The 112,242-nt window shown below is 71.8% G+C and carries 99 protein-coding genes, 1 tRNA gene and 1 pseudogene (1 of these 101 running past the window's edge); 61 read left to right on the plus strand and 40 right to left on the minus strand.

Annotated features, from left to right (window positions below; all coding sequences use genetic code 11):
• Nucleotides 1-4: 4 nt before the first annotated feature.
• Nucleotides 5-943, minus strand: a complete 939-nt coding sequence (locus tag ACIQRW_RS22500; RefSeq protein ID WP_403763113.1) for an ABC transporter substrate-binding protein — start codon at nucleotides 941-943, stop codon at nucleotides 5-7.
• Nucleotides 944-1,406: 463 nt separating this feature from the next.
• Here ACIQRW_RS22500 and ACIQRW_RS22505 point away from each other — a divergent pair, with 463 nt between their 5' ends.
• The 10 genes from ACIQRW_RS22505 to ACIQRW_RS22550 all read left to right on the plus strand — a co-directional run bounded on the left by ACIQRW_RS22505 (nucleotide 1,407) and on the right by ACIQRW_RS22550 (nucleotide 12,014).
• The gene (locus tag ACIQRW_RS22505; RefSeq protein WP_403763116.1) at nucleotides 1,407-2,273 is read left to right on the plus strand and encodes an amino acid ABC transporter permease; all 867 of its coding nucleotides are present in this window, start codon (nucleotides 1,407-1,409) and stop codon (nucleotides 2,271-2,273) included.
• Nucleotides 2,270-4,120: an FAD/NAD(P)-binding protein gene (locus tag ACIQRW_RS22510; protein ID WP_403763119.1), complete on the plus strand. Its 1,851-nt coding sequence runs from the start codon at nucleotides 2,270-2,272 to the stop codon at nucleotides 4,118-4,120. Before ACIQRW_RS22505 ends, ACIQRW_RS22510 begins: the two co-directional genes overlap by 4 nt.
• A gap of 52 nt (nucleotides 4,121-4,172) precedes the next feature.
• The gene (locus ACIQRW_RS22515) at nucleotides 4,173-5,090 is read left to right on the plus strand and encodes an amino acid ABC transporter permease (protein WP_403763122.1); all 918 of its coding nucleotides are present in this window, start codon (nucleotides 4,173-4,175) and stop codon (nucleotides 5,088-5,090) included.
• 17 nt (nucleotides 5,091-5,107) lie between these two features.
• Entirely contained in the window at nucleotides 5,108-5,860 is a 753-nt protein-coding gene (locus tag ACIQRW_RS22520) for an amino acid ABC transporter ATP-binding protein (protein WP_403763602.1), read from the plus strand.
• A gap of 39 nt (nucleotides 5,861-5,899) precedes the next feature.
• Nucleotides 5,900-6,874, plus strand: a complete 975-nt coding sequence (locus tag ACIQRW_RS22525) for an ABC transporter substrate-binding protein (RefSeq protein WP_403763125.1) — start codon at nucleotides 5,900-5,902, stop codon at nucleotides 6,872-6,874.
• Between the two features lie 131 nt (nucleotides 6,875-7,005).
• Entirely contained in the window at nucleotides 7,006-8,082 is a 1,077-nt protein-coding gene (locus ACIQRW_RS22530) for an LLM class flavin-dependent oxidoreductase (RefSeq protein WP_403763128.1), read from the plus strand.
• Nucleotides 8,083-8,096: 14 nt separating this feature from the next.
• Nucleotides 8,097-9,377, plus strand: a complete 1,281-nt coding sequence (locus tag ACIQRW_RS22535; RefSeq protein ID WP_403763605.1) for an NtaA/DmoA family FMN-dependent monooxygenase — start codon at nucleotides 8,097-8,099, stop codon at nucleotides 9,375-9,377.
• 4 nt (nucleotides 9,378-9,381) lie between these two features.
• Nucleotides 9,382-10,203 (plus strand): DUF1684 domain-containing protein, encoded by an 822-nt coding sequence (locus ACIQRW_RS22540; RefSeq protein WP_403763131.1) that lies wholly within the window; start codon nucleotides 9,382-9,384, stop codon nucleotides 10,201-10,203.
• 230 nt (nucleotides 10,204-10,433) lie between these two features.
• Nucleotides 10,434-11,333, plus strand: coding sequence for a S1 family peptidase (locus tag ACIQRW_RS22545; RefSeq protein ID WP_403763134.1), 900 nt, complete (start codon nucleotides 10,434-10,436; stop codon nucleotides 11,331-11,333).
• Between the two features lie 201 nt (nucleotides 11,334-11,534).
• The gene (locus ACIQRW_RS22550) at nucleotides 11,535-12,014 is read left to right on the plus strand and encodes a hypothetical protein (RefSeq protein WP_403763137.1); all 480 of its coding nucleotides are present in this window, start codon (nucleotides 11,535-11,537) and stop codon (nucleotides 12,012-12,014) included.
• 20 nt (nucleotides 12,015-12,034) lie between these two features.
• On the opposite strand, the gene ACIQRW_RS22555 is transcribed toward ACIQRW_RS22550, so the two are convergent.
• Nucleotides 12,035-12,961 carry a DUF4231 domain-containing protein gene (locus ACIQRW_RS22555; protein ID WP_403763140.1) on the minus strand — a complete coding sequence of 309 codons (927 nt, stop codon included), beginning with the start codon at nucleotides 12,959-12,961 and terminating at the stop codon, nucleotides 12,035-12,037.
• Between the two features lie 757 nt (nucleotides 12,962-13,718).
• Here ACIQRW_RS22555 and fxsA point away from each other — a divergent pair.
• The 4 genes from fxsA to fxsT all read left to right on the plus strand — a co-directional run bounded on the left by fxsA (nucleotide 13,719) and on the right by fxsT (nucleotide 21,645).
• Nucleotides 13,719-13,925 (plus strand): FxSxx-COOH cyclophane-containing RiPP peptide, encoded by a 207-nt coding sequence (fxsA, locus tag ACIQRW_RS22560; protein ID WP_403763143.1) that lies wholly within the window; start codon nucleotides 13,719-13,721, stop codon nucleotides 13,923-13,925.
• 30 nt (nucleotides 13,926-13,955) lie between these two features.
• Complete coding sequence (gene fxsBH, locus ACIQRW_RS22565; RefSeq protein ID WP_403763145.1) at nucleotides 13,956-16,298, plus strand: radical SAM/SPASM protein FxsBH, inactivated beta-hydroxylase extension form; 2,343 nt, start codon at nucleotides 13,956-13,958, stop codon at nucleotides 16,296-16,298.
• Nucleotides 16,299-16,372: 74 nt separating this feature from the next.
• On the plus strand, nucleotides 16,373-17,713 hold the full coding sequence (fsxC, locus tag ACIQRW_RS22570) for an FxsC protein (protein ID WP_403763148.1): 1,341 nt from the start codon (nucleotides 16,373-16,375) through the stop codon (nucleotides 17,711-17,713).
• Nucleotides 17,710-21,645, plus strand: a complete 3,936-nt coding sequence (gene fxsT / locus ACIQRW_RS22575; protein ID WP_403763150.1) for an FxSxx-COOH system tetratricopeptide repeat protein — start codon at nucleotides 17,710-17,712, stop codon at nucleotides 21,643-21,645. The genes fsxC and fxsT overlap by 4 nt, the downstream gene beginning before the upstream one ends.
• An 18-nt stretch (nucleotides 21,646-21,663) precedes the next feature.
• Here fxsT and ACIQRW_RS22580 read toward each other — a convergent pair whose 3' ends face one another.
• The gene (locus ACIQRW_RS22580; RefSeq protein ID WP_403763152.1) at nucleotides 21,664-22,575 is read right to left on the minus strand and encodes an alpha/beta fold hydrolase; all 912 of its coding nucleotides are present in this window, start codon (nucleotides 22,573-22,575) and stop codon (nucleotides 21,664-21,666) included.
• 333 nt (nucleotides 22,576-22,908) lie between these two features.
• Here ACIQRW_RS22580 and ACIQRW_RS22585 point away from each other — a divergent pair, with 333 nt between their 5' ends.
• Nucleotides 22,909-24,087 carry an alpha-lytic protease prodomain-containing protein gene (locus ACIQRW_RS22585; RefSeq protein ID WP_403763155.1) on the plus strand — a complete coding sequence of 393 codons (1,179 nt, stop codon included), beginning with the start codon at nucleotides 22,909-22,911 and terminating at the stop codon, nucleotides 24,085-24,087.
• A gap of 101 nt (nucleotides 24,088-24,188) precedes the next feature.
• Here ACIQRW_RS22585 and ACIQRW_RS22590 read toward each other — a convergent pair whose 3' ends face one another.
• Both ACIQRW_RS22590 and ACIQRW_RS22595 read right to left on the minus strand, forming a co-directional pair.
• A complete protein-coding gene (locus ACIQRW_RS22590; RefSeq protein WP_403763158.1) occupies nucleotides 24,189-24,686 on the minus strand; it encodes a phospholipase in 498 nt (165 codons plus the stop codon).
• Nucleotides 24,687-24,866: 180 nt separating this feature from the next.
• Complete coding sequence (locus tag ACIQRW_RS22595) at nucleotides 24,867-25,916, minus strand: DUF3533 domain-containing protein (RefSeq protein WP_403763161.1); 1,050 nt, start codon at nucleotides 25,914-25,916, stop codon at nucleotides 24,867-24,869.
• A gap of 166 nt (nucleotides 25,917-26,082) precedes the next feature.
• Here ACIQRW_RS22595 and ACIQRW_RS22600 point away from each other — a divergent pair, with 166 nt between their 5' ends.
• The 3 genes from ACIQRW_RS22600 (at nucleotide 26,083) to ACIQRW_RS22610 (ending at nucleotide 29,368) form a co-directional block, all read left to right on the plus strand.
• A complete protein-coding gene (locus ACIQRW_RS22600) occupies nucleotides 26,083-26,436 on the plus strand; it encodes a helix-turn-helix domain-containing protein (RefSeq protein WP_051114629.1) in 354 nt (117 codons plus the stop codon).
• A gap of 208 nt (nucleotides 26,437-26,644) precedes the next feature.
• On the plus strand, nucleotides 26,645-28,246 hold the full coding sequence (locus ACIQRW_RS22605; RefSeq protein WP_403763164.1) for an MFS transporter: 1,602 nt from the start codon (nucleotides 26,645-26,647) through the stop codon (nucleotides 28,244-28,246).
• Nucleotides 28,247-28,474: 228 nt separating this feature from the next.
• Entirely contained in the window at nucleotides 28,475-29,368 is an 894-nt protein-coding gene (locus ACIQRW_RS22610; protein ID WP_403763167.1) for an esterase/lipase family protein, read from the plus strand.
• 128 nt (nucleotides 29,369-29,496) lie between these two features.
• Here ACIQRW_RS22610 and ACIQRW_RS22615 read toward each other — a convergent pair whose 3' ends face one another.
• Both ACIQRW_RS22615 and ACIQRW_RS22620 read right to left on the minus strand, forming a co-directional pair.
• Nucleotides 29,497-30,534, minus strand: coding sequence for a lytic polysaccharide monooxygenase (locus ACIQRW_RS22615; RefSeq protein ID WP_403763170.1), 1,038 nt, complete (start codon nucleotides 30,532-30,534; stop codon nucleotides 29,497-29,499).
• A gap of 161 nt (nucleotides 30,535-30,695) precedes the next feature.
• Complete coding sequence (locus ACIQRW_RS22620) at nucleotides 30,696-31,373, minus strand: response regulator (protein ID WP_403763608.1); 678 nt, start codon at nucleotides 31,371-31,373, stop codon at nucleotides 30,696-30,698.
• Nucleotides 31,374-31,498: 125 nt separating this feature from the next.
• Between ACIQRW_RS22620 and ACIQRW_RS22625 the strand changes: the two genes are divergently transcribed.
• The 4 genes from ACIQRW_RS22625 to ACIQRW_RS22640 are packed head-to-tail and all read left to right on the plus strand — an operon-like array spanning nucleotide 31,499 to nucleotide 36,124.
• Entirely contained in the window at nucleotides 31,499-32,482 is a 984-nt protein-coding gene (locus ACIQRW_RS22625; protein WP_403763173.1) for a Bug family tripartite tricarboxylate transporter substrate binding protein, read from the plus strand.
• A complete protein-coding gene (locus ACIQRW_RS22630) occupies nucleotides 32,479-33,084 on the plus strand; it encodes a tripartite tricarboxylate transporter TctB family protein (protein WP_403763176.1) in 606 nt (201 codons plus the stop codon). The genes ACIQRW_RS22625 and ACIQRW_RS22630 overlap by 4 nt, the downstream gene beginning before the upstream one ends.
• Nucleotides 33,085-33,087: 3 nt before the next feature.
• Nucleotides 33,088-34,617 carry a tripartite tricarboxylate transporter permease gene (locus ACIQRW_RS22635; protein WP_403763179.1) on the plus strand — a complete coding sequence of 510 codons (1,530 nt, stop codon included), beginning with the start codon at nucleotides 33,088-33,090 and terminating at the stop codon, nucleotides 34,615-34,617.
• A 13-nt stretch (nucleotides 34,618-34,630) separates the two neighbouring features.
• A complete protein-coding gene (locus ACIQRW_RS22640; RefSeq protein WP_403763182.1) occupies nucleotides 34,631-36,124 on the plus strand; it encodes a trifunctional class I SAM-dependent methyltransferase/NUDIX hydrolase/VOC family protein in 1,494 nt (497 codons plus the stop codon).
• A 42-nt stretch (nucleotides 36,125-36,166) separates the two neighbouring features.
• On the opposite strand, the gene ACIQRW_RS22645 is transcribed toward ACIQRW_RS22640, so the two are convergent.
• Nucleotides 36,167-36,676 (minus strand): DUF402 domain-containing protein, encoded by a 510-nt coding sequence (locus tag ACIQRW_RS22645; RefSeq protein ID WP_403763185.1) that lies wholly within the window; start codon nucleotides 36,674-36,676, stop codon nucleotides 36,167-36,169.
• Nucleotides 36,660-37,577, minus strand: coding sequence for a GNAT family N-acetyltransferase (locus ACIQRW_RS22650; protein WP_403763188.1), 918 nt, complete (start codon nucleotides 37,575-37,577; stop codon nucleotides 36,660-36,662). Before ACIQRW_RS22650 ends, ACIQRW_RS22645 begins: the two co-directional genes overlap by 17 nt.
• A 70-nt stretch (nucleotides 37,578-37,647) precedes the next feature.
• Here ACIQRW_RS22650 and ACIQRW_RS22655 point away from each other — a divergent pair, with 70 nt between their 5' ends.
• On the plus strand, nucleotides 37,648-38,022 hold the full coding sequence (locus ACIQRW_RS22655) for a GntR family transcriptional regulator (protein WP_215106112.1): 375 nt from the start codon (nucleotides 37,648-37,650) through the stop codon (nucleotides 38,020-38,022).
• 35 nt (nucleotides 38,023-38,057) lie between these two features.
• On the opposite strand, the gene ACIQRW_RS22660 is transcribed toward ACIQRW_RS22655, so the two are convergent.
• A complete protein-coding gene (locus ACIQRW_RS22660) occupies nucleotides 38,058-39,152 on the minus strand; it encodes a DUF5925 domain-containing protein (protein ID WP_403763192.1) in 1,095 nt (364 codons plus the stop codon).
• A gap of 235 nt (nucleotides 39,153-39,387) precedes the next feature.
• Here ACIQRW_RS22660 and ACIQRW_RS22665 point away from each other — a divergent pair, with 235 nt between their 5' ends.
• Together ACIQRW_RS22665 and ACIQRW_RS22670 are read left to right on the plus strand one after the other, a co-directional pair.
• On the plus strand, nucleotides 39,388-40,191 hold the full coding sequence (locus tag ACIQRW_RS22665) for an SGNH/GDSL hydrolase family protein (RefSeq protein ID WP_403763195.1): 804 nt from the start codon (nucleotides 39,388-39,390) through the stop codon (nucleotides 40,189-40,191).
• Between the two features lie 266 nt (nucleotides 40,192-40,457).
• Nucleotides 40,458-40,721, plus strand: coding sequence for a hypothetical protein (locus ACIQRW_RS22670; RefSeq protein ID WP_003970092.1), 264 nt, complete (start codon nucleotides 40,458-40,460; stop codon nucleotides 40,719-40,721).
• 44 nt (nucleotides 40,722-40,765) lie between these two features.
• On the opposite strand, the gene ACIQRW_RS22675 is transcribed toward ACIQRW_RS22670, so the two are convergent.
• The 4 genes from ACIQRW_RS22675 to hmgA form a co-directional block, all read right to left on the minus strand.
• Nucleotides 40,766-41,962, minus strand: a complete 1,197-nt coding sequence (locus tag ACIQRW_RS22675; RefSeq protein WP_403763198.1) for a CaiB/BaiF CoA transferase family protein — start codon at nucleotides 41,960-41,962, stop codon at nucleotides 40,766-40,768.
• A gap of 113 nt (nucleotides 41,963-42,075) precedes the next feature.
• Complete coding sequence (locus ACIQRW_RS22680) at nucleotides 42,076-43,458, minus strand: type ISP restriction/modification enzyme (RefSeq protein WP_403763201.1); 1,383 nt, start codon at nucleotides 43,456-43,458, stop codon at nucleotides 42,076-42,078.
• A gap of 71 nt (nucleotides 43,459-43,529) precedes the next feature.
• A complete protein-coding gene (locus ACIQRW_RS22685) occupies nucleotides 43,530-44,426 on the minus strand; it encodes a GntR family transcriptional regulator (protein ID WP_403763204.1) in 897 nt (298 codons plus the stop codon).
• Nucleotides 44,427-44,466: 40 nt separating this feature from the next.
• The gene (gene hmgA, locus ACIQRW_RS22690) at nucleotides 44,467-45,786 is read right to left on the minus strand and encodes a homogentisate 1,2-dioxygenase (RefSeq protein WP_403763207.1); all 1,320 of its coding nucleotides are present in this window, start codon (nucleotides 45,784-45,786) and stop codon (nucleotides 44,467-44,469) included.
• 224 nt (nucleotides 45,787-46,010) lie between these two features.
• On the opposite strand from hmgA, the gene ACIQRW_RS22695 reads away from it, so the two are divergent.
• From ACIQRW_RS22695 to ACIQRW_RS22725, 7 genes are all read left to right on the plus strand, one after another.
• Nucleotides 46,011-46,631 carry a TetR/AcrR family transcriptional regulator gene (locus tag ACIQRW_RS22695; RefSeq protein ID WP_403763611.1) on the plus strand — a complete coding sequence of 207 codons (621 nt, stop codon included), beginning with the start codon at nucleotides 46,011-46,013 and terminating at the stop codon, nucleotides 46,629-46,631.
• Nucleotides 46,632-46,926: 295 nt separating this feature from the next.
• On the plus strand, nucleotides 46,927-49,110 hold the full coding sequence (locus tag ACIQRW_RS22700) for a molybdopterin-dependent oxidoreductase (RefSeq protein WP_403763210.1): 2,184 nt from the start codon (nucleotides 46,927-46,929) through the stop codon (nucleotides 49,108-49,110).
• A gap of 135 nt (nucleotides 49,111-49,245) precedes the next feature.
• Nucleotides 49,246-50,685 carry a CitMHS family transporter gene (locus tag ACIQRW_RS22705; protein WP_403763212.1) on the plus strand — a complete coding sequence of 480 codons (1,440 nt, stop codon included), beginning with the start codon at nucleotides 49,246-49,248 and terminating at the stop codon, nucleotides 50,683-50,685.
• Nucleotides 50,685-52,100, plus strand: coding sequence for an MFS transporter (locus ACIQRW_RS22710; protein WP_403763215.1), 1,416 nt, complete (start codon nucleotides 50,685-50,687; stop codon nucleotides 52,098-52,100). Before ACIQRW_RS22705 ends, ACIQRW_RS22710 begins: the two co-directional genes overlap by 1 nt.
• Before the next feature lie 124 nt (nucleotides 52,101-52,224).
• Nucleotides 52,225-53,595 (plus strand): ABC transporter ATP-binding protein, encoded by a 1,371-nt coding sequence (locus ACIQRW_RS22715; protein WP_403763218.1) that lies wholly within the window; start codon nucleotides 52,225-52,227, stop codon nucleotides 53,593-53,595.
• Nucleotides 53,596-53,740: 145 nt separating this feature from the next.
• Nucleotides 53,741-55,135 carry an aldehyde dehydrogenase family protein gene (locus tag ACIQRW_RS22720; protein WP_403763221.1) on the plus strand — a complete coding sequence of 465 codons (1,395 nt, stop codon included), beginning with the start codon at nucleotides 53,741-53,743 and terminating at the stop codon, nucleotides 55,133-55,135.
• 34 nt (nucleotides 55,136-55,169) lie between these two features.
• Nucleotides 55,170-56,261: a Zn-dependent alcohol dehydrogenase gene (locus ACIQRW_RS22725; protein WP_403763224.1), complete on the plus strand. Its 1,092-nt coding sequence runs from the start codon at nucleotides 55,170-55,172 to the stop codon at nucleotides 56,259-56,261.
• Here ACIQRW_RS22725 and ACIQRW_RS22730 read toward each other — a convergent pair.
• The 3 genes and pseudogenes from ACIQRW_RS22730 to ACIQRW_RS22740 form a co-directional block, all read right to left on the minus strand.
• Nucleotides 56,258-56,416 (minus strand): annotated as a pseudogene (locus ACIQRW_RS22730) (polyphosphate kinase 2); the annotation flags it as partial. The gene ACIQRW_RS22725 and the pseudogene ACIQRW_RS22730 sit on opposite strands and share 4 nt — an antisense overlap.
• 38 nt (nucleotides 56,417-56,454) lie before the next feature.
• The gene (locus tag ACIQRW_RS22735; protein WP_403763227.1) at nucleotides 56,455-57,435 is read right to left on the minus strand and encodes a DMT family transporter; all 981 of its coding nucleotides are present in this window, start codon (nucleotides 57,433-57,435) and stop codon (nucleotides 56,455-56,457) included.
• A gap of 187 nt (nucleotides 57,436-57,622) precedes the next feature.
• Complete coding sequence (locus ACIQRW_RS22740) at nucleotides 57,623-58,300, minus strand: TetR/AcrR family transcriptional regulator (protein WP_403763230.1); 678 nt, start codon at nucleotides 58,298-58,300, stop codon at nucleotides 57,623-57,625.
• Between the two features lie 116 nt (nucleotides 58,301-58,416).
• On the opposite strand from ACIQRW_RS22740, the gene ACIQRW_RS22745 reads away from it, so the two are divergent.
• From ACIQRW_RS22745 to ACIQRW_RS22755, 3 genes are all read left to right on the plus strand, one after another.
• Nucleotides 58,417-59,568 carry an acyl-CoA dehydrogenase family protein gene (locus ACIQRW_RS22745; RefSeq protein WP_403763233.1) on the plus strand — a complete coding sequence of 384 codons (1,152 nt, stop codon included), beginning with the start codon at nucleotides 58,417-58,419 and terminating at the stop codon, nucleotides 59,566-59,568.
• 88 nt (nucleotides 59,569-59,656) lie between these two features.
• Nucleotides 59,657-59,947 (plus strand): YiaA/YiaB family inner membrane protein, encoded by a 291-nt coding sequence (locus ACIQRW_RS22750; RefSeq protein ID WP_018959586.1) that lies wholly within the window; start codon nucleotides 59,657-59,659, stop codon nucleotides 59,945-59,947.
• Between the two features lie 88 nt (nucleotides 59,948-60,035).
• Nucleotides 60,036-60,668 carry a TetR/AcrR family transcriptional regulator gene (locus tag ACIQRW_RS22755; RefSeq protein ID WP_403763236.1) on the plus strand — a complete coding sequence of 211 codons (633 nt, stop codon included), beginning with the start codon at nucleotides 60,036-60,038 and terminating at the stop codon, nucleotides 60,666-60,668.
• A 28-nt stretch (nucleotides 60,669-60,696) separates the two neighbouring features.
• Here the strand turns inward: ACIQRW_RS22755 and ACIQRW_RS22760 are convergent, their stop codons facing one another.
• Nucleotides 60,697-61,158 (minus strand): MaoC family dehydratase, encoded by a 462-nt coding sequence (locus ACIQRW_RS22760; protein ID WP_403763239.1) that lies wholly within the window; start codon nucleotides 61,156-61,158, stop codon nucleotides 60,697-60,699.
• Between the two features lie 113 nt (nucleotides 61,159-61,271).
• On the opposite strand from ACIQRW_RS22760, the gene soxR reads away from it, so the two are divergent.
• Nucleotides 61,272-61,748, plus strand: coding sequence for a redox-sensitive transcriptional activator SoxR (gene soxR / locus ACIQRW_RS22765; protein ID WP_403763242.1), 477 nt, complete (start codon nucleotides 61,272-61,274; stop codon nucleotides 61,746-61,748).
• A gap of 17 nt (nucleotides 61,749-61,765) precedes the next feature.
• On the opposite strand, the gene ACIQRW_RS22770 is transcribed toward soxR, so the two are convergent.
• Nucleotides 61,766-62,380, minus strand: a complete 615-nt coding sequence (locus ACIQRW_RS22770) for a hypothetical protein (RefSeq protein WP_403763245.1) — start codon at nucleotides 62,378-62,380, stop codon at nucleotides 61,766-61,768.
• Nucleotides 62,381-62,614: 234 nt separating this feature from the next.
• Between ACIQRW_RS22770 and ACIQRW_RS22775 the strand changes: the two genes are divergently transcribed.
• Nucleotides 62,615-63,097 (plus strand): GNAT family N-acetyltransferase, encoded by a 483-nt coding sequence (locus ACIQRW_RS22775; protein WP_403763248.1) that lies wholly within the window; start codon nucleotides 62,615-62,617, stop codon nucleotides 63,095-63,097.
• A 14-nt stretch (nucleotides 63,098-63,111) separates the two neighbouring features.
• Here the strand turns inward: ACIQRW_RS22775 and ACIQRW_RS22780 are convergent, their stop codons facing one another.
• Nucleotides 63,112-64,392, minus strand: a complete 1,281-nt coding sequence (locus ACIQRW_RS22780; RefSeq protein ID WP_403763250.1) for an exo-beta-N-acetylmuramidase NamZ domain-containing protein — start codon at nucleotides 64,390-64,392, stop codon at nucleotides 63,112-63,114.
• A 235-nt stretch (nucleotides 64,393-64,627) separates the two neighbouring features.
• Between ACIQRW_RS22780 and ACIQRW_RS22785 the strand changes: the two genes are divergently transcribed.
• The 4 genes from ACIQRW_RS22785 (at nucleotide 64,628) to ACIQRW_RS22800 (ending at nucleotide 69,572) form a co-directional block, all read left to right on the plus strand.
• Nucleotides 64,628-65,398, plus strand: a complete 771-nt coding sequence (locus ACIQRW_RS22785; protein ID WP_403763253.1) for an SDR family oxidoreductase — start codon at nucleotides 64,628-64,630, stop codon at nucleotides 65,396-65,398.
• A complete protein-coding gene (locus ACIQRW_RS22790) occupies nucleotides 65,395-67,098 on the plus strand; it encodes an AMP-binding protein (RefSeq protein ID WP_403763256.1) in 1,704 nt (567 codons plus the stop codon). The genes ACIQRW_RS22785 and ACIQRW_RS22790 overlap by 4 nt, the downstream gene beginning before the upstream one ends.
• A 49-nt stretch (nucleotides 67,099-67,147) precedes the next feature.
• Entirely contained in the window at nucleotides 67,148-67,741 is a 594-nt protein-coding gene (locus ACIQRW_RS22795; protein ID WP_215106797.1) for a TetR/AcrR family transcriptional regulator, read from the plus strand.
• Between the two features lie 493 nt (nucleotides 67,742-68,234).
• Nucleotides 68,235-69,572, plus strand: a complete 1,338-nt coding sequence (locus tag ACIQRW_RS22800) for a M28 family metallopeptidase (RefSeq protein WP_403763260.1) — start codon at nucleotides 68,235-68,237, stop codon at nucleotides 69,570-69,572.
• A 67-nt stretch (nucleotides 69,573-69,639) separates the two neighbouring features.
• Here ACIQRW_RS22800 and ACIQRW_RS22805 read toward each other — a convergent pair whose 3' ends face one another.
• Together ACIQRW_RS22805 and ACIQRW_RS22810 are read right to left on the minus strand one after the other, a co-directional pair.
• A complete protein-coding gene (locus ACIQRW_RS22805; RefSeq protein WP_403763263.1) occupies nucleotides 69,640-70,854 on the minus strand; it encodes an acyl-CoA dehydrogenase family protein in 1,215 nt (404 codons plus the stop codon).
• Between the two features lie 5 nt (nucleotides 70,855-70,859).
• The gene (locus ACIQRW_RS22810) at nucleotides 70,860-71,882 is read right to left on the minus strand and encodes a phosphotransferase family protein (protein ID WP_403763266.1); all 1,023 of its coding nucleotides are present in this window, start codon (nucleotides 71,880-71,882) and stop codon (nucleotides 70,860-70,862) included.
• 155 nt (nucleotides 71,883-72,037) lie between these two features.
• On the opposite strand from ACIQRW_RS22810, the gene ACIQRW_RS22815 reads away from it, so the two are divergent.
• Both ACIQRW_RS22815 and ACIQRW_RS22820 read left to right on the plus strand, forming a co-directional pair.
• A complete protein-coding gene (locus ACIQRW_RS22815; RefSeq protein WP_403763269.1) occupies nucleotides 72,038-73,327 on the plus strand; it encodes an enolase C-terminal domain-like protein in 1,290 nt (429 codons plus the stop codon).
• Between the two features lie 65 nt (nucleotides 73,328-73,392).
• Nucleotides 73,393-74,328, plus strand: a complete 936-nt coding sequence (locus ACIQRW_RS22820; protein WP_403763272.1) for an NADP-dependent oxidoreductase — start codon at nucleotides 73,393-73,395, stop codon at nucleotides 74,326-74,328.
• A gap of 24 nt (nucleotides 74,329-74,352) precedes the next feature.
• Here the strand turns inward: ACIQRW_RS22820 and ACIQRW_RS22825 are convergent, their stop codons facing one another.
• The 3 genes from ACIQRW_RS22825 to ACIQRW_RS22835 all read right to left on the minus strand — a co-directional run bounded on the left by ACIQRW_RS22825 (nucleotide 74,353) and on the right by ACIQRW_RS22835 (nucleotide 75,686).
• Entirely contained in the window at nucleotides 74,353-74,667 is a 315-nt protein-coding gene (locus ACIQRW_RS22825) for a DUF202 domain-containing protein (RefSeq protein ID WP_403763275.1), read from the minus strand.
• The gene (locus ACIQRW_RS22830; protein WP_403763278.1) at nucleotides 74,664-75,059 is read right to left on the minus strand and encodes a YidH family protein; all 396 of its coding nucleotides are present in this window, start codon (nucleotides 75,057-75,059) and stop codon (nucleotides 74,664-74,666) included. Before ACIQRW_RS22830 ends, ACIQRW_RS22825 begins: the two co-directional genes overlap by 4 nt.
• Nucleotides 75,060-75,176: 117 nt before the next feature.
• Nucleotides 75,177-75,686 carry an NUDIX hydrolase gene (locus tag ACIQRW_RS22835; protein WP_403763281.1) on the minus strand — a complete coding sequence of 170 codons (510 nt, stop codon included), beginning with the start codon at nucleotides 75,684-75,686 and terminating at the stop codon, nucleotides 75,177-75,179.
• 144 nt (nucleotides 75,687-75,830) lie between these two features.
• Between ACIQRW_RS22835 and ACIQRW_RS22840 the strand changes: the two genes are divergently transcribed.
• Nucleotides 75,831-77,486: an FAD-binding dehydrogenase gene (locus tag ACIQRW_RS22840; protein ID WP_403763284.1), complete on the plus strand. Its 1,656-nt coding sequence runs from the start codon at nucleotides 75,831-75,833 to the stop codon at nucleotides 77,484-77,486.
• Between the two features lie 62 nt (nucleotides 77,487-77,548).
• Here the strand turns inward: ACIQRW_RS22840 and ACIQRW_RS22845 are convergent, their stop codons facing one another.
• The gene (locus ACIQRW_RS22845) at nucleotides 77,549-77,974 is read right to left on the minus strand and encodes an ASCH domain-containing protein (RefSeq protein WP_403763287.1); all 426 of its coding nucleotides are present in this window, start codon (nucleotides 77,972-77,974) and stop codon (nucleotides 77,549-77,551) included.
• Nucleotides 77,975-78,176: 202 nt separating this feature from the next.
• Between ACIQRW_RS22845 and ACIQRW_RS22850 the strand changes: the two genes are divergently transcribed.
• Together ACIQRW_RS22850 and ACIQRW_RS22855 are read left to right on the plus strand one after the other, a co-directional pair.
• Nucleotides 78,177-79,148 (plus strand): hypothetical protein, encoded by a 972-nt coding sequence (locus ACIQRW_RS22850; protein ID WP_403763290.1) that lies wholly within the window; start codon nucleotides 78,177-78,179, stop codon nucleotides 79,146-79,148.
• Between the two features lie 46 nt (nucleotides 79,149-79,194).
• On the plus strand, nucleotides 79,195-80,766 hold the full coding sequence (locus ACIQRW_RS22855; protein ID WP_403763293.1) for an APC family permease: 1,572 nt from the start codon (nucleotides 79,195-79,197) through the stop codon (nucleotides 80,764-80,766).
• A 77-nt stretch (nucleotides 80,767-80,843) separates the two neighbouring features.
• Here ACIQRW_RS22855 and ACIQRW_RS22860 read toward each other — a convergent pair whose 3' ends face one another.
• Together ACIQRW_RS22860 and ACIQRW_RS22865 are read right to left on the minus strand one after the other, a co-directional pair.
• Nucleotides 80,844-82,241 carry a GntP family permease gene (locus tag ACIQRW_RS22860; protein ID WP_403763296.1) on the minus strand — a complete coding sequence of 466 codons (1,398 nt, stop codon included), beginning with the start codon at nucleotides 82,239-82,241 and terminating at the stop codon, nucleotides 80,844-80,846.
• A gap of 11 nt (nucleotides 82,242-82,252) precedes the next feature.
• On the minus strand, nucleotides 82,253-82,762 hold the full coding sequence (locus ACIQRW_RS22865; RefSeq protein WP_403763299.1) for a gluconokinase: 510 nt from the start codon (nucleotides 82,760-82,762) through the stop codon (nucleotides 82,253-82,255).
• Nucleotides 82,763-82,893: 131 nt separating this feature from the next.
• Here ACIQRW_RS22865 and ACIQRW_RS22870 point away from each other — a divergent pair, with 131 nt between their 5' ends.
• From ACIQRW_RS22870 to ACIQRW_RS22880, 3 genes are all read left to right on the plus strand, one after another.
• Nucleotides 82,894-83,595, plus strand: a complete 702-nt coding sequence (locus ACIQRW_RS22870) for a FadR/GntR family transcriptional regulator (protein WP_403763302.1) — start codon at nucleotides 82,894-82,896, stop codon at nucleotides 83,593-83,595.
• Between the two features lie 96 nt (nucleotides 83,596-83,691).
• Complete coding sequence (locus ACIQRW_RS22875) at nucleotides 83,692-84,777, plus strand: S-(hydroxymethyl)mycothiol dehydrogenase (protein WP_403763305.1); 1,086 nt, start codon at nucleotides 83,692-83,694, stop codon at nucleotides 84,775-84,777.
• A complete protein-coding gene (locus ACIQRW_RS22880) occupies nucleotides 84,777-85,406 on the plus strand; it encodes an MBL fold metallo-hydrolase (protein WP_215106833.1) in 630 nt (209 codons plus the stop codon). Before ACIQRW_RS22875 ends, ACIQRW_RS22880 begins: the two co-directional genes overlap by 1 nt.
• A gap of 24 nt (nucleotides 85,407-85,430) precedes the next feature.
• Here ACIQRW_RS22880 and ACIQRW_RS22885 read toward each other — a convergent pair whose 3' ends face one another.
• Complete coding sequence (locus ACIQRW_RS22885; protein WP_403763309.1) at nucleotides 85,431-86,366, minus strand: RluA family pseudouridine synthase; 936 nt, start codon at nucleotides 86,364-86,366, stop codon at nucleotides 85,431-85,433.
• Nucleotides 86,367-86,428: 62 nt separating this feature from the next.
• Nucleotides 86,429-86,516: transfer RNA gene (locus tag ACIQRW_RS22890), tRNA-Leu, on the minus strand.
• 183 nt (nucleotides 86,517-86,699) lie between these two features.
• Between ACIQRW_RS22890 and ACIQRW_RS22895 the strand changes: the two genes are divergently transcribed.
• From ACIQRW_RS22895 to ACIQRW_RS22905, 3 genes are all read left to right on the plus strand, one after another.
• Entirely contained in the window at nucleotides 86,700-88,034 is a 1,335-nt protein-coding gene (locus tag ACIQRW_RS22895) for a M20/M25/M40 family metallo-hydrolase (RefSeq protein WP_018959555.1), read from the plus strand.
• A gap of 153 nt (nucleotides 88,035-88,187) precedes the next feature.
• Entirely contained in the window at nucleotides 88,188-88,421 is a 234-nt protein-coding gene (gene chpH / locus ACIQRW_RS22900) for a chaplin ChpH (RefSeq protein ID WP_003970136.1), read from the plus strand.
• 139 nt (nucleotides 88,422-88,560) lie between these two features.
• Complete coding sequence (locus tag ACIQRW_RS22905; RefSeq protein WP_403763313.1) at nucleotides 88,561-89,328, plus strand: chaplin; 768 nt, start codon at nucleotides 88,561-88,563, stop codon at nucleotides 89,326-89,328.
• Nucleotides 89,329-89,398: 70 nt separating this feature from the next.
• On the opposite strand, the gene ACIQRW_RS22910 is transcribed toward ACIQRW_RS22905, so the two are convergent.
• Nucleotides 89,399-89,587 carry a DUF5703 family protein gene (locus ACIQRW_RS22910; protein WP_003970138.1) on the minus strand — a complete coding sequence of 63 codons (189 nt, stop codon included), beginning with the start codon at nucleotides 89,585-89,587 and terminating at the stop codon, nucleotides 89,399-89,401.
• Nucleotides 89,588-89,634: 47 nt separating this feature from the next.
• On the opposite strand from ACIQRW_RS22910, the gene ACIQRW_RS22915 reads away from it, so the two are divergent.
• Complete coding sequence (locus ACIQRW_RS22915) at nucleotides 89,635-90,300, plus strand: hypothetical protein (protein WP_403763316.1); 666 nt, start codon at nucleotides 89,635-89,637, stop codon at nucleotides 90,298-90,300.
• Between the two features lie 90 nt (nucleotides 90,301-90,390).
• On the opposite strand, the gene ACIQRW_RS22920 is transcribed toward ACIQRW_RS22915, so the two are convergent.
• Together ACIQRW_RS22920 and ACIQRW_RS22925 are read right to left on the minus strand one after the other, a co-directional pair.
• The gene (locus ACIQRW_RS22920) at nucleotides 90,391-92,727 is read right to left on the minus strand and encodes a helix-hairpin-helix domain-containing protein (protein ID WP_403763318.1); all 2,337 of its coding nucleotides are present in this window, start codon (nucleotides 92,725-92,727) and stop codon (nucleotides 90,391-90,393) included.
• Nucleotides 92,724-93,707 carry an aldo/keto reductase gene (locus ACIQRW_RS22925; protein ID WP_403763321.1) on the minus strand — a complete coding sequence of 328 codons (984 nt, stop codon included), beginning with the start codon at nucleotides 93,705-93,707 and terminating at the stop codon, nucleotides 92,724-92,726. Before ACIQRW_RS22925 ends, ACIQRW_RS22920 begins: the two co-directional genes overlap by 4 nt.
• A 138-nt stretch (nucleotides 93,708-93,845) precedes the next feature.
• Between ACIQRW_RS22925 and ACIQRW_RS22930 the strand changes: the two genes are divergently transcribed.
• Complete coding sequence (locus tag ACIQRW_RS22930) at nucleotides 93,846-94,895, plus strand: LLM class F420-dependent oxidoreductase (protein WP_403763324.1); 1,050 nt, start codon at nucleotides 93,846-93,848, stop codon at nucleotides 94,893-94,895.
• A gap of 233 nt (nucleotides 94,896-95,128) precedes the next feature.
• Complete coding sequence (locus tag ACIQRW_RS22935; protein WP_403763327.1) at nucleotides 95,129-95,917, plus strand: ferritin-like domain-containing protein; 789 nt, start codon at nucleotides 95,129-95,131, stop codon at nucleotides 95,915-95,917.
• 28 nt (nucleotides 95,918-95,945) lie between these two features.
• Here the strand turns inward: ACIQRW_RS22935 and corA are convergent, their stop codons facing one another.
• Entirely contained in the window at nucleotides 95,946-96,938 is a 993-nt protein-coding gene (gene corA, locus ACIQRW_RS22940) for a magnesium/cobalt transporter CorA (protein WP_403763330.1), read from the minus strand.
• A 55-nt stretch (nucleotides 96,939-96,993) separates the two neighbouring features.
• On the opposite strand from corA, the gene ACIQRW_RS22945 reads away from it, so the two are divergent.
• From ACIQRW_RS22945 to mshC, 4 genes are all read left to right on the plus strand, one after another.
• The gene (locus ACIQRW_RS22945) at nucleotides 96,994-97,716 is read left to right on the plus strand and encodes a histidine phosphatase family protein (protein WP_403763333.1); all 723 of its coding nucleotides are present in this window, start codon (nucleotides 96,994-96,996) and stop codon (nucleotides 97,714-97,716) included.
• A gap of 70 nt (nucleotides 97,717-97,786) precedes the next feature.
• On the plus strand, nucleotides 97,787-98,377 hold the full coding sequence (locus ACIQRW_RS22950; RefSeq protein ID WP_018959545.1) for a DUF3090 domain-containing protein: 591 nt from the start codon (nucleotides 97,787-97,789) through the stop codon (nucleotides 98,375-98,377).
• The gene (locus ACIQRW_RS22955) at nucleotides 98,341-99,180 is read left to right on the plus strand and encodes an SCO1664 family protein (protein WP_403763336.1); all 840 of its coding nucleotides are present in this window, start codon (nucleotides 98,341-98,343) and stop codon (nucleotides 99,178-99,180) included. Before ACIQRW_RS22950 ends, ACIQRW_RS22955 begins: the two co-directional genes overlap by 37 nt.
• 121 nt (nucleotides 99,181-99,301) lie before the next feature.
• Nucleotides 99,302-100,531, plus strand: coding sequence for a cysteine--1-D-myo-inosityl 2-amino-2-deoxy-alpha-D-glucopyranoside ligase (gene mshC, locus ACIQRW_RS22960; RefSeq protein WP_403763339.1), 1,230 nt, complete (start codon nucleotides 99,302-99,304; stop codon nucleotides 100,529-100,531).
• Between the two features lie 85 nt (nucleotides 100,532-100,616).
• On the opposite strand, the gene ACIQRW_RS22965 is transcribed toward mshC, so the two are convergent.
• The 6 genes from ACIQRW_RS22965 to ACIQRW_RS22990 all read right to left on the minus strand — a co-directional run bounded on the left by ACIQRW_RS22965 (nucleotide 100,617) and on the right by ACIQRW_RS22990 (nucleotide 108,250).
• Nucleotides 100,617-101,669 carry a PAC2 family protein gene (locus tag ACIQRW_RS22965; RefSeq protein WP_403763342.1) on the minus strand — a complete coding sequence of 351 codons (1,053 nt, stop codon included), beginning with the start codon at nucleotides 101,667-101,669 and terminating at the stop codon, nucleotides 100,617-100,619.
• Nucleotides 101,670-101,860: 191 nt separating this feature from the next.
• Complete coding sequence (locus ACIQRW_RS22970; protein WP_403763345.1) at nucleotides 101,861-102,919, minus strand: LLM class flavin-dependent oxidoreductase; 1,059 nt, start codon at nucleotides 102,917-102,919, stop codon at nucleotides 101,861-101,863.
• 142 nt (nucleotides 102,920-103,061) lie between these two features.
• Nucleotides 103,062-104,672 (minus strand): FAD-dependent oxidoreductase, encoded by a 1,611-nt coding sequence (locus tag ACIQRW_RS22975; protein WP_403763348.1) that lies wholly within the window; start codon nucleotides 104,670-104,672, stop codon nucleotides 103,062-103,064.
• A 14-nt stretch (nucleotides 104,673-104,686) separates the two neighbouring features.
• Nucleotides 104,687-106,231 (minus strand): glycerol kinase GlpK, encoded by a 1,545-nt coding sequence (glpK, locus tag ACIQRW_RS22980; protein ID WP_403763351.1) that lies wholly within the window; start codon nucleotides 106,229-106,231, stop codon nucleotides 104,687-104,689.
• Nucleotides 106,232-106,280: 49 nt separating this feature from the next.
• Nucleotides 106,281-107,072: an MIP/aquaporin family protein gene (locus ACIQRW_RS22985; protein WP_364877403.1), complete on the minus strand. Its 792-nt coding sequence runs from the start codon at nucleotides 107,070-107,072 to the stop codon at nucleotides 106,281-106,283.
• Nucleotides 107,073-107,485: 413 nt separating this feature from the next.
• On the minus strand, nucleotides 107,486-108,250 hold the full coding sequence (locus ACIQRW_RS22990; protein WP_032752890.1) for an IclR family transcriptional regulator: 765 nt from the start codon (nucleotides 108,248-108,250) through the stop codon (nucleotides 107,486-107,488).
• A gap of 239 nt (nucleotides 108,251-108,489) precedes the next feature.
• On the opposite strand from ACIQRW_RS22990, the gene metH reads away from it, so the two are divergent.
• Entirely contained in the window at nucleotides 108,490-112,008 is a 3,519-nt protein-coding gene (gene metH, locus ACIQRW_RS22995; RefSeq protein ID WP_403763354.1) for a methionine synthase, read from the plus strand.
• Nucleotides 112,009-112,152: 144 nt separating this feature from the next.
• Nucleotides 112,153-112,242 carry the beginning of an HAD family hydrolase gene (locus tag ACIQRW_RS23000; protein WP_403763357.1) on the plus strand. It continues 621 nt past the right edge of the window, so 90 of the gene's 711 nt are visible here — the first part of the coding sequence; the start codon lies at nucleotides 112,153-112,155; the stop codon falls past the right edge of the window.

Here is a 112,242-nt window from a genome sequence, read left to right on the forward strand (position 1 = left end):
CAGGTCACTTCAGTTCGGGCGGCGAGATCTCCGAGGCCGAGATCGCGGACTCGGTGGTGCCCCACTTCTTCAGGATGCGGTCGTAGGTCCCGTCCTCCTTGAGCCGGTTGACCGCAGCCTGGAAGGCGGGGGCCAGCGGGGTGCCCTTCTTGAACGCGAAGCCCACGTCGAGCCGCTTGAACTCGTTGAGGAAGCGCAGTCCCTCCTGCTGGCTCACCCCGTAGCGCAGCCCGTTGATCGTGGACATCACCACATCGCTGCGGTTCTGCTGGAGCGAGAGCCAGACGGCGCTCTGGTCGGCGTACGTCTTGACCTCGTACGGCTTCTTGCCCGCCTCCGCGCACCGGGGCAGATTCTCCTGGAGCGTCACCTCGAAGGTGGTGCCCGCTCCGGTGGCCACGTTCAGCCCGCACAGCTGGGTGAGGTCGGTGACCTTCTTCAACTCGCTGTCCTCGCGGACCGCGAAGCCCTGCCCGTCGTTGATGTACGTCACGAAGTCCACCGTCTTGCGGCGTACGTCGGTGACCCCGAAGTTCCCCGTGCCCAGGTCGTACTTTCCGCTGCCCAGCGCCGGCAGGATCGCCTCGAACGACGCCACTTCGCGCTTCAGCTTCAGCCCGAGCACCCGGGCCGCCGCGTCCGCGAAATCGATGTCCGCGCCGGCCAGGGTGGTGCCGTCCTGCTCGTAGAAGGCTCCGGGCGGGGTGCCGATGGCGGCGGCGATCCGTAGTGTGCCCGCCTCCCGGACCCCGGCCGGCAGCAGTTTCGCCGCCGCCTCGTCCTTGCGGACCTTCGAGACCACGTCCGTCGTCGGGGTCTTCGCCCGAGCCGCTTCCTTGTCCGGCCCGCCGTCCGCCGCCTCCGTCGGCTCGGCGCAGCCGGTGAGGGTCAGCGCGGCCACGGTGATCAGGGTGAACAGGGCGGTATGTCGGGATCTGGGCATGGCTGTGCTCTCCGGGTTCGTCGGGATGGGCCGACCGCCCCGGGCCACCTGCGGGCACGGGGGGACGGCGGATGTGTTCAGCGGTGCGAGGGGAGGGCGGAGCGGTGTGGTGAAGGTGAAGTCACGCGAGGAACGGGGCTCGAACGCCGAAAAACAGGGCGTGAGCAGGTAAAGCCGGACAGCAGGGAGTCAGCTCAACAGGAAGAGGACCACACACGACCGAAGTCGATGTGGGAGCGGGTGACCAGCCACTGCTGCGAATGCATGGGCCAAGTGGAACAGGCATCCGAGTGCGCGTCAACCGAGGTGAGATCTACAGCTCACAGTGTGGACAGGCTTGACAACTCCCCGCGCACGCCGCTTATCTCGGACCCATGGACCGGCGCTGAGGGGCCCGGCCCATGTGTGGTTTCCGGTGTGAGGCACGCCCCGTGTTCGATCTGAGCATCCACGGAGCTCCCGCATGCCCCCGCAGACCGTCTCGCTGCCCCCTCCCTCCCCCCGGCCGCTCGTCAAGGACGATGCCGACGCGGTCCCGCGCATCGTCCCCGTACGCCGAACAGGCCGCTGGACAGCGGCTGTTGCCGTTCTCGTGCTGCTCGCGCTGGCGCTGAACTCGGTCATCCGCAACGAAGCCTTCCAGTGGGACGTCGTGCTCTCCTACTTCGGCACCGTCCCCGTCCTGCGCGGGCTCTGGCTCACGCTCTGGCTCACCGCGGTGGTCGTGGTACTCGGCTTTGTGCTGGGAGCCCTGCTCGCGGTCATGCGCCTATCGGGCAACCCGGTTCTTCAGGCGGTCAGTTGGGGCTACGTCTGGCTCTTCAGGTCCACGCCGATCCTGGTTCAGCTGCTGTTCTGGTTCAACATCGGCGCGCTGTACCCGCAGATCCTCGGCGTCTCCACCGTCAGCCTCCTCGGCCCGGTCACCATCGCCGTCATCGGCCTGACCCTGCACGAGGCCGCGTACGCCGCCGAGGTGGTGCGCGGCGGGATCCTCTCCGTCGAGCGCGGGCAGGTGGAGGCCGCCCAGTCCCTCGGCCTCGGCCCCTGGCGGCGGTTCCGGCGCATCGTGCTGCCGCAGGCCATGCGCTCCATCGTGCCGCCGGCCGGGAACATGCTGATCGGCACCCTCAAGGGCACCTCCATCGTCAGCATCATCGCCGTGCAGGACCTGCTGTACTCCGTCCAGCTCGTCTACCACCGCACCTACCAGGTCATCCCGCTGCTGCTCGTCGCCACGCTCTGGTACGCGGCCGTCACCACGCTGCTGAGCATCGGCCAGCGCTACGTGGAGCGGTACTACGCCCGCGGCACGGCGGGTGCGCGATGAGCTCCGTACCCAGCGTCGTGGTGATCGGCGGCGGCCCGCGCGGCACCGGCGTCATCGAGCGCATCGCCGCCAACGCCGTTGAGCTGTACGGGAATCAGCGCCTGGACATCCATCTGGTCGACCCCTACCCGGCGGGCGGCGGGCGGATCTGGCGGCCCGACCAGTCGCCGCTGCTGTGGATGAACTCCATGGCCGAGGACGTCACCATGTTCACCGACGAGACGGTGGACCTGGCCGGCCCCGTCGTGCCGGGACCGGCCCTGGACGCCTGGGCCGAGGACGTCCGCGCGGGCCGCGTCGTCCCTTCGGCGGACCCCGCCGTGGTGGCCGAGATACACGGACTCGCCGGCACGGACTTCCCCTCCCGGCGACTCCAGAGCGCCTATCTGCGCTGGACCTACGACCGCGCCCTGGCCGCCCTGCCGCCCGGCACCACCGTGCACGAGCATCGCACCACCGCCCTCGGCGTCACCGGACCCCGCGGCGGCCGCCAGCGCGTCCGGCTCCAGGACCGCGCCGAACCCCTGCTCGCCGACCTCGTCGTGCTGACCGTGGGCCACCTCGACGCCGAGGAGGAGCCCGAGCAGGAGCGGCTGAGCGCCTTCGCCCGGCGGCACGACCTGGTGCACCTGCCGCCCGACTTCACCGCCGACAGCGACCTCGACGCCCTGCGCCCCGGGGAACCGGTCATCGTCCGGGGCTTCGGGCTCGCCTTCATCGATCTGATGGTCCTGCTCACCGAGGGACGCGGCGGACGCCACGAGAACGGGGTCTACCTGCCATCGGGCCGTGAACCCGTGCTGTACGTCGGATCGCGGCGCGGTGTCCCGTACCACGCGAAGATCGGCTACGGCTGGACCGGCGAACGCCCGCCGCCGCCGCGGTACTTGGACCAGAGGTGGGCCGACGAGCTGCTGAGCAGGCCCGGGCCGCTCGACTTCCGGCGCGATGTCTGGCCGGCGGTCACGAAGGAACTCGGCCACGCCCACTACCACCGGCTGTTCACCGCCCACCCCGAGCGCACCGCCCTCGCCCACGAGGTCTTCGCCGAGAAGTACGCCGCCGCCGACCCGGACAGCCCCGAACTGGCCGGGCTGATCGCCGAGGCCGTGCCCGACCCCGCCGACCGGCTCGACCTCGACGCCCTGGACCGGCCCCTCGACGGCGCCCGCCACGCATCGCCCGAGGCCCTCCAGGAAGCCCTGCGCGACTACATCACCGCCGACCTGACCCGGCGTCACGACCCGTCGCACAGCGAGGATCTCGCGGTCTTCCTCGGGCTGCTCACCGCCTACGCCCAGCTCGTCCGGCTCGGCGACATCGGCGGCTGGTGGCACGGCTTCTTCAGCTATCTGGCCTCCGGTCCGCCGGGGCCCCGGCTCCAGCAGCTCCTGGCCCTCTCCCGGGCCGGCGTCGTCCGCTTCCTCGGCGCGGACCTCACCGTGGAGACCGACGAGGAGCACGGCCTCTTCCGGGCCACCGGCGCCTCCGTCCCCGGTGCGCACACCGAGGCCCGCGCCCTGGTCGAGGCCCGTCTCCCCGACCCCTCGCTCCGGCACACCGCGAGCCCCCTGCTGCGCGCGCTGCGCGACGAGGGGGCCGCCGTCACCGACACCGGACTGCTCTCCGTGGACCCGGCCGACAGCCGGGTGCTGGACCGCACCGGCCGCCCGCACCCGCGCCGCTTCGCACTGGGCCCCTTCACCACCGCCCGCAACAGCGGGGCCTTCACCCGGCCCCGTACCGGCGGACCCGCCTTCCGGCAGAACGACGCCGCCGCGCGCGCCGCGCTCACCTTCCTGCGCGACCTCTCCTGTCGGGGGCGTCAGCGGGGCCTCGCCTCCTGACCGCCCGCCCCTTCCCGTACCACCGCCGCCACCGCGCCCAAGGACTCCACTCATGTCGCTGACCAGCGATCCACCCATCGACCCACCCGCCGGGGCCGCCGCCGGCCCACCCGCTCCGAAGGCCGCCGATCCCGGCACCGACTACGGAGCGCTGACGGTCGTCCCGGTCCGCCACCCCTGGCGCTGGGTCGCCGTCGCCGTGACCGCCGTCCTGGTCGCCCAGTTCATCAACGGGCTGGTCACCAACCCCGGTTGGGAGTGGGACGTCTTCGCGCAGTTCTTCTCCGCACCGGTCATCCTCAAGGCGGTCTGGCTCACCCTCCAGCTGACCTTCTACGGAACGGTCCTCGGCTTCGCGCTCGGCATCGTGCTGGCGTTCATGCGGCTGTCGTCCAGCCCGTTCCTGAGGACGGTCGCGTACGGCTACATCTGGGCGTTCCGCTCGATCCCGCTCATCGTGCAACTGCTGTTCTGGTTCAACCTCGCCTACCTCTACAAGGAGTTGCAGTTCGGCATCCCGTTCGGGCCGGGCTTCTTCACCTTCGACACGATGAACCTGGTCGGCGCGGTCAGCGCGGCCGTCCTGGGCCTCGCGCTGCACCAGGCGGCGTACGCGGCGGAGATCGTGCGCGGAGGCGTACTGGCCGTCGGCGGCGGCCAGTTGGAGGCGGCGGCCGCCCTCGGCATCCCGAAGCTCCGGCAGCTGCGGCGGATCGTGCTCCCGCAGGCGATGCGCTCCATCCTGCCCAACGCGGCCAACGAGATCATCTCGCTGTTCAAGGGCACCTCGATCGTCTCCGTCATGGCGATCGGCGAGCTCTTCTACCAGGTCCAGGTCGTCTACGGCCGCAGCGGCCGGGTCGTCCCGCTGCTCATGGTCGCCACCGCCTGGTACATCCTCCTGACCACCGTCCTCTCGATCGTCCAGTACTACGTCGAACGTCACTACGCCAAGGGGGCCGTGCGATGAGCGCACCCAGCGATGCCATGGTCGAAATCCGCTCCGTGCACAAGAACTTCGGCTCCCTGGAGGTGCTGCGCGGCATCGACCTCTCGGTGCGGCCCGGCGAGGTCACCGTCATCCTCGGCCCCTCCGGCTCCGGCAAGTCCACCCTGCTGCGCACCATCAACCACCTGGAGAAGGTCGACCAGGGCTGGATCAGCGTGGACGGCACCCTGGTCGGCTACCGCAGGGACGGCAACAAACTCTACGAGCTGCGCGAGCGCGAGGTACTGCGCCAGCGCACCAAGATCGGCTTCGTCTTCCAGAACTTCAACCTCTTCCCGCACCTCACCGTGTCGGAGAACATCATCGAGGCACCCGTCTCCGCGCTGCGCCGCCCCCGCAAGGAGGCCGTCGAGGCGGCGGAGAAGCTGCTGGAGCGGGTCGGACTCGCCGACAAGTCGGCGGCCTACCCCGGCCAGCTCTCCGGCGGCCAGCAGCAGCGCGTCGCGATCGCCCGCGCCCTGGCACTGGAGCCCAGGCTCCTGCTCTTCGACGAGCCGACGTCCGCACTGGACCCGGAACTCGTCGGAGAGGTCCTCGACGTCATCAAGGACCTGGCGCACGGCGGCACCACGATGATCGTCGTCACCCATGAGATCGGCTTCGCCCGCGAGGTCGCCGACACCGTCGTCTTCATGGACGAGGGCCGCATCGTCGAGCAGGGCCCGCCCGCCGACCTGCTGGACCACCCCACCCAGGAGCGCACCCGGGCGTTCCTCTCCAAGGTTCTCTGACCCGCCCTCATGCATTCCTCATCCACCAGGAGTACGTACGTGTCCGTCCGCCGCAGCATCACCGTCGCCCTCGCCACGCTCACCGCCACCGGAGTGCTCACCGCCTGCGGCGACCCCGACGTCTCCACCGACGTGGCGGCGTCCAAGGACAAGAAGAACACCGGGGTCAACACCAGCCCCGACCAGGACCGCCTCAGAGGCAAGAAGGTGGACGCCGTCGCCGCCCTCGTCCCCGAGGCGATCCGCGAGCGCGGCACGCTGAGGATCGGGGCCAGCGCGGACGCCGTGCCGCCGCTCGGCTTCTACGCCACCGACGACAGGACCCGGATCGGCTCCGAGATCGACATCGCCACCCTCGTCGCCGACACCCTCGGCCTCAAGCCGGAGTTCGAGCAGGTCTCCTGGGAGAACCTCTTCGTCGGCCTGGACAGCTCCAAGTTCGACGGGGTCCTCTCCAACGTCACCGTGACCGAGGAGCGCAAGGAGAAGTACGACTTCGCCACCTACCGGCTCGACAACATCGCCTTCGAGGCCAAGAAGGGCTCCGGCTGGAAGGTGAAGGGCCCCGCCGACGTCGCCGGCAAGACGATCTCGGTCTCCTCCGGCACCAACCAGGAGAAGATCCTCGTCGAGTGGAGCGAGGAGAACGTCAAGGCCGGGCGCGAGCCCGTGGAGATCAAGTACTTCCAGAAGGAGAACGACTACTACCTCCCCCTCCAGTCGGGCCGCATCGACGCCCACCTCGGCCCGAGCCCGTCCGCCGCCTACCACGTCGCGACGTCCGGCCAGAGCGAGATCGCCGGACAGATCTCCGGAGCCGGTGGCGGCCTCCAGGGCAAGATCGCCGCCACCACGAAGAAGGGCAGCGGCCTGGTCGAGGCGTACGCCGCCGCGATCGACCACATCGTCGAGGACGGCTCGTACGGCAAGGTCCTGGGGCGCTGGGGGCTCGGCGGCGAGGCCGTGGAGAAGTCGGAGATCAACCCGCCCGGCCTGCCGAAGACGAAGAGCTGACCGAGCCGAACCGGGGAGTGTCCTGCCGATCGGGGCCGGTCCAGACCGGCAGGACATCCCCAGGGCCCGCCGGGTCTGCCCCCGGGCCTCCGCGGCGCCCCCGACCGACCGTTGACCCGAGAGGTTCCCGTATGTCCGCCCCTGCCTCCCTCCACCTGGCCGCCGAGATCGGCGGCCCCCCGCGCTACGACGCCGGGCACTACCTCCGGCTCGCCCGGCTCGCCGAGGACGGCGCGCTCGACTACGTCACCCTCGGCGACTCGTTCGCCCGCCCCGGACTCGACGCGCTCGCCGTCCTCGCCCGCGTCGCGCCCGCCACCGACCGCATCGGCCTCGTCCCGACCGTCACCACCACCCACACCGAGCCCTTCCACGTCTCCTCGGCCGTCGCCACCCTGGACTGGGTGAGCCGCGGCCGCGCCGGCTGGAGCGCGGACGTCTCCACCACCGAGGCGGAGGCCCGGCTCTTCGGCCGACGCCCCGCGGCACCGCCCGCCGCCCTGTGGCAGGAGGCCGGGGAAGTGGCCGACGTCTCCGGGCGGCTGTGGGACAGCTGGGAGGACGACGCCGAGATCCGCGACACCGCCACGGGCCGCTTCATCGACCGGGACAAGCTGCACTACGTCGACTTCGAGGGCGCCACCTTCTCCGTACGGGGCCCCGCCATCGTGCCGCGCCCGCCGCAGGGCCGCCCCGTCACCGTCATCGACGCCACCAGCGGCCCGGCCCGCGAGGCGGCCGCCCGGCACGCCGATGTCGTCCACGTCCGGGCCACCACCCCCGAGCAGGCGGCCGCCGTCCGCGACGAGGTGCGGGCCAAGGCCGCCGCCCACGGCCGCGACCCCAGGGCGCTGCGGGTGCTGGTCGCGCTGACCGTCGACCTCGGCGACCTGGAGACCGCGCCGGAACCCGGTCTGGAGAAGGGACCGCGGCTCGCCGGGCGCGGCACCTACTTCCGGGGCGGCCCGGTCGACCTCGCCGACCTCATCGCCCAGTGGCACCGGGCCGGCGCGGCCGACGGCTTCCACCTCACGCCCATCACCCCCGAGCGCGACCTCGAAAGGATCGTCAACGGCACCGTGGCCCTCCTCCAGCACCGCAGCCTCTTCCGTACCTTCCACCCCGGCGGCACCCTGCGCGAACACCTGGGGCTCGTGCGTCCCGCGAGCCGCTACGCCGCCGCCAGGACCACCACGAAGGAGGTCTGACCGTGCCCCGTCCGATGCACCTCGCCGCCCATTTCCCCGGCGTCAACAACACCACCGTGTGGGCCGACCCCCGCTCCCGCAGCCAGATCGACTTCTCCTCCTTCGAGCAGCTGGCGAGGGTGGCGGAGCGCGGGAAGTTCGACTTCTTCTTCCTCGCCGAGGGACTGCGGCTGCGCGAGCACAACGGCCGAGTCCACGACCTCGACGTGGTCGGCCGGCCCGAATCGCTGACCGTGCTGAACGCGCTGGCCGCCGTCACCGACCGGCTCGGCCTCGCCGCCACCGTCAACGCCACCTTCAACGAGCCGTACGAACTCGCCCGCCGGCTCGCCACCCTCGACCACCTCAGCGCGGGGCGGGCCGCCTGGAACGTGGTGACCTCCTCCGACGCCTTCACCGGGGAGAACTTCCGGCGGGGCGGCTATCTCGACCGCGGCGACCGGTACACCCGGGCAGCCGAGTTCGTCGCCACCGCCCGTGAGCTGTGGGACTCCTGGACGCCGGACGGCGCGTCACGGCCCTTCGCCCACGAGGGGCCGCAGTTCACGATCTCCGGCGAGTTCACCGTCCCGCGCTCGCCACAGGGCCACCCGGTGGTCATCCAGGCCGGGGACTCCGACGAGGGCCGGGAGTTCGCCGCCTCCGCCGCAGACGTCATCTTCACCCGGCACGGCACCCTGGAGGCGGGCCGCGCCTTCTACACCGACGTCAAGGCGCGGCTCGCGGCGTACGGCAGGGAGCCCGGCGACCTGAAGATCATGCCGGGCGTCACCGTGGTGACCGGCGACACCGACGCCGAGGCCCAGGAGCACGCCGCCGAGATCCGCCGGCAGCAGATCTCCCCGCAGAACGCGATCCTCACCGCCGAACAGCTCTGGGGCACCGACCTCTCCGCGTACGACCCCGACGGGCCGCTCCCCGAGATCGACCCCGTCATCGACTCCGGCCTCGTCAAGGGCAGGGTCCTGTACGGGGATCCTTTCGCTGTCGTCGCCCGCTGGCGCGCGCTCGCCGAGGCCAAGAGGCTCTCCCTCCGGCAGACGGTCATCGAGACGACCACCCGGCAGTCGTTCATCGGCTCGCCGCGGACGGTCGCGGCGGAGCTGACCGCCTTCGTCGACGAACGGGCCGCCGACGGTTTCATCCTCGTCCCCCATCTCACCCCGAGCGGCCTGGACGACTTCGTCGACCGGGTCGTCCCGCTCCTCCAGGAGAGCGGAGCGTTCCGCTCCGAATACACCGGCTCCACGCTGCGGTCGCACCTCGGCCTCCCGGAGCCGGTATGGAAAGGTTGACCGCATGAGCACGGACGCACAGCAGCAGGAGCGGGGCGGCGGGCCGGACGCCGCAGAGGACTGGCAGCGGTGGCACGAAGGGCGCGTCGTCGCCGTCGCCGCCCCGTACGGCCCTCTCTCCCTGACCGGAACCCACTGGCTCTCCGACTACCCGGAAGGGCGAATTCCGGCCGTCCCGGGGCAGTGGCGCGAGAACGGCGACGAGGTGGTCCTCACGGCCGCCGCCGAGGAGGGCGTCGTCGTCGACGGCAAGCCGCTGACCGGCGAGGTCGGGCTCGGCGCGGACCGGGGGGCCATCGACGACTCCCGGGTGGCGCAGGGGGAGCGGCGGCTGGTGGTGCTCCGCCGCGAAGGGCTGTGGGCGGTACGGGACTTCGACCCGGGATCACCGGCCCGGCACGCCTTCTCGACCATCGAGGCCACCCCGTACGACCCCCGCTGGGCGCTGCCGGGGACCTTCCGTCCCTACGGCGACGACCGGACCGTGCGGGTGGTCAACGCGGACGGGGTCGAGCGCGGTCTCGGGCTCGGCGGCGAGATCGCCTTCACGGTGGACGGCGACGAGCACACGCTCCAGGTCGCGGTCGAACCCGACGGGTCGCTGTGGGCCGTCTTCGCCGACGCGACCAGCGGGAACGGTAGCTACCGCTTCCGTTTCCTGCGCCCCGGCGCGCCCGCCGCCGACGGCAGCGTGAGCGTCGACCTCAACCGCGCGCTGCTGCCGCCGTGTGCCTTCGCCGATCACTTCATCTGCCCGTTCCCGCCCCCGGGCAACACGCTCTCCGTGGCGGTCCCGGCGGGGGAGCGGAACCGGATCGACGCCTGACCCGCGAGAGGTCCCTCCGGCCCCGGCAGCCCCACGGCTCCCGGGGCCGGAGGCGTGTGTGACCCGCGTGGCCGAAAGGCATTCTTGCGCCCCCTGTCCGGGCCCCTCGATACTCCGGTCAGCGATTGTCAGGGGCACGGCAATTCCGGAATCCGGACAGGCCCCCGACTGCGCCTCACGGGCCCGCCACCCCACAGGAGGGCCCCCGATTCCCCTCGGAGGAACCCGAAGTGAGGATCAAGCGCACCAGTAACCGCTCGAACGCGGCGAGACGCGTCCGTACCACGGCCGTACTCGCGGGGCTCGCCGCCGTCGCGGCGATGGCCATCCCCACCGCGAACGCCGAAACCCCCCGGACGTTCAGTGCCAACCAGCTGACCGCGGCGAGCGACGCCGTGCTCGGCGCCGACATCGCGGGCACCGCCTGGAACATCGACCCGCAGTCCAAGCGCCTCGTCGTCACCGTCGACAGCACGGTCTCGAAGGCGGAGATCAACCAGATCAAGAAGTCGGCGGGCGCCAACGCCGACGCGCTGCGCATCGAGCGCACGCCGGGCAAGTTCACCAAGCTGATCTCCGGCGGCGACGCGATCTACTCCAGCACCGGACGCTGCTCGCTCGGCTTCAACGTCCGCAGCGGCAGCACCTACTACTTCCTGACCGCCGGCCACTGCACGGACGGCGCGACCACCTGGTGGGCGAACTCGGCCCGCACCACCGTGCTCGGCACGACCGCCGGGTCGAGCTTCCCGAACAACGACTACGGCATCGTGCGCTACACCAACACCACCATTCCCAAGGACGGCACGGTCGGCGGCCAGGACATCACCAGCGCCGCCAACGCCACCAACGGCATGGCCGTCACCCGCCGCGGCTCCACCACCGGCACCCACAGCGGTTCGGTCACCGGACTCAACGCCACCGTCAACTACGGGGGCGGCGACGTCGTCTACGGCATGATCCGCACCAACGTGTGCGCCGAGCCCGGCGACTCCGGCGGCCCGCTCTACTCCGGCACCCGGGCGATCGGTCTCACCTCCGGCGGCAGCGGCAACTGCTCCTCCGGCGGAACGACCTTCTTCCAGCCGGTCACCGAGGCGCTGAGCGCGTACGGCGTCAGCGTGTACTGACCGGTCCCACCCCGGCCGGGTACGGAGCAGTCCGTACAAACGTGCCCCCGTCCGGAATTCCGGACGGGGGCTCCCGCTCGCCGGGGAGCTCTTGAGAAGATGTCGCCACGACGGGTCGCCGCTACGGGGCGACGGGGGGCGGGGTGACGGGGCGGTCGCGCCCCCGGCCGCGCTCCGCTGGCATCAGGGGGTAGCAGGTCCGTGAATCGCATCGGAGTGACCGGTCACCGCTCCATCCCCGCCGAGGCCGAGACCCATGTGCTCGCGGGTCTGCGGGCCGCGCTGTGCGGGCTCGACGGCGCGACGCAGGCGCTCTCCAGCCTGGCGGTCGGGGCCGACCAGCTCTTCGCCGACCTCGCCCTCGCCTGCGGCGCCGAACTGACCGCCGTGATCCCCAGCGGCGACTACGAGGCCTGCTTCGAGAACGCCGTCGACCTCGCCCGCTACCGGAAGCTCAAGGCGCGCGCGGCGCAGGAGGTCCGGCTCGACTTCCCGCACTCCACCGACGAGGCGTACTACGCGGCGGGCGCCTACATCGCCGACCACTGCGACCGGCTGCTCGCCGTCTGGGACGGCCTCCCGGCCCGGGGCCTCGGTGGCACGGGCGACATCGTGACGTACGCCCGCACCCTGGGCCGCCCCGTCACCGTGATCTGGCGCGACGGGGTACTGCGCGGCTGACGGGGAAGACGCCCGCCGGCTCACACGCGATGTCTGACCAGCCAGTCGGTGTGCTCGGGCGACACGATCCGCTCGGTCTCGAACACCGCCGCCGGCCAGTGCCGCTCGGTGAGGGTGGTCTCCATGGCGGCCTGCATCGACTCCAGGTCCTTCTCCACCAGCGAGTGCGCCGAGATCAGCGGGTGGTGCCGGCGCATCTCGTTCCAGGCGAGACAGGCCGCCGCCGCCGCGGAGAACGCCCCCGTCAGGCCGAACGAGCGCCCCACCCCGAAGGCCTGGAACACGCTCAGCGCCAGCGCCGGGAGCGTCAGCGCGACGATGGCGCCCGACCACAGGAGCGCCCCGCGCCGGGAGGCCTGCTGGCGCCTGCGGTACCAGCGCCGCTGTTCGATGAGCCGGTCCCGTACATAGGTTTCCTTGCGGACCGTGTAGGCCTTGTTCCGTAACGCGCGCATGGATTCCGTAATGAGGCCGCCGGAATCCGGCAGTTCCTCGCGCGGGTCGGCCCAGCCCACTTTTCGCAGCTCCTGGAGGCCGTCCTCCAGACGATTGGCGAACAGCGCCTCCGGGTGCTCGGACGCGCTGTCGAACGGTGCGCCGTGGACCGCGTAGCGCCAGCAGTTGGACTTGATGAACTCGGCCGCCGAGCGGTTCAGTTGCCAGTGCGACTTTGCTTTGCGGTGGGAGGCCAGGAAGGTCGCGAAGAGGACGCCCAGATAGGCCAGCACCGCGGCGCCGTACAGGGCCCGGGCCGCCGGACCGTCCTCGGTGTGCCAGGGCAGCGCCGCGGGCACCGTCCCCGCCACGAGCAGCGCGAGCTGCGCCCGGGTGGTGTTCACGGCCTCACGCTGGCGGGCCACGGCGACCGCGTCCGTGTGGTGGAACAGCGCCGGCAGGTCATCGTTCCTGAAGACCATGGATCTCAGCGGCTCAGGCAACGCCGTCATGGACGCCTCCGTCTGCAGTTGTCGTATGACCCGGCCGGTCGTGGCGCCTGCCCCGCCCGGGCCACGAGAGTAGGGGGGAGGACCGGACGCGGCAAGAGCGTCCCGGTTCCTCGGACGGTCACCACGACAGGGTTCGGCCACTTCCGGTCGGGTGTCCTTCCTCACATCGCGGCACTGTGGCAAGGTTGACCAACTGGATTGAGCGAGAGGTGAGTTGCTGCCCCCTGTGATGGGCGCGACCACCTCCGTGCGGGGAGGGGCCATCGAGAGTGACCGGGACGTGGGCGTGCTCTCGCATCGGTGCGCCGAGCGGGTCGACGCACCGCGCGCCCGGGCGAGGGTCACGGGCGCCGTGGGCGAGGGGCACGAACGCGTCCCGGACCGCGTGCGCGTCGCCCGGGCGGAAGCCGCGACCTCCCCGGCGAGGAGCTGGTGAACGGGTGAACCGCCGTCCCGCCGGAGCCTCCCGGAGCCCGCGGTCCGGGCCCCGCGCGGTGCGCGCGCCCGACACCTGTGCGGGCGGTATCGCCGACGGCCGGAAGCCTCTCACCTGCGCGGGCCGGCGACAGCGAGGCCGGCCCCCGGGCCCGCCGGTTCCGCCGCTCGTCCCCCGCTCACCCGAACGGCCGAGCGGAAGGCATGTTTCGACTTTCGAATCCAGGTGTGAAGGCCGCTCCGCCGGCATGTGGAAGGGCCTCCGCGGTAGTAAAGTGCGCGTGCCGGGACGTGTGATGACACGGAATCCGACAGCGTTTCAATGTCCGGAAACAGACCCCTTCAGGATCCCCCTAGGACGGCCGTGAAGACCTACGGAACCACCCCCGCCTTCGCCTCTGCGAAGACCCGCACGACCCTCTCGGCGACCGACGTTCACAGCGCCGAGGCCGCCAGGAAGATCAGCCGCGTATGCGGTGCGACAACGGCCAGGTCCACCCGGATCTCCACGTTCAATTCGGCTCTCTGAGCCGACGTCGGAAGCGGCTAGAATGACGGGATGACAGGACCCCTGGTCCCCTTCCGTGAATTCGTGCTGAAAGTGCACAGCAGGTGCGATCTGGCCTGTGATCATTGCTATGTCTACGAACATGCGGATCAGAGCTGGCTGACACGCCCCAAGACCATCTCTGACGAGGCAATTTCCTGGACTGCCCGGCGCCTCGCCGAGCATGCGACGACTCATGCGCTTCCCTCCGTAACAGTGATCCTGCACGGTGGGGAACCGCTCCTGGCGGGGCCCGCGCGACTGCGACGGGTCTGCGAGGAGCTCGGCTCGGCTCTGAACGGCATCGCTGAGCTGGACCTCAGGATCCACACCAACGGCGTCCAGCTCAGCCCCCGTTACCTCGACCTCTTCGACGAGTTCCACGTCCGGGTCGGTATCTCGCTCGACGGCGACCGCGCAGCCAACGACCGCCACCGCCGATTCGCCGATGGACGCAGCAGCCACCCGATGGTGCTGCGAGCCGTCGAACTGCTCCGCGAGGAGCGCTACCGCCACCTGGACCTCGGCCTGCTGTGCACGGTCGACATCCACAACGACCCGGTGGCCGTGCAGGACGCTCTCGCCGGACTCGAACCCCCGCTCGTCGACTTCCTGCTGCCGCACGCCACCTGGGACGACCCGCCCCCGCGGCCTGACGGCTCGCCCACCGCGTACGCCGACTGGCTCCTGACGGTCTTCGACCGCTGGACGGAGCAGGGCCGCCCCATGCCCGTCCGCATGTTCGCCTCGGTGCTCTCCAGCCTGAACGGCGGCCCCAGCCTCACCGAGTCCCTCGGCCTGGCCCCCACCGACCTCGTCGTCATCGAGACCGACGGGCAGCTGGAGCAGGTCGACTCGCTCAAGAGCGCCTACGAGGGCGCCGCCGCCACCGGGTTCGACGTCTTCCGCAACACCTTCGACGAGGTCGCGGCCCACCCCGGCGTCCGCGCGCGGCAGCTCGGTCTGGCCGGGGTCAGCGAGACTTGTCGCCGCTGCCCCGTCGTGCGCTCGTGCGGCGGCGGGCTCTACACCCACCGGTACCGCGCCGGCAGCGGCCCCGAAGGCCTCGACAGCGGCTTCGACAACCCGTCGGTCTACTGCGCCGACCTGGCCGCCCTGATCCGGGGCATCGAGGAGCGCACGGCCGCGGCCACCGAGTCGCCCGCCGTCCGGGCGCCGGACGCACTGCTCGCCGCCCATCAGGACCTGACCCGGACCCTGCTCGCGGCTCTCCACGACACCCTCGACGGGCGGGGCGGGGCCCTCTGGGACGACGCCTGGCGGCTCGCGGCGACGCTGGAGGCGGACCCCCCGGGCGCCCAGGCGCTCGACACGGTGCTCGCGCACCCCTACACCCGCACCTGGCTGGTCGGCGCCCTGGAGGACGTCGAGGCGGGCCGCGGCATGACGGAACCCGCCGCTGAACGGCTCGGCGCCACCGTGGCCGCAGCCGCCGTCCGCGCCGGACACGACCTGTCCGTGCCCGTGGCGTACCGCGACGGAAGCCTGTACCTGCCTACCCTCGGCACCGTGCTCCTCGGCGGCCCGGGGGAGCGGGGAACGGCCGTGGTGCGCGCCACGCGCGACGGATTCCTCGTCCGCCGGCCAGGGGACGCGCCCGGCACGGAGCTGCGCATCGCGCCCGATGAGCCCGAGGGCCCGCACTGGCTGCCCGTACACGTCCTGCGCCGGGCGCCCGCCCCCGTACTCCTGCTGGACGACCTCGACCCCCTCCGTGACTGCTTCGACGCCCCCGCGACCGACCGCCTGGAAGCGGAGGAGGCCGACGCCTGGGCGCACCGGGTCGGCGAAGCCTGGTCGCTGCTGGCCGACGCCGTACCCGACCAGGCCGCCGAGGCGGCCCTTGCGCTCACCACGCTGACCCCGCTGTTCACCGGCGACCCCGAGCCGGGGCGCCACGGGCCCGGCTCGCTCGGCGTCGGGCCGTCGGTGGAGGCGAACGAGCTGGCACTCGGCCTGCTGAGCGGATTCCGCCGGGCGAAACTGCGGGCGCTCGGTGAAGTGACGGATCTTTACGCCTTGGACGGTACCTGGGAACATCGGACGCCTTGGGGGAACGAACACGTGACGTTCTCCCGACTGCTCGCCGAGACATTCGAACGGGCGGGGCTCGGGCTTTACGACCCGCGCTTCCTCACGGGTGTTCCGGAAGCTCTCGACAAGATCGAAAACGCGGCGGAGGTGACGGTCGACGGAAAACAGCTGATCTCCGCTGTCCGCAAGGAGATCAGCGGAACACGGAGTGCGACCGAGAAGAATCGCGGCAGGAGCTTCCCGTCGTCCGGTCATGCGGCGAACGTCCAGGGATCTGACCAAAAAGTGACGTTCGAATGACCGAACGGTAGGGGGGTGGAAAGCGGTCCGCTCCGGAATGATGAGTTCGCTTCCACTCCCTTCCTCCTTCCGGGATGCGAGTGCTCACACAGGACGGGGGTCGTGTGCACGCATCGACGCAACAGCGAGCGGTGGGCCATCGGCCGTATTTCTTTCTGAGTTACGCCCACACGCCGGGGTACGGCGGCGGAACGGACCCCGATATGTGGGTCGAACGGCTTTTCCAGGACCTCTGCGGCCATGTGATGGCCATGACCGACTTACCCGCGGGCGCGCCCGCGGGCTTCATGGACCGGGAGATACGTTCCGGAGAGGGCTGGTCGGAACGGCTCGGCGACGTCCTCGCCACCTGCCGGGTCTTCGTCCCGCTGTTCTCGCCGCGCTACTTCGCCAGCGAGATGTGCGGCAAGGAGTGGTACGCCTTCGAACAGCGCGCCATCCACCACCGCGCCCGCTCCAACCAGCCCGCCGAGGCCATCGTCCCGGCACTCTGGGTACCGGTGCCGCCGAGCCAACTACCCGGCTCCGCCGAGCGGTTGCAGTTCAACCACCGTGATTTCGGGGAACGGTACGTCAGCGACGGTCTGTACGGCCTGATCAAGCTCAGACTCTTCGCCGAGGAATACGAACGGGCCGTCTACGAACTGGCCAAACGCATCGTGAGCGTCGCCGACTCGGTCCGCATCGACACCGGCCGGCCCGTCGACTACCGCCTCGCGCCCAGCGCCTTCGGCTCCCCCAGCAGCGGAGTCGGCGCCCCCCGGCCGATGCAGATCACCATCGCGGCGCCCACCCGCCACGATCTGCCCGAGGGCCGCAACAGCGACCACTACGGCGACCACCCCCAGGACTGGAACCCCTACTACCCGGCCGCCGCGCGCCCGCTGGCCTATGTGGCGGAGGAACTGGTCCGCTCCCTCAACTACCAGGCCGTCATCACCTCGTTCGACGAGGACCGGCACGACGGCAAGACCCCGCCCAGCACCCCCGAGATCCTGCTCGTCGACCGCTGGGCCCTCCGGGACGAGGACCACCGCCGCAGGCTCGCCGCCTTCGACGCCGAGAACCGGCCCTGGGTGACCATGGTCGTGCCGTGGAGCCGTGACGACCACCAGAGCAGAGCGGCGGAGAGCGAGCTCACCGAGACGCTCGAAGCGACCATGCCGATCAAGATGGGCCAGGGCCGGGCCCTGTGCCGGGCCGCTGCGAAAGGAGTGCCCACCATGGAGGCCTTCGGTCAACTCCTGCCCCAGGTGGTCGAGGTGGCCGCCCAGCAGTACCTCAAGCACGCCAAGGCCTACCCTCCCGGATCCGGCGGCGGCTCCGGTGAGCGGACCCGGCTCACCGGCCCCATGGGCAGTACGAGTTACATCCCCGACCCGCACGACCCTGCGACGGAAGCGGAGGACCTATGAGTGCCGGTCGTGACGGGCGCATCGTCACCTTCTACTCGTACAAGGGCGGTACCGGGCGCACCATGGCGCTCGCCAACACCGCCTGGATCCTCGCGGCCAACGGCAAGCGGGTGCTGGCCGTCGACTGGGACCTGGAGGCCCCCGGGCTGCACCGGTTCTTCCACCCCTTCCTCGACCCGGCCACGCTCGGCGCCACCACCGGCGTGATCGACCTGATCACCGAGTACGCGTGGGCCGCGACCAGCCCCGCCCAGCGCCCCCAGGACTGGCACCGCGACTACGCCCGCATCCAGCCGCACGCCGTGTCGCTGACCCCGGAGTCGCTCGGCTGGGAGTTCCCGCAGGGCGGGACGCTCGACTTCGTCTCCGCCGGACGGCAGAACCGCGAATACTCCGCGACCGTCTCCACCTTCGACTGGGACAACTTCTACGACCGGTTCGGCGGCGGCCACTTCTTCGACGCGCTGCGCGACGACATGAAGGCCAACTACGACTACGTCCTCATCGACAGCCGAACCGGCCTCAGCGACATCGCCGACATCTGCACCGTCCACCTCCCGGACGTGCTCGTCGACTGCTTCACCCTCAGCGACCAGTCCATCGACGGCGCGGCCTCCGTCGCCCGTCAGATCGCCGAGCGCAACACCGGCCGCCCCATCGCCCTCTACCCCGTCCCGATGCGCATCGACGAGGGCGAGAAGGAGAAGGCGGACGCCGGGCGGGCGCTGGCCCGGCTCAAGTTCGACCGGCTGCCGCGCGACCTGTCCGGCGACGAACTCACCGCCTACTGGGGCGCGGTGGAGATTCCCTACCGGCCCTACTACGCCTACGAGGAGACGCTCGCCACCTTCGGTGACGAGGCCGGGCTCACCAACTCGCTGCTCTCCGCCTTCGAACGGCTCGTCGCGGTCATCACCGACCGGGAGATCACCTCGATGCCCCCGATCGGCGAGGAGGTCCGCCTGCGGATCCGCGACGCCTTCACCCGGCGCAGGCCCGCCCTGCCCGCCGATCTCTTCCTCAGCTATGTGGCGGAGAACCGGATGTGGGCCGACTGGCTCGAATCGATCCTCACCCGGGCCGGCTTCCGGGTGGTTCCGCGCGACGTCTCCGCCGAACGCTCCCCCGACGACCCCGCCGACACCACCGCGGAGAGCACCGCCCGCACCGTCGTGCTGCTCTCCAGCGCCTACCTGAAGTCCCCCCGCGCGGTCGAGCTGTGGGAGCGGACCGCCGCGGAGGCCGTCGGCAGCGGCCGCCGCCGACTGGTCCCCCTGCGGGTCGGGGACGTACGCCTGAGCGCCCCGTACATCGACCGCAACCCCGTCGACCTCTTCCGGCTGGACGAGGTGCACGCCACCACCGCCGTGATGCGGGCCCTGGACCGCCCGGTGCAGGTGGCGGACGGGGTCTCGCCCGGGCCCCGTTTCCCCGGCACCGTGCCGAGGATCTGGAACGCGCCGCCCCGCAACCCCGGCTTCACCGGCCGCTCGCTCGTCCTGGAGCGGATGCGCGACCAGCTCGGCGGCGGCCTGGCCGTCGTCCTGCCGCAGCCGCAGACCCTGTACGGACTCGGCGGCGTCGGCAAGACCCAGGTGGCCCTGGAGTACGTGCACCGCTTCATGGCCGACTACGACCTGGTGTGGTGGATATCGTCCGAGCAGACCGACGACGTGGTCGCCTCGCTCGCCGAGCTCGCCGTCCGGCTCGGCGCCCAGGGCGGCGACGACATGGCCGCCGCCTCCCAGGAGGCCGTCGACCTGCTGCGGCGCGGCGTGCCCTCGGACCGCTGGCTGCTGGTCTTCGACAACGCGGACGACCCCGAGCAGCTGCGCCGCTACTTCCCGCAGGGCGGCTCCGGCCACATCCTGGTGACCTCCCGCAACCAGAGCTGGTCCCAGCACGGGGACGCGCTGCCCGTGGACGTCTTCCTGCGCGAGGAGTCGATCGAGCACCTTCAGCGCCGGGCGCCGGGGCTGAGCGACGAGGACGCCGACCAGGTGGCGACCGCCGTGGGTGACCTGCCGCTCGCCGTGGAGCAGGCGGCCGCCTGGATCGCGGAGACCGCCACTCCCATCGACGCCTATCTCGAACAGCTCGCCCAGCAGGCTCCCCAGGTCCTCGGGCTCAACCAGCCGGCCGGCTACCCGGAACCGGTCGCCGCGACCTGGAACATCTCCATCGCCCGGCTCAAGGAGCGCTCGCCCGCCGCCGTGCGGCTGCTCCAGCTCTGCGCCTTCTTCGCCCCGGAACCGATCTCCGCGAATCTCCTCTACAGCAGGGAGATGATCGACGCCCTGAAGCCGTACGACTCCTCCCTCCAGGAGAAGCTGGTGCTGGGCCGGGTCATCCGGGAGATCGGCCGGTTCGCCCTCGCCAAGGTCGACCAGGTCTCCAACTCCATCCAGGTCCACCGCCTCGTCCAGGCCGTGATCAAGGCGCAGCTCAGCGAGGAGGAGCAGCGCGAGGCCCGGCACGTCGTCCACCGCATCCTGGCCGGCGCCCGGCCCGACGACGACGAGCCGATCGACAACCCGGACACCTGGCCGCGCTTCGCGACGATCTGGCCGCACCTCGGCCCCTCCGACGCCCGCAACTGCAAGGAGCCGGAGACCCGCAGGCTCCTGATCGACCGGGTCCGCTACCTCTGGAAGCGCGGTGACATCAGGACCGCGGGGGCGCTGGGCGACGAACTGCGTGACATCTGGCGGGAGAAGCTGGGCGTCAGCGATCTGCAGTACCTCTACCTCTGCTTCCACCTCTCCAACATCCTGCGCACCCGCGGTCGTTACGTGGAGGCGAAGGAACTGGACGAGATCACCCTGGAACGGCAGCGGGCGGTGCTGGGACCCGAGCACCCGCACACGTACATGACCACCAGCAGCCTGGCCATCGACCTCGGTCTGCTGGGGGACTACGCCCGGGCGATCGAGATGGCGACCGAGGCCCACGAGGGGTTCGGGCAGATCTTCCACGACTCCCACCCCCGGACCCTGGCCGCCGCCAACAACCTGGCCCTGAACCTGCGCAGCGTCGGCCAGTACGCCCGCGCCCGGGAGATCGACCAGGACGTCTACGACCTACGCTCCCAGGTGCTGGGACCGAAGCACCCCTACAGCCTGTCCTCCGCCATGAACCTCGCCCGTGACCTGCGGGAGGTCGGACGGTACGAGGACTCGGTGGGGCTGCTCAGCACCACGTACAACAGCCTCAAGGAGACGATGGGCCGCAGCTTCCCCACCACGCTGAGCGCCGCGAAGAGCCTCGCGGTGTCGTTGCGCAGGGCGGGCCGGCTGGAGGACGCCCGCCGCCTCACGGTGGCGACCCGCGCCCGCTACCGGGCGAAGTACACCATCGCCAACCCCGATTCGCTGGCCTGCGACCTCAACCTCGCCGCGGACCTGTTCGCGGCGGGCGAGAGCGCCGAGGCGAGGGACGCGGCGCAGGAGGTCGTCGACCAGTTCATGAAGGTGCCGGGGGAGAAGCACCCGTACACCCTGGCGGCGCAGAACAACCTCGGCGTCTATCTGACGGGGGCCGGGGAGCCGGAAGCGGCGGAGCGGGTGCTGAGGCTGGTCGTCGCCTCCATGCGGGAGACGTTCGGCCGGGAGCACCCGAACACCCTGTTCTGCGTGATGAACCTGGCCAGCGCGACGGCGGACCGGGGCGAGCTGGACATCGTGCTGGAGACCGAGCAGCGGCTGTCCGGGCAGCTGCGTGAGGCGCTCGGTTCGCACCATCCGGAGACCCTGGCCATGACCTCGAACATGGCGGTCACGCTCGACGCCATGGGGCGGGAGGACCAGGCCGTGCAGTTGCGGGCGGACCTCGTCCCCGAGCTGGCGCGCCAGCTCGGGGACGAGCATCCGCTGGTCCGGATCTCCCGCACCGACGAGCGGTTCAGGCGGGAACTGGAACCGATGTCGGTGTGACCGTCCGGCCGGGAGGGCTCACCCTCCCGGCACGACGGCCCGCACGGTCCCGTCCGGGGTCTCCCGCTCGTCCAGCAGCCAGTCGAGGACGCGGGGGAGCATGGGGAACGCGTCGAAGTGGGCCGCCTTCGGTTCGAGTACGGCGGTGGCGCCCGGTATCTGCCCGGCCAGCCAGCGGGAGTGGCCGACCGGGGAGAAGACGTCCTTCACCCCGTGCCAGAGGAGCACCTTGCCGGTGATCCGGCCGGGATCGAACCCCCAGGGGCTGCAGAACGCGATGGCGTCGTCGATCCAGCCGTACGCCGAGGTGCGCAGCCCCTCGCTGTAGTTGCGCAGCAGCATGGAGCGGATCCCCGCGTCGTTGACCACCACCCGGTCGGAGTCGGTCAGCTCCCGGCGCAGGTCGTCCAGGAGCCTGACCGGGTCCCGGCGGATCTGCGCCGAGCGCATGATGAAGGACTCCGCCAGGCTCTCCGGGTCGTCGGCCGCCGTGGAGTACGCGAGCACATTGGACGCGGTCATCCCGTCGAACCAGTCGAGACCGGCCGCGTCCGGGGGCGCGAGACTGACCAGAGCCGCGGTCCGGGTGATCCGTTCCGGCATCAGCGCCGCGCAGGCCAGCGCGTGCGGGGCCCCGCCGGAGCGGCCCACCACGGCGAATCGCTTCAGACCCAAGCAGTCGGCGATGGCCCGGACGTCCTCGACGACGTCCTTGATCCGGCGGCCCTCGTGCCGGTCGCTGCCGCCGTATCCCGGGCGGTCGTAGGTGATCAGCTGCGTATGGCGCTGATACAGCACCATGCCGCGGGGAGCGGGCCCGAGCCTGCTGCCCGGAGTGCCGTGAAGGAGGAAGACCGGTCTACCCCGTGGGTCGCCCATCCGCTCCACCATCAGATGCCGCCCGTCCGCCGCGAGCACCCGATTGCGCACCCGTTCCTCCTCCGCTCGGTCACCAGGCCGGCCCGGGCACGGTGTGCCCGGCGTGTGCTGCCCTGTCGATGATGACCCATCAGAGGCGTTACCGGGACTGTTGGGCGACAGGAACTGTGAAGGTACGGGGAGGCTCCCGGCGGACGATTTCCGTCGGCATCCGGACGGGTCGGCACACCATCCGGACCGGCACCGGCGAATACCGGACAGGACTAGGGCTGTCAACGGTTGCACCGAGTGTTCGCGATCGGAACCGACGTGGCACGACCCGGGGTAGGTGAACGCCCCGCGTGCGAAGCGTCGCTGTCGTGTGCACGTCTGGAAGTCGACCTTGTGTGCGTTTCGCCGCGTCGGAATAGTGGGCGCCCCATCCTCCGTGTACGGGCACCCCACTTGCTCCGTGCACGGCCCCACAGGAGGTCCAAGTTGAAGCATCGACGCATATCCAGGAAGCGCGCGACACTGGCCGGCTCGGCCGTCGTCGCCCTGGTCGCAGCGGGATTCACGTTCCAGACTGCGAACGCCAGTGACGATGTGCCGGCGTTCGCGGCCAAGACCCTCAGTGCGGACGCGGCCGGAAAACTGGCCACCGCCCTGGACCGTGACCTGGGCGCGGACGCGGCAGGCTCGTACTACGACACCACGGCGAAGACCCTCGTCGTGAACGTCGTCGACGAGGCCGGCGCCGAGCAGGTCCGCCAGGCGGGCGGCAAGGCCAGAATCGTGGAGAACTCCCTCGCCGAGCTGAAGTCGGCACGGGGGACCCTCACCGAGAAGGCGACGATCCCGGGCACCTCCTGGGCGGTCGACCCGGTGAGCAACAAGGTGCTCGTCACCGCCGACAGCACGGTCGACGGCGCGGCCTGGAAGAAGCTCTCGGCCGTGGTCGAGGGTCTCGGCGGCACGGCCGAACTCAACAGGACAGCGGGCGAGTTCACGCCGCTGATCGCGGGCGGCGACGCGATCTGGGGCTCCGGCTCCCGCTGCTCGCTCGGCTTCAACGTCGTCAAGGGCGGCGAGCCGTACTTCCTCACCGCCGGCCACTGCACCGAGTCGGTCACCAGCTGGTCGGACACCCAGGGCGGCTCGGAGATCGGGGCGAACGAGGGCTCCAGCTTCCCGGAGAACGACTACGGCCTGGTCAAGTACACCTCGGACACCGCGCACCCGAGCGAGGTGAACCTCTATGACGGCTCGACCCAGGCGATCACGCAGGCGGGCGACGCGACGGTCGGCCAGGCGGTCACCCGCAGCGGCTCCACCACCCAGGTGCACGACGGTGAGGTCACCGCGCTGGACGCCACGGTCAACTACGGCAACGGCGACATCGTCAACGGCCTCATCCAGACGACGGTCTGCGCCGAGCCCGGCGACAGCGGCGGCGCCCTCTTCGCGGGCGACACCGCGCTCGGTCTGACCTCGGGCGGCAGCGGCGACTGCTCCTCGGGCGGCACGACCTTCTTCCAGCCGGTACCGGAGGCGCTGGCCGCCTACGGCGCCGAGATCGGCTGACGTTCCACCGCGTCACGGCAACACGGAGAGGCCCCCGGCGTACCGGGGGCCTCTCCCCTGTGCGGTGCGGGGTGGAGCGGGTGCCGTGGGCGGCCCGGAGGTCAGGCGGCCTTGGGCAGATTGTCGGAGTCCGCCTTGGCCGGGGAGACGCCGAAGACGCTCACGGCCTGGTAGTAGGTCCAGGCGGTGCCGTTGCACGAGGTCCGTGTCGCGCCCGAGTAGCCGGCGCACACGCGCTTGAGGTCCTCGTAGAAGGCGGAGTCGACGCGGGCCTTGTTGGCGGGGAAGATCCCGGCGGCCTTGTGGTTCCGGTAACCGAAGTCGTGGCGGGCGCAGGAGTTCTGGAAGGGGAAGCCGAACGGGTTGTCGGGGGAACTGCTGCAGTAGTCGGTCGACCAGTCGAAGCCGTACGCGGACCAGGCGCCCTGGTTGTTGCGGGCGGCGTTCCAGGCGTTGTAGCTGGAGGCGCTGGTCTGGGTCCAGGAGCTGAGCACCTGGGGTTTGTCGGCGGGGGCGGCCGCGGCGGAGGCGGCGGTGATCAGGCTGAGCGGGAGCGACAGGGCGACCGCGGCGAGCGGAACCGTGAATCGACGACGCATGAGCGACCTCCGTGGGGGTGAAAGGAGTGGTCCTGGCCGTGCTCCTCGTCGGGTGGTACGAGGCCGCTCCAGCATGTCGCCATGTACCTGTCATGACTAGGCGTCGCGCTGACCGGACATCAAGAATTGGCGCGCACGTCAGATGGGGCCGCCCGGCAGGGCGGCCCCACGGGCGGATCGTCAGGAACTGTCGGCGGCCGTGGACGTGGACCTGGCCACGCCGTCCGCCGGATCCGCCGCCGGCCGGTGACGCATCGACAGCAGCAGGGTCAGCGCCGTGCCGACGACCGCCCAGGCCGAGAGCACCAGCAGGGGCCCGGTGACCGCGTTGCCCCGGAAGTAGGCGATCGAACGGGCCACCCAGGTGCCCGCGCCCGGAGGGAGGGCCGGGCCGATCGCCCGCCAGAAGTCCGGGAGCATCGGGAGCGGGAAGGCTCCGCCCGCGCTCGGGTTGCCGGCGATGACGATGATCAGGACGGCCAGGCCGATGCCGACGATGCCGGTGAGGGCCTGCAGCGCGAGCGTGGTCATGCCGACCGCGAAGACGACCAGCGCGCCCAGGCCGGACAGCCCCCAGAAGCTGCCCGGCAGCGCGCCGAGGACCGGGCCGATGATGATCGCGCCGCCGATGCCGCCCGCGATCGCGTACAGCGCCATGGCCCCCGTCCGGATCACCGCGCGCTGCTGGTTGGCGGGCTTGGAGCCCGCGCTGATCGCCAGGATCGAGGCGCAGAGATAGCCGCCCACACACCAGCCGACCACCAGGTAGAAGGACGAGAGCCCGTCGAAGTCGTCGGGCGAGGCCGGGGCCACGTCCACGGTCCGTACGGTCCGCCGCTGGGATGCCTCGACCTGGGTGAGGATCTGCTCCAGAGCGCCGGACAGCACGGTCCCGCCGCCGGAGGCGACCAGCAGGGTGTCGGTCCGGCCCTCCGGTGAGACGATCAGGGCGCCGTCGATGTCGCGGTTCATGATCTGCTCGCGTGCCTCGGCGGCGCTGCTCACCGTACGCGGGTCGAGCGGTCCGCCGGGGAGCCCGTCCAGCCGGTCGACGAGCTGCTGGGACATCTGCTGCGGGGCCACCACCCCGAACGCGACATCCGTCGGCTTGGGCTTGTGCAGCGCTCCGACGTAGGAGGCGATGAACAGCAGTTGCAGTCCGAGTACACCGATGACGAGCAGGGCGGCCCGTGGGGTGACGGCGTTCTTCACCTCGTCGACGAAAGTCATGCCCCCACGGTCCGGGTGGGGCGGCGTCCTCGCAGGCGGGGCGCGGCCGAACGGCTTAGCGCCGGGGGCGGGCGGGCGCCAGGCTTTCCTTTCGTAAGGGCATGTCCTGCGGTAAGTTCCAGCCGTGGACGTGAGCTCTGAGGTCAAGAATGAGAAGGCCGTCGCGATGAGCGACGCATTCACGGCGGACTGCCCGGCCCGCACGGTGCTGAATCACGTCAGCAGCCGATGGGGCGTGCTGATTCTGGCCGCGTTGCAGGAGGGGCCGATGCGCTTCTACGTGCTGCGCGACAGGATCGGCGGCATCAGCGAGAAGATGCTGTCCCAGAATCTGCGGGTGTTCGTGCGGGACGGACTGATCGCCCGTGAGGTCGAAGCCACGGTGCCGCCCCAGGTGACCTACTCGCTCACCCCCCTGGGGCGGGAGCTGGCGGTCACGCTGGGCGGCCTGGTCGAGTGGATCACGCATCGGATCGGAGATGTCCTCGCCGCGCGCGAGCGCCACGACGACGTGAAGTGAACCCGCTCTGTCCGTCGGCGCCCCGTTCCCTGTGGAGCGGGGCGCCTTTCCCTGTCGAGCGGCTCCTCGAATGTTTCCCCCGGCCGGCGGCCCGGCCTGCGCGCTATCGGACCGGTCCGGTCCCGACCAGCAGGTAAGCCCTTACCAATCGAAAGCTCAAAACCTAGGGTAAGCCCGACGGGCCGAGTGGCCCGGAAGGGAGAACTCGGTGGATACGGAAACCGCGCCGCGCGCCGGGGTGCGCGAGTGGATCGGGCTGGCGGCCCTGGCGCTGCCCGCGATGCTCGTGATCATGGATATGAGCGTGCTCCATCTGGCGCTGCCGACGCTGAGCCGGGATCTGGAGCCTTCCGGGGCGCAGCTGCTCTGGATCACCGATGTCTACGGGTTCGTCATCGCCGGCGCGATGATCACCATGGGTACGCTCGGCGACCGCATCGGCCGTCGCCGGATGCTGATGATCGGGGCCGTGGCCTTCGGCTTCGCCTCGGTGCTCGCCGCCTACGCGCCCACCGCGGAGACGCTGATCGTGGCCCGCGCCCTCCTCGGCCTTGCCGGTGCGGTACTGGGCCCGTCGACGCTGTCGCTGATCAGCGCCATGTTCCACGACGCCAAGCAGCGCGGTTTCGCCATCACGGTGTGGATGACGAGCTTCATGCTGGGCGGCGCGGTCGGCCCGCTGGTCGGCGGTGTGCTGCTGGAGGCGTTCTGGTGGGGTTCGGTCTTTCTCGTGGCCGTGCCTGTCATGGTGTTCCTGCTGGTGGCGGGCCCGTTGGTGCTCCCGGAGGTCCGTAATCCGCATGCCGGCCGACTTGACCTGACCAGCGCCGCGATGTCGTCGGCCGCCATTCTGCTGGTGGTCCTCGGCGTGAAGGAGTTCGCCGGGGAGGGCGTCACCTGGCTGTCGTCGCTGTCCCTGGTGGCCGGTCTCGTGATCGGCGCCCTCTTCGTCGTGCGGCAGCGCCGGCTCACCGAACCGCTGCTCGACATGAGGCTCTTCGCGAACCGCGGCTTCAGCGTCTCCCTCGGAACGCTGACCCTGACCGTGGTGTTCATGCTGGGCGGTCAGTTCCTCATCGCCCAGTACATCCAGATGGTGGTGGGCATGGAGCCGCTGGAGTCGGCGGTGTGGAGCCTGCCGATGGTCATCAGCGGAACCCTCGCGATGTTCGTCGCCCAGGGCGTGGCGGCCCAGGTGGGCAAGGCGTACGTTTTTGGCGCCGGTCTCACGATCGCCGCCATCGGCTTCACCGTGCTCTCCCAGGTGGACAGCGGTTCCGGGATCGGAACCGTCGTCACAGCGGCGTCGCTGCTGTTCGCCGGTCTGATGCCGGTCTCGTCCCTCGGGATCGGGATGATCGTCGACGCCGCACCGCCCGAACAGGCGGGCTCGGCCGCCGCGGTGGGGGAGACGACCCAGGAGCTGGGCGGCGCCCTCGGCATCGCGCTCCTCGGCAGCGTGCTGAACGTCGCGTACCACGGCGGGATGGCCGGCTCGGTGCCGGACGGCGTACCCGCCCCCGCCCGGGAGGCGGTCACCGACAACCTGCCCGCGGCCCTGGAGGTCGCCGGCCGACTGCCCGCGGAGGCAGGATCCCAACTCGTCACCGCGGCAAGGGACTCCTTCGCCCAGGGCCTCGCCTGGATCGCGATGGGAGCCGTCCCGGTCATGCTCGCACTGGCCGTCACGGCCACGTTGCTGCTCCGGAACGTGGGGCGTGCCGACGGGGGCGCGGATCGGGAAGGGGCGGTGGGCGAAACGGGTGAGGCCGGCAAGTCGACGTCCACGGCGGGGTCGGCGGCTTCCTGACCTGACTGCCCACCACCGGCCGGCCGCGCGTCACCCGTCGAGGGGGGCGGGTGGCCGGCCGAGTCGGTGGCCGAGAACGAGCACCCCCGCCGCGCCAGTTTTTACCGACGCGTAACTTCCCTCGCCACCTTACTCGTGCGTAATTTGGCATGAGCACATAAAGCTTGTGGTCCGGGCCACAGGGCGCACCGCCATCGCACCTCCCTTGAGCCGCAAGGAGACCCCACGATGCTGCCCTGGATCCGTGCTGCGCGCGTTCCCCGCACGCGCAGTCTGTTCGCCGCCCTGCTCCTCGCCCTCACCGTTCTCGTCGCCCCCACCGCGACCGCGACCGCGGCGACCCCGGCCGCCGCCGAGGCCACTTCGCGTGGCTGGAACGACTACTCCTGCAAGCCCTCCGCCGCCCATCCCCGCCCCGTCGTCCTGGTCCACGGAACCTTCGGGAACTCGATCGACAACTGGCTGGTCCTCGCCCCCTACCTGGTCAACCGGGGTTACTGCGTCTTCTCCCTCGACTACGGCCAGCTCCCCGGCGTGCCGTTCTTCCACGGCCTCGGCCCCATCGACAAGTCCGCCGAACAGCTCGACGTGTTCGTCGACAAGGTCCTCGACGCCACCGGAGCCCCGAAGGCCGACCTCGTCGGCCACTCGCAGGGCGGCATGATGCCGAACTACTACCTGAAGTTCCTCGGCGGCGCGGACAAGGTCAACGCGCTCGTCGGTATCGCCCCGGACAACCACGGCACCACGCTGCTCGGCCTCACCAAGCTGCTGCCGTTCTTCCCCGGCGTCGAGAAGTTCATCGGCGACAACACCCCCGGACTCGCCGACCAGATCGCGGGATCGCCCTTCATCACCAAGCTCACAGCGGGCGGTGACACCGTCCCCGGCGTCCGCTACACCGTCATCGCGACCAAGTACGACCAGGTCGTGACCCCGTACCGCACGCAGTACCTGGACGGGCCGAACGTACGCAACGTGCTGCTCCAGGACCTGTGCCCGCTCGACCTGTCCGAGCACGTGGCGATCGGGACCATCGACCGCATCGCCTTCCACGAGGTGGCCAACGCCCTCGACCCGGCACGCGCCACCCCGACCACCTGCGCCTCGGTCATCGGCTGACCCACCGCGCAACGACGGGCCGGGGCCCGGCGTCCGACGGTGCGGACGGCGGACCCCGGCCCGTCGATGTCCTGCCGCGCCCGACGTCCCGGAGGGACGCGGCAGGGGTATGAGGGGTGCTGCGGCGGTCAGCGGCTGTGGCGGCCCGCCGCGGTGGCGGCCCGTCGGCGCTGCGAGGCGAACAGTACGGCCGCACCGGCGGCGAGGACTCCCGCGCCCCCGATCGCCAGATACGTGCTGCTGCTGGAACCGCCCGTCTCGGCCAGCACCTCGTCGGAGCCCGCCGCGTTGACCTCCGGGGCGTTGCCCTCAGCCTTCTCCGCCGGGGCGGCCGGGGCGGCGGCGGTGGCCTTCGCCCCGGTGTTCGCGTCGTCGTCCCCGTGGCCGTTGTGCTCGACCGACGATTTCTCGGAACCCTCGGCGATGGCGTCCTCGGACGGCGCGGAGGGGGCCGCCGCCGGGGTCTCGGCGCCGGAGTCGTCGCCGGACCCCTGCTGCCCCTCCTCCTTCTCCGCCCCACCGCCGGCCGAAGCACCGCCGAACGTCACGTCGGAGCAGGCGTAGAACGCCTCGGGGGAGTCGGAGCGCTGCCAGACCGTGTAGACCAACTGCCGGCCCGAGCGCTCGGGGACCGTCCCGTCGAAGACGTACGAACCGTTCTCCAGCGCCGGGTCGGTGGCCGCGGCGAAGGGCTTCGCCTCCAGGTCCGACCAGGCCAGCGGCTTCGTGGGGTCGTAACCGGGCTTGGTGAGGTACAGCTCGAACGATCCCCGGTGCGGGGCCGTCGCGCGGAACCGGAAGGTGTGCTCGCCCGCCGACATCGCGGTGGCCGGCCAGTCGGCGCGCGGGAGGTCCAGTCCCTTGAACTTGTCGTTGGCCGCGCTGCACAGCTGGCCGTCCGGGATCAACTCGCGGTGCTTGCCAGCCGCGTTGGCGATGTTCACCCCGTTCCAGTCGTACAGCGCCTGCGTCCCGCCCGCCGCGACCGCCGCCCGGCACGCCGCCGACTTCGGGCTCTCGGGCCCCTCGGCGAAGCACGCGGACACCCGGCTCACCGGGTCGGTGAGCGAACCGTGCGCGACGGCCGGGGCGGAGGCCAGCCCGGCCAGTGCGAGCGGTGCGAAACCGAGGGCGAAAATGCCGGCGGCCTTGCGACGAGCGGTCATGGATGGATCTCCTTCGAGACGGCACAGCTGTGAGGGTGGCGCTCAGCAAGCTAGCCGCTCGGAAGGTCGAAAACGCCTGATGGGAGGGGGTGGTGACGATCCTTATGGTCCCTTTAAGGAAGGGTTAGGCGTGGGCTCAGGTAGCCCCGGCCCCCGCCGCCTCACCCCGTCCAGCGGTACCGCCGCTCCGGCCGCCCCGTGCCTCCGTAGCGCAGGGTCACCTCGGCCCGGCCCGTCGCGGTGAAGTGCTCCAGGTAGCGGCGCGCGCTCACCCGGGACAGTGCTCCCACCTCGGCGCACTCCGACGCGGACAGGCCCTCGGGGTGGTCGCGCAGGGTGCGTTCCACCAGGTCGGCCGTGGGGGCGGCCAAGCCCTTCGGCAGCTCGCGCGAGCCGGGCGGGCGGGTGCCGAAGATCTGGTCGACGTCCTCCTGGCGGGCCTCTCCCAGCCTGTCCAGGCGAGTGCGCAGCGAGGCGACGTGGCGCATCTGCTCCTGGAGCGCGGACCGGCTGAACGGCTTGATCAGATAGTGCAGGGCCCCCGCACGCAGCGCCGCCCGGATCACCCCCGCGTCCCGGGCGGCCGTGATGAACAGGGCGTCCGTGCTGGGGCGCGAGGTGTCCCGCTCCTCCGCCGCACGCAAGGCGCGCAGCACTCCGATCCCGTCCATATCGGGCAGATAGATGTCCAGCAGCACCAGATCGGGGCGCAGCCGCTCGGCCGCCCGCAAGGCGTCGGCACCGTTGTGTGCCACCCCGACGACCGCGAAGCCGTCCATAGCGGACACATAGCGACTGTGCAGCTTCGCGACCATGAAGTCGTCGTCCACCACCAGCACAGTTGTCACGCCGCCACGCTAGGCGGCGACCGCAATGACCACAACGTCCGTTGATACCGGAAGAGAGACAGCTTCTTAACGCGCAGGCAACATGTGGGCCACTTCACAGTTGAAAGGCGGAACCTGTGCGACTGCGCACTCTCCTCGCCCTCTTCGGGGCCGCGTTGCTGGTGGTGGTGGGGCCACCCCTGCTGTCCACCGGTGACGGTTCCGACACCGGCACCCAGATTCCCGGGCTCCGCTTCATGGTCCCCAACACTCCCGGCGGCGGTTACGACATCACCGCGCGCACCCTGGCCAAGAACGCCGAGGACGCCGGACTCACCCACAACATCGAGGTGTTCAACCTGCCGGGCGCCGGCGGAACGGTCGGCCTGACCCGGCTCGTCGGCGAACACGGCAACGGCAAGCTCGCACTCTCCATGGGACTCGGCGTCGTCGGAGCCGTCCACACCAACAAGTCCCCGAGCACGCTGGCCGACACCACCCCGATCGCCCGGCTCACCGAGGAGCCGGACATCGTCGTCGTCTCCAAGGACTCCCCGTACCGGACCATCGCCGACCTGCTCGCCGCCTGGAAGAAGGACCCGGCCGGCGTCCCGGTCGGCGGCGGTTCCTCGCCGGGCGGCCCGGACCACCTCGCCCCGATGCTGATGGCGCAGGCGGCCGGCATCGCCCCGAGGACGGTCAACTACATTCCGTTCGACGGCGGCGGCGAACTCCTCGCCTCGATCCTCGGCGACAAGGTCGGCTTCGGGGTCTCCGGTCTCGGCGAGTACCGCGACCAGATCGAGGCGGGCGAGCTGCGCCTGCTCGCCGTCACCGGTCCGAAGCGGGTGCCGGGCCTCGACGCGCCCACCCTGCGCGAAGCCGGCCTCGACACCGAGTTCACCAACTGGCGCGGCGTCGTCGCCCCGCCCGGCCTCTCGCCGGCCGAACGCGACAAGCTCACCGGCCTGATCCGCGAACTCCACGGCACGAAGCAGTGGCAGGAGTCGATGAAGAAGAACGGCTGGGACGACGCCCTCCTCATCGGCGAACCCTTCGGCGACTTCCTCGACGAGCAGAACCAGCGCGTCGCCACCGTTCTCAAGGAGCTGGGGCTGTGACCACCGGACCCACCGGACCCACCGGACCCACCGAAGCCACCGGACCCACCGAAACCCCTGCCTCCGCGGCGCAGTCGAGCGCCGAAGCGGCGCAGGAGGGGAACGCCACCCTCAGCTGGCTCCGCGAGCACTCCGAACTCGGCGTCTGCGTCCTGCTGTTCGCGCTCGGCGTGCTCGTTCTCACCGACGCCTTCACCATGAGCGTCGACATCGCCCAGCGCGGTCCCGTCGGCCCCCGGACGGTCCCCTTCGTCATCGGCGGTCTGTTCCTCCTCATCTCCGTCCTGCTCGCCGGCGACGTCCTGCGCGGCGGCCGGGGCGAGGCGGAGGGCGGCGAGGACGTCGATCTCGACGAACCTGCCGACTGGCGCACCGTCCTCCTGCTCACCGGGGTCTTCCTCGGCGCCGCCGTCCTGATCGGCCCCCTGGGCTTCCCGATCGCCGGGGCGCTGCTCTTCTGGGGCTCCGCCTACGCGCTCGGCAGCCGGCACCACGGCCGGGACCCGCTCATCGCGGCCGGCATCTCCCTCGCCACCTATTTCGTCTTCGACAACCTGATCGGTGTCCCCCTTCCGGGCGGCCCGCTGATGGGGGTGCTCTGACCGATGGATTCCCTCAACTCCCTCATCGACGGCTTCGGTACCGCGCTCACCCCGATGAACCTGCTGTGGGCCGCGATCGGCGTCCTGCTCGGCACCGCGATCGGCGTGCTCCCCGGCATCGGCCCGGCCATGGCCGTGGCGCTGCTGCTCCCGGTGACGTACGGACTCGACCCGACCGGCGCGTTCATCATGTTCGCCGGGATCTACTACGGAGCGATGTTCGGCGGCTCCACCACCTCGATCCTCCTCAACACCCCCGGGGAGAGCGCGGCCGTGGTCGCCGCGATCGAGGGCAATCCGATGGCGAAGGGCGGACGCGGCGCCCAGGCGCTCGCCGCCGCCGCGATCGGTCACTTCGCGGGCGGCATGATCGGCACGATCCTGCTGGTCGTCCTCGCCCCGACCGTCGCATCCCTAGCCATCGGCATCGGCGCCCCCGACTACTTCGCCATCATGGTGCTGGCCTTCATCGCCGTCACCTCCGTCCTCGGCGCCTCCCGCATCCGCGGCATCGCCTCGCTCCTCATCGGCCTCACCATCGGACTGGTCGGCCTCGACCAGATGACCGGCCAGCAGCGCCTGACGTTCGGCTCGCTCCAACTGGCCGACGGCGTCGACGTGGTGATCGTCGCGGTAGGTCTCTTCGCGATCGGCGAAGCGCTCTGGGTCGCCGCCCACCTGCGCCGCTCCACCGGAAAGCCGATCCCCGTCGGCAGACCGTGGCTCGGCCGCGCCGACCTGAAGCGCACCTGGAAGCCCTGGCTGCGCGGCCCCGTCATCGGCTTCCCCTTCGGGGCGATCCCGGCGGGCGGCGCGGAGATCCCCACCTTCCTCAGTTACGTCACCGAGAAGCGGCTCTCCAAGCACCGTGAGCAGTTCGGCAAGGGGGCCATCGAAGGCGTCGCCGGACCGGAGGCCGCGGCCTCCGCCTCCGCCGCCGGAACCCTCGTCTCGATGCTCACGCTCGGACTGCCCACCACCGCCGTCGCCGCCGTGATGCTGGCCGCCTTCCAGCAGTACGGGATCCAGCCCGGCCCCCTGCTGTTCGAACGCGAACCGGAGCTGGTCTGGGGCCTCATCGCCTCGCTCTTCGTCGGCATGGTGCTGCTGCTCGCCCTCAACCTGCCGCTCGCCCCCGTCTGGGCGAAGCTCCTGCGGATCCCGCGCCCCTACCTGTACGCGGGCATCCTCTTCTTCGCCGCCGTCGGCGCGTACGCGGTCGGCGGCGAATCCCTCGACCTGGTGATCCTCCTGATCATCGGGCTGATCGGGTTCGGGATGCGGCGCTACGGACTGCCGGTGCTGCCCGCCGTCATCGGGGTGATCCTCGGCCCGGCCGCCGAACAGCAGCTGCGCCGCGCGCTCCAGATCAGCGACGGGAGCGTGTCCGGCCTGGTCAACACCCCGTTCTCCGTCACGGTCTACGCGATCGTGGTGCTGATCGTGGCCTGGCCGCTGATCGGCCGGCTGATCGTCCGGCTGCGCCGTGGAGGGAAAACGGCAGAGGGGTCCCGCACGGTCGGTGGCGGCTGAGAGCATCGGCTCCATGACCACGATCGACTGGGACGCGGCCGCCGGATCCTTCGACGAGGAGCCCGACCACGGGCTCCTCGACCCCGCGGTGCGCGACGCCTGGGCCGGGCGGCTGGAGAGCTGGCTGCCCGGCACCCGCGCCGATGTGCTGGACCTGGGGTGCGGCACCGGCAGCCTCTCCCTCCTCGCCGCGGGCCAGGGCCACCGCGTCACCGCCGTCGACCGCTCGCCCCGCATGGCCGACCGGGCCCGCGCCAAGCTCGCGGGGACCGGCGCGGAGGTCCTCGTGGGGGACGCCGCCCGGCCCCCGGTCGGGGAGCGGGTGTTCGATGTCGTCGTGGCCCGGCACGTCGTCTGGCTGCTGCCCGACCCCGCGGTGGCCCTGGCGCACTGGTTCGGCCTGCTGAAGCCGGGCGGGCGGCTCGTTCTCGTCGAAGGGGTGTGGGGCGGCGCCGGCCTGTCCGCCACCGCGCTCACCGCCCTGCTCTCCGCCCACACCGAGCGCATCCACCACGAGGACCTGGCCCCCGACTCCCGGCTGTGGGGCAGACAGGTCGACGACGAGCGCTACGCGCTGGTCGCCCGCGCGATGCCACCGCACCGGCACACCGAGGTCGTCGACGTCCATCTGATCCTGCGTCGCGGCCGGGACGTCCTGCTGGCCCGCCGCTCCAACACGGGGTACGCGGACGGACTGCTCCACATGCCCTCCGGCCACGCGGAGGACGGCGAGGACGTCCGCGAGGCGATGATCCGGGAGGCCGCGGAGGAGATCGGCCTCGATCTGGAGCCCGAGGAGCTGAAGGTGGCCCTCGTGATGCAGCACCGGGGCCCCGGCGGCGGGGCGCGCATGGGCTGGTTCTTCGTCGCGGAGCACGACCCGGCACGTCCGCCGCGCAACGCGGAGCCGGAGAAGTGCTCCGAGCTGGACTGGTTCCCGCTGGCCGCCCTGCCGGACGACATGGTCGCGTACTGCCGTGCGGGCCTGGACGGTTACCGGGCGGGCGAGCACTTCATGATCCACTGGCACCGGGACGGTGAGCCGATCGCGTACGTTCCCGGCGGTGCCGGCCGTGCTGTCCCGCTGCCCGCCGCCGGGGAGGTCACCGGGCGGGTGCACCACATCGAGCTGTGGGTGGCGGACCTGGCGGTGGCGGAGCGCGGTTGGGGCTGGTTGCTGGGCCGGCTCGGCCATGTTCCGTACCAGCGCTGGGCCCACGGCCGCAGCTGGCGGCGCGGTGACACGTACGTCGTGGTGGAGCAGTCGCCCGACCTGGCCGCCGGCGGCCACGACCGCCGCCGCCCCGGCCTCAACCACCTGGCGTTCCACGTCGCGGACCGGGCCGCCCTCGACGCCCTGGTCGCCGAGGCCCCGGCGTACGGCTGGCGGCTGCTGTTCCCCGACCGCCATCCGTACGCGGGCGGCGAGGGGCATCACGCCGCCTATCTGGAGGACCCGGCGGGATACGAGGTGGAGCTCGTCGCCGACTCCCGGCCCCGCCCCTGAGCCGCCCGGCGGTCCGTACGAAACCCGCCCCGACAGGGCCGTTCAGCCGAGCAGGGCCGTCAGCCCCTCCGTCCGGGCCAGGCGTTCCAGGTCGTCCAGGGCTCGGACCGCCGCCCCGGCCGCCGCCGGATCGTGTCCGGCCAGACCGCTCTCCTCGAACTCGTCCTCGTCCAGCCGCAGGACCGAAGCGCCGTCGGCCGAGACCCACAGGTCCAGGTCCAGGTCCTCGACCGTCAGCACCCCGTCCGCGAGCACGGCGGGCCGGGTGATGTCGCAGTACCAGCCCTTGAGCCGGCCGTCGCCGGTGCGGACCTCCTTCACCGCGAACCACCGGTCCCGCCAGTAGTGCTCGGTGAGGACGTCGCCCGGTTCGAACCGGACGAAGCCGAAGTCCCGCACCCCGGGGGCGGCCCAGGGCGCCCGGACGGTGACGCGGACGCCGTCGTCCCGGACCAGCTCCGCCGGATATCTGATCTTGGTGCGGCCCGCCTTGGACAGGGCGACGACGAGGCCCCTCGTACGGCCCGCGCGCGCCTCAGAGGGTGCGGACATGGCGGACCTCCGTCGCGCAGACCTGGTAGCCGAACCACTGGTTGACGGCCAGCATCGGGCCGTTGCCGGTGTCGTTGGAGGTGTAGGCGTCCGTGTACCCGGCCGCCCGCGCCCGGTGCAGCGAGTCGTTCTTCGCGAGCTTCGCCAGGCCCCGCCCCCGGAACTCCCGCAGGGTGCCGGTCATGCCGCTCAGATACGTCCGCGCGCCGTCGGTGGTGGCCGCGCTGAACGCCGCCACCTTCCCGTCCACCAGCACCACCGAGGTGAGCCGCTGGTCGAAGGCCGGGTGCCGCCAGGTGGTCGTCAGCCAGTCCTCGTAGTCGTCCAGCTCGGAGGTGATGTCGCCCGGCTCGTCGGCCGTCACCTCGGCGTCCGCCTCGAACAGTGGCCGGGGATCGTCGGCGAAGTCGGAGCCGGGCCGCAGCTCGACGCCTGCCGGGAGCTCCTGACGCGGCGGCAGGGTCCCGCTCGCGAGGTCGAGACGCTGGAAGTGCGCGGAGCGGCTGGGCCGGTAGCCCCGTTTACGGGCGAACTCCAGGCTCTCCGGGTTGTCCAGGACCCATGCGTACAGGACCGTGGCCCCGGCCTCGGCCAGGTGTTCCTCCGCCGTGCGCAGCAGCAGCGATCCCGCACCGCGGTGGGTGCGGCCGGGCAGCGTCTGCGGCGTGAAGTACCCCTGCCCCGGTTCCGGGCTCTCGTGGGCGATGCCCGCCTGCGCCGTGGCGATGATCTCGCCGTCCTCCTCGGCGACCAGCAGCCGGTAGTGCCGGTCCGGATGGGCGTGGGCCAGATCGTGGACGACCTGTTCGGGGGTGGCCACCATCCAGGGGACGGAGGCCCGGCGGGCCTGGGTCCACGCCTCCGCGTCGGAAGGCCGGAAATCGCGCACGATCACAGTCATGCGGTGGACCGTATGCGCAGCCGCACCCCGAACGCCTCTCCTTTTTCCGTCGGTGGGGGAGAATCGGCCCGTGACTGACAAGATCGTCCTCGACCCGGACTCCGGCATCGCGCCGTACGAGCAACTGCGTACCCAGCTCTCCGAACTGGCCCGTTCCGGCGCGCTGCCCGTCGGCCACCGGCTCCCGACCGTACGCGGCTTCGCCGAGGAGCTGGGCCTCGCCGCCAACACCGTCGCCAAGGCCTACCGGGCCCTGGAGGCGGACGGGGTGATCGAGACCCGGGGACGCAACGGAACCTTCGTCGCGGCCGCCGGGGGAGCGGCCGAACAGCGGGCCGCCACCGCCGCGCGGCTGTACGCCGAGACCGCCGAGCGGCTCGGCCTCACCCGGCAGCAGGCCCTGGCGCTGGCCAAGGACGCGGTGCGCGCGGCGTACGGGGACTGAAGCGTCACCGGGCACCCGTGGCGGTCGGCCGGCTGTTACAGATACAGCCCCGCGTCCGACCCCGCGTCCTGCTTCGGCACCGACGCGGGGCCGATGCCACGGCGCAGCGCGTACAGCTCGGCGAGGGAGTTGCCCTCCCGGCTCACCCCTTCGTCCGTGCCCAGCCAGGCCACCGACTCCTGACGGGACAGCGGGCCGACCTCGATCCTGGCCAGACAGCGGCCGGGCCGTACGACCGCCGGGTGCAGCCGCTCCAGGTCCTCATTGGTGGTGACCCCCACCAGCACGTTGCGGCCCTGGCCCAGCAGACCGTCCGTCAGGTTCAGCAGCCGGGACAGGGCCTGGCCCGCCGTGTGCTTGGCCTCCCCGCGGATCAGCTCGTCGCAGTCCTCCAGGAGCAGCAGCCGCCACCGCCCCTTCGCCGAGCCGTCGTCCTCGCCGATCGCGATGTCCATGAGATAGCCGACGTCGTTGAAGAGCCGCTCGGGGTCCAGCACACAGTCGACCTGGCACCAGTCGCGCCAGGAACGGGCCAGGGTGCGCAGCGCGGACGTCTTGCCGGTGCCGGGCGGGCCGTGCAGCAGGAGGAGCCGGCCCGCGATGTCGTCCGGTGTCACCTTCATCAGCCGGCCCATCGCTTCGGCCACCGGCGTGGTGTAGTTGGGGCGGACCTCGTCCCAACTACCGGCGGTGATCCGACGGGTGGTGCGGTACGGGCCACGGCGCGGGGAGACGTACCAGAAGCCCATGGTCACGTTGTCGGGCTGGGGCTCCGGCTCGTCCTGCGCCCCCTCGGTGGCCTGGCCGAGGACCTTCACCGCCAGTTCGTCGCTGGTCGCGGTGACGGTGACGTCCGCGCCCCGGTTCCACCGGGACGCCAGCAGGGTCCAGCCCTCGCCCTCCGCGAGCGTCGCGCTGCGGTCGTCGTCGCGGGCGGCCCGCAGCACCGTGGCGTCCGGCGGCAGCAGCGTCGCCCCGGCCCTGACCCGGTCGAGGGAGGAACTGTGCGCGTAAGGCTGCTCGCCCGTCACGAAGCGGCCGAGGAAGAGCGCGTCGACGACGTCGGACGGTGAATCGCTGTCGTCGACGGTGAGTCGGATCGGCAGAGCGGATTCGGGGGAGTCAGGCATGGCGCCCATGATCCGGCACCGGTTGCCCCCGTGCACCCGGGTTTCGCAGGCTCGCGTGCCGGGCCGGTGGCGCGCCCGGAAACCGACGGGGCGACAGCGGGGCGTCAAGGAGCGCCCGTTGAACGACCGGGGGCGGACGGAAGTACACCACCCCTATTTTGGCATGAACACTTCCAGTGCGGTGCGTGTGCTGCTACTACGGAGTAGGCAGATACCCCCTGCTCAAGGAGGTCCCATGAAAATGTCCAGACTCGTGGCGTTCTCGTCCTCTCTCCTGCTCGGCGCCGCCCTCGCCCTCACCGGTGCCGGGGTCGCGAACGCCGACTCGTCCGCCGCGGCCGTCGACTACGTCGCCCTCGGCGACTCGTACTCCTCCGGCGTCGGAGCCGGCAGCTACGACGGCTCCAGCTGCAAGCGCAGCAGCCGCGCCTACCCCGCCCTCTGGGCGGCCGCCAACTCCCCCTCCTCGTTCGACTTCGCCGCCTGTTCAGGCGCCCGGACCGGAGACGTCACGGGCGGTCAGCTCGGCCGGCTGAACGCCTCGACCGACCTCGTCTCGATCTCCATCGGCGGCAACGACGCGGGCTTCGCCGACGTCATGACGACCTGTGTCCTGCAGTCCGAGGCCACCTGTCTCAGCCGGATCGCGACCGCCCGCGCCTACGTCGACTCCACGCTGCCCGGCAGGCTCGACTCCGTGTACACCGCCATCCGCTCCAAGGCCCCCGCCGCGCAGGTCGTCGTCCTCGGCTACCCCCGCTTCTACCAGCTCGGCGGCGGCTGCCTCGCCGGTCTGAGCGAGAAGGAGCGCTCCGCCATCAACGGGGCGTCCGACCACCTCAACACGGCCACCGCCAAGCGGGCGGCGGACCACGGCTTCACCTTCGGCGACGTCAGGACGACCTTCGCCGGGCACGAGATCTGCTCGGGCAACGCCTGGCTGCACAGCGTGAACTGGCTCAATATCGGCGAGTCCTACCACCCCACCGCCGCCGGACAGTCGGGCGGCTATCTTCCCGTCCTCAACTCCGCTCTCTGACCGGAGGCCCGGCGCTTCCGACCGGAGCGCTCCGCCCCCGCCGTCCCCCACGCGGCCTGCGCGTGGGGGGTGGCGGGGCGATCGCTCCGAACCGTGCGAACCGCTCGAACTGTCCGAAGTCGCCCTGGAATCGCGCGGATTCGGTAACGAGGCGTCAACCTCCGTATGTGTGTGCGTAATCCTGTGGCCGGGATACACGGGTGTCACTGAGGGACGATAGGGTTAACCTGCCCGGACCGGGTGCCCTTGTACGGGTGGGGAGTGACATGGAACAGATAACGGTGCGAAGCAGGCCGCGTGTGCCTGCCATCACATGCGGGAGCGGTGCGACCAGTACGCGCCTCGACCGCCATCTCGCGGTGCTCGGCGGCCCCGTCGTCCCGCAGCGTGAGTCGGCGGAAGCGACTCTGCTCATGCGTGAGCTGACCTCGCGTGATGCCGCGCACACCCGCAGGAGCAGGAGCGCGCGCGTGTCGCTCTTCGCCCCGCTGCGGCGACTGCGGCGCTCGCTCTTCGGCAGCCGCCGCTGACCCACGGCATCGCCCGTCGGGACCGGCCCACCGCTCGGGACGGTTCAGACGATCACTCCGTCCCGGCGCAGCACCGATGTCTGCTCGTCCGTCATCCCCAGGGCTCGCAGCAGCACATCGGTGTGTTCACCCAGCGCCGGTACGGCACCCATCCGTGCCTCCTCGCTCCCCGGCAGCGTGATCGGCGGCAACAGCGCCCGCAACGGCCCCACCGGTGTCCCCACCTCCCGCCACCGGTCCCGTGCCGCGAGCTGCGGATGCGCCGCGACATCGGCCACCGTGTTCAGCCGGGCACAGGCGATGCCCGCCGCCTCAAGGCCGGCAAGCGCCTCCCGCCCCGTCAGGCCCGCCAGCGCCCGGCCCACCGCCTCGTCGGTCCGCTCCCGGTTCGCGGTACGCGCCGCGTTCGTCGCGAAGTCCGGATCGTCGGCCAACTCGGGCCGCCCGAGCACCTGTTCCGCAAGCCGCCGCCACTCCCGGTCGTTCTGCACGGAGAGCAGCACCTGCTCCCCGTCGGCCGTCGCGTAGGCGTCGTACGGGGCGATCACCGAGTGCGCGAGACCGGTGCGCGCCGGGGGAGCGGAGCCGTGCGTCCCCTGGTGCAGCGGGTGGCCCATCCACTCGGCCAGCGCGTCCAGCATGGAGACCTCCACCGGACCGCCCCGCCCGGTGGTCGCCCGCCGCAGCAGCGCCGCGAGCACCCCGGAGAACGCGTACATCGCCGCCGCGATGTCCGCCGCCGGAATGCCCGCCTTGACCGGCTGCTCGGCCGTTCCCGTCACCGAGACCAGTCCGGCCTCGCACTGCACGAGCATGTCGTAGGCCCGCTTGTGCGCGTACGGTCCGTCGGCGCCGTAACCGGAGATGTCGACCGCCACCAGACGCGGGTGCGCCGCGCAGAGCGAGGCGGCGTCGAGGCCGAGCCTGGCCGCCGCCCCCTGGGCCAGGTTCTGCACGAACACATCGGCCCCGGCGACGAGTTCACGGACCACCGCGAGGCCGCGCGGATCCTTCAGGTCGACGGCGAGGGACTCCTTGCCGCGGTTGCACCAGACGAAGTGCGAGGCGAGACCGCGCGCCGCCGTGTCGTAGCCGCGCGCGAAGTCGCCGCCGTCCGGGCGCTCCACCTTGATGACCCTGGCTCCGAGGTCGGCGAGCTGCCGCGTGGCGAAGGGGGCGGCGACCGCCTGCTCGACGGCCACCACGGTGATGCCGTCGAGGGGGAGTGGCAATGTGTTCATGCCCCCGTGCTTACCCCCTGACCGGCGCTTCTGCCACCTCCGGCCGCCCCGTGGACCTTCCGGCCCGCCGCTCGTGCCACCTCCGGCCGCCCGGCGGAGTGCTCGGCCCGCCGCTACAGCAGCGCGAACTGCCCCTCCGGGCCCTCCTCCTGGTGCCCGAGCACCGAAGCGGGGCGCCGTGCCGAGGGCGGCACCGGCAGCACGCCGGCCGCCCGCAGCTCGGCGGGCCCGATCAGCTCTCCTGCCTCCAGCGCCGCCCACAGCTCCTTCCGGGGCCCCGCCGTGCCGTCCAGCAGAGCGAGTACGGTGATGAGTTCGAGCAGCTCCGAGGTCCACTCCCGGGGCCAGCCGCGCGCACCGACCGCATCCAGACCGTCCGGGACGACCCCGTCGGGCCCCCGGCCCGTCGCCGCCGCGGCCCGGCGCCGGAACCAGAGCTCCAGCACCCGCACCCCGCCCACCGTGAACTCCCAGGCCGCCGCGGGCACCGGCGAGATCCGGCCATCGCCGACGACCAGCGCCTCGCCCTCGGCCTCATGGACCAGCCCGGTGGGGCGGGCCGGGAGGGCCGCCCGTACATAGGGCCTGCGCCCGCCCGGCAGCCGGGGCCGCTCCCCGCCCCGGGCCCCGCGCAACTGGAGCCGCATCAGCTCCCGGCCGAGCGCCACCCCCGACGACCACACCTCCGCGTCGGCCGGCAACGGGACCCGGGGGCCGGCGGCGGAGGGCCGGGCGGCGGCCAGGACCCAGGCCAGCACCGCTTCCGGGGTGAACGCGTCCGGCTCCGCCGCGCCGCCGAGCCGCCCGCGCAGCAGGTCCGTGAGGTCCGGAGCCAGGTTGGGTTCCGTGCCGCCGGGCCTGCGGTAGAGCGGCCTGATCCGGCCGGGCCGTCCGGCTGGGGAGTGCCCGTCGGGCAGCAGCGCGGTCACGGACAGGGCGGGCCCGGAATCCTCGGGGGCGGAGCTGTGCTCGACCACGAAGAGCTGCCGCCCGTCGGCGACCCGCCACAGCTCCGGACGGGCCGCGTCGATCAGCCGGTGGTCGGGGAGCAGCCACTGTTCGTCGTAGGGGCCGTGGAGGATCCGTACGGGGTCGGGGCAGGGGCCCGGGGCCCGGGCGAAGCGGCCCGTTCCGGCGGACCGGCCGGGCAGCGCGGCGACCGAGGTGTGCGGCGTACGGGAACGGCTGGGCGCGAACAGCCGCTCCTGTTCGGCGGGGCCGGCGGCGGCCAGCCGTTCCCAGCGGGCCCGGAGCGCCACGGGGTCGGGGCCGCTCACCCAGGCGCGGCCGGTCCGCAGCGGCCGTACGGACCACGGCATCAGCTCGTCCAGCGACAGCAGCCCGTCCGGGGACGGAGACCCGTCCTGCGACGGAGACCCGTCCGGCGACGGAGACCTGTCCGGCGACAGGGACCCGTCCGGCGGCCGCGGTGTCCCCGGAGGTGAGGACCGGGCGTTCCCGTCGCCGTCGGCCGCCGCTGTCCCGCGCGCTGTCACCTGCCCGTCCTCCCCTGTCCGCCGTGACCCTTTCGCATCGTAACGGCGGGCGGCGCCCTCGTGGGGCGGGGTCAGTGGGCCTCCACCGTCACGGAGAAGGAGAACCGGTCGCCCCGGTAGCGGATCCGGGCCACGTCCACCACGCGCCCCTCCTCGTCGTACGTCACGCCCGTGTAGTGCAGGATCGGGCTGAGCAGCGGGACCTGGAGCAGCTCGGCGGTGACGGGGTCGGCGAGCCGCGCCTCGACCGTGTCGGTGATCCTGGAGATCCTGACCCCGACGACGTCGCGCAGGACCTTGGTCATCGGCCAGCGTTCGAGGTCGGCCACGTCGATCCGGGCGGCGATGTCAGGACGGACCGCGTTCTCCGCCCAGTTGGTGGGCTCGTCGCTCTGCCCGTCGCGGCGCAGCCGCCGGTAGCAGGTCACCTCGGCGCAGTCCGGGAAGAACTCGGCGAGATCACCGGGCACCGCCGTCGGGCCGTGGCCGAGAATGGTCGTCGCCTCCCCGGACTGCTGGGCCACGATCGCGTCGACCGAGCCCAGCAGCCGGACCGGGGAGACCCGCCGGGCGCGCGGCTCGATGAACGTGCCGCGCCGCCGGTGCCGGCTGATCAGCCCCTCCGCCTCCAGCTCCTTGAGCGCCTGGCGCATGGTGAGCACGCTGACCCCGTAGTGCGCGGCGAGCTGCTCCTCGGTGGGCAGCCGGGCGGAGGCGTCCTGGGGGCGGCCCAGTATGGAGGCCCGCAGGGACTGGGAGACCTGGTACCAGAGAGGCAGCTTCCGGTTCAGGACGAGGGAGTCGGGGGCGAAGGCGGGCGGGGGCGGCGCGGGGGCCGCCTGGGCGTCTCCGCCGGCCTCGGACGCACCGGCTTCGGACGCACCGGCTTCGGACGCACCGGCCCCGGACGCGGCGTCCCGGCCGGTCCTTTGGGTGTCCGCCCCGGTTCTCTCCTGGCTCTCTGTCATGTCGTCCCCGTCCCGTCCCGTCCCCTCCGGCTTCCGCCGTCTACGGCCGGAAGTTGCGGCTCAGACCCTGCCACACGTCGTCGTAGCCGCGCTGCAGGTGTTCGGCGGCGGCCGCCTGCGCGGTCGCCGTGACCGGCCAGCGGGTCTCGAACATGAAGGCCAGGCCGTCGTCGATCTTCTGCGGCCTCAGCTCCGCCGCGCTCGCCCGGTCGAAGGTCTCCCGGTCCGGTCCGTGCGCCGACATCATGTTGTGCAGGGAGCCGCCGCCCGGGACGAAGCCGTCCGCCTTGGCGTCGTAAGCACCGTCGATCAGGCCCATGTACTCACTCATCACATTGCGGTGGAAGTACGGCGGGCGGAAGGTGTCCTCGCCGACCAGCCAGCGCGGGGCGAAGACGACGAAGTCCACCCCGGCCAGCCCCGGGGTGTCGGACGGCGAGGTCAGCACCGTGAAGATCGACGGGTCGGGGTGGTCGTAGCTGATCGTGCCGATCACGTTGAACCGGCGCAGGTCGTAGACGTACGGGGTGTGGTTCCCGTGCCAGGCCACCACGTCGAGCGGCGAGTGGTCGTACGTCGCCGACCAGAGGTTCCCGCAGAACTTGTTGACCACCTCCACCGGACCCTCGTGGTCCTCGAACGCGGCGACGGGCGCGAGGAAGTCCCGGGCGTTCGCCAGGCCGTTGGCGCCGATCGGGCCGAGGTCGGGCAGCGCGAACGGGCGGCCGTAGTTCTCGCAGACGTATCCGCGCGCGGTCTCCTCCAGCAGCTCCACCCGGAAGCGGATCCCGCGCGGGATCAGCGCGACATGGCCAGGCTCGGCGCGCAGCAGGCCCAGTTCGGTGCGGAGCAGCAGTCCGCCGCGCTCGGGGACGATCAGCAGCTCGCCGTCGGAGTCGCTGAACACGCGGTCCGTCATCGAGGAGTCGGCGTTGTACAGGTGGATCGCCATGCCGGCGCGCTGCGCGGCGTCGCCGTTGCCGCCGAGCGTCCACAGGCCGCTCAGGAAGTCCGTGCCGGGCGCGGGGTCGGGCAGCGGGTTCCAGCGCAGCCGGTTCGGGTCGGGCGCCGTCTCGGTGAAGGGCGCCGAGCGCAGACCCCCGTTGTCGATGCGGGTGAACGCCGGGTGGGCGGCCGAGGGACGGATCCGGTAGAGCCAGGAGCGACGGTTGTCCGCGCGCGGCTCGGTGAAGGCGGAGCCGCTCAACTGCTCCGCGTACAGCCCGAGCGGGGCGCGCTGGGGGGAGTTGCGGCCGTGCGGCAGCGCCCCGGGAACCGCCTCCGAGGCGTGCTCGTTGCCGAAGCCCGAGGAATACGTCAGCTCCTCGGCCGTCTTCCTCGCCTGGTCGATCGCGCTCATCCCGCACTCCCGGTGCCCAAGAAAGCCCTCGGATCCGCCGGACGACGAATCCTATGTACTACCGTAGGAATAGGAGTGGGGCACGTCAACGGCATACATCGCGCCATTCGTGGCCTGTGCCGCGCCGATCGTGGCGGGTGCGGGCAGGGGGCCTGTGGGCGGGCGTCGCCGCCGTCCACCGGGTGGCGGGTGCGGTCCGACGGGTCGATCTGGGGCACGGCATCATGGGGCCCGTGCCCCAAGTCAACCCGAACCTCCGCCGCGCCCCCGTGCAGCAGCGCAGCGCCGACCGGCTGGCCCGGATACTCGACTCCTGCGCCGGCCTCCTCGACGAGACCGGCTACGAGCAGCTCACCACGCGGGCCGTCGCCGAGCGCGCCGACGTGCCCATCGGCTCCGTCTACCGGTTCTTCTCCAACAAGCGGGCGCTCGTCGACGCCCTCGCGCTCCGCAACCTGGACACCTACGCCGACCGCATCGCCGCCCGGCTCGCGGACCTTCCCGCCGACGACTGGCGCGCCGCCATCGACGCGGTGCTCGACGAGTACCTGGCGATGAAGCGGAGCGTCCCCGGCTTCGCGCTCGTCGACTTCGGGCCGCCGTTCCCGGCCGAGGGTGCGGCGGACGACGCCAACCGCCGGCTGGCGGACCGGCTCGCCGCACTGCTCGCCGGCCACCTCGGCCGACGGCCCGACGAGGCGCTGTCCCGGGCGATCCTGGTGAGCGTCGAGGCCGCCGACGCGCTCCTCCAACTGGCCTTCCGCACGGAACCGTCGGGGGACGCGGCCATCGTCGCCGAGACGCGGACCCTGGTCAGGTCCTACCTCGCCCAGACGCTCGACTGAGCGAGGGCCCCTGGCCGGGGGAGCCTTCGGCCGCTCCGCGTGCCCGGCCGCGGGGGCGCCCGCCTGCCCGTGCACCTTGGGTGTCGCCCCCTGGCCGGGGCCTTCGGCTCCGCGTGCCCGGCCGCCCGTGCGCCTTTCGCGTCGCTCCTGGCGGGGTCCGCCCGCCTTCTCCTCCGCGCAACACCTCCCCACCGTGCGTACCGGTCGGTATGCTCGCCCGTGCCGGGGCTCCCACGCCCGCCCGGCCCATGCCGCCGACGTCGTCCTGTCACCGCCGCCGCCCCGGGGAGGGCCCATGTCCCACGACACCCGCACCGCACCGCGTATCTGCCCCCTCTGCGAGGCCACCTGCGGCCTCACCCTGACCATCGAGGGAACCACCGTCACCGGTGCCCGCGGAGACCGCGACGACATCTTCAGCCGGGGGTTCATCTGCCCCAAGGGGGCCTCCTTCGGGGGGCTCGACGCCGACCCCGACCGGCTGCGCGTCCCCCTCGTGCGCGGCGACGACGGGGAGCTGCGCGAGGCCGCCTGGAGCGAGGCGTTCGACCTGATCGCCGCACGGATACCGGAGCTGACGGAGACCCACGGGCCGAACGCGGTCGGCGTGGTCCTCGGCAACCCCAACGTGCACACGATGGCGGGCTCCCTCTACCCGCCCCTGCTGCTCGGGGCCCTGCGCACCCGCAACGTGTTCACCGCGAGCACCCTGGACCAGATGCCCAAGCACGTCTCCAGCGGCCTGCTCTTCGGTGACGCGCACGCCATCCCCGTACCGGACCTCGACCGCACCGACCACCTCCTCCTGATCGGCGCCAACCCGCTGGAGTCCAACGGCAGCCTCTGCACCGCCCCGGACTTCCCCGGCCGGCTCAAGGCCCTGCGCCGGCGCGGCGGCACCCTCACCGTCATCGACCCGCGCCTCACCCGCACCGCCCGTCTCGCCGACCGGCACGTCGCGATCCGGCCCGGCGCGGACGCCCTGCTGCTGGCCGCGCTCGCGCACACGCTCATCGACGAGAAGCTCGCCGACCCCGGTCCGCTCGCCGGCCACCTGGAAGGGCTCGACGAACTGGCCGCCGCCCTCGTGGACTTCACCCCGGACGCCGTCGCCGCCGCCTGCGACGTGGACGCGGACACCATCACCGCCATCGCCCGCGAACTCGCCGCCTCCCCCACCGCCGCCGTCTACGGGCGCATCGGCAGCTGCACCGTCGAGCACGGCACCCTCGCCAGCTGGCTGGTGGACGTCCTCAACATCCTCACCGGCAACCTCGACCGGCCGGGCGGCGCGCTGTTCCCGCTCTCCGCGACCGCCCGCGCCCCACGGCCCGCCGCCCCGGGCAAGGGCTTCGCGCTCGGCCGCTGGGCGAGCCGGGTCTCCGGGCACCCCGAGGCCAAGGGCGAACTGCCCATCGCCGCCCTCGCCGAGGAGATCGACACCCCGGGCGAGGACCGTATCCGCGCCCTGCTGGTCATCGCGGCCAACCCCGTACTCTCCGCGCCCGACGGCGACCGCCTCGACGCGGCCCTCGCCGACGGCCTCGACTTCATGGTCAGCGTCGATCCGTATCTCAACGAGACCTCCCGGCACGCCGACGTCGTCCTGCCGCCGCCGCCGCCCTCGCAGAGCGCCCACTTCGACTTCGCGTTCAACGGCTTCGCCGTGCACAACCAGGTCCGCTACACCCGCGCCGCCGTGCCCCTGGAGGACGGGCGGATGGACGAGAGCGAGATCCACGCCCGACTCGTCCTCGCGGTGAGCGGCACGCACGGCGCGCCGCCCTCCGCCGTCGACGACCTGGCCGTCAAAACCGCCCTCACCCGCGCCGGAGCCCCGAAGGAGCTGTCCGCCGGCCTCACCGGCGAGAACGGCCCCGAACGGCGACTGGACCTGATGCTGCGCCTCGGCCCGTACGGGCTGACGCTGGAGCGGCTCCTCGCCCACCCGCACGGCATCGACCTCGGCCCGCTGAAACCCCGCGTCCCGGAGATCCTGCGCACCCGCTCCGGCCGCATCGAACTGCTCCCGGAGCCGATCGCCGCCGATCTGCCGCGCCTGCGCCGGGCGCTGGGCGACCGGCCGGCCCCGCTCGTCCTCGTCGGCCGCCGCCATCTGCGCTCCAACAACAGCTGGATGCACAACGTCGGCTCGCTCACCGGCGGGTCCAACGTCTGCACCCTCCAGATCCACCCCGACGACGCGGCCCGCCTCGGACTCGTGGACGGGGCCACCGCCCGGATCGAGTCGTCGGGCGGCCGGATCGAGGCGCCCGCCGAGATCACCGACACCGTGCGCAGCGGGGTGGTGAGCCTGCCGCACGGGTGGGGCCACAGCCGCCCCGGCACCCGTATGACCGTCGCCGCCGCCCACCCGGGCGCGAACGTGAACCAACTGCTCGACGGCACGCTCCTGGACCCGCTGTCCGGCACCGCCGTACTGAACGCCATTCCGGTCTCCGTGACCCCCGCTCTCTAACATCACCGTGTTGACCTGGGGTTTTGCTCGTATTGCTCACACGTCAACATCTTGTTAACGCCGCGAGAGCGCCCCTAACGTCATCCGGACCGCCGAGACCGGTGGGAGTTCAAGGATGAACGTTAGGTATCCCCCATGCTGACAATCCTCGGCTTCGCCATGATCGCGACCTTCCTGGTCCTGATCATGACGAAGAAGATGTCGCCGATCGCGGCGCTGGTACTGATCCCCGCACTGTTCTGTGTCGCCGTCGGACAGGGAGCGCAGCTCGGCGACTACGTCATCGAAGGCGTCGGCAACCTCGCGCCCACCGCGGCCATGCTGATGTTCGCCATCGTCTACTTCGGCGTGATGATCGACGTCGGCCTGTTCGACCCGATCGTCCGGGGCATCCTGAAGTTCTGCCAGGCCGACCCGATGCGCATCGTCGTCGGTACGGCGGTGCTCGCCGCGATCGTCTCGCTGGACGGCGACGGCTCCACCACCTTCATGATCACCGTCTCGGCGATGTATCCCCTCTACAAGCGCCTGAAGATGAGCCTGGTCGTCATGACCGGCGTCGCGGCCACCGCCAACGGCGTCATGAACACCCTCCCCTGGGGCGGCCCCACCGCCCGTGCCGCCACCGCCCTCAAGCTGGACGCATCCGAGATCTTCGTGCCGATGATCCCGGCGCTGGCCATGGGGCTGCTCGCGGTGTTCGTGCTGGCGTACGTGCTCGGCCTCCGGGAGCGCAAGCGCCTGGGCATGCTCACGCTCGACGAGGCGCTCGCCCGGGAGCCGGAGCCGGAGACCGTGTCCGCCGGCGCGGCCGGCGCCGGCGGCGAGGACCGCCTCCGCAAGGGCGCCTCCGCCTCCGCGGGCGGTACGGCTACGGGGGCCGGCACCGACGCCGACGCCGCGGCCGACCCCGCGGGCGGGGACGACGACGAGTTCCAGGGCCTCGACCCGAACCGGTCCACGCTCCGCCCGAAGCTCTACTGGTTCAACGCCGGACTCACCGCCGCCCTGCTGACGGCGATGATCATGGAACTGATGCCGATCCCGGTGCTCTTCCTGCTCGGCGCGGCCCTCGCGCTCACCGTCAACTTCCCCCACATGCCCGACCAGCGGGCCCGGATCGCCGCGCACGCCGACAACGTCCTCAACGTCTCCGGCATGGTCTTCGCCGCCGCCGTCTTCACCGGAGTCCTCACCGGCACCGGCATGGTCGAGAACATGGCCGACTGGGTCGTCGGCGCGGTCCCCGACGCGATGGGCCCGCACATGGCCATCGTCACCGGCCTGCTCAGCCTGCCGCTCACCTACTTCATGTCCAACGACGGCTTCTACTTCGGCGTCCTCCCCGTCCTCGCCGAGGCCGGCGCGGCCCACGGGGTCTCGCCGCTGGAGATCGCGCGCGCCTCCCTGGCCGGCCAGGCCCTGCACATGTCCTCGCCGCTCGTGCCCGCCGTGTACGTCCTCGTCGGCATGGCGAAGGTCGAGTTCGGCGACCACACCCGCTTCACCGTCAAGTGGGCCGTCCTCACCTCGCTCGTGGTGCTCGCGGCGGGCATCCTCTTCGGCATCATGTGATGACACGCACACCGCGGACCGGGCCCGGCAGGGGCTGGCTGCTGCGCCTCGTCATCGCCTTCGCCTTCGCGCAGGGGGCGGTGTCGATGGCGCGGCCCGCCGTCTCCTACCGGGCCCTCGCGCTGGGCGCGGACGAGACGGCCGTCGGCGTCATCGCCGGGGTCTACGCCCTGCTCCCGCTGTTCGTCGCCGTGCCCCTCGGCCGCCGCACCGACCACGGCCGCTGCGCGCCCCTGCTGCCGCTCGGGGTGCTCCTGATCTCCGGCGGCTGCGCGCTCAGCGGCATCGTCTCCTCGCTGCCCGCGATGGCCGCCTGGAGCGGGGTGATGGGCCTCGGCCACCTGTGCTTCGTGATCGGCGCGCAGTCGATCGTGGCCCGGCAGTCCGCGCCCGACGAACAGGACCGCGACTTCGGGCACTTCACCATCGGGGCCTCGCTCGGCCAGCTCATCGGCCCGGTCGCCGCGGGCGCGCTCATCTCCGGGCAGGGCGGGACCCTGGGCCGTACGAGCGCGCTCGCCCTCCTCGTATCGGCCGCGGTCGCCGCCGTCGCCCTCACCTCGCTCTGGCGCATCGAGCACCGCCGGGCCACCGGCCCCGGGGGCGGGCCCGGCGACAAGGTCCCGGTCCGCGCGATCCTGGGCACGCGCGGCGTCCCCGCGGGCATCTTCATCAGCATGGCGGTGCTGTCCGCCACCGACATCCTCACCGCCTATCTGCCGGTCGTCGGCGAGCACCGCTCCATCGCGCCGGCCACCGTCGGACTGCTGCTGAGCCTGCGGGCCGCCGCCACGATCGCCTGCCGACTGGTCATGTCGCCGCTGCTGGGGCTGCTGGGCCGCAGGGCCCTGCTGACCACCAGCTGCCTGCTCGCCGGGCTCCTCTGCGCGGGCGTCGCCCTCCCCGTGTCCGTCCCGGTCCTCGCCGTCATGCTCGCCGTGCTCGGCTTCTGCCTCGGCGTCGGCCAGCCGCTGTCCATGACCACCGTGGTCCGGGCCGCCCCCGACCGGGCCCGGTCCACCGCGCTCGCCCTCCGGCTGACCGGCAACCGGCTCGGCCAGGTCGCCGCCCCCGCCGCGGCGGGGCTGATCGCGGGCGCGGTGGGAGTGGCCGCCCCGTTCGTGCTGCTCGGCGTGGGTCTGATCGGCGCGGCGGGACTCGGCCTGCGCGGTGACGGGCGCCCGGAGCCGGCACCGGAGCTCCTGGACCCGGGGCCCGCACCGGAACTCCTGGACCCGGAGCCGGCACCGGAACTCCTGGACCCGGGGCCGGCACCGAAACCCCCGGCCACGGAGTCCGCCCTCGCCGCGCCGGACACGGTGCCCACGGCCGTACCGCAGGACACGCGGGGCACACCGGCGGGCAGCGGCCCCGTACCGCCGACCGCACGGAACGGGGCCGAGAACCCCGGCTGACCGGCCCCACCGGACCCGTATGCCCCAACCTTCGCGCGAGTCATTCCCACACCCCGCCCGGTGGGCTAGCTTCCACACAGCCGCTCCCCACCGCGATGCCACCACTTCCTCCGGGCGGACCCTCATGACGCGCGCGATCTCCCTGCACCAAGTCAGCAAGAACTACGGCCGGGACCGGCGGGCCGTCGACCGGTTCACGCTCTCCATCGACCCGGGCGAGTTCGTCGTGCTGCTCGGGCCCTCCGGCTGCGGCAAGTCCACCGTGCTGCGCATGATCGCGGGCCTGGAGGAGATCACCGAGGGCGAGCTGCTCCTCGACGGGGAGTACGCCAACCACACCCCGCCGCGCGAACGCGGCATGGCCATGGTGTTCCAGAACTTCGCGCTCTACCCGAGCATGACCAACCGGGCCAACATCGGCTTCCCGCTGAAACTGGAGAACCCCCGCGAGGACAACACCGCGCGCGTCGAGGCCACCGCCCGGATGCTCGGGATCGGGCACGTCCTCGACCGCTACCCGGCGCAGCTCTCCGGCGGCGAGCGCCAGCGGGTCGCGATGGGCCGGGCCATCTCCCGCCGGCCCTCAGTGTTCCTGATGGACGAGCCGCTCTCCAACCTCGACGCGAAGCTGCGCAGCCATCTGCGTGCCGAGATCGCCCTGCTCACCAGGGAACTGGGCGTCACCACGGTCTATGTCACGCATGATCAGGCCGAGGCGATGTCCCTCGGCGACCGGGTGGCCGTGATGCGCGGCGGAGTCCTCCAGCAGGTCAGTCCGCCCCGCGAGGTCTACGCCCTGCCGGACAACGTGTTCGTGGCCGCCTTCATCGGCACCCCGCGCATCAACCTCCTCCAGGCCGTCGTGCACGCCCCGCTGGAGGGCCGGATGTCGATCGACCTCGGCAGACAGCGGCTCGCCCTGCCCGAACCCCTCAGCCCCGACCACCAGTTGCTCCGGATCCAGCAGGGCCGGCGGATCATCGTGGGGCTGCGCTCGGAGGCGGTCCGGATCGCCCCGCCCAGCCAGGCCCGGCCCGGCGAGGTCGCCCTCAGCGGCATCGTCGAGCATGTCGAATACCAGGGGCACGAGGCGCTGGTCCACCTCAGGACCGGTTCGCGTCCCGCCGTGGTCCCGGACCTCGAATCCGCCCGGCCCCGGGCGATGCCCCGCCGCCGCAGGGTCGCGGCCGGCGGGGGAGGCGGGGTCGGCGTCCTGGAACGGCTCAGAGGGCGGGCGGGCGGCCGTATCAGCGGTCCTGTCGTCACCCTCGACGAACCCGGCCCGGACCCCGCGGAGACCCGGGGCCCCGACCAGCCCGCCACCCCCTCCGGCGACCTCGTCGTGCGCACCGGCCCCGACATGCGGCTGCGGACCGGGGGACAGGTGCCCCTGCTGGTGGACCTGGCCCACCTGTACGTCTTCGACCACTACGGCCGCCGCATCTGCCCCCTGCCCCGGGACGCCCCCGGGTTCGACGACCTCCCCCGGAGCTGAGGCGTGACCGGCGTCTCCGGAGGCTCTCTGGCGTCAGAAAACTAACGGCGCTAGTTTGGGCGGGTGCGACGTGCTGCCCCGCGCCGCACGGCTTCGGTGCTTCGCACAGCACGGCTCCGCACAGCACGTCCGGGAGGAAACAGCCATGAAGGCCCATGACCAGATGTACATCGACGGTGCGTGGCGGCCCGCCGCCGGCCAGGACACGATCGCGGTCGTGAACCCGGCCGACGAGCAGGTCATCGCCCATGTGCCGGCGGGGACGGCCGAGGACGTCGACGCGGCGGTGCGCGCCGCGCGCGCCGCCTTCCCCGCCTGGGCCGCGACCCCGCCCGCCGAGCGCGCCGCCCGGCTCACCGCGCTGGCCGACGCGCTGGCGGCCCGCAAGGACACGCTGGCCGAGACCATCACCGCCGAGCTGGGCTCGCCGCTGCCGCTGTCCCAGATGGTCCACGCGGCCGTGCCCGTGCTGGTGGCCGCCTCGTACGCCGAACTGGCCGCCCGCCACGCCTTCGAGGAGCGGATCGGCAACTCCACCGTGCTGCTGGAGCCGGTCGGCGTGGTCGGCGCGATCACCCCCTGGAACTACCCGCTCCACCAGATCGTCGCCAAGGTCGCCCCCGCCCTCGCCGCGGGCTGCACCGTCGTCCTCAAGCCCGCCGAGGACACCCCGCTCACCGCGCAGCTCTTCGCGGAGGCCACCGAGGCGGCCGGTCTGCCGCCCGGCGTCTTCAACCTCGTCACCGGCCTCGGACCGGTCGCCGGCCAGGCGCTCGCCGCCCACGAGGACGTCGACCTGGTCTCGTTCACCGGCTCCACCGCCGTGGGCCGGCAGATCGGCGCCACCGCCGGGGCCGCCGTCAAGCGGGTCGCCCTGGAGCTGGGCGGCAAGTCCGCCAACGTGATCCTGCCCGGCGCGGACCTCGCCAGGGCGGTCAACGTCGGCATCGCCAACGTGATGACCAACTCCGGCCAGACGTGCAGCGCCTGGACCCGGATGCTGGTGGACGCCGAGCGGTACGAGGAGGCCGTGGAGCTCGCGGCGAACGCCGTCACCAAGTACGTGGCCGGCGAGCGGGTCGGTCCGCTCGTCAACGCCAAGCAGCAGGCCCGGGTGCGCGGTTACATCGCCAAGGGCGTCGAGGAAGGCGCCCGGCTGGTCGCGGGCGGCCCGGACGCGCCCCTGGAGACCGGCTACTACGTCAGCCCGACCGTCTTCGCCGACGTCACCCCGGACATGACGATCGCCCGCGAGGAGATCTTCGGCCCGGTGATCTCGATCCTGCGGTACGAGGACGTGGACGACGCCCTCCGCATCGCCAACGACACCGTGTACGGGCTCGCCGGCGCCGTGTGGGCCGCCGACGACGAGGAGGCGGTGGCCTTCGCCCGCCGGATGGACACCGGGCAGGTCGACATCAACGGCGGACGGTTCAACCCGCTGGCCCCGTTCGGCGGTTACAAGCAGTCGGGGGTGGGGCGCGAGCTGGGGCCGCACGGTCTGGCGGAGTACCTCCAGACCAAGTCGCTCCAGTTCTGAACCCCGTAACCCTTTCCGTACAAGGAGTCTGTTCGTGGTCCGCGCCGCCGTACTGCCCGCCGTCGGAGCTCCGCTGGAGATCACCGACATCGTCCTGCCGGAGCCCGGCCCCGGCCAGGTGCGCGTCTCCCTCGCCGCCGCCGGCGTCTGCCACTCCGACCTGTCCCTGTCCAACGGAACCATGCGCGTCCCGGTGCCCGCCGTCCTCGGCCACGAGGGCGCCGGTACGGTCCTGGAGGTCGGCGAGGGCGTCACGCATGTGGCCCCCGGCGACGGCGTGGTCCTCAACTGGGCCCCCTCCTGCGGGGCCTGCTTCCACTGCGGGATCGGCGAGGTCTGGCTCTGCGCCGACGCCCTGAAGGGGACCGCCAACCTCCACGCTCGTACGGCCGACGGCACCGACCTCCACCCCGGCCTCAACGTCGCGGCCTTCGCGGAGGAGACCGTCGTCGCCGCGAACTGCGTGCTCCCCGCCCCCGACGGCATCCCGCTCACCGACGCCGCCCTCCTCGGCTGCGCGGTCCTGACCGGCTACGGGGCGATCCACCACAGCGCCCGGGTCCGCGAGGGCGAGAGCGTCGTCGTCTTCGGGATCGGCGGCGTCGGCCTCGCCGTGCTCCAGGCCGCCCGGATCGCGGGCGCCTCCCGGATCATCGCGGTCGACGTCTCCCCGGCCAAGGAGGAGCTGGCCCGGCAGGCGGGAGCCACCGACTACGTCATCGCCTCCGCCACCACCCCGCGCGAGATCCGGGGGCTGACCGGCGGCCAGGGCACGGACGTCGCCGTCGAGTGCGTCGGCCGGCCCGCGACCATCCGGGCCGCCTGGGAATCCACCCGGCGCGGCGGGCGCACCACGGTCGTCGGGATCGGCGGCAAGGACCAGCAAGTCACCTTCAACGCCCTGGAGATCTTCCACTGGGGCAGGTCCCTGACGGGCTGCGTCTACGGCAACAGCGACCCGGCCCGCGATCTGCCCGTCCTCGCCGGCCACATCCGCGCGGGCCGCTTCGACCTGTCGATGATGGTCACCGAGCACATCGCCCTGGACTCCATCCCCGCCGCCTTCGACAACATGATCGCGGGCAAGGGCGGCCGGGCGCTGGTCGTCTTCCAGGACACGCCCTAGAAGTCCGTGGTCCGGGAAGTCGAGGTCACCGGGCCCAACAGCCGGGCGTCCATCCCGCCCTCCTCGAACAGCCGGGAGGCCGGGCCCACGATCAGCGGGTCCGGCTTACCGACCACCTCCGGGTCCTTGCCGGGGTAGTCGAAGCGGTCCAGCACCCGCCCCGGTCCCGCCCCGTGCCTTGCCTCCGGTCCCGCTACGTCCGTTCCGCTTGGCGCTCCTCGTCATGACGGGATCCCTCCACCGGCCGGGCCGCATTTCCGCGTGTGGCCCCAGTCTGCTGACGGCTCCGGGAGACCGCCACCCCGACCAGGCAGAGCAGCCCGCCGAGGACCCCGAGCAGCGTCGGCACCTCGTCCAGCAGCAGCCACGCCATGAGCACCACCAGCGCCGGGACGGCGTACGTGGTGGCGCCCATCCGGCCCGCGGTGGTCCGGGCCAGGGCGTAGCCCCAGGTGGTGAAGGCCAGCGCGGTCGGGAAGACGCCCAGATAGATCATGTTCAGCGTGGCGGACATGGGGGCGTCGGCCGCCTCGGAGACCAGCACCCCGGTGAACGGCAGGCAGGCGACGGCGCCGATCATGCAGCCGAAAGTGTTGATCTGCAGCGAGGAGCCGTGCGCGAGCGCCGGCTTCTGGCTGACCACGCCCAGCGCGTAGACCACCGCGGCCAGCAGGCAGAGCGCCACGCCCAGCACGGAGGAGCTGCCGTGCCCGGACATCGCGAGGCCGACGACGACCGCGCCCGAGAACGAGATGCCCATTCCCAGCAGCAGGCGGCGCGGCAGCCCCTCGCCGAGCATGCGGGCGCCCATCAGGGCCATCAGGATCGGCCCGATGTTCACCAGCATCGCCGCCGTCCCGGCGTCGACCTCCTGCTCGCCCCAGTTGAGCGCCACCATGTACAGCCCGAACCACAGCACGCCGGACGTGATGATTCCGCGCCAGGCACCGCGCCCGGGCAGCCCCTCCCGCCGTACGAGGAGGATCGCCCCGAGCACCAGCGCGCCGGTCACCAGCCGCCCGAGGGCGAGCGCGCCGGGGGAGTAGGACTCGCCCGCGCTGCGGATGGACACGAAGGCGGAGGCCCACAGCACGACGGTGGTGCAGGCGGCGGCGGTGGCGCGCCAGCGGTCGGCCGACGGGGAGACCGGAAGGGGTGTCGTGGTCGTCGTCATGGCCACGACCGTAGAGCCGGAACGCTCCGACCCCCACTCAATTGTCGAGGACCGTCAATCGGCGGCCGGGCCGCCGCGCCCTGTGGTCGGCGACCCCTCGGTGACCGGGCAGCCAGGGCACCGTCCGTCCCGAGCGCCGGTTCCGTCCTCAAGCGCCGGACGGGCTGAAAGGCGCTGGTCTCGGGCCTCAAGCGTCGGACGGGCCGGCCAGGCGCTTGTCCGTGGGCCGCGCGTACTGCTCGTACTGGATCGCCAGCCCATCCAGCAGGGCCCGCAGCCCGGTCTCGAAGGCCCCTTCGTCGACCTGGCGGCGGTGGTCGGCCAGCAGGTGGGCCTGGCCGAGGTGCGGGTAGTCGGCGGGGTCGTAGGCGGTCTCGTCGTCGACGAAGCCCCCGGCGAAGGAGCCCAGCGCCGAGCCGGTGATGAAGTAGCGCATCAGCGCCCCGATGCGGGTCGCCTGGGCGGGCGGCCAGCCCGCGCCGGTCATCGCCCCGAACACCGCGTCGGCGACCCGCAGCCCCGCCGGGCGCCGCCCGGGTCCCCGGGCGAGGACCGGGACGATGTGCGGGTGCGCGGTGAGGGCGGCCCGGTAGGAGAGCGCCCAGTCGTGCAGGGCCTCGCGCCAGTCGCGCGGGTCCGACTCCTCGAACATCGACAGATCGACCTGTACGGAGACCGCGTCGGCGACGGCGTCGAGGATCTCCTCCTTGTTGCGGAAGTGGTTGTAGAGCGAAGGACCGCTGACCCCCAGGACGGCCGCCAGCCGGCGCGTGGAGACGGCGTCGAGCCCTTCGGAGTCCACGAGCGCGCTCGCCGCCCCGACGATGCGGTCTCTGCTGAGGAGGGGCTTGCGCGGTCGGGCCATGCGGCTCATAGTAGGGCCTGCGAACCAGAAACTAGCAGTGCTAATTAAAGCGCGCCCGAGCGGCGCTCGTTTAAGCGCGCCCGAGCGGCGCTCGTGAGAGGCAGTGGGTGGGCACGATGGACCTGACGCTCAGCGAGGAGCAGGAAGCCGTCCGGAAGCTGGCCGAGGACTTCGTCGCCCGCGAGGTCGCCCCCCATGTCGTCGCGTGGGACCGCGCCGAGAATGTCGACAGGTCGATCGTGAAGAAGCTCGGGGACCTCGGCTTCCTCGGCCTGACCGTCCCCGAGGAGTACGGCGGCTCCGGCGGCGACCACCTGTCCTACTGCCTGGTCACCGAGGAGCTGGGGCGCGGCGACTCCTCGGTGCGCGGCATCGTCTCCGTATCGCTCGGTCTTGTCGCCAAGACCGTCGCGTCCTGGGGCGACGAGGAGCAGAAGCGGGCCTGGCTGCCCCGGCTCACCTCCGGCGAGGCGATCGGCTGCTTCGGCCTCACCGAGCCCGGCACCGGATCGGACGCCGGAAACCTCGCCACCCGGGCCGTGCGCGACGGCGGTGACTATGTCGTCAACGGCACCAAGATGTTCATCACGAACGGCACCTGGGCCGATGTCGTGCTGCTCTTCGCGCGGACGAACGACGCCCCCGGCCACCGTGGTGTCTCCGCCTTCCTCGTCCCCACCGACACCCCCGGCCTCACCCGCCGCACCATCCACGGCAAGCTCGGCCTGCGCGGCCAGGCCACCGCCGAGCTGGTCCTCCAGGACGTCCGGATACCGGCCGGTTCCCTCCTCGGGCCCGAGGGCAAGGGCTTCTCCATCGCCATGTCCGCCCTGGCCAAGGGGCGGATGTCCGTCGCGGCGGGCTGCGTGGGCATCGCGCAGGCCGCCCTGGACGCGGCTGTGCGCTACGCCGGTGAGCGCGAGCAGTTCGGCAAGGTCATCGCCCGCCATCAGCTCGTCCAGGAGCTGCTCAGTGACATCGCCGTGGACGTGGACGCGGCCCGGCTGCTGACCTGGCGGGTCGCCGACCTGATCGACCGGGGCCAGGAGTTCGCCACCGCCGCGTCCAAGGCCAAGCTGTACGCGTCCGAGGCCGCCGTCCGCTGCGCCAACAACGCCCTCCAGGTCTTCGGCGGCTACGGCTACATCGACGAGTATCCGGTCGGCAAGCTGCTGCGGGACGCCCGCGTGATGACGCTGTACGAGGGCACCAGCCAGATCCAGAAGCTGATCATCGGCCGCGCGCTGACCGGCGTCTCCGCCTTCTGACCGGCTCGCGGGTTCGTACGGGTGCCTGAGTACGGGTCTGAGTACGGGCACGGATGTGGCGTGCGCCACGTCGCCGGATGCTGAACCCATGAGTGACACGACATCGGTCAAGCAGCAGAGCACCGCCGCCTTCTACATGCAGGCCGTGGCCTCCTTCATGGTGGCGATCGGCGCGGTCGCCTTCGGTATCTTCTTCCTCGACGCCGACGCCTGGGTGCGCGGCTTCCTCGCCATCGGCGTGCTCTACCTCGTCACGTCCTGCTTCACGCTCGCCAAGGTGATCAGGGACCGCCAGGAGGCCGGGCAGATCGTCAGCCGGGTGGACCAGGCGCGGCTGGAGAAGATCCTCGCCGAGCACGACCCCTTCCAGAAGCTCTGACCCGGCAAGATCGTCGGGGCAACCGCTAAGCGCTTGCTCAGGTTCGGGGTATGGTGTTCGTCCTGCTGACGGAGAGGGGCCCTGGGCGATGTGTGCGGCGGAGGAGACGAGCGGCGAGGACGCGCCGTGGGGCGAGGTCACTCCCGAGGCGGCCAGGCGGCTCCTCGTCGCCGCCGTGGACGCCTTCGCCGAGCGCGGGTACCACGCGACCACCACCCGTGACATCGCCGGCCGGGCCGGAATGAGCCCGGCCGCGCTCTACATCCACTACAAGACCAAGGAAGAGCTGCTCCACCGGATCAGCAAGATCGGCCACGAGCGGGCGCTGTACGTGCTCGAAGCCGAGGCCGACCGGGACGGCACGGCCGCGGAACGCCTCGCCGGGGCCGTCCGCTCCTTCGTCCGCTGGCACGCGGAGCGGCACACCACCGCCCGGGTCGTGCAGTACGAGCTCGACGCGCTCGGCGAGGAGCACCGCACCGAGATCGTCGCGCTGCGGCGCAGGAGCGACGCGGTGGTGCGCCGGATCATCGGCGAAGGGGTGCGGGACGGTGAGTTCGACGTCCCGGACGTCCCCGGTACCGCCCTCGCGGTGCTCTCCCTCTGCATCGACGTGGCCCGTTGGTTCAACGCCCGGGGCACCCGCACCCCCGACGAGGTCGGCGAACTGTACGCCGGCCTCGTCCTGCGGATGGTCGGAGCCCGGCAGGCCCACAAGTAGCCGGCGGGTCCAGAAGCAGCCGGCGGCTTCAGAAGTAGTAGCGGGACACCGACTCGGCGACACAGGCCGGCTTCTCGCTGCCCTCGCGCTCGACCGTGACGACCGCCGTGACCTGTACGCCGCCGCCGACCTCCTCGACGTCGCGGAGCACCGCCGTCGCCCGCAGCCGCGAGCCGACCGGAACGGTCGAGGGGAAACGGACCTTGTTGGTCCCGTAGTTGATGCCCATCTTCATGCCCTCGACCCGCATCACCTGCGGCACCAGCGCCGGCAGTAGCGAGAGCGTCAGATAGCCGTGCGCGATGGTCGTGCCGAACGGCCCGTCCTTCGCCCGCTCCGGGTCCACGTGGATCCACTGGTGGTCGCCGGTCGCGTCGGCGAACCGGTCGACCCTCTCCTGGTCGATCTCCAGCCAGCCGCTGTGTCCCAGCTGCTCGCCCACTCCGTCCCGCAGCTCCTGCGCGGACGTGAAGATCCTCGGCTCTGCCATGTTCCCGGTTCCTGCCTTCCGGCTCGGCGCACCATCAGGCGCGATGTCTAAGCGCTTGCTCAGCATCGTTGGGCGGCGCGTTCCTGTCAACGACATGGCAGTAGATTCGAGGGGTGCCCCAGATTCCACAGACACTCCACGAACTCTCGGTCGGCCAGCTCTCGGCGCGCAGTGGCGCGGCCGTCTCGGCCCTGCACTTCTACGAGGCCAAAGGCCTGATCAGCAGCAGCCGCACCAGCGGCAACCAGCGCCGCTACTCGCGGGACGCGCTGCGCCGGGTCGCCTTCGTCCGGGCGGCCCAGCGCGTCGGTATTCCCCTGGTCACGATCCGGGAGGCGCTCGCCGAACTGCCCGAGGAGCGCACGCCGAACCGCGAGGACTGGGCCCGCCTCTCCGAGGTCTGGCGCAAGGAACTGGACGAGCGCATCGGGCAGTTGCACCGCCTGCGTGACCACCTGACCGACTGCATCGGATGCGGCTGTCTCTCGCTGGAGAACTGTGTGCTGTCCAACCCCGACGACATCGTCGGTGGGCGGATCACCGGTTCCCGTCTGATGCCCGAGGGCCGGAAGCCGCCCAGGCATACGTAGTTCCCGGGGCGCGGGCCTCACGCCGCCTTTGTGGCCGGCCTCCGCTGCCGTGGCAGCCGGGCCCTGGCCAGGGTGCGGTCGGTCAGGGCGGGCTGCGGCACCACGATCCCGCAGCCCGTGCACACCGGGCCCGCCCATGGCGCCTCGCCCCGCTCCTGCCGCCACTCGATGCCGGTGTCCGCGCAGACCGGGCAGGCGGAGCCGGGGCCGGCGCCCAGAGCCGCGATCAGGCGGCGCAGGACCTCGGCGAGCGGCTCGGTGGGATGGATGTCCGGGTCGGAGCAGCGGGCCACCCCGTGGCCGCCCCAGGTGCGGCGGTGCCAGTCGTCGAACGCCCCGGGCCGCCGCAGCCCCTCGTGCTTCTCGCGCCGCCGCCGCTCGGCGAACCCCGCCTCGTACGCGAGCCAGACGGCCCGCGCCTCCTCCAGCTCGTCCAGCGCGCCCACCAGGCGCACCGGATCGGGCGCCCGGTCCTCGGGATCGATCCCGTGCCGGGCACACAGATGGTCCCAGGTCGCCCGGTGCCCGTACGGGGCGAACCTCTCCAAACACTTGCGCAGCGAATACCGCCGCAGGGCCAGATCCCCCATCGGATCGCGGACCTGTCTCGCAAGACTCCGGAAACCGGCCATGACACCGCCACCTCCGTCGCTCGTCCTTGGACGTCAAGGAATGGACGTACGCCTGCCCGTTTCGGCTCCATCGAAAGATGAAATCCGTCCATTGGCCGAGACTCCCCATGTGGGCAGGGGTGCCACGGGCGGGAGCGAAGCGGCGCGCGGACGGGTGGTGCGAGGGGCGCCCGGCCTCGCGGGCGCGCCCGAAATCCGATGGCGGCGGCACGTCCCGTGCGGTTGGGTTCGCTCATGACAGCAGCACAACCGCGCCTGGAAAAGGTCACCCCCGACAACGTGCTCGCCGCCTGTCGGCTGGAAGTCGCACCCGAGCAGCGCGTGTTCGTCTCCCCGGTCGCCCAGTCCCTGGCCGAGGCCTATGTCCAGCCCGACCTGGCCTGGCCCCGGCTGATCTGTGACGGCGAGCGCGTAGTCGGCTTCGTGATGGCGTACTTCGAGCTGCCGTTCGACTTCGACGCCGGGGTGCCGGACGCCCCGCCCCGCTCCGGCCTCTGGCGGCTCGCCGTCGCCGCCGACGAGCAGGGCCGGGGCTACGGGCGGTTCGCCGTGGGGGCGGTGAACGAGGAGATCCGCCGACGGGGCGGGACGGTCTCGACCGTGACCTGGAAGCCCGGTGAGGTCGGCCCCGAGGAGTTCTACCTCCGCCTCGGCTACCGCAAGCGGGGCCTCACGGACGACGGCGAATACCTCGGCGACCTGGACCTCACCGCCTGATCGGACGCGGGGGCCTACCCTCCGTACCGCAGATACCTCCGACGCTTCGCCCGGAACGCCGACAGGTCCCGCTGCCACGCCCGTACCACCGTGTCGGTGTCCGCGCCCGCGTCGATCATCGTGCGGACGCGGGTGTTCCCGGTGAGCTTGTCGATCCAGTTGTCCGGCCGCCAGGCGAAGCCGCTCCACGTCTGCTTCGCCGTCACCAGCAGGGCGATCCCGGTGCGGACCGGGTCGAAGACCTCCCGGTCCTGGACGTGCACCTGCACCCCGCCCACCGTCTTCCCCGCGAACTTGGAGAAGGTCGGCGCGAAGTACGCCTCGCGGAAGGCCACCCCCGGCAGCTCCAGGGCGTTCGCGGCGGCCGCCCAGCGGTGGTCGACGCCCTCCGCCCCCAGGAGTTCGAAGGGGCGCGTGGTGCCGCGGCCCTCGGAGAGGTTGGTGCCCTCGAAGAGGCAGGTGCCGGAGTAGACGAGCGCCGTCTCGGGCGTCGGCATGTTCGGGCTCGGCGGCACCCACGGCAGCCCGGTGTCGTCGAAGAAGTCCGAGCGCCGCCACCCCGACATCGTCACCACGTCCAGCCGCGCCGGATTCTCGTGCAGGAACTCCGCGTTGAAGAACAGCGCCAGCTCCGCCACCGTCATCCCGTGCGCCTGGGCGATCTCCCGGCGGCCGACGAACGTGGCGAACGCCGGGTCCAGCACCGGGCCCAGCGCCGCCCGCCCGGTCACCGGGTTCGGCCGGTCCAGCACGACGAGGCGCTTGCCCGCGAGCGCCGCCGCCTCCATGCAGTCGTACAGCGTCCAGATGTACGTGTAGAAGCGCGCGCCCGCGTCCTGGATGTCGAAGAGGACCGTGTCCACGCCCGAGGCGGTGAAGACGTCCGCGAGCGGCTGCCCGCTCTTGAGGTACGTGTCGTAGACCGGCAGCCCGGTCGCCGGGTCGTCGTAGCGGCCCTCGGAGCCGCCCGCCTGCGCGGTGCCCCGGAACCCGTGCTCGGGGCCGAAGACGGCGGTCAGGTCCACCCGGGCGTCCGGGTGCATCACATCGACGATGTGCCGGACGTCGGCCGTGACGCCGGTCGGGTTGGTGACGATCCCGACCCTCTGGCCCCGCAGCGACCGGTAGCCGTCGGCCGCCAGCCGGTCGAAACCGGTGAGCACCCGGCCGCGCCCGTGCCCGGAGCCGCGTCCGGGGGCGGCCGTCGCCGCGGCGGGACCGGTGCCGGCCACTGTCGCCGCGAGCGCGCCCACGGCGCCTCCCGCGGCCAGCACACCACGTCGGGACAGGCTCATTCCGCTACCTCCATGATCGCGCCGACTGTCATGGCCACGCACGCTAGCGCGGGCCGGGGCCGCACGGAACGACCTGGACCGCACCGGATTCCCCGAGTCGGGCGCCTCGCTCCTCCCGGCCTCCTCCCGGCCTCCTCCCGGGCCTGCTCCGGGCTCCGGCCGGTCCGTTCCCGCCCCTTCCCGGATCACATACCGACCGGTTAGTCTGCCGGTGCAGCCGGATGGGAAGGGCGGGATGACGATGGTTACGGTGCAGGGCGCCGGCGTAGTGGTCACAGGGGCCGGAGGCGGCATCGGCGCCGCTCTGGCCCGCAGGTTCGCCGCCGGGGGCGCGCGGGTCGTCGTCAACGACCTCGACCTCGCCCGGATCGAACCGCTCGCGAAGGAGATCGGCGGCTTCGCCGTCGCCGGGGACGCCTCGGGCATCGTGGACGCCGCCCGGGAGGCGCTGGACGGCACGGTGGACGTCTACTGCGCCAACGCGGGCCTCGCCTCGCCCGGTGACGCGTTCGCCGACGAGGAGGTCTGGGCCGCCGCCTGGGACGTCAACGTGATGGCCCACGTCCGCGCGGCCAGGGCCCTCCTGCCCCACTGGCTGGAGCGCGGCAGCGGCCGCTTCGTCACCACCGCCTCGGCCGCCGGGCTGCTGACGATGATCGGCGCGGCCCCGTACAGCGTCACCAAGCACGGTGTGGTCGCCTTCGCCGAGTGGCTCTCGCTCACCTACCGCCATCGCGGGATCAAGGTCCACGCGATCTGCCCGCAGGGCGTGCGCACCGACATGCTCACCGCCGCCGGTTCGGCCGGCGAGCTGGTCCTCGCTCCCGGCGCCATCGAGCCGGACGCGGTCGCCGACGCGCTGTTCGAGGCGATGGACGCCGACCGCTTCCTGGTCCTGCCGCACCCCGAGGTGGCCGGCTACTACCAGGCCCGCGCCGCCGATCCCGACCGGTGGATGGGCAACATGAACCGCCTCCAGCAGAAGTGGGAGGCGAGCGGCGCATGAACGACCCGACCCCCGCCCCCGCCACCCCGGCCCCCGGCGGCTCGATCTACGCGGCCCAGCCGTGGCTCGCCCTGCTCAGCGACGCCCAGCGCGCCCCCGTCACCCCGCCCCCGACCGTGCTGCACGCCTTCCGCGCCGCGGTCGGGCGCGCACCCGAGCACCCCGCCCTGGCCTACTTCGACGGCCGCCTGAGCTACCGCGAGACCGACGAGCTGTCCGACTCGGTGGCCGGGCACCTCGCCGCCCGGGGGCTGCGCCGCGGCGACCGGGTCGCGATCATGCTCCAGAACAGCCCGCACTTCGTCCTCGCGCTGCTCGGCGCCTGGAAGGCGGGCGCGACCGTCGTCCCCCTCAACCCGATGTACAAGTCGGGCGAGGTCGGCCACGTCCTCGCGGACGCCGGGGTCACCGCGGTGATCTGCTCGGACCGGGCGTGGGAGACGTATCTGCGGGAGACCGCGGCGGCTGCCCCGGATCTCACCGTCGCTCTCACCGCCTGCGAGCTGGACCTCCAGACCGTGAACGACCCCCGCGTCCTCGGCTTCGAACGGCTCCCGGCCCCCGGCCCGGACGACCTCGCGGACGATCTGCTCACCGCGGCCCGCGCCGGGAACCCGGCCCCGTCCGGCCGGGAGCTCACCGCCGCCGACACGGCGCTGATCAGCTACACCTCCGGGACGAGCGGCACCCCCAAGGGCGCGATGAACGCCCACGGCAACATCATGGTCAACGCCGAACGCCAGCGCACCGGCCATCCGATCGCCGAGGGCTCCGCCTACTTCGCGCTCGCCCCGCTCTTCCACATCACCGGCATGGTCTGCCAGTTCGCCGCGTGCGTCGCCAACGCGGGCACCCTCGTCCTGGCCTACCGCTTCGAGGCGGGCGTCGTCCTGGAGGCCTTCGCCGCCCACCGGCCCGCCTACACCGTCGGCCCGTCCACCGCCTTCATGGCGCTGGCCGCGCATCCGGACGTCACCCCGGACCACTTCGCCTCGTTCCGGGTGATCTCCTCCGGCGGCGCGCCCCTGCCGCCCGCGCTCGTGGAGAAGTTCCGCGCGGGCTTCGGCCCGTACATCCGCAACGGCTACGGACTCACCGAGTGCACCGCCCCCTGCGCCTCGGTCCCGCCCGAGCGCGAGGCCCCGGTGGACCCGGTCTCGGGCACCCTCTCCGTCGGCGTGCCGGGCCCCGACACCTTCGTACGGATCCTCGACGAGACGGGCCGGGAGGTCCCCTTCGGGGAGCAGGGCGAGATCGCGGTGCGCGGCCCCCAGGTCGTCTCCGGCTACTGGAACCTCCCCGAGGCCACGGCCGCCGCCTTCCCGGACGGTGAGCTGCGCACCGGCGACATCGGCTTCATGGACGCGGCGGGCTGGCTGTACGTCGTCGACCGCAAGAAGGACATGATCAACGCCTCCGGGTTCAAGGTGTGGCCGCGCGAGGTGGAGGATGTCCTCTACACCCACCCGGCGGTGCGCGAGGCGGCCGTCGTGGGCGTGCCCGACGCGTACCGGGGGGAGACGGTCCGGGCGTACGTGAGCCTGCGTCCGGGGGCCTCGGCGGACCCCGGTGAGCTGAGCGCCTACTGCGAGGAACGGCTCGCCGCGTACAAGTATCCGCGCGAGGTGGAGATCCTGGCCGAGCTGCCGAAGACGGCGAGTGGGAAGATCCTCAGGCGGGAACTGCGTTCCCCCCGGTAGAACAGCGTCGAAACAGCGCACGCACGGTACGAAAGGAAGGTGGCGGCTCATGGCCAAGGCGACGGATCAGAACGGCACTCCCGTCCCTCAGAGGCTGCTGGCCGCCGCCACCCGGCTCTTCGCCGAGCGCGGGTACGACCGCACCTCGGTCCAGGAGATCGTCGAGGCGGCGGGCGTCACCAAGGGGGCGCTGTACCACTACTTCGGCTCCAAGGAGGACCTGCTCCAGGAGGTTTACGCCCGGGTGCTGCGGCTCCAGCAGGAGCGGCTGGACGCCTTCGCGGACGCCGAGGCCCCCATCGAGCAGCGGTTGCGCGACGCGGCGGCCGACGTGGTCGTCACGACCATCGACAACCTGGACGACGCGGCGATCTTCTTCCGCTCCATGCACCACCTGAGCCCCGAGAAGAACAAGCAGGTGCGCGTCGAGCGCCGCCGCTACCACGAGCGCTTCCGGGCCCTGATCGAGGAGGGCCAGCGCGGCGGCGTCTTCTCCTCGGCCACCCCCGCCGACCTGGTCGTCGACTACCACTTCGGCTCGGTCCACCACCTCTCCACCTGGTACCGGCCGGACGGCCCGCTCAGCCGCCAGGAGGTCGCCGACCACCTCGCGGACCTGCTGCTGCGGGCCCTGCGCCCCTAGGTCGTGTCCGCAAAGTCTCGTCTGGCCCACGACGCCTGGCACGCACTCTCGCGGCGTTGCCGAAATGCCCGAGTAGCTCCGCTACTAGGACACTCCGGCGCCTTGCGAGAGCACGCACCAGACGCCGCGGGCCCCGCCCAGAGGGCGGACGACGATACTTTGCGGACACTCCCTAGAGGGGGGCGGGGCCGGCCGACGGATCGCGCTATCCACTGGCCCGCTCCGCCGGTCGGGGTGAGTCTGGATATATGTCGTATGTCCTGCCTCCCGATGAGGCGCCGGGGTTCACGGGCGAACCACTGTTCGTTAATAGAACGGCTATGTCCGGTTTCCGCTCTTGACGGAGCACTGTCATTTCCTTGAGCATCGGTCACGCATTGCGCACCTCTGGGCCGCTTGTCCGGGCCCACGCTCCAGGACCCGGCCGGATCACCGCGCGGCCGGGGACCCCCCGCACGTTCCGTCAGTCCCCAACGGAATCCGGAGCCCGTGAATGAGACCGAACCGTTTCACCCTGCGCAGATCCCCGGCGGCCGTCGCGGCCGTCGCCCTCGCCGCCGTCCTCGGTGCCGGAGCACCGGCCGCCCAGGCCGCCGGCGAGCCGACGCCGGTGCCGGCCGCCGCCGCGGCGCCCGACATCCCCCTGGCCAACGTCAAGGCCCACCTCACGCAACTCTCGACGATCGCCGCGAACAACGGCGGCAACCGCGCCCACGGCCGCCCCGGCTACAAGGCGTCCGTCGACTACGTGAAGGCCAAGCTCGACGCCGCCGGATACACCACCACGCTCCAGCAGTTCACCTCCAACGGAGCCACCGGCTACAACCTGATAGCCGACTGGCCCGGCGGCGACCCGAACAAGGTCCTGATGGCCGGGGCCCACCTCGACTCGGTCTCCTCCGGAGCCGGAATCAATGACAACGGCTCCGGCTCGGCCGGCGTCCTGGAGACCGCCCTCGCCGTCTCCCGCGACCGGTATCAGCCCGACAAGCACCTGCGGTTCGCCTGGTGGGGCGCCGAGGAGCTGGGCCTCATCGGCTCGAAGTACTACGTCAACAACCTGCCGTCCGCCGAGCGTTCCAAGCTCTCCGGCTATCTCAACTTCGACATGATCGGCTCGCCCAACGCCGGTTACTTCGTCTACGACGACGACCCGGTCATCGAGAAGACCTTCAAGGACTACTTCGCCGGCCTGTCGGTCCCCACCGAGATCGAGACCGAGGGCGACGGCCGCTCCGACCACGCCCCGTTCAAGAACGTCGGCGTCCCCGTCGGAGGACTCTTCACCGGCGCCGGCTACACCAAGTCCGCCGCCCAGGCGCAGAAGTGGGGCGGGACCGCGGGGCAGGCCTTCGACCGCTGCTACCACTCGTCCTGCGACACCACGAGCAACATCAACGACACCGCCCTGGACCGCAACAGCGACGCCGCCGCCCACGCCATCTGGACCCTGTCCTCCGGCACCGGCGAACCGCCCACCGGCGAGGGCGTGTTCAGCAACACCGCCGATGTCGCCATCCCGGACGGGGGAGCGGCCGTGACCTCGCCGGTCACGGTCACCGGACGGACGGGCAACGCCCCGACCGCCCTCCAGGTCGGCGTCGACATCAAGCACACCTGGCGCGGCGACCTGGTCGTCGATCTGGTGGCCCCGGACGGCACCGCGTACCGGCTGAAGAACTCCAGCAGCGGCGATTCGGCCGACAACGTCATCACGACGTACACGGTCAACGCCGCCGCCGAGGTGGCCAACGGCTCCTGGAAGCTCCGCGTCCAGGACGTCGCCCGTCAGGACACCGGCTACATCGACAGCTGGAAGCTCACCTTCTGAGTCCTGCCGTGTACGGGCGCGGCCCCCTCCTGAAGAGCACCTCGGGAGGGGGCCGCACCGCTGTCCGTCACACGTACCGCTTGATCTCCCGCCGGGCCAGCGACCGCTGGTGCACCTCGTCCGGCCCGTCCGCCAGCCGCAGCGTCCGCGCCGAGGCCCACAGCTCCGCCAGCGGGAAGTCCTGGCTCACCCCGCCCGCGCCGTGCAGCTGCACCGCGGAGTCGAGGATGTCCACCACCGCGCGCGGGGTGGCGATCTTGATGGCCTGGATCTCGGTGTGCGCGCCCTTGTTGCCCACGGTGTCCATCAGCCAGGCCGTCTTCAGCACCAGCAGCCGCAACTGCTCCACCGTGACCCGGGCGTCCGCGATCCAGTTCTGCACGACGCCCTGCTGGGCGAGCGGCTTGCCGAACGCCGTACGTGCCACCGCCCGCCGGCACATCAGCTCGATGGCCCGCTCCGCCATCCCGATGAGCCGCATGCAGTGGTGGATCCGCCCCGGACCCAGCCGCGCCTGCGCGATGGCGAAGCCGCCGCCCTCCTCACCGATCAGGTTCGCCGCGGGCACCCGTACATCGTGGAAGACCACCTCGGCGTGACCGCCGTGCGAGTGGTCCTCGTACCCGTACACCCGCATCGCGCGCCGCACTTCGAGGCCCGGGGTGTCGCGCGGCACCAGGATCATCGACTGCTGGCGGCGGAGGTCCGCGCCGTCCGGGTCGGTCTTGCCCATCACGATGAAGACCGCGCAGTCCGGGTTCATCGCCCCGGAGATGTACCACTTACGGCCGTTGATGACATAACCATCGCCGTCCCGGGCGATCCGGGTCTCGATGTTCGTGGCGTCCGAGGACGCCACGTCCGGCTCCGTCATCGCGAACGCGGAGCGGATCTCCCCGGCCAGCAGCGGCTCCAGCCACTGCTTCTTCTGCTCGTCGGTGGCGAACTGGAAGAGCACCTCCATGTTCCCGGTGTCCGGGGCCGCGCAGTTCAGCGCGGTCGGCGCGAGATGCGGGGAGCGTCCGGTGATCTCCGCGAGCGGGGCGTACTGGAGGTTCGTCAGCCCGGCCCCGTACTCCGCGTCGGGCAGGAAGAGGTTCCACAGCCCCTGCCGCCGCGCCTCGGCCTTCAGCTCGCCCACCACCGCCGGGGTGTCCCACGGGGAGGCGAGCCGTGCCCGCTGCTCCTCGGCGACCTCCTCGGCCGGATACACGTGCTCGTCCATGAACGCGAGCAGCCTGCTCCGCAGCTCCTCGGTACGGGCGTCGAATGCGAAGTCCATGGGGTTCAGCCTTCCTGGAGGGTGGTGAGGCCGTGCTCGATGAAGACGGGGACCAGATCGCCGATCCGGTCGAAGCCCGCGCCGACGGTCTGGCCGAGGGTGTAGCGGTAGTGGATGCCCTCCAGGATCACGGCGAGCTTGAACCACGCGAACGCGGTGTACCAGGAGAGGGCGGAGGTGTCCCGGCCGGAGCGGGCCGCGTAGCGCTCGATCAGCTCGGCGGGGGACGGATGCCCGGCGGCGCCGCTGGTGGTGGAGACGGGCGACTCCGGCAGGTCGAGGTCCGAGCTGTACATCACCAGCAGCCCGAGGTCGGTCAGCGGATCGCCGAGCGTGGACATCTCCCAGTCGAGGACGGCCTTGATCCGGTCGTCGGAGCCGAGCAGCACGTTGTCCAGGCGGTAGTCGCCGTGGACGACGGTGGGCGCGGGGGAGGAGGGCAGCCCGCGGCCGAGGGAGGCGTGCAGCTCGTCGATGCCCGCCAGCTCGCGGTTGCGGGAGGCGTCCAACTGCTTGCCCCAGCGCCGCAACTGCCGGTCCAGGAAGCCGTCGGGGCGCCCGAAGTCCCCGAGCCCGACCGCCTCGGGGTCCACGGCGTGCAGGTCGACCAGGGTGTCGACGAGCCCGAGGACCGCCGCCCGGGTGCGCTCGGGTCCCAGCGGGGCGAGCTGCTCGGCGGTGCGGTACGGGGTGCCCTCGACGTACTCCATCACGTAGAACGGGGCGCCGATCACGCTGTCGTCCGCGCAGAGCAGCAGCGGCTCCGGCACCGGGACGGCGGTGGGGTACAGGCCGCTGATCACCCGGTGCTCGCGCGTCATGTCGTGCGCGGTGGCCAGCACATGGCCGAGCGGGGGTCTGCGCACCACCCACTGCCCCGTCCCGTCGCCGACGACGTAGGTCAGGTTCGAGCGACCGCCCTCGATCAGCCGCGCTTCGAGGGGTCCGCTCACCAGCCCCGGCCGTTCGCGGTCGAGATGGCCGCGCAGCAGCTCCGGGTCGAGACCTGGTGGGGGGACTGAGCTCATGGTGCGTACCTCCGGGCGACGGAACGAGGCGACGGGACGATCGGGAACCATGATGCCGACCAGTCGGTATGTCGTCCAGTGCCCTCCCGTGATCCGGCGGCGCGGAAGCCGGCCCGACCCTGGCGGTGAAACGCATCCCTGAATAGAGTTCACGTATGAATACAGATGATCTGGTGATCGAAGACGTCCGGCTCACCCCGATCCTCGTGTCTGATCCACCCCTGCTGAACACACAGGGCGTCCACCAGCCGTACACCCCACGCCTGATCGTGGAGGTCGTCACCCGGGGCGGAACGACCGGTGTGGGGGAGACCTACGGCGACGGCGCCTACCTGGAGCCCGCGCGCTCCCTCGCCGAGGCGCTCCCGGGCCGGGCGGTCACCGATCTGAACGGGCTGTTCGCCCTGGCCGAGGAGGTGTGCGGCGCATCGCGCGCCGCCGACGACCGGGTCGACGCCGGGGGACTGCGCGGAGTCAGGAACGCGGAGAAGATCCGGCTCTCGGTCGTCTCCGCCTTCGAGGTCGCCTGCCTGGACGCCCTCGGCAAGGCACGGGGCCTGCCCGTGCACGCCCTGCTCGGCGGCAAGGTCCGTGACACCGTCGAGTACAGCGCCTACCTCTTCTACCGCTGGGCCGCCCACCCCGGACCCGGCGAGAGTGACGACTGGGGCGCGGCGCTCGACCCGGCCGGCGTCGTCGCCCAGGCGCGGCGCTTCGCCGACACCTACGGCTTCGGCTCCTTCAAGCTCAAGGGCGGCGTCTTCGAGCCCGACCGGGAGATCGCCGCGATCCACGCCCTGGCCGAGGCGTTCCCGGGCCGCCCGCTGCGCCTGGACCCGAACGGCGCCTGGTCCGTCCCCACCTCGCTGTACGTCGCCGAGCAGCTGAAGGACGTCCTCGAATACCTGGAGGACCCCACCAGCGGCACGGATGGCATGGCCGCCGTCTCGGCCGGAACCGACGTCCCGCTCGCCACCAACATGTGCGTCACCACCCTCGCCGAGGTCCCCGAGGCCTTCGCCCGCGACGCCGTCCAGATCGTCCTGAGCGACCACCACTACTGGGGCGGACTGCACCGCACCCGGGAACTGGCGGGCATCTGCCGCACGTTCGGCGTCGGACTCTCCATGCACTCCAACACCCACCTCGGCATCAGCCTCGCCGCGATGACCCACGTCGCCGCCACGGTGCCTGACCTCGCTCACGCCTGCGACAGCCACTATCCCTGGCAGACCGAGGACGTCATCACCGAGCGCCACACCTTCACCGGGGGCCGGCTCACCGTCTCCGACGCCCCCGGCCTCGGTGTCGAGCTGGACCGCGAGCGCCTGTCCGCCCTGCACCGGCGCTGGCTGGCGGACGAGACCCACCGGGAGCGCGACGACGCGGCGGCGATGCGCGCCGCCGACCCGGAGTGGACGACGCCGGCGGTCCCGCGCTGGTGAGAGGGGCGGGCCCCGGCCGTACCCCCTGAGTTGCGGCGGCCCCGACCTGCACGGAAGGTCGAGGGATGAAGGCGATCAGCTACAGCGCGTACGGCTCCGCCGACGTCATGGAGTACGGCGAGCGGCCCGACCCCAAGGTCGGCCCCGACACGGTCCTGGTGAAGGTACGGGCCGCCGCCGTCAACCCGGTCGACTGGAAGGCCCGCGAGGGCTATCTCCAAAGCGGCCTCGAAGCCGTCTTCCCGGTGATTCCCGGCTGGGACGTCTCCGGGGTCGTCGTGCAACCGGGCGTCGCGGTCGACGAGTTCGCGGTCGGCGACGAGGTCATCGGCTACGTACGCGAGGACTTCCTCTCGCGCGGTACGTTCGCCGAGTACGTGGCCGCCCCCGTGCGCACCCTCGCCCGCAAGCCCCTGAGCCTGAGCTTCGAGGAGGCCGCGGGCCTGCCGCTGGCCGGGCTGACCGCCTACCAGGTGCTGCACCGCACCCTGAAGATCCGCGACGGCGACACCGTCCTGGTCCACGCGGCGGCCGGCGGCGTCGGATCGCTCGCCGTCCAGATCGCCCGGCACACCGGCTGCCGGGTGATCGGCACCGCGAGCCCCCGCAACCACGAGCACCTCCGCAGCCTCGGCGCGGAGCCCGTGGAGTACGGCGAGGGCCTTGTCGACCGGCTGCGCGCACTGGTCCCGGACGGCTTCGACGCCTCCTTCGACACGGTGGGCGGCGACGCGCTGCGCGCCTCCGCCGACACCCTCGCCCCGGGCGGCCGGCTGGCCTCCATCGCGGACAGCGAGGTCTTCTCCTACGGCGGCCGCTACGCCTTCGTGCGCCCCGACGCCGACGACCTGGCCCAGGTCGCGGAACTGGCCGAACGGGGCATCCTCGCCGTCCATGTGGACCGGGTGTTCCCGCTGGAGCAGGCCGCCGACGCGTACCGGCTCAACCAGGAGGGACGGACCCGCGGCAAGATCGTGGTGACGGTGGACTGGGACGGCTGAGGACTTCCGCGGGAGAGGGCGCGCTCAGAACAGCATCGCCGCCGCGAACGCCGCCAGCGCCACCGTGCACAGCGTCGCCGCCAGCGCTCCGCGCGGGGCGAGCGGCTCCGGTCGCGCCGCCTCCATCCGCAGCATCCGGCGGTGGGCCACCATCAGGAAACCGAGCCAGGCCGCCGCGCTCAGCGCCACCGCGATCAGCGCGGCCGGGGTCGCCCCGCCGTGCAGCGCCTGCCGCACCGCGAGCAGCGCGACGACCGTGGCGGACAGCGTGGTACGCCGCCAGGCCAGCCGTGTCCGCTCGGGCTGGAGCCCGGGATCCCGGTCCGCCGTCGCCGTCACACGCCCTCCCAGCCGAAGAGGACCACCGCCACCATCGCCACGGCGACGACGGCGACCACCAGACTCAGCAGGGTCGGGAACCGGGACACCGGTAGGTCCTCGCCCCGCCGCATCGCCCGCTCGCACCGCACCCAGTGGTTGACCGCCCGCAGCGCGCAGAGCACCCCGGCGGCGAGCAGCCCGAGCGCGAGCCCGGCCCGGGCGCCCCACACCAGCTCCGGCAGGAACTGGTCGACGGCGAAACCCCCGCCGATCAGGGCCAGCGCCGTCCGGATCCAGGCGAGGAACGTCCGCTCGTTGGCCAGCGAGAACCGGTAGTCGGGGGTGTCCCCCTCGTCCCGGATCCGCTGCGGCGCGAACCACAGCCGTACGCTCTGCACGATCTTGTTCACATCTGGAACCCTAGAGGCTGCTCACCGATCGGGCCCGGTCAGCCCCGGTCAGCCCCGGTCAGTCCCGGTCGGATCCGGTCGGCCCCGCTCGGATCCGTTCGGGGCGTCCGAGTCCGGTCAGGCCGCCCGGAGCCCCCGCAGCCGCCGGTACGCCTCCACCCCGTCGGGCACCCAGGGCCACTCGTCGAGCCGCCGCTCCAGCTCCGCGTCGTCCAGGAACGTGTGCCAGGCGACCTCCTCCACCTGCGGGGAGACCGGCAGCTCGCACCGCACCCGGTAGACGGCGGACCACCAGGTGTGCCCCGCGTCGGCGTAGAGGAACCGGAACAGCGGCTCGGGCCGCGGCAGCCCCGAGACCCCCAACTCCTCCTCCGCCTCGCGCAGCGCCGCGTCGTCGTACGACTCGCCCGCCCCCACCACCCCGCCGACGAACATGTCGTAGTGCGAGGGGAAGACCAGCTTCGTGGGCGTACGGCGATGGACGAACACCCGCCCGTCGGCGTCGCGCGCCTCGATGAACACACAGCGGTGCCGCAGCCTCCGCGCGGTCGCCTCGCCGCGCGGGGCCTGCCCGATGACCTCGTCGTTCTCGTCGACGATGTCCAGGATCTCGTCAGAGGGCGTCATACGTTTCATCCAACAGCACCCGGACGGTTGACGTGGCCCCGGCGGGTATCCAAGATCTGACGCACGGGTAACTTGAACGTTTCGCCGGCCCGGTGGGGCCGACCTTCCCCGCCCGCCCCGAGCCACCCCGACAGGATGGAACCCATGGCGTACGACGCTGATGTGATCGTGATCGGGGCAGGACTCGCCGGGCTCGTGGCCACCGCCGAACTGGTCGACGCCGGCCGTTCCGTGATCCTCCTCGACCAGGAGCCCGAGCAGTCCATCGGCGGCCAGGCGCACTGGTCCTTCGGCGGCCTCTTCCTCGTGGACTCGCCCGAACAGCGCCGGCTGCGGATCAAGGACAGCCGGGAACTGGCCCTCCAGGACTGGTACGGCACGGCGGGCTTCGACCGGGAGACCGAGGACCGCTGGCCGCGGAAGTGGGCCGAGGCGTACGTCGACTTCGCCGCCGGAGAGAAGCGCTCCTGGCTGCACCAGCAGGGGCTGCGCATCTTCCCGGTCGTCGGCTGGGCGGAACGCGGCGGCTACGACGCGACGGGCCACGGCAACTCCGTACCCCGCTTCCACATCACCTGGGGCACCGGCCCCGGCGTCGTCGCCCCCTTCGAACGGCGGGTCCGCGAGGGCGTCGCCAAGGGGCTCGTCCAGCTGAGGTTCCGCCACCGCGTCACCGGTCTCGCCCGCACCGCCGGGGCGCTCGACACGGTCACCGGCGAGATCCTGGAGCCCAGCGCCGCCGAGCGCGGCACCGCGAGCAGCCGGGAGGCCACGGCCCCCTTCGAGCTGAAGGCGCAGGCGCTGATCGTCACCTCCGGGGGCATCGGCGGCAACCACGACCTGGTCCGCGCCCAGTGGCCCGGGCGCCTGGGCACCCCGCCCGCGAAGATGCTGTCCGGGGTGCCCGCGCACGTCGACGGACTGATGCTCGGCATCGCCGAGAAGGCGGGCGCGCACCACATCAACCGCGACCGGATGTGGCACTACACCGAGGGCATCGAGAACTGGAACCCGATCTGGGCCAAGCACGGCATCCGGATCCTGCCCGGCCCCTCGTCCCTCTGGCTGGACGCGCGCGGCAAGCGCCTGCCGGTCCCGCTCTTCCCCGGCTTCGACACGCTCGGCACCCTCGAACACATCATGGGCTCCGGCCACGGCTACACCTGGTTCGTGCTCAACCAGCGCATCATCGGCAAGGAGTTCGCGCTCTCCGGCTCCGAGCAGAACCCGGACCTGACCGGCAAGTCGATCCGCGACGTGATCGGCAGGGCCCGCGCGGACGTGCCCGCACCGGTCAAGGCGTTCATGGACCACGGCGTGGACTTCGTCGTGGAGAAGGAGCTCGGCGCGCTGGTCCGGGGCATGAACGCGGTCACCGGCGATAACCTCATCGACGAGGAGAGCCTGCGCCGCGAGATCATCGCCCGTGACCGCGAGATCGCCAACCCCTTCACCAAGGACCTCCAGGTCACCGCGGTCCACGGGGCCCGCGCCTACCTGGGCGACCGCCTCATCCGCACCGCGAAACCGCACCGCGTCCTGGACCCGGCGGCAGGCCCGCTGATCGCCGTCCGCCTCAACATCCTCACCCGCAAGTCGCTGGGCGGCCTGGAGACGGACCTGTCCTCCCGCGTCCTGAGCGCCGAGGGCGCCCCCCTCCCCGGCCTGTACGCGGCGGGCGAGGCGGCGGGCTTCGGCGGCGGCGGAGTCCACGGCTACCGCTCCCTGGAGGGCACGTTCCTGGGCGGCTGCATCTTCTCCGGCAGGGCGGCGGGCCGGGCGGCGGCGCAGGCCCTGTAGGCGGGCCTGTATCCCAAGCCCCTCCGGCGATTGAGGAGCGGGGCCCGGGGCAGCCCCGGGAGTCAGGCCAACCGCTCGACCACCCGGAACCGCTCCGCGACGATCAGCGTCCCGTCGTCCACGGTGAACCCCGGATCCCCCAACGCCTCCCGCATCTCCTCGCTGTGCCAGAACCGCTCGTGCCCCGCCCGCCATTCGGCCACCGACCGATATCCCTCGCCCTCGTCGAGCGCATGCTGGAGATCCACCTCCCCGAGGGGCAGCACCCGTACGTCGATCAGCTCCAGCACCGCCACCTCCCGCCCTTCCGAGTCGATCAGCGCGGACCGTTCGCCCACGGGGGGAAGCTCCTCCTGCTCCCGTTCGTACTCGGCCAACAGCCCGGAGGTGGAAACCTTCTCGCCGGAGAGGACCGCCGCCACCAGCTGATCGCGCAACGGCCCGGGGAAGGCGAGAAGGAAAGGGCTGAGGGGCTCGCGAGGTTCCATGTCCTCAGTGTGTCAGGCGCCACTCCGCGCCCACCGACCCCGCCGCACGCTGTGCGAACACCCTGCCGACAGGGGGTAATCCAGCCAAGTAGCCGAAAAGTGAACAGAGTTGACATCAAGCGCCCCTTGACGGGGGCCATTGCCTACCGCTTTGCTGTGCGCGATCATCCGCTCGCACACCGCATCGAAAGAAGCCTGCGGCATGCCCCCGCCTCCGCCGCCCCTGGGCCGCTCCCGCCGTCGGGGCAGCCGCTCGGACCACGTCTTCGACCTGGCCCTCGACGACGATGAACTCATCGCCGCACGCGGCCAGTTCGTGCAGGGCAGATGGTCCGAGGCCCGCACCCTGCTCGTGGGCACCGGGCGGGACTGGGACCGCCGCGGACATCGCGTGCTGGCCCTCGCCGAGACCCCGTCCGCCGTGGACTGGGCCGGTGACTGGCTGCTCGTCGAACCCGAGAGCGCCGACGCCGCCACCCTCCTCGGCTGCGCCCGGGTCGCCCGCGCGCTGCGGCCCAAGGCCAGCGCGAACGACGCCGCCCGCGCCCGGGAAGCCTGCCTCGCCGCCGCCCGCCTCCTCCCCGACGACCCCACCCCCTGGCTCGCGCTGCTCCTCCTGGACCGGGGCCGCGACGACGGGGCGGACGAGACCGGCCGGCTCTTCGAGGAGGTGCGCTCCCGCCATCCCGACCACCATCACGCCCACCACGTGATGACCGCTCTGCTGGCCGAGAGCAACCCCGCCAGCGGCCACGACCCCCTCCACGAGGTGTACGACTTCGCCGCCTGGGCCGCCGAACTGGCTCCCGCCGACTCCCCGTTGTCCGTTCTCCCGGTCATCGCCCACGCAGAGCGCTACCGCGTCCTGGTCGCCGCCGGCATCGAGCCCGGCGACCCGGCGCTCTCCGGGCACTGGTCCGGACGCCGGGCCCGCCAGGTGATGAAGGCCGCCTTCGACTGGTGGCTGGAATGGGAGCGCGAGGACCATCCGCGTCACCGCCTCGACCTGAACTTCCTGGCCCACGCCAAGGTCTGCGAGGGCCGGCCCGCCGAGGCCGCCGCCCTGTTCCACCGCATCGGCCCGTACGCCACCGCCGCGCCCTGGTCGTACTCCGGACGGGAGCCCCACGCCGCGTTCGTCGCCGCGCGCACCTACGCGCTCGGCACCCCGTGATCCACGAAAGGCACCACCCCACCACGAAGAAGGGACCCATCCCGCCATGTCGAGGGGCAGTTCAATTTCCAGCGAGACCGGCAGCACGAGGGGGACGGCCGATACCGGCGGGATCAACACCTACAAGGGCGAGGAACGAGCCCTGCGGGCGAACCGGCTCGGCACCCCCGGACTCCTGCTGTCGGTGATCGCGGCCAGCGCCCCCCTGATGGTGGTCGCCGGAGTGATGCCCACGGTCTTCGGCGTGATGGGCATCGTCGGCCAGCCGCTGCTCTACCTCATCCTGGGCGTCGTCCTGATGCTGTTCAGCGTCGGCTACGCGGAGATGAGCCGGCACGTCCACAACGCCGGCGCGTTCTACGCGTACATCGCCCGCGGGCTCGGCCCGACGGCCGGCGCCGGAGCCTCGCTGGTGGCGCTGGTGGCGTACAGCGCGATGCAGGTCGGCATCTACGGGATCCTCGGCTTCGAGGTCTCCGGCATCTTCGCCACGTATCTCGACACCGAACTGGCGTGGTGGATACCGGCCCTGGCCGCGGCGGCCGTCGTCGGCGTTCTCGGCTGGCTGAAGATCGACCTCAACGCCAAGGTGCTCGGCGTCCTGCTGGTCATCGAGTGTGCCCTCGTCGTGATCTTCGACATCGCCGCCGTGAGCAAGCCCGGCCCGGAGGGCCTGTCGCTGCACGCCTTCAACCCCGAGACCCTCACCGGCGTCGGGCTCGGTACCGCGCTCTGCTTCTGCATCGCCGCGTTCGTCGGCTTCGAGCAGGCCCCGGTGTACGCGGAGGAGACCAGCCGCCCGCAGCTCGTGGTGTCCCGGGTGATGTTCCTCGCGGTGGGGTACTCCGCGCTGTTCCTGGCGATCAGCTCCTGGGCCCTCACCGTCGCCGCCGGACCCGGCTCCATCGCCGACACCTCCCTCAAGGAGGGCCCCGGCATGCTGTTCGGCCTCACCGAGGAGCGGCTCGGCTCCACCTTCACCGACGTGCTGCACGTCCTCTTCGTCACCGGGATGTTCGCCGCGCTCCTCAGCTTCCACAACGTCGTCGCCCGCTACGCGTTCGCCATGGGCCGCGAGGGCCTGCTGCCCGCCCGCTTCGGCCGCACCAACCGGGCGAGCGGCGCCCCCGGCACCGGCTCGCTGCTCCAGACCGTCGTCTCCGTCGTGATCGTGCTGGCCTTCGCCCTCACCGACGACAACCCGGTCGGTGACCCCACCGCCCCCGTCCTGCGGCTGTTCACCTGGATGGGCAACGTCGGCGCGCTCGGGGTCATCCTGCTGATGGCAGCCGCCTCCTTCGCCGTCATCGCCTTCTTCGTCAAGCGCGGCGCGGGCCGCGCACAGGCCCCGCGCCTGGTCGCCTCCGGACTCGCCGGACTCGCGCTCCTGACGATCGCCGTCTTCACCGTCCGCGACTTCGACGTCCTCGTCGGTTCCGGCCCCGGCTCGGCCCTCAGCTGGCTGCTGCCGGGCGTGATCATCCTCGCGCTCGTCGGAGGCCTCGTGTACGGGGCGGTGCTGCGCTCGGTCAAACCCGAGGTGCACGCCCGGATCGGCCTCGGCAACGAGGCGTTCCAGCTGGAGAAGGCGGCCGAGAGCGAGTCGGCCCGCCGCTGACGACTCCCGTACGTACGCGAAACGCCCGCCCCGGTGCCGTACCGGGGCGGGCGTCCGTCATTGCCGTACGGGAGGGGCTACAGCAACAGCGACAGCAGCAGGATGAAGGCCATGGCCACCACGGAGATGATCGTCTCCATCACCGACCAGGTCTTCACGGTCTGGCCGACGTCCATGCCGAAGTACTCCTTCACCAGCCAGAACCCGGCGTCGTTGACATGGCTGAAGAAGAGCGAACCGGCGCCGACGGCCAGCACCAGCAGGGCCGCGTGCGAGGTCGACATATCGGCGGCCAGCGGGGCGACCAGACCGGCGGCCGAAATGGTGGCGACGGTGGCCGAGCCGGTGGCGAGGCGGATCGCGACGGCGATCAGCCAGCCGAGCAGCAGGGCCGGGATCGACCAGTTCTCGGAGAACTCCAGGATCATCTGGCCCACCCCGGCGTCGATCAGCGTCTGCTTGAAGCCGCCGCCCGCGCCGACGATGAGCAGGATTCCGGCGATCGGGGCGAGGGACTTCTCCACGGTGCCGGCGAGCCGGTCCTTGGTGAAGCCCGCGGCCCGGCCCAGCGTGAACATCCCGACGAGGACGGCCGCGAGCAGGGCGATCAGCGGCGACCCGATGACCGCGGTGACCTTCTGGAGACCGTTCTCGGGGTTGTCGACCACGATCTCGACGAGCGCGTTCAGCAGCATCAGGACGACCGGCAGCAGGATGGTCGCCAGGGTCGCGCCGAAGCTCGGACGGCGGTCCAGGTCCTCGGTGGGGCGCTGCGGGATCATGTTCTCCGGCGGCTTGATGTCCACCCAGCGCGCGGCGTAGCGGGAGAACACCGGACCGGCGATGATCACCGTCGGGATGGCGACCAGCACACCGAGCGCCAGCGTCACGCCGAGATTGGCGTCCAGGGCGTCGATCGCGACCAGCGGGCCGGGGTGCGGCGGGATCAGCCCGTGCATCACGGAGAGACCGGCCAGCGCCGGGATGCCGATGCGCATCAGGGAGTAGTTGCCGCGCTTGGCGACGAGCAGCACGACCGGGATCATCAGCACGATCCCGACCTCGAAGAACAGCGGCAGACCGATGATCGAGGCGATCAGGACCATCGCCCAGGGCATGACCCGGCCGCTCGCCTTCGCGAGGATGGTGTCGACGACCTGGTCGGCCCCGCCCGAGTCGGCGAGCAGTTTGCCGAGGATCGCGCCGAGCGCGATCAGGACGCCCACGCCCGCGACGGTGGAGCCGAGGCCCGCGGTGAAGCTGAGGATCGTGTCGGCCGGGGCGGCTCCCGCGAAGGAGCCGAGCGCCAGCGTACCGATGGTCAGCGCCAGGAACGCGTGCATCTTGAGCTTGGTGATGAGGAGAACGATGACGGCGATGCCCGCCAGGACGGCGATGCCCAACTGAGCGTTGCCTGCCGAGGTGATCGGTTCGGCGGCTTCCGCTGCCAGCATCTCGACGCTGAGACTGGTCACGGTGATGGTCCTTAACTATCGAGCCGACGCAGCGCGGCGGCGGCTCGCCGGGTGATTTCCTCAGGAGTGCCGGACACGTCGACGCTCACCCCGGCCTCGTCGGCCTGGAGCGGTTGCAGCGTCGCGAACTGCGAGTCGAGCAGCGCGGTGGGCATGAAGTGGCCCTTGCGGTCCGCCATCCGCTCCTCGATCAGCGCCCGGTCACCGGTCAGATGCAGGAAGACGGCGTCCGGCGCCCCGTCCCGCAGCCGGTCCCGGTAGACCCGCTTGAGCGCGGAGCTGGAGACGACCCCGCCGAGCCCCGCCCGCCCGTGCGCCCACGCGCCGATGGCGTCCAGCCAGGGCCACCGGTCGTCGTCGTCCAGGGGGGTGCCGGCCGACATCTTGGCGATGTTCGCCGGGGGATGGAAGTCGTCGCCCTCGGCGTACGGAACGCCGAGTTCGGCGGCGAGCAGGGGACCGATCGTGGTCTTGCCGGTTCCTGCTACGCCCATCACCACGACGACGTGGGGGGTGCTCATGGGGTGCCTCGCTGTCTTCTTCGACATCGGTCCGTCGCGCTACTGAAACCTATTAGGTACGACTTATTCAAGAGTCTGTGACGTAAACGTCGTACTTATTGTTCCCGAGGGTCGCCCCGTAGGCTTGACGCATGACCACACAGAGCCAGGGGCTGCATACACATGTGCTGGACACCCTGGGTCTGGAGATCTCCTCCGGCCAGTGCCCGCCCGGCAGCGTCCTACGCACCGACGAGCTCGCCCAGCGCTTCGACGTCTCCCGTACGGTCGTGCGCGAAGTGGTCCGGGTCCTGGAATCGATGCACCTGGTCGAATCCCGCCGCCGCGTCGGCGTGACGGTCCGCCCCACCGAGACCTGGAACGTCTACGACCCCCAGGTCATCCGCTGGCGCCTCGCCGGCGCCGACCGCCCACGCCAACTGCGCTCCCTCACCGTGCTGCGCTCCGCGATCGAACCGGTCGCGGCGGGCCTCGCCGCCCGCCACGCCACCGCCGCGCACTGCGCCGAGCTCACCGAACGCGCCCTCGGCATGGTCGCCACCTCGCGCGGCCAGCAGCTGGAGGGCTACCTCGAACACGACATCGCCTTCCACCGAATCGTCCTCAACGCCTCCGGCAACGAGATGTTCGCCCGGCTCGGGGACGTCGTCGCCGAGGTCCTCGCGGGCCGCACCCACCACCAGGTGATGTTCGAGGACCCCGACCCGGCCGCCGTCACCCTGCACGTCCGCCTCGCCGAGGCGGTCCGCGAGGGCGACCCGGAGGCCGCCGAACGGATCACCAAGGAGATCGCGGTCGGCGCCCTGCACGAACTGGACGTGCTCGCCCCGTAGGGCCTTCCGCGCGACGCGGCGCAGGACCCGGCCCCGAGGCGTACGGTTGTCCGCGATCGATCTTCGCGAAAGCTCAGGAGCAGGGAGAGCACGGTTATGGCGCAGCAGGTGCAAGGGGTCATCGCACCGGGGAAGAACGAGCCGGTCAGGGTCGAGACGATTCAGATCCCGGACCCCGGCCCCGGCGAGGCGGTCGTGAAGATCCAGGCGTGCGGCGTCTGCCACACCGACCTGCACTACAAGCAGGGCGGCATCAACGACGAGTTCCCCTTCCTCCTCGGCCACGAGGCCGCGGGCGTCGTGGAGTCGGTCGGCGAGGGCGTCACGGACGTCGCCCCCGGCGACTTCGTCGTCCTCAACTGGCGTGCCGTGTGCGGCCAGTGCCGTGCCTGTCTGCGCGGTCGCCCCTGGTACTGCTTCGACACCCACAACGCGAAGCAGAAGATGACGCTGCTCGACGGCACGGAGCTGTCGCCCGCGCTGGGCATCGGCGCGTTCGCCGAGAAGACCCTCGTCGCCTCCGGCCAGTGCACCAAGGTCGACCCCGAGGTCTCCCCGGCCGTCGCCGGACTGCTCGGCTGCGGCGTCATGGCGGGCATCGGCGCCGCCATCAACACCGGCCAGGTCGGCCGGGGCGACTCCGTCGCCGTCATCGGCTGCGGCGGCGTCGGCGACGCGGCGATCGCCGGGGCCCGGCTGGCCGGCGCGGCGAAGATCATCGCGGTCGACATCGACGACCGCAAGCTGGAGACGGCGAAGAAGATGGGTGCCACCCACACCGTCAACTCCCGCTCCACCGACCCGGTCGAGGCCATCCGCGCCCTCACCGACGGCAACGGCGCCGACGTCGTCATCGAGGCCGTCGGCCGCCCGGAGACCTACCAGCAGGCCTTCTACGCCCGCGACCTCGCCGGAACGGTCGTCCTCGTCGGCGTCCCCACCCCGGACATGAAGCTCGAACTGCCGCTCCTGGACGTCTTCGGCCGCGGCGGCTCGCTCAAGTCCTCCTGGTACGGCGACTGCCTGCCCTCCCGCGACTTCCCGATGCTCGTCGACCTCCACCAGCAGGGCCGCCTCGACCTCGCCGCCTTCGTCACCGAGACCATCGGCCTGGGCGACGTCGAGCAGGCCTTCGCCCGGATGCACGACGGCGACGTCCTCCGCTCGGTGGTGGTCTTCTGATGTCCGCCCGCGTCGACCACCTGGTCACCTCCGGCACCTTCGCCCTCGACGGCGGCGAGTGGGACGTCGACAACAACGTCTGGATCGTCGGCGACGACACCGAGGCGATCGTCATCGACGCCGCCCACGACGCCGCCGCCATCGAGGCCGCGCTCGGCGGCCGGGCGCTGCGCGCCATCGTCTGCACCCACGCCCACAACGACCACATCGACGCCGCCCCCGCCCTCGCGGACGCCACCGGCGCCCCGATCCTGCTCCACCCGGACGACCTGCCGCTCTGGCAGCAGACCCACCCGGACCGCACCCCCGACGGCACCCTCACCGACGGCCAGGAACTGACCGTCGCGGGCACCACGCTCACGGTCCTGCACACCCCGGGCCACGCCCCCGGCGCGGTCTGCCTGTACGCCCCCGGGCTCTCCACGGTCTTCACCGGCGACACCCTCTTCCAGGGCGGCCCCGGCGCCACCGGCCGGTCCTTCTCGTCGTTCCCGACGATCATCGACTCGATCCGGGACCGGCTGCTCACCCTCCCCGGCGACACCGCCGTCCGCACCGGCCACGGAGACCCCACCTCCATCGGCGCGGAGGCCCCGCAGCTCGACGAGTGGATCAAGCGCGGCCACTGAGCGCCGCGCGCCTCCGACAGCCTCTCACCCCTCCGGCCAGGCGGAGAGCCGCAGCCCGCTCTCGAAGCGGCGCGGCTCCCCGCCGACCGGATCGGTGAACTCCAGCACCCGGGCCAGCAACTGCAACGGCCGCGAGAAGTCGGCGGCCCCTTCCTCCTCCACCACCGGATACAGCGGATCGTGGACGATCGGCAGCCCCAGCGCGTTCATATGGACCCGCAGCTGATGCGTCCGCCCGGTGGCCGGCAGCAGCCGGTAACGCCCGGTCCCGCCCCGGTGCTCCACCAGCTCCACCCGGCTCTCGCTGTTCGCCTCACCCGGCTCCTCGCGGGCGGCGAGCACCCCGCGCTCCTTCACGATCCGGCTCCTCACGGTCCGGGGCAGGACGAGCTCCGGGTCGTACGGGGCCACCGCCTCGTACTCCTTCCGCACCAGCCGGTCCCGGAACAGCGTCTGGTAGGCGCCCCGATCCTCGGGCCGCACCACGAACAGCACGAGCCCCGCGGTCAGCCGGTCCAGCCGATGCGCGGGCTGCAACGCGGGCAGGTCCAGCTCCCGTCGCAGCCGGGCCACCGCGGTCTCGGTGATGTGCCGCCCCCGGGGCATGGTCGCCAGGAAGTGCGGCTTGTCGGCGACCACGAGCCGCTCGTCCCGGTACACGACGCCGACCGGGAAGGGCACCGGTTCCTCCGGCGCGAAGTCCCGGTGGAACCAGAGACACCGCCCCGCGGTGTACGGCTCGTCGCCCCGCACGGCGGCCCCGTCGGCCCCCACGAACCGTCCGGCCGCCAGCATCTCCGCGACCCGGCCCGCCCCGATCGCCCCGCCGAACCGCCCGACGAGATGCTCCCCGACGCAGCCCCAGAGCCCTTCGGGATCCTCCGGCAACCGCACCCGCACCGCGTCGATCCCGTGCCGCTGGGGGAGCGGCGCGGGAGGCGGCTTCCTGCGACCCCGCATCGTCGCCCCTCTCCGTGGTCGCCCGGCGACGCAAAAGAGCCCCACCGAAGTGGGGCTCCTGCTGGTGTCCGAGGGGGGACTTGAACCCCCACGCCCGATAAAGGGCACTAGCACCTCAAGCTAGCGCGTCTGCCATTCCGCCACCCGGACAAGGTGTCTGTCTCGCGGGCCGTGCCCGTTCCGACGTGGAAAACCATAGCAAACATTCGAGGGTGCTCGATCACGCCCCGATGGCTGTGAACGGTGCGTGACGGGGGGTGCGCGGCCTTGGGTGCGGGCCGTGGGCGCGGGAGGATGAGGGGGAGCACCACAGCGACAGTGGAAGGAACCAGCGTGAGCGAGAGCAGCACGGGCAAGGCCGTCACCGGCGGCAACGCCGAGAGGGAGGTCGTCGACCTCTGTCGTGACCTGATCCGGATCGACACCAGCAACTACGGCGACCACTCCGGCCCCGGTGAGCGGCTCGCGGCCGAGTACGTCGCGGAGAAGCTCGCGGAGGTCGGCCTGGAGCCGAAGATCTTCGAGTCGCACAAGGGGCGGGCCTCCACGGTCGCCCGGATCGAGGGCGAGGACCCCTCCCGCCCGGCGCTCCTGATCCACGGGCACACCGACGTCGTCCCGGCCAACGCGGCGGACTGGACGCACGACCCGTTCTCCGGGGAGATCGCGGACGGCTGCGTCTGGGGCCGGGGCGCGGTCGACATGAAGGACATGGACGCGATGACCCTCGCGGTCGTCCGCGAGCGCATGCGCACCGGCCGCAAGCCCCCGCGCGACATCGTGCTCGCCTTCCTCGCGGACGAGGAGGCCGGCGGGACGTACGGCGCGCGCTACCTCGTCGACAACCACCCCGGGCTCTTCGAGGGCGTCACCGAGGCGATCAGCGAGGTCGGCGGCTTCTCCTTCACCGTCAACGAGAACCTGCGGCTGTATCTGGTGGAGACGGCCCAGAAGGGCATGCACTGGATGAAGCTGACCGTGGACGGTACCGCCGGACACGGTTCGATGATCCACAAGGACAACGCCATCACGGAGCTGTCCGAGGCGGTCGGGCGGCTGGGGCGGCACAAGTTCCCGGTGCGGGTCACCAAGACGCTGCGGCACTTCCTGGACGAGCTCTCCGACGCGCTGGGCACCGAGCTGGACCCGGAGAACATGGACGAGACGCTCGCCAAGCTGGGCGGCATCGCCAAGCTCATCGGCGCCTCCCTCCAGAACACCGCCAACCCCACGCAGCTCGGCGCCGGCTACAAGGTCAACGTCATCCCGGGGCAGGCGACCGCCCACGTCGACGGCCGGTACCTCCCCGGGTACGAGGAGGAGTTCCTCGCGGACCTGGACCGGATCCTCGGGCCCAACGTCCGGCGCGAGGACGTGCACGCGGACAAGGCCCTGGAGACCACGTTCGACGGCGCGCTGGTCGACGCCATGCAGACCGCGCTGGTCGCCGAGGACCCCATCGCCCGTGCCGTGCCGTACATGCTCTCGGCCGGCACCGACGCCAAGTCCTTCGACGACCTCGGCATCCGGGGCTTCGGCTTCGCCCCGCTGAAGCTGCCGCCGGAGCTGGACTTCGCCGGGATGTTCCACGGCGTCGACGAGCGGGTCCCGGTCGACGGTCTGCAGTTCGGCGTGCGGGTGCTCGACCGGTTCATCGACCACTCCTGACCGCTCCATGACCGATTCTCCGTTGATTCGTCCACCTGTGCGGACATGTCCGAACGAGTGAAACGAGCCGTTCACACGTAGCCCCGCCAAATCCTCCTCGTTACAAGGTTTGCGGTCCGCGGCTGGGACCGCATTTTCCAACTAGGAGGAATCATGATCAAGAAGGTCGTCGCAGTTGCGGCTGCTACGGGTGGCCTCGTTCTCGCGGGTGCGGGCATGGCTTCCGCCGACGCGGGCGCCCAGGGTGCTGCCATCGGCAGCCCCGGCGTGCTCTCCGGCAACGTCGTCCAGGTTCCGGTCCACGTGCCGATCAACGTGTGCGGCAACACGGTCTCCGTGATCGGTCTGCTGAACCCCGCCTTCGGCAACACCTGCGTCAACGCCTGACGTTGAACGTCAACCCGTAAGGGTTTGAGCTCGACCGGTCCCGGAGTGCACTCCATGCACTCCGGGACCGTTCGGCATTCGGCTCCCGCACGGTCATGTCCGGGGGTTTTTCGGAAGCCAGAAGGCAGGAAACGAACCTATGCGACAGGTCACTCGTAAAGGCCTGATCACCATGGCGGCTGCGGGCGGAGTGCTCGCGCTGAGTGGCGGATACGCCCACGCCGACTCCGGGGCGGCCGGTACCGCCTCCGGCTCACCGGGCGTGCTGTCCGGCAACTTGATCCAGGTCCCGATCGACATTCCGGTCAACGCCTGCGGCAACTCCGTCACCGTCGGCGGACTCATCAACCCGGTGTTCGGAAACGACTGCGAGAACGGATCGGCGGGATCGAGCAGGGGCTCCGGGCCGCAGAACCGCAGCGCCGGCTCCGGCGACGGGGCGCAGGCCGGAGACACCTCCGCGACGGACCGGCACGGCGAGTCCGGCACGGGTCGGCACCGGGCCGGCGGTGCCGGTGCGGAAGGAGTCGCGCAGGGCTCACCCGGCATTCTCTCCGGTAACACGATCCAGGCTCCGATCAGCGTCCCCGTGAACATCTGCGGCAACAGCGTCTCCGTGATCGGGCTGCTGAATCCAACCTTCGGCAACGGCTGCGCCAACGAAGCCGAGGTTCCGCCCCCGCCGCCCGAGCAGCCGGAGAAGCCCCCGGTCACGCCGGAGAAGCCGGTCATCCCGCCGGCCAACCAGCCGCCCGAGCCGAATGCTCCCCAGACCCAGCACATCCCCGGGGAGCAGCTCGCGCAGACCGGTGGGGGCGGGCTCGAACTGCTCATCCCGGCCAGTGCCGGACTGCTGCTCGCCGGTGCGGGATCGGTTCTCTACCGTCGCTCGCGCAGCGCCGCCTGATCCGGGCGCGCGCAGCGCGGCACAGCACAGGTGAGGGAGCGGGCCCCGCGGCCGCGGGGCCCGCTCCATGTCACCAGGTGGCCCGTAGCTGACGGATGATCCGTCTGCGCAGCCGCACCCTGCGGCTGCCGTCCCTGCGGAGCGTCAGGCGGTCCAGTTCCCAGTGTCCGTACTCGGCGTGGTCGGTCAGGAGTCGGGCCGCTTCCTTGCGGGAGACCCCGCGCGGCACGTACACGTCGACGAATTCGTATTCCGGCATCGCATCTATTGTGCGGGCAGAGCCCCGGTACGGATAGCGTCTGCACTATGTCTGATGCTGCGCAGCCCACCGCTGCCGAGGTACGTGCCGCCGCCGAGGCGGTCAAAGCCGCGATCGACCGTCACCTCGACGCGGTCGAACGCCGTACCGGGGACGACGACCCCGCCGTCTACGACGCGTTCAACGCCCTTGCCGCTGCCGCCGAGGTCTACGACGAACTCCTCTACGAGCGCTACGACGAAGTCACCCCCTTCGAGATTCCCGGCGCCGACGACTCCCTGCCTCCCTACGCCGGTCCCGCCGAGCCCAGCGCGCTCAGCGTCCTGATCCGGCGCGACTACCTCGTCGCGGAGCCCCCGCGGCTGCTCGCACAGGCTCAGCGCCTCGCCGATCTCGACGCGGGTCCGGGCGGCGGACAGGACACGGCCCCGGTGGTCGGCACCAGCGTCCACGCCGCGCTCGGCGTGCTCTTCGGCGAGTACGAACCGGACGAGATCGCCTCCCGGCACAAGGAATTCGGCCTGGAGGAGGGCGACTCCACCCTCTGGGTCTCGGCCGGGGAAGCGCCGCCGGAGCCGGGGGAGTGGCTCGGTGCCCCGTTCGAGGACGCCGACCCCGAACTGGTGGTCTGCCGCTTCGACGTCAGCGCGGTCTTCGACGAGGAGGACGAGTCGGACGAGGACTTCGCCGGGCCCTCGGTGGGCGGCCTCTGACCCTTGTCCTTCCTCCCGCACCGGACGTGACGGTGGGGCCCCGGCGCACAGCGCACCGGGGCCCCACCGCTGTCCGGATCAGCTCAACCGCTAGGACGACGCGTCGGGCGTCGCGAGCGCCTCCAGCAACGGTCGCAGCCTTGTCGTCCGCTCCTGGGCCGGAACCTGCGCCACCGCGTGCGGGAGCGCCTGGTCCACCCCGTGCACCACGGACAGATGCCGCTCGCCCCGGCCGAACGCGGTGTACACCCAGGGCCTGCTCAGCCCCTGCGCGGCGTCGCCCGGCAGCACCACGACCGCCGCGGGCCAGCGCATCCCGGCCGCCTGATGGGCGCTGAGGGCCCAGCCGTGCCGCACCGACGACTCCACCCGCTCCTGCGGTACGACGACGGGGACGCCCCCGCAGTCCAGCCGCAGCCCCTCGGCGTCGGCCGAGCGCACCACCCCGGGCACCGCCCGGCCGGGCGCGGGCACATGGACCACGCGGTCGCCCGGGTCGAAACCGCCGAACCGTCCGGGGCCCGGGTTGAGCCGCTGCTTCAGCGCCTCGTTCAGCGCCCTGGTCCCGGCGGCCCCGCCGTGGCCCACGGTGATCACCTGGGTCTCGTCGGCGGGGATGGAGAACGCCCGGGGCACCGAGTCGGCGACCAGCTGCACGGTGCGGTGGACGGCCTCGCCCGCGTCGCGGACCGGGACGATCACCACCTCCTTGCCCGGGGCGTCGACCTGATGCAGCTCGCCGATGCCGATACCGGAGACCAGCTCGCCGATCGGCCCGGGGTCCGGGGTCCGGGAGACGACCTGCGGGCAGGCGTGGGACGCCAGCACATCGGCGAACACCCGCCCGGCGCCCGCGGAGCCCAGCACACCAGGGTCGCCGCTCAGCACCAGCCGGGCGCCGTCGGCCAGCGCCTCGACCAGGACCGCCGCACCCTCCACGTCCAGCTGCGGGGCGTCCAGCACGACCAGCAGATCCAGGGCCAGCGCCCCGTCCTCGTCCCGGCCGGGGCCCTGCGCACCGGACAGCAGGCCGGCCAGTGTGACCGCCGTGTCCGGATCACCGGTGGCCGCCGCGAGCCGTCGGCGGCCGTCCTCGCTGTGGGTCGCGCCCAGGGCCCGCAGCCCCAGGCCGCGGGCCGCCGCGATCAGGGCGGCGGGCTCGGCCCGGGCCGCCTCGCCGCCGCTGTGCGCGACCAGTCCGGCCGCGGCGGTCGTACGGATCAGCTCGGCGGCCGACGGGCTGGGGGCCGCGGCGGCCGCCTCCGTCCAGTCGGCGGCCTTCTCGCAGGCGTTGACCAGCCGGGCCAGGCCGTCGGCGAGGCTCTCCTCGGCCAGGGCGTAGCGGTCCAGGCCCAGCAGCACCTGGACCGGCTCCCGGGCCACGTCGGCGTCCTGCGCGAGGCCCGCTTCGTCCGCTTCGCCGTCCTCGGCCCCGGTGTCGTCCGGCGCCGGTTCGTCGCCCTCCTGGAAGAGCAGGGCGACGCCCTCCTCGACGGCGTCCCGCACCGCCGCGTCCGGGTCACCGACCGCACGCTCGGCGAGCGCCGCCCGTACGGTCTGGGCGTCCAGGGCCGTGTGGCCCTGGAGGGCGGCGCGCTCCAGCAGCCAGCCGACGAGGGCCGACGTCCTGCGGCCGTCGTCCGGGCCGCATTCTGGGCCCAGCAGGGCCCGTGCGAAGCCGTCGGCCTGCTCGGGCCGGACCCCGGGCACCGCCAGCAGCTGCCAGGGGTCGGTGCGCAGCAGCTCGGCGGCCTGCTCGCCCAGCGCGCCGACGGCCGGGCGGGCCAGCGCCTCGGGGGCCCCGCCCTCCACGAGCACCGCGCGTACCGCGTCCAGGGCTTCGGGGGAGGCGGCCTGTGCCGTCGGGGCGGCGGGGGCCCGGGGCGGCTGTGCGGCGGCCGGAGCGGGACGCCGGGCGGCCGGGGCCGGGGCGGGCGAGTCGAAGAACGCGGTGCCCGCCTTCTCACCGCTCTCCACGGCGCGGACGGCCGCGAGCAGATCGGCGGCCGTGCCGCTCAGTCCCGTGCCGGCGGCGATGGGCGCGGCCTTCTCCGCCTTGCGCTTCTCGATCCGCTCCCGCAGTTCGCGCTGGGCGGCCAGCTCGGCCTGCGCCTCCGAGAGCTCGGCGGCGGGCGCCGCTTCGGCGGGCGCGGCGTCAGCGGTCGCCTCGGCCCCCCCGTCCTCCGCATCGCCCTCCGCGTCCTTGTCGACGTCCGCCGGAGTGCCCGACGACTCGGTGCCTTCAGGCGCATCAGGAGCATCGGGCTGCTCAGGCGCGTCAGGAGCATCGGGCGCGGCGGGTGCGTCAGACGCATCGGGCGCTTCGGCGTGCTCGGGGCCTTCGGCACCGGCCTCCGGCGGGGACACGGTGTCCTGTGGTGTGTCCGTGCCGACGGTGCCGGGGGTCTCCCCGGGAAGCGCAGTCACAGCGTGCTCCAGTCCTGGTCGGGATAGCGGTGCACGGGCGCCGACACATCGTCGAGCGCCTGGCAGATCTCGTAGGGAAGACTAAGCGCCTCCACTGACAAAGCCTCCGCGAGCTGCCCGGCGTTGCGCGCACCGATGATCGGTGCGGCGACCCCGGGCCGGTCCCGGACCCAGGCGAGCGCCACCTGGAGCGGACTCGTCGCCAGCCCGTCCGCCGCCGTCGCCACCGCGTCGGTGATGCGGGCCGCCGCGTCGTCGAGATACGGCTCGACGAACGGGGCGAGCCGTGTCGACGCGCCCCGGGAGTCGGACGGGGTGCCCTGGCGGTACTTGCCGGTGAGCACCCCGCGCCCCAGCGGCGAGGACGGCAGCAGCCCGACCCCGAGGTCCAGCGCGGCGGGCAGCACCTCGCGCTCGATGCCCCGCTGGAGCAGCGAGTACTCCATCTGCGTACTGGCCAGCCGGGTGCGCACCCCGGGCGCGGCGAGCTGCCAGGTGGCGGCCTTCGCCAGCTGCCAGCCGCAGAAGTTCGACACGCCCGCGTACCGGACGCGGCCGGAGGACACGGCCAGGTCCACCGCCTGGAGGGTCTCCTCCAACGGGGTCCCCGGGTCGAAGGCATGGACCTGCCACAGGTCCACGTAATCCGTGCCGAGCCGCTCCAGGGACGCGTCCAGAGCGGCCAGGAGGTGCCCGCGCGAACCGTTGAAGCGGCGATAGGGGTCAGGGACGTTGCCCGCCTTCGTGGCGAGGACCAGATCCTGACGGGGGACCAGACTCCCGACGAGCCGCCCGAGCAGATATTCGGCCTCGCCGCCCCCGTACACATCGGCGGTGTCCACCAGGGTGCCGCCCGCGTCCCAGAAGGCCTTGAGCTGGTCGGCGGCGTCGTGCTCGTCCGTGTCCCGGCCCCAGGTGAGGGTGCCGAGCCCGATCCGGGACACGCGAAGGCCGGTACGGCCGAGATGCCTCTGCTCCATGGGCGCTGAGATTACTGGCCATGACCCCACCGGGTGGAGGCCTGTGGACAACCGGAGGTCCGCCGGGCCTGCCGGATCTCCGTCACCCGCGCTAGAGTCCGGAGAAAGGGACGTTACTGATCAGTAAGGGGAGCGGCTATGCGGCTCGGCATCAATCTCGGTTACTGGGGCGCCGGCATGGACGGCGACAACCTCGCCGTCGCGCAGGAGGCCGACCGGCTCGGCTACGACGTCTGCTGGGCGGCCGAGGCCTACGGCTCCGACGCCCCGACCGTGCTGACCTGGGTCGCGGCCCAGACCGAGTCGATCGACGTCGGCTCCGCGATCATGCAGATCCCGGCGCGCCAGCCCACCATGACGGCGATGACCGCCGCCACCCTCGACTCGCTGTCCGGCGGTCGCTTCCGCCTCGGCCTCGGGGTCTCGGGCCCGCAGGTCTCCGAGGGCTGGTACGGCGTGAAGTTCGACAAGCCGCTGGCCCGCACCCGGGAGTACGTGGAGATCGTCCGCAAGGCGATGACCCGCGAGCGCGTGTCGTACGAGGGAGCGCACTGGACGCTGCCGCTCCCCGACGGTCCGGGCAAGCCGATCAAGCTCACGGTGCACCCCCAGCGCGAGCACATCCCGCTCTACATCGCCGCGATCGGCCCCAAGAACCTGGAGCAGACCGGCGAGATCGCCGACGGCGCCCTGCTGATCTTCCCCTCCGCCGAGCACCTGGAGGAGACCGCGATCCAGCCGCTGCGCGCGGGCCGGGAGAAGGCAGGGAAGACGATGGAGGGCTTCGACGTCAGCCCGACGCTGCCGCTCGCCGTCGGCGACGACGTGACCGGCCTCGCCGACATGTTCCGCCCGTACACCGCGCTGTACGTCGGCGGGATGGGCAGCCGGAAGCAGAACTTCTACAACCAGCTCGCCCAGCGCATGGGATACGAGAAGGAGGCCGCCGAGATCCAGGACAAGTACCTCGGCGGGGACAAGGCGGGGGCCGCCGCGGCCGTGCCGCACCAGCTGATCGACCAGACCGCGCTGCTCGGCCCCGTCGAGCGGATCGCCGAGCGGATGCAGGCCTATGCCTCCGCCGGCGTCACCACGCTCAACCTCGCCCCGGCCGGCTTCACACTGGAGGAGCGGCTCACCGCCCTGCGCGCCGGCACGGACGCCCTGGAGCGCTCCGGGCTCGCCTGACGGACCCACCGGCGCCACCGGGACAGCACTACGGCCGTGGTGGGGGCTCGGGGGTCCTCCCCGCCACGGCCGTCACCCGGAACAACGCGGCGCGCGCCCAGGGGTTACGCGGCCGCGCCGGACGCCGTCCCGGGCCGCTCCGGTTGCCGACCGCCCCGCGGCGCATTTGACTCTTCCTGCGCACCGCTCCACGGACTTCGGCTCCGCGGGCAACGGGTACGGAGGTGGCCGTCATGCTCTCAGCGCAGACCCTGTTCCACGAGATCCTGGACAACGACGAGTCCTACCGGCTCTTCTGTTCCATCGCCGCGAGCGGTGAGGCCCAGGGTGGCTGGGAGAACGCCCGCATCGCCACCCTCGTACCGGAGAGCAGCCGCGACCTGGCTCCCAAGATCGTCCGGCACGGCGCCGACGAGGACAAGCACGGCCGGATCTTCAACGCGCTCCTGAAGAAGCGCGGACTGCCGCCCGTCGAGGTCCCGCCGGAGACCGACTACACGATGCTCCTGGAACAGCAGGGCATCGGGCTCGCGCACTCCCGGCTCCGCGGCGAGCAGCGGCTCACCGAGCGCGACATCATCACCTACCTGGCCCACAGTCGCGTCACCGAGCAGCGCGCCTCCGAGCAGATGCGCCTGCTGCGCCGGTACTTCGCCGACCACCCCGACATCGGCCGCGCGGTGAAGATGATCTCCCACGACGAGGACAACCACCTCGCCTACTGCCACGAGGAACTCCTCGGCCTCGCCCGCGCCGGTCACGGCCGCACCATCCAGCGGATCCTGCGCGAGTGCGCCCTGGCCGAGATCCGCGTCTACCGCGACGTCAGCCTCGCCGTGATGGCCGCCATGGGCCGGGTGCTCGGCTGGTCGCGGCCCAAGGCGGCCGTTCTCGCCGCCGGCATCCACGCCGTGTACGCGTACGAGCGCCTCGTCGGCTGGCGGCGCATGGTGAGCCTGGAGATGCCGCGGCGGCGCGACGCGCTGGGCAGCCCCGCCGCACCGGAACGCGAGTACGCCTGAGCGCTGGCGCCTCGCGGGCGCCGGGCGCTCAGAGCCAGCCGCGCCGCTTGAACAGCCGGTAGAGACCGAACACGGCGCAGCCCATCGCCGCGACCACCGCCGGGTAGGTCCACACCCAGTGCAGCTCCGGCATGTGGTCGAAGTTCATGCCGTAGACGCCCGCCACCATCGTCGGGACGGCGGCCATGGCCGCCCAGGCGGAGATCTTGCGCATGTCGTCGTTCTGCCGCACGCCCATCTGGGCCAGATGCGCCGACAGAATGTCCGAAAGTAGCCGGTCCAACCCCTCCACCTGCTCGTTGGCGCGCGTCAGATGGTCGGCCACGTCCCGGAAGAACGGCTGCGCGTGCTCGTGGACGAACGGCACGCCCGCCCCCGAGAGCCGGGCCATCGGAGCGGTCAGCGGTCCGGCCGCCCGGCGGAACTCCAGCACCTGCCGCTTGAAGGTGTAGATCCGGGCCGCGGTGTTCTTCGAGTCGCCGCCGCTCGGGGCGAACACCTGCGCCTCCAGCTCCTCCAGGTCGAGCTGGAGCTCACCGGAGACGTCCATGTAGTGGTCCACGACGGCGTCGCTGACCGCGTACAGCACCGCCGTCGGGCCGTGCTTCAGCACCTCGGGCTCGGCCTCCAGCCGTCGGCGCACGGCCGCCAGCGGGGCTCCCTCGCCGTGCCGGACCGTCACCACGAACGAGTCGCCTATGAAGACCATCAGCTCGTCGGCGCTGACCTTGTCGCTCTCCGGCTCGTAGACGACCGGCTTGAGGACCGCGAACAGGGAGTCGTCGTACACCTCCAGCTTGGGCCGCTGATGCGCCCGCAGCGCGTCCTCCACGGCCAGCGGGTGCAGCCCGAACTCGTCCCGTACGAGGTCGAACTCCTCCTCCGTCGGCTCGTGCAGCCCGATCCACAGGAACGCGTCCTGTGCGGCCCGCGCCTCGTCCAGGGCATCGGAGAAGTCGGCGGGCCGTTCGGTGCGGCGCCCGTCCCGGTAGATGGCACAGTCCACGATCACGGCGGGCATTCTTCCCCCTGAACCGCCCATCACGCACCTTCTCCGTCCCTCTACCCTGGCGGGTATGCCCACGCTGATCCTCGTACGCCACGGACGCTCCACCGCCAACACCGCCGGAGTGCTCGCGGGCCGCACCCCCGGTGTCTCCCTCGACGAACGCGGCGCCGAACAGGCCGCGGCCCTCCCCGCGCGGCTTTCCGCGGTGGCCCCGATCCTCGCCGTCAGTAGCCCCCTGGAGCGCTGCCGGCAGACCCTCCAGCCGCTCCTCGACGCCCGCCCCGGCCTGCCCCTGCACACCGAGGACCGCATCAGCGAGTGCGACTACGGCGACTGGTCGGGACGGAAGCTTGCCGAACTGGCCGACGAGCCCCTGATGTCCGTCGTCCAGCAGCACCCCTCCGCCGCGGCCTTCCCGGGCGGCGAGTCGATGCGCGCGATGCAGGCCCGCGCCGTCGACGCCGTACGCGACTGGAACGACCGGGTCGAGGCGGAGCACGGTGAGGACGCCACCTACGTCATGTGCTCGCACGGCGACATCATCAAGTCCCTCGTCGCCGACGCGCTGGGCATGCACCTGGACCTCTTCCAGCGCGTCCACGTCGACCCCTGCTCGGTCACCGCGATCCGCTACACCCGGCTGCGCCCCTTCATCCTGAGGCTCGGCGACACCGGCGACCTCGCCTCCCTGGCCCCCCGCGAACACGCCGTCGGGGCGGACGCCGCCGCGTCCCCCACGGACGACGGCTCGGCGGACGCGACGGTCGGGGGTGGTGCGGGCGCGCCGTGATCGCTCCGGGCAGTAGGGTGGACGCGCCGTAGCGCCGCTCAACCACCATCGAAGCTCAAGGGAGCAGGACGTGTCCCGTCAGGTGTTCCTCTACGACCCACCGGACCGATTCGTGGCCGGTACGGTCGGGTTGCCTGGCCGCCGTACGTTTTTCCTGCAGGCGTCCTCCCAGGGCCGGGTCACCAGCGTCGCCCTGGAGAAGGCTCAGGTCACCGCTCTCGCCGAGCGGATCGACGAACTGCTCGACGAGGTCGTACGCCGCACTGGGGGCAACTCCCCGGTGCCCGCGGTGGCCCCCACCGACGTCTCCGACACCGCGCCGCTCGACGTGCCCGTTGAGGAGGAGTTCCGGGTCGGCACCATGGCCCTGGCCTGGGACGGCGAGGAACAGCGCATGATCGTCGAGGCGCAGGCCCTCGTCGAACTCGACGCCGGCTCCGAGGACGACCTCGCGGAGGCCGAGGAGAAGCTCCTCCAGGACGAGGAGAACGGCCCGCCGATGCTCCGTGTCCGGCTCAGCGGCGCCCAGGCCCGCGCCTTCGCCAAGCGGGCCCTGGACGTCGTCAACGCCGGCCGCCCGCCGTGTCCGTTGTGCAGCTTGCCACTTGATCCGGAAGGACACGTATGCCCGCGCCAGAACGGATACCGTCGCGGAGCCTGACGGACACCGACCTGCTCACCCTGCTCACCGAGGGCACGATCACCGTCCTCGGGCAGGTCGGCGGGGCGTCCAACGCGGTGCTGCACTGCACGGTGGCGTACGAGGGCGAGGAGCGCCCCTGCGCCTACAAGCCGGTCGCGGGGGAGCAGCCGCTGTGGGACTTCCCCGACGGGACCCTCGCCCAGCGGGAGGTCGCCGCGTACGAGATCTCCCGGGCGACCGGCTGGGACCTCGTGCCGCCGACCGTGCTGCGGGAGGGGCCGTACGGGCAGGGCATGTGCCAGCTCTGGATCGACGGCCCCGCGTCCGACGAGGACGCCCCCGAGCTGCTGGCGCTCGTCGAGAGCGAGGAGCCCGGTGACGGTTGGAAGGCCGTGGGCTTCGCGGACGTGGGGGAGGGGAAGACCGCGCTGCTGGTGCACGCCGACGACGTCCGGCTGCGGCGGCTCGCCGTGCTGGACGCGGTGATCAACAACGGCGACCGCAAGGGCGGACACCTGCTGCCCGCCCCCGGCGGACGGCTCTTCGGCATCGACCACGGCGTCACCTTCAACGCGGACGACAAGCTGCGGACCCTGCTCTGGGGCTGGGCGGGCGAGCCGCTGACCGAGGAGGCGCTGGCCGTGCTGGGCCGGCTCGCCGGCGAGCTGGCACCGGGGGCCGCCCTCGCCACCCGGATGGCCGAACTCATCACACCGGTCGAACTGGAGGCCCTGCGGCAGCGGGTCGCCGGGCTGGTCAAGAGCGCCGTGCACCCGCAGCCGAGCGGCCAGTGGCCGCCCATTCCCTGGCCGCCGGTGTAGAAGCTCTGCGCGTCCGGGCCAGGCCTTACCGCTTGTCCCGGGTTTCACGCAAGAGGGCCTCTTCGGACAGGTTTCCGGTGCCGGTTCGTATCCGGAAGCATCGTCCGGTTACGCTCATGACATGCATGCCTGGCCCGCTTCTGAGGTCCCCGCCCTGCCTGGCAAGGGCCGCGACCTTCGGATCCACGACACCGCGACCGGCGGACGGATCACCCTTGACCCCGGTCCCGTCGCCCGCATCTATGTCTGCGGCATCACGCCGTACGACGCGACCCATATGGGTCATGCGGCGACCTACAACGCGTTCGACCTCGTTCAGCGCGTGTGGCTCGACACCAAGCGGCAGGTCCACTACGTCCAGAACGTGACCGACGTGGACGATCCGCTGCTGGAGCGGGCCGTGCGCGACGGTCAGGACTGGACCGAGCTCGCGGAGCGCGAGACGGCGCTCTTCCGCGAGGACATGACCGCCCTGCGGATGCTGCCCCCGCAGCACTACATCGGAGCGGTCGAGGCGATACCGGGCATCGTGCCCCTCGTCGAACGCCTCCGGGACGCGGGCGCCGCCTACGACCTGGACGGCGACGTCTACTTCTCCGTCGACGCCGACCCGCACTTCGGCGAGGTCTCCGGCCTCGACGCCGAGGCGATGCGCCTGCTCTCCGCCGAACGGGGCGGCGACCCGGAGCGCCCCGGCAAGAAGAACCCCCTCGACCCGATGCTCTGGATGGCCGCCCGCCCGGGCGAGCCGAGCTGGGACGGGGCCTCCCTGGGCGAAGGCCGCCCGGGCTGGCACATCGAGTGTGTCGCCATCGCGCTCGACCACCTCGGCATGGGCTTCGACATCCAGGGCGGCGGCTCCGACCTCGCCTTCCCGCACCACGAGATGGGCGCTTCCCACGCCCAGGCGCTGACCGGCGAGCACCCGTTCGCGAAGGCGTACGTCCACGCCGGAATGGTCGGCCTGGACGGCGAGAAGATGTCCAAGTCGCGCGGCAATCTGGTCTTCGTCTCGACGCTGCGCCGCGACGGCGTGGACCCGGCGGCCCTCCGGCTCGCCCTGCTCTCCCGCCACTACCGGTCCGACTGGGAGTGGACCGACCAGGTGCTGGCCGACGCCGTGGAGCGCCTCGCGCGCTGGCGGGCCGCCGTCTCGCGCCCCGACGGACCGTCCGCCGACGCGCTGGTCGAAGAGGTCCGCGAGGCCCTCGCGGACGACCTGGACAGCCCTGCGGCGCTCGCCGTGGTGGACCGCTGGGCCGCGCTCCAGGGCGCGGAGGGCGGTACGGACGAGGGTGCGCCCGGCGTCGTCTCACGTACGGTCGACGCCCTGCTGGGCGTCGCGCTGTAGGACGGGGCGCGCCTCCGGAGACGAACGGAGCGCCGCACGGGATCGTCTCCCGTGCGGCGCTCCGCTGTTCGCCACCGGCGCCCGGTCAGTCCTCGTCGGGGGTGTCCCCGGAGCCTTCGCCGGGATCGTTCCCCGGCGCCTCGTCAGGACCCTTGGGGCCCTGGTCGTCAGCGGCTTTCCCCCGCCCCGGCTCCGGACGCGGCGGCTTCGGCGGGCGGGTGCGGCCGCTGGAGGGGTCGCGCAGATACGGCACGTCCCCGGACTCCGTCGCATGGCCGCCCGGCCCCTGCCCGGGGCCGCCGTCCCGCCGTCGCAGATAGCGCTCGAACTCCCGGGCGATGGCCTCGCCGGACGCCTCGGGAAGCTCCGCGGTGTCCCGCGCCTCCTCCAGCGTCTGCACGTACTCGGCGACCTCGCTGTCCTCCGAGGCCAGCTGGTCCACCCCGAGCTGCCAGGCCCGTGCGTCCTCGGGCAGTTCGCCCAGCGGGATCCGCAGTCCGATCAGGTCCTCAAGACGGTTCAGCAGGGCCAGCGTCGCCTTCGGGTTCGGCGGCTGCGACACATAGTGCGGGACCGCCGCCCACAGGCTGACCGCGGGCACCCCGGCGTGGGTGCACGCCTCCTGGAGGACCCCGACGATGCCCGTTGGCCCCTCGTACCGGGTCTCCTCCAGGTCCATCGTCCGCGCCAGGTCCGCGTCCGAGGTGACCCCGCTCACCGGCACCGGCCGGGTGTGCGGGGTGTCGCCGAGCAACGCGCCCAGGATGACGACCATTTCGACGCCCAGCTCATGGGCGAAGCCGAGGATCTCGTTGCAGAACGACCGCCAGCGCATGGATGGTTCGATGCCGCGCACCAGGACCAGGTCCCGGGGCTTCTCCCCGCCCACCCGCACCACGGACAGCCGCGTCGTCGGCCAGGTGATCTTCCGCGTACCGCCGTCCAGCCACACCGTGGGCCGGTTGACCTGGAAGTCGTAGTAGTCCTCGGCGTCCAGCGCCGCGAACACCTCGCCCTTCCACTCCCGGTCCAGATGACCGACCGCTGTGGAGGCGGCGTCCCCGGCGTCGTTCCAGCCTTCGAACGCGGCCACCATGACCGGGTCGATCAGCTCGGGCACCGACTCGAGCTCGATCACCCGGGCCTCCTTCCGATGTCTCCATACGTACGGAGCAACCTTACGGCTTCCGGGGGCCCCCGCCGCAGCCCTCTTGCACGGCCGGGTGAACCCTGCCACCAGGAGTGGATCATCGGGCGGATCAGTGCATCATGGCCCCCGAGGCGCTGGCCCCCCGCTCCGCGCCGGTACGTCGGCGAGCCGGCTCCGCGTCAGCTCCGCGGCGAGGACGGCGCTTCCCGGCGCACCACCGGGGCGATCTCCTCCGCGAACCGCTGGAGCGTCTCCAACTGCTCCGGCCGGCCCAGCCCGAAGCCGTCCACGGTGATCGACTGGAGGTCGTGGCGGTAGACCTCGTGCCAGCCGAGGATCTTGTCGATGATCTGCTGCGGGCTGCCGATCAGCTGCGGGCCGCCCTCGATCGCCTCCTCGATCGTGCGGAACGGGGTGTTGTAGCCGGCCTTGCCCTCCAGATGCGGCTTGAAGACCTGCCGCACCCGCGCCTCGTACAGCTCCTTGTACCGGTCGACCGCCGCCTGCGAGCTGTCGGCGATGAGGAGTCCGCCCGATCCCGCCGCCACCTCGGCGTCCGCCGGATCGTGCCCGTACGCCTCGAACCGTTCCCGGTAGTGGGCGATGAGCCCGGCGTACGCCTCGAGCGGCTGGATGGCGTTCGCGGTGAACAGCGGGTCACCGTGCTTGGCCGCCAGCTCGGGGGAGTTGAGGCTGGTCGCCGAGCCGTGCCAGACGCGCGGCACGCCCGCGTACGGGCGCGGCACCGTCGTCACGTTCTTCAGGGGCGGCCGGAACTCCCCCTCCCAGTCGACGCCCTCCTCGCTCCACAGCCGCCGCAGCAGCTCGTACTTCTCCTTCTGGAGGTCCCACTGCCGTGCCTCGTCGAGCCCGAACAGGTCGAAGTGGCCCGCCTCCGCGCCCTTGCCGACGACGAGTTCGACCCGGCCCCGGGATATCTGGTCGAGCGTCGCGAAGTCCTCCGCCACCCGGACCGGGTCGAGGATCGCGACGACGGTCACCCCGGTGAGCAGCCGGATGGTGCTCGTACGGGCCGCGATCGCGCCCAGCACCACGTTCGGACTGGAGGAGAGGAAGGCCCCGGCGTGCCGTTCGCCGACGGAGTACGCGTCGAAGCCGAGCCGCTCCGCCACCGCGGCCGTGTCGATCACTTCCTCGAACCGGTCGGCGGCCGGGAGGAGTTCACCGGTGAGCGGGTGCGGCTCGTGGCCGATCAGGGAGAGCACGGAGAATCTCATGAACTCCACTGTTCCCGGGGCACGTTGCGAGCGTATGGCCGGAGTGTGGCGCGTGCGCCGGGGCGATCGCGCACGCCGACGGGGGCGGCTCCCGTGGGAAGCCGCCCCCGTCGCCCGTCCACGCGGGACGGGGGAGAACAGGTCAGTCCTTCTCGGCCAGCAGCTTCTCGACGCCGTCACGGACGTCGTCCGTCGCCAGCCCCCGGATCGTCAGCGTGGTCCGGCGGCGCAGCACGTCGTCCGCCGTCTCGGCCCACTCGTGGTCCCGGGCGTAGGCGACCTGGGCCCAGATCTCCGGGGCGTCCGGGTGGACGCGCTCGGCCAGCTCGGGGCTCTCGTTCGCCAGCCGGGCGATGTCGAAGGCGAGCGAGCCGTAGTGCGTGGCCAGGTGCCGGGCGGTGTCCGGCGCCATCCGGGGGCCGGGTGTGCCGCCGTCGACCAGCAGCCGGTGCGCCACCGCGTTCGGGTTGGCGATACCGGGCAGCGGGAGCTTCCTCGGCAGCCGGTTCATCGGCTCCATGTCCTCGGCCAGCGGGTGCCCCGGCAGGGCGGCCAGCTTGTTCATCACGGTGCGGCCGATGTGGCGGAACGTCGTCCACTTGCCGCCGGCGACCGACAGCATGCCGCCGCGGCCCTCCGTCACGACCGTCTCGCGCTTGGCCTTGGAGGTGTCGCCGGGACCGCCGGGCAGCACCCGCAGACCCGCGAAGGAGTACGTGATCAGGTCACGCGACAGCTGCTGGTCCTTGATCGAGAACGCCGCCTCGTCGAGGATCTGCGCGGTGTCCGCCTCGGTCACCGCGACATCCGCCGGGTCGCCCTCGTACTCCTCGTCCGTCGTGCCGAGCAGCAGCATGTCCTCCCACGGCAGGGCGAACGTGATCCGGTACTTGTCGATCGGGGTGGCCAGCGCCGCCCGCCACGGCCGGGTCCGCTTGAGGACCAGGTGCGCGCCCTTGGACAGCCGGATGGAGGGGGCCGCGTTCGGGTCCTCCATCTTCCGCAGGTGGTCGACCCAGGGGCCGGTGGCGTTCAGCACGAGCCGGGCGGTGACGCCGAACTCGGTGTCGTCCGTGCTGTCCTTCAGGTCGGCGCCGGTGACCCGGCCCCGGGTGAAGCGTAGCCCGGTGACCGCCGCGTGGTTCAGGACGACCGCGCCCGCGTCGACGGCCGCGCGGACCGTCATCAGGGCCATGCGGGCGTCGTTCATCTGGTCGTCGCCGTAGACCGCGACGGCCTTGAGGTTGTCGGTGCGCAGCTCGGGGACGTCGCGCTGCGCCTTGGCCGGGGAGATGACATGGCCGACGCCGTCGCCGAACGCGGAGAGCGCGGAGTAGGCGAAGACGCCCGCGCCGAGCTTGGCCGCGCCGTGCGGGCCGCCCTTGTAGACCGGCAGGTAGAAGGTGAGCGGGTTGGCCAGGTGCGGGGCCACCTCGCGGGAGACCGCGCGGCGCTCGAAGTGGTTCTCCGCGACCAGCTTGACCGCGCCGGTCTGGAGGTAGCGCAGACCGCCGTGGAGGAGCTTGGAGGAGGCGGAGGAGGTGGCGCCGGCGAAGTCGCCGGCGTCCACCAGGGCCACCCGCAGCCCGGACTGCGCGGCATGCCAGGCGGTGGAGATGCCCAGGATGCCGCCGCCGATGACCAGGAGGTCGTACGTGGCCCGGGACAGCTGGTCCCGGGTCTCGGCGCGGCTCGGCAGCGAGCCGGAGGCCGGGTGCGTTCCGAGGGCGGGAACGCTCTGCAGGGTGGTCATGGTGATGCTCCTCGTCAGCTTTCTTCGTCCTCGATCCAGCCCATGGTCCGTTCGACGGCCTTGAGCCAGCTCTTGTACTCGCGGGCACGGGTGTCCGCGTCCATGCGGGGTGTCCACTCGGCGGCCCGGCGCCAGTTGGCGCGCAGCGCGTCGGTGTCCGGCCAGAAGCCGACGGCGAGACCGGCGGCGTAGGCGGCGCCGAGGCAGGTGGTCTCGGCGACCATGGGGCGCACCACGGGCGCGTCCAGGAAGTCGGCGAGCGTCTGCATCAGCAGGTTGTTGGAGGTCATGCCGCCGTCGACCTTGAGCGCGGTCAGCTCGACGCCGGAGTCCTTCGTCATGGCGTCGCTGATCTCGCGGGTTTGCCAGGCGGTGGCCTCCAGGACGGCACGGGCGATGTGCGCCTTGGTGACGTAACGGGTGAGACCGGTGATCACCCCGCGGGCGTCGGGACGCCAGTAGGGGGCGAAGAGGCCGGAGAAGGCGGGCACGAAGTACGCGCCGCCGTTGTCCTCGACCGAGGACGCCAGCGTCTCGATCTCGGCGGCCGACTTGATCAGGCCCATCTGGTCGCGCATCCACTGCACCAGCGAACCGGTGACCGCGATGGAGCCCTCCAGCGCGTACACCGGGGGCTTGTCGCCGATCTGGTAGCCGACGGTGGTGAGCAGCCCGTTGTACGAGTTCACCGGGGTGCCACCGGTGTTCATCAGCATGAAGGTGCCGGTGCCGTACGTGGACTTGGCCTCGCCCTCGGCGAAACAGGTCTGCCCGAAGAGCGCCGCCTGCTGGTCGCCGAGCGCGGAGGCGACGGGGATGCCGTCGAGGATGCCGCCCTTGGCGTGGCCGTACACCTCGGCGGAGGAGCGGATCTCGGGCAGCACCGCGGCCGGGATGCCGATGGAGGAGAGGATCTTCTCGTCCCACGCCATGGTGTGCAGGTTCATCAGGAGGGTGCGGGAGGCGTTGGTGACGTCGGTGACGTGCACCCCGCCGTCGGTGCCGCCGGTCAGGTTCCAGATGACCCAGGAGTCCATGGTGCCGAAGAGGATGTCGCCGGCCTCGGCGCGCTCGCGCAGCCCCTCGACGTTGTCGAGCAGCCAGCGGACCTTGGGTCCCGCGAAGTAGGAGGCGAGCGGCAGCCCGGTCTCGCGGCGGAACCGGTCCTGGCCCACGTTGCGGCCGAGCTCCTTGCAGAGCGCGTCGGTGCGGGTGTCCTGCCAGACCAGGGCGTTGTGCACCGGCTCACCGGTGTGCTTGTCCCACATCAGCGTGGTCTCGCGCTGGTTGGTGATGCCGATCGCCTTGACGTCGGCGGAGGTGATGCCGGCCTTGACGATGGCGCCGGCGACGACCTCCTGGACGTTCTCCCAGATCTCGGTCGCGTCGTGCTCGACCCAGCCCGGCTTCGGGAAGATCTGCTCGTGCTCCTTCTGGTCGACGGAGACGATCCGGCCGTCCTTGTCGAAGACGATGCAGCGGCTGGAGGTGGTGCCCTGGTCGATGGCCGCGATGAACGGCCCGGTGCCGTGGGTGCCGGTGGTGTGTGCGTCGGTCACGGTGTGCTCCCGGAGGTCTGTGAAGTGAAGAGGTGCGGCTCGGACTGGTCTACGCGAAGGCGAGGTTGTAGAGCCCGCCGGCGAGTGCGCCGCCGACGAGCGGACCCACGATGGGTACCCACGCGTAGCCCCAGTCCGAACCACCCTTGTTCGGCAGCGGCAGCAGGGAGTGCACGATGCGCGGACCGAGGTCGCGGACCGGGTTGATGGCGTAGCCGGTCGGGCCGCCGAGCGAGAGGCCGATGGAGACGACGACCAGGGCGGTGATCAGCGCGCCGAGCGTGCCGAGGCCGTTGCCCTCGTCGTTGAGGCCCTGGGTCAGGATCGCCAGGACCAGCACGACGGTCGCGATGATCTCGGTGATGACGTTCTGGACGCCGTTGCGGATCTCCGGACCGGTGGAGAAGATCCCGAGCACCGGGCCCGCCTTCGGGGCGGCGGTCTGGTCGACCATGCCCTCGTCGGTGGACTTGGTCCCGACGATCTCGGGGTCGGTGAGGTGGGCGTGGAACTGGCCGTAGTAGACCGCCCAGACCAGCAGGGCGCCGATCATCGCGCCGAGCAGCTGCGAGCCGAGGTACAGGGGGACGTCGCCCCACGCGGTGCCGCCCTCGATGGCGAGGCCGACCGTGACCGCGGGATTGAGATGGGCGCCCGATACGCCGCCGGCGAGATAGGCGCCGGTCAGCACGGCGAAACCCCACCCGAAGGTGATGGCCAGCCAGCCCGCGTTCCGGGCCTTCGAGCTCTTCAGCGTGACGGCGGCACAGACACCGCCGCCGAGCAGGATGAGTACGGCGGTACCTATGGTCTCGCCGATGAAAATGTCGGAGCTGGACACCCGCGACTCCTTTGTCCTTCGTCCAGGGGAGAGCGGAGCACCGGTCCCGCCGGTGATCCGCGCCCCAGATGGGTATCCACGAAGCGTGGGCAGCCCACCTGTAAGGGCTTGACCGGCCCTTGGCACCGTCACACCCTAACGCGTATTGCCGTTAGGCGTTCGACAATGCCGACCGTTGAACGGCAGTGTTTCCCCCGAGTGAACGCAGCGTCAAGGGTTCTGTGGTCCACGACTCGGTGCGCGACGCGATCGTTACCGCGAGGGGCCGGGGCGGCCCGGGACAGGCTGGACATGCCGGGGCGCGAGCGGACGACCGCCGGGCGGCAGGGGTGGACGCGGCTGCCTACGGGGTCATGCGTACGGAGCGGAGGGGCGGCGGCGCGGGGAGCGGGCGGGGCGGGCCGGGCGGACCGTCAGAAGCGGCCGGCGCCCAGATCCCGGGAGACCGCGCGGGCGCAGTCGCGCACGGCCGCGATCAGCTCGGGGCGCAGCGTGCCGCCCGGGGCCACCCGCTCCACCGCGCCCGTCACGGCGACCGCCCCGACGGGCATCCGGCGCCGGTCGTGGATCGGGGCGGCCACCGCGGCCACGCCCTCCCAGGTCTCCTCGGCGTCGGCGGCCCAGCCCTGGGCCCGGATCAGGTCGAGCATCGACTCGAAGGCGTCGGCGGCGGTGACGGTGCGCCCGGTGAAGGAGCGGCGCTCCGCCTCCATGACCTCGCTGTGGGCCACCGGGTCGTACGCGGACAGCACCTTGCCCAGCGCCGTGGAGTGCAGCGGCTGCATGGCCCCGACCTCCAGCACCTGGCGGCTGTCGTCGGGTCGGAAGACGTGGTGGACGATCAGCACGCCGTGCTGGTGCAGCACCCCGAGGTGGACGCTCTCGCCGCTGGACCGGGCCAGGTCGTCCGTCCAGACCAGGGCGCGCGCCCGCAGCTCGTGGACGTCCAGATAGCTGTTGCCCAGCCGCAGCAGCTCCGCGCCCAGCTGGTAGCGCCCCGACGCCGCGTCCTGCTCGACGAAGCCCTCCAGCTGGAGCGTGCGCAGAATGCCGTGCGCGGTGCCCTTGGCCAGCCCCAGCGAGGAGGCGATGTCGGAGAGCCCGAGCCGGCGCTCGCCGCCCGCCAGCAGACGCAGCATCGCGGCCGCCCGCTCCAGCGACTGGATGTTCTTGGCCATCGCGCCGTACTCCTCCACCTCGGTTCGACAATGCTGAACACTATCGGTCGATGCCGACCTGCGCCGGACTCCGGGGGAAAGTCTCCGCCACCGGGGCGCACGCGCCGCACCCGCACAGCATGCAGTCCGTCCCATGGACGCACCTACGGTCCCGGGCGGCGTCCGGCTACGCTGGCGAGGTGCGCCTTCCCCAAGAAGGACGCAAAGCCGACAGCCGTCGCATCCCTGGGAGATCATCCATGGCCTCGTTGCCGACATCCGCCGCCGACAGCCGGACCCGCGCAGACGCGCTCCGAGAGGCACTCGCCACCCGCGTGGTGGTGGCCGACGGGGCGATGGGCACCATGCTCCAGGCACAGGACCCCACGCTGGAGGACTTCGAGAACCTCGAAGGCTGCAACGAGATCCTGAACATCACCCGGCCCGACATCGTGCGCTCGGTCCACGAGGAGTACTTCGCGGTCGGCGTCGACTGCGTCGAGACCAACACCTTCGGCGCGAACCACTCCGCCGCGAACGAGTACGAGATCGCCGACCGGATCTTCGAGCTCTCCGAGTCCGGCGCCCGGATCGCCCGCGAGGTCGCGGACGAGTTCGCGGAGAAGGACGGACGCCAGCGCTGGGTCCTCGGCTCGATCGGCCCCGGCACCAAGCTGCCCTCGCTCGGCCACATCACCTACGACGTCCTGCGCGACGGCTACCAGAAGAACGCCGAAGGCCTCCTCGCGGGCGGCTCCGACGCCCTGATCGTCGAGACCACCCAGGACCTGCTCCAGACCAAGTCCAGCATCATCGGCGCGCGCCGGGCGATGGACGCCCTCGGCGTCCACGTGCCGCTGATCTGCTCCCTCGCCTTCGAGACGACCGGCGTCATGCTGCTGGGCTCCGAGATCGGCGCCGCCCTGACCGCCCTGGAGCCGCTGGGCATCGACCTGATCGGGCTGAACTGCTCGACCGGCCCGGACGAGATGAGCGAGCACCTGCGCTACCTCGCCCGCCACTCCCGTACGCCCCTGATGTGCATGCCCAACGCCGGCCTGCCCGTCCTCACCAAGGACGGCGCGCACTTCCCGCTCGGCCCCGACGGTCTCGCCGACTCCCAGGAGAACTTCGTCCGGGACTACGGCCTCTCCCTCATCGGCGGCTGCTGCGGTACGACGCCCGAGCACCTGCGGGCCGTCGTCGAGCGGACCCGAGGGCTCACGCCGACCGAGCGGGAGCCGAGCCCCGAGCCCGGAGCGGCCTCCCTCTACCAGACCATCCCCTTCCGGCAGGACACCGCCTACCTGGCGATCGGGGAGCGCACCAACGCCAACGGCTCCAAGAAGTTCCGCGAGGCCATGCTGGAGGCCCGTTGGGACGACTGCGTGGAGATGGCCCGCGACCAGATCCGCGAGGGCGCGCACATGCTCGACCTCTGCGTCGACTACGTGGGCCGTGACGGCGTCGCCGACATGGCGGAGCTGGCCGGCCGCTTCGCGACCGCCTCCACCCTCCCGATCGTGCTGGACTCCACCGAGCTGCCCGTGCTCCGCGCCGGCCTGGAGAAGCTCGGCGGCCGGGCCGTGCTGAACTCGGTGAACTACGAGGACGGCGACGGCCCCGAGTCCCGCTTCGCGCAGGTCAGCGCCCTGGCTTCCGAGCACGGCGCCGCCCTGATCGCCCTCACGATCGACGAGGAGGGCCAGGCCCGCACCATCGAGCACAAGGTCGCCATCGCCGAACGGCTGATCGAGGACCTCACCACCAACTGGGGCATCCACGAGTCCGACATCCTCATCGACACCCTGACCTTCACCATCTGCACCGGCCAGGAGGAGTCCCGCGGCGACGGCATCGCCACCATCGGGGCGATCCGCGAGCTGAAGAAGCGCCACCCGGACGTCCAGACCACGCTGGGCCTCTCCAACATCTCCTTCGGCCTGAACCCGGCCGCCCGGACCGTGCTGAACTCCGTCTTCCTCGACGAGTGCGTCAAGGCGGGCCTGGACTCCGCGATCGTGCACGCCTCGAAGATCCTGCCGATCGCCCGGCTGGAGGAGGAGCAGGTCAAGGTCGCCCTCGACCTGATTTACGACCGCCGCGCCGAGGGCTACGACCCCCTCCAGAAGCTCATGGAGCTCTTCGAGGGCGTCAACATGAAGTCGATGAAGGCGGGCAAGGCCGAGGAGCTGATGGCCCTGCCGCTGGACGAGCGCCTCCAGCGCCGCATCATCGACGGCGAGAAGAACGGCCTGGAGGCCGACCTGGACGAGGCCCTCCAGGACACCCCGGCCCTCGACATCGTCAACAACACGCTGCTGGAAGGCATGAAGGTGGTCGGCGAGCTGTTCGGCTCCGGCCAGATGCAGCTGCCGTTCGTGCTCCAGTCCGCCGAGGTCATGAAGACCGCGGTGGCTCATCTGGAGCCGCACATGGAGAAGACCGACGACGACGGCAAGGGCACGATCGTGCTCGCCACCGTCCGCGGCGACGTCCACGACATCGGCAAGAACCTCGTCGACATCATCCTCTCCAACAACGGCTACAACGTCGTCAACCTCGGCATCAAGCAGCCCGTCTCCGCGATCCTGGAGGCCGCCGAGGAGCACCGCGCGGATGTGATCGGCATGTCCGGCCTCCTGGTGAAGTCGACGGTGATCATGAAGGAGAACCTCCAGGAGCTCAACCAGCGCAAGATGGCCGCAGACTTCCCGGTGATCCTCGGCGGCGCCGCGCTGACCCGGGCCTACGTCGAGCAGGATCTGCACGAGATCTACGAGGGCGAGGTCCGCTACGCCCGGGACGCCTTCGAGGGCCTGCGCCTCATGGACGCGCTCATCGGTGTCAAGCGCGGCGTGCCCGGCGCGGTCCTGCCCGAGCTCAAGCAGCGCCGGGTACCCAAGAAGAACATCGACACCGCCGTGCTGGAGGTCGAGGAGCCCGAGGGCGCGGTGCGCTCGGACGTCTCCACCACCAACCCCATCCCCGAGCCGCCGTTCCGGGGCACCCGCGTCATCAAGGGCATCCCGCTCAAGGACTACGCCTCCTGGCTCGACGAGGGCGCGCTGTTCAAGGGCCAGTGGGGCCTCAAGCAGGCCCGGACCGGTGACGGACCGACGTACGAGGAGCTGGTGGAGACCGAGGGACGCCCGCACCTGCGCGGCTGGCTCGATCACCTCCAGTCCAACAACCTCCTGGAAGCGGCCGTCGTCTACGGCTACTTCCCCTGCGTCTCCAAGGGCGACGACCTGGTCCTCCTCCACGAGGACGGCTCCGAGCGCACCCGCTTCACCTTCCCGCGCCAGCGCCGCGGCCGCCGCCTCTGCCTCGCCGACTTCTTCCGCCCCGAGGAATCCGGCGAGACCGACGTCATCGGCCTCCAGATCGTCACCGTCGGCTCCCGGATCGGTGAGGCCACCGCCGAACTGTTCGCCGCCAACTCCTACCGCGACTACCTGGAGCTGCACGGCCTGTCCGTCCAGCTCGCCGAGGCGCTCGCCGAGTACTGGCACGCGCGGGTCCGCAGCGAGCTCGGCTTCGCCGGGGAGGACCCCGCGGACGTCGAGGACATGTTCGCGCTGAAGTACCGCGGCGCACGGTTCTCGCTCGGTTACGGGGCGTGCCCGGACCTGGAGGACCGGGCGAAGATCGCCGACCTCCTGCAGCCGGAACGGATCGGCGTGCACCTCTCCGAGGAGTTCCAGCTCCACCCGGAGCAGTCCACCGACGCCATCGTCATCCACCACCCCGAGGCGAAGTACTTCAACGCGCGGTAACCCCGTGTTCCCGCCGCGGCCTCGCGTCCTTCGCGCGCCGCGGCCGGACACGTCGTACACTGGTCGGTCCAGTGCAGGCCGGTCGCCCTCCCGTTTTCCGGGAATGGCGGCCGGCCTTCTCGTCCCTTACGGAAGGTGTGCCGGATGACCAGTACGGTCCCCGCGTCCTTGACCCGCACGGCCGAAGGCGCCGCCCTGCAGGCGGTCCTTCTCGACATGGACGGAACCCTGGTC

This window comes from Streptomyces sp. NPDC091287 (assembly GCF_044768525.1).
Lineage (GTDB): Bacteria > Actinomycetota > Actinomycetes > Streptomycetales > Streptomycetaceae > Streptomyces.

Excerpts from the sequence above, each read along its gene's own strand:
- ACIQRW_RS22500 (WP_403763113.1), bottom strand. The coding sequence starts at position 943 with ATGCCCAGATCCCGACATACCGCCCTGTTCACCCTGATCACCGTGGCC.
- ACIQRW_RS22505 (WP_403763116.1), top strand. The coding sequence starts at position 1,407 with ATGCCCCCGCAGACCGTCTCGCTGCCCCCTCCCTCCCCCCGGCCGCTC.
- ACIQRW_RS22510 (WP_403763119.1), top strand. The coding sequence starts at position 2,270 with ATGAGCTCCGTACCCAGCGTCGTGGTGATCGGCGGCGGCCCGCGCGGC.
- ACIQRW_RS22515 (WP_403763122.1), top strand. The coding sequence starts at position 4,173 with ATGTCGCTGACCAGCGATCCACCCATCGACCCACCCGCCGGGGCCGCC.
- ACIQRW_RS22520 (WP_403763602.1), top strand. The coding sequence starts at position 5,108 with ATGGTCGAAATCCGCTCCGTGCACAAGAACTTCGGCTCCCTGGAGGTG.
- ACIQRW_RS22530 (WP_403763128.1), top strand. The coding sequence starts at position 7,006 with ATGTCCGCCCCTGCCTCCCTCCACCTGGCCGCCGAGATCGGCGGCCCC.
- ACIQRW_RS22535 (WP_403763605.1), top strand. The coding sequence starts at position 8,097 with ATGCACCTCGCCGCCCATTTCCCCGGCGTCAACAACACCACCGTGTGG.
- ACIQRW_RS22540 (WP_403763131.1), top strand. The coding sequence starts at position 9,382 with ATGAGCACGGACGCACAGCAGCAGGAGCGGGGCGGCGGGCCGGACGCC.
- ACIQRW_RS22555 (WP_403763140.1), bottom strand. The coding sequence starts at position 12,961 with ATGACGGCGTTGCCTGAGCCGCTGAGATCCATGGTCTTCAGGAACGAT.
- fxsA (WP_403763143.1), top strand. The coding sequence starts at position 13,719 with ATGTCCGGAAACAGACCCCTTCAGGATCCCCCTAGGACGGCCGTGAAG.
- fxsBH (WP_403763145.1), top strand. The coding sequence starts at position 13,956 with ATGACAGGACCCCTGGTCCCCTTCCGTGAATTCGTGCTGAAAGTGCAC.
- fsxC (WP_403763148.1), top strand. The coding sequence starts at position 16,373 with ATGCGAGTGCTCACACAGGACGGGGGTCGTGTGCACGCATCGACGCAA.
- fxsT (WP_403763150.1), top strand. The coding sequence starts at position 17,710 with ATGAGTGCCGGTCGTGACGGGCGCATCGTCACCTTCTACTCGTACAAG.
- ACIQRW_RS22590 (WP_403763158.1), bottom strand. The coding sequence starts at position 24,686 with ATGCGTCGTCGATTCACGGTTCCGCTCGCCGCGGTCGCCCTGTCGCTC.
- ACIQRW_RS22595 (WP_403763161.1), bottom strand. The coding sequence starts at position 25,916 with ATGACTTTCGTCGACGAGGTGAAGAACGCCGTCACCCCACGGGCCGCC.
- ACIQRW_RS22600 (WP_051114629.1), top strand. The coding sequence starts at position 26,083 with ATGAGCGACGCATTCACGGCGGACTGCCCGGCCCGCACGGTGCTGAAT.
- ACIQRW_RS22610 (WP_403763167.1), top strand. The coding sequence starts at position 28,475 with ATGCTGCCCTGGATCCGTGCTGCGCGCGTTCCCCGCACGCGCAGTCTG.
- ACIQRW_RS22615 (WP_403763170.1), bottom strand. The coding sequence starts at position 30,534 with ATGACCGCTCGTCGCAAGGCCGCCGGCATTTTCGCCCTCGGTTTCGCA.
- ACIQRW_RS22635 (WP_403763179.1), top strand. The coding sequence starts at position 33,088 with ATGGATTCCCTCAACTCCCTCATCGACGGCTTCGGTACCGCGCTCACC.
- ACIQRW_RS22640 (WP_403763182.1), top strand. The coding sequence starts at position 34,631 with ATGACCACGATCGACTGGGACGCGGCCGCCGGATCCTTCGACGAGGAG.
- ACIQRW_RS22645 (WP_403763185.1), bottom strand. The coding sequence starts at position 36,676 with ATGTCCGCACCCTCTGAGGCGCGCGCGGGCCGTACGAGGGGCCTCGTC.
- ACIQRW_RS22650 (WP_403763188.1), bottom strand. The coding sequence starts at position 37,577 with ATGACTGTGATCGTGCGCGATTTCCGGCCTTCCGACGCGGAGGCGTGG.
- ACIQRW_RS22660 (WP_403763192.1), bottom strand. The coding sequence starts at position 39,152 with ATGCCTGACTCCCCCGAATCCGCTCTGCCGATCCGACTCACCGTCGAC.
- ACIQRW_RS22665 (WP_403763195.1), top strand. The coding sequence starts at position 39,388 with ATGAAAATGTCCAGACTCGTGGCGTTCTCGTCCTCTCTCCTGCTCGGC.
- ACIQRW_RS22670 (WP_003970092.1), top strand. The coding sequence starts at position 40,458 with ATGGAACAGATAACGGTGCGAAGCAGGCCGCGTGTGCCTGCCATCACA.
- ACIQRW_RS22675 (WP_403763198.1), bottom strand. The coding sequence starts at position 41,962 with ATGAACACATTGCCACTCCCCCTCGACGGCATCACCGTGGTGGCCGTC.
- ACIQRW_RS22685 (WP_403763204.1), bottom strand. The coding sequence starts at position 44,426 with ATGACAGAGAGCCAGGAGAGAACCGGGGCGGACACCCAAAGGACCGGC.
- hmgA (WP_403763207.1), bottom strand. The coding sequence starts at position 45,786 with ATGAGCGCGATCGACCAGGCGAGGAAGACGGCCGAGGAGCTGACGTAT.
- ACIQRW_RS22695 (WP_403763611.1), top strand. The coding sequence starts at position 46,011 with ATGGGGCCCGTGCCCCAAGTCAACCCGAACCTCCGCCGCGCCCCCGTG.
- ACIQRW_RS22700 (WP_403763210.1), top strand. The coding sequence starts at position 46,927 with ATGTCCCACGACACCCGCACCGCACCGCGTATCTGCCCCCTCTGCGAG.
- ACIQRW_RS22705 (WP_403763212.1), top strand. The coding sequence starts at position 49,246 with ATGCTGACAATCCTCGGCTTCGCCATGATCGCGACCTTCCTGGTCCTG.
- ACIQRW_RS22710 (WP_403763215.1), top strand. The coding sequence starts at position 50,685 with ATGACACGCACACCGCGGACCGGGCCCGGCAGGGGCTGGCTGCTGCGC.
- ACIQRW_RS22715 (WP_403763218.1), top strand. The coding sequence starts at position 52,225 with ATGACGCGCGCGATCTCCCTGCACCAAGTCAGCAAGAACTACGGCCGG.
- ACIQRW_RS22720 (WP_403763221.1), top strand. The coding sequence starts at position 53,741 with ATGAAGGCCCATGACCAGATGTACATCGACGGTGCGTGGCGGCCCGCC.
- ACIQRW_RS22735 (WP_403763227.1), bottom strand. The coding sequence starts at position 57,435 with ATGACGACGACCACGACACCCCTTCCGGTCTCCCCGTCGGCCGACCGC.
- ACIQRW_RS22740 (WP_403763230.1), bottom strand. The coding sequence starts at position 58,300 with ATGGCCCGACCGCGCAAGCCCCTCCTCAGCAGAGACCGCATCGTCGGG.
- ACIQRW_RS22745 (WP_403763233.1), top strand. The coding sequence starts at position 58,417 with ATGGACCTGACGCTCAGCGAGGAGCAGGAAGCCGTCCGGAAGCTGGCC.
- ACIQRW_RS22750 (WP_018959586.1), top strand. The coding sequence starts at position 59,657 with ATGAGTGACACGACATCGGTCAAGCAGCAGAGCACCGCCGCCTTCTAC.
- ACIQRW_RS22755 (WP_403763236.1), top strand. The coding sequence starts at position 60,036 with ATGTGTGCGGCGGAGGAGACGAGCGGCGAGGACGCGCCGTGGGGCGAG.
- ACIQRW_RS22760 (WP_403763239.1), bottom strand. The coding sequence starts at position 61,158 with ATGGCAGAGCCGAGGATCTTCACGTCCGCGCAGGAGCTGCGGGACGGA.
- ACIQRW_RS22770 (WP_403763245.1), bottom strand. The coding sequence starts at position 62,380 with ATGGCCGGTTTCCGGAGTCTTGCGAGACAGGTCCGCGATCCGATGGGG.
- ACIQRW_RS22775 (WP_403763248.1), top strand. The coding sequence starts at position 62,615 with ATGACAGCAGCACAACCGCGCCTGGAAAAGGTCACCCCCGACAACGTG.
- ACIQRW_RS22780 (WP_403763250.1), bottom strand. The coding sequence starts at position 64,392 with ATGAGCCTGTCCCGACGTGGTGTGCTGGCCGCGGGAGGCGCCGTGGGC.
- ACIQRW_RS22785 (WP_403763253.1), top strand. The coding sequence starts at position 64,628 with ATGACGATGGTTACGGTGCAGGGCGCCGGCGTAGTGGTCACAGGGGCC.
- ACIQRW_RS22790 (WP_403763256.1), top strand. The coding sequence starts at position 65,395 with ATGAACGACCCGACCCCCGCCCCCGCCACCCCGGCCCCCGGCGGCTCG.
- ACIQRW_RS22795 (WP_215106797.1), top strand. The coding sequence starts at position 67,148 with ATGGCCAAGGCGACGGATCAGAACGGCACTCCCGTCCCTCAGAGGCTG.
- ACIQRW_RS22800 (WP_403763260.1), top strand. The coding sequence starts at position 68,235 with ATGAGACCGAACCGTTTCACCCTGCGCAGATCCCCGGCGGCCGTCGCG.
- ACIQRW_RS22805 (WP_403763263.1), bottom strand. The coding sequence starts at position 70,854 with ATGGACTTCGCATTCGACGCCCGTACCGAGGAGCTGCGGAGCAGGCTG.
- ACIQRW_RS22810 (WP_403763266.1), bottom strand. The coding sequence starts at position 71,882 with ATGAGCTCAGTCCCCCCACCAGGTCTCGACCCGGAGCTGCTGCGCGGC.
- ACIQRW_RS22815 (WP_403763269.1), top strand. The coding sequence starts at position 72,038 with ATGAATACAGATGATCTGGTGATCGAAGACGTCCGGCTCACCCCGATC.
- ACIQRW_RS22820 (WP_403763272.1), top strand. The coding sequence starts at position 73,393 with ATGAAGGCGATCAGCTACAGCGCGTACGGCTCCGCCGACGTCATGGAG.
- ACIQRW_RS22835 (WP_403763281.1), bottom strand. The coding sequence starts at position 75,686 with ATGACGCCCTCTGACGAGATCCTGGACATCGTCGACGAGAACGACGAG.
- ACIQRW_RS22840 (WP_403763284.1), top strand. The coding sequence starts at position 75,831 with ATGGCGTACGACGCTGATGTGATCGTGATCGGGGCAGGACTCGCCGGG.
- ACIQRW_RS22845 (WP_403763287.1), bottom strand. The coding sequence starts at position 77,974 with ATGGAACCTCGCGAGCCCCTCAGCCCTTTCCTTCTCGCCTTCCCCGGG.
- ACIQRW_RS22850 (WP_403763290.1), top strand. The coding sequence starts at position 78,177 with ATGCCCCCGCCTCCGCCGCCCCTGGGCCGCTCCCGCCGTCGGGGCAGC.
- ACIQRW_RS22855 (WP_403763293.1), top strand. The coding sequence starts at position 79,195 with ATGTCGAGGGGCAGTTCAATTTCCAGCGAGACCGGCAGCACGAGGGGG.
- ACIQRW_RS22865 (WP_403763299.1), bottom strand. The coding sequence starts at position 82,762 with ATGAGCACCCCCCACGTCGTCGTGGTGATGGGCGTAGCAGGAACCGGC.
- ACIQRW_RS22870 (WP_403763302.1), top strand. The coding sequence starts at position 82,894 with ATGACCACACAGAGCCAGGGGCTGCATACACATGTGCTGGACACCCTG.
- ACIQRW_RS22875 (WP_403763305.1), top strand. The coding sequence starts at position 83,692 with ATGGCGCAGCAGGTGCAAGGGGTCATCGCACCGGGGAAGAACGAGCCG.
- ACIQRW_RS22880 (WP_215106833.1), top strand. The coding sequence starts at position 84,777 with ATGTCCGCCCGCGTCGACCACCTGGTCACCTCCGGCACCTTCGCCCTC.
- ACIQRW_RS22885 (WP_403763309.1), bottom strand. The coding sequence starts at position 86,366 with ATGCGGGGTCGCAGGAAGCCGCCTCCCGCGCCGCTCCCCCAGCGGCAC.
- chpH (WP_003970136.1), top strand. The coding sequence starts at position 88,188 with ATGATCAAGAAGGTCGTCGCAGTTGCGGCTGCTACGGGTGGCCTCGTT.
- ACIQRW_RS22905 (WP_403763313.1), top strand. The coding sequence starts at position 88,561 with ATGCGACAGGTCACTCGTAAAGGCCTGATCACCATGGCGGCTGCGGGC.
- ACIQRW_RS22910 (WP_003970138.1), bottom strand. The coding sequence starts at position 89,587 with ATGCCGGAATACGAATTCGTCGACGTGTACGTGCCGCGCGGGGTCTCC.
- ACIQRW_RS22915 (WP_403763316.1), top strand. The coding sequence starts at position 89,635 with ATGTCTGATGCTGCGCAGCCCACCGCTGCCGAGGTACGTGCCGCCGCC.
- ACIQRW_RS22925 (WP_403763321.1), bottom strand. The coding sequence starts at position 93,707 with ATGGAGCAGAGGCATCTCGGCCGTACCGGCCTTCGCGTGTCCCGGATC.
- ACIQRW_RS22930 (WP_403763324.1), top strand. The coding sequence starts at position 93,846 with ATGCGGCTCGGCATCAATCTCGGTTACTGGGGCGCCGGCATGGACGGC.
- ACIQRW_RS22935 (WP_403763327.1), top strand. The coding sequence starts at position 95,129 with ATGCTCTCAGCGCAGACCCTGTTCCACGAGATCCTGGACAACGACGAG.
- corA (WP_403763330.1), bottom strand. The coding sequence starts at position 96,938 with ATGCCCGCCGTGATCGTGGACTGTGCCATCTACCGGGACGGGCGCCGC.
- ACIQRW_RS22945 (WP_403763333.1), top strand. The coding sequence starts at position 96,994 with ATGCCCACGCTGATCCTCGTACGCCACGGACGCTCCACCGCCAACACC.
- ACIQRW_RS22955 (WP_403763336.1), top strand. The coding sequence starts at position 98,341 with ATGCCCGCGCCAGAACGGATACCGTCGCGGAGCCTGACGGACACCGAC.
- mshC (WP_403763339.1), top strand. The coding sequence starts at position 99,302 with ATGCATGCCTGGCCCGCTTCTGAGGTCCCCGCCCTGCCTGGCAAGGGC.
- ACIQRW_RS22970 (WP_403763345.1), bottom strand. The coding sequence starts at position 102,919 with ATGAGATTCTCCGTGCTCTCCCTGATCGGCCACGAGCCGCACCCGCTC.
- ACIQRW_RS22975 (WP_403763348.1), bottom strand. The coding sequence starts at position 104,672 with ATGACCACCCTGCAGAGCGTTCCCGCCCTCGGAACGCACCCGGCCTCC.
- ACIQRW_RS22990 (WP_032752890.1), bottom strand. The coding sequence starts at position 108,250 with ATGGCCAAGAACATCCAGTCGCTGGAGCGGGCGGCCGCGATGCTGCGT.
- metH (WP_403763354.1), top strand. The coding sequence starts at position 108,490 with ATGGCCTCGTTGCCGACATCCGCCGCCGACAGCCGGACCCGCGCAGAC.